We start from the raw sequence: 113,416 nt of genomic DNA on the forward strand, positions 1-113,416 counted from the left end.
GATCGTTGAGGGGGACAACCCCAACTCCCGGGCAGACGCCTTGAAGGTTTGCCCACGGCAGATGGCATCCACCACCTGGCGTTCCCGCAGGGTTAAGCCATCCAGCGGACCGCGCGGCCAGACATCGATACAGAACAGCTCTCCAATCGGTTCCCGCTGGAGGCAGTAGCCCTGTTGAGCCAGCTCCACCTCCCCCCGGTCAATCTCAAAAGGTAAGCGACTGGCGGCCTTGCCGGGAAAGCACTGCTCCATGCAATCGAGAAAATCCTGCTGCACCTCATGGTAGATGCCGTGCCGGTCGCAAAGGGCCGTTACGCTGCCAGGGTTGGCCGGTTGGTGGCGATCGAGGTGCAGCAAACAGTTGTGGGAAGCCGCATTGAGCAGGTGGAACAGCATGCGCCGCTGCACCTGTTTATCGGCCAGGCTAAAGGGGTTCTGTCGTGAAAAACGATAGAGAGTCAACAGGGTCGTCAGGCCGCTGCGTTCATCCAGGTGCAGTGAACTCAGGATGCGTTCGATGCCCTTGGGCTTAAAACAGCGCAAATAGATCTCCGATCGATAAAAGCGCTCATCATCGACTACCTCTGCCATATCGATGGGTTCACCGGGAGAGGCCTGCAGCCGGTCCGTCAGGGGGTTGATGGCCCTTAGCGTCAACAGCTCCTCAGCCAACGCCGGTGGTACCCCCAGTAGGGTATTGGTGTGAAACCGCATGGTACTGATATGGCCACTGCTCCAGAGCGCGCCATCAAAGGCCACCACCTCCTGAAGCTGTTCCAGTGCCCAGCGCCGGTAGTGATCCAGCGCGATCCGTGAAGTTTCACGATAGAGGCGTCCAATCAGTGGGTCCAGCAGGGGGTTGTGCACAGAGGTCCTCTCGTTAGGCTATTTTTACTATCGCGGCAGCGGTTAGTCTGTCACAGAATAGCGAAAAACAATAACAGGCTACCTCCATGACCACTCGCAGTTGTCACACTCTTATTATCGGCGGCGGCATCGCCGGTATCGTTACCGCACTGGAGCTGTTGGAACTCAACCGTCCGCTGGTTCTGGTCGACCGAGACACCCCGGAACGTCTGGGGGGGTTGGCGCGCTGGGCCTTCGGCGGCATGGCGCTGGTGGATACCCCGGAACAGCGGCGCATGAAGATCGCCGACTCCCCCGAGCTGGCCCTGCAGGACTGGCACAGCTTCGCCAATTTTGACGACTGTGACCACTGGCCAAAAGCCTGGGCCCAGCACTACACCGAGCACTGCCTGGAGCGGGTCTACCACTGGTTGCGGAGCCGTGGGCTCAAGTTTTTCCCGGCGGTCAACTGGGTAGAACGAGGCCTCTACCACCCCGGCAACTCAGTGCCCCGCTACCATGTACTCTGGGGCACTGGCTGGCATCTTGCCGAGACCCTTATCCAGCAGCTCAGACAGCATCCCAACGCCGACCAACTGCAGATTCTGCACCAGCACCGCGTCTCCGAGCTGCTATGCAGTGAGCAGGAGCGCGGCTGCACGGGGATCAATGAGGCCGATGGCAGCACCTTTCGCGTACGGGCCGAGCAGGTAGTGGTGGCCACCGGCGGCATCAATGGCAGCGTCGAGCGGGTCAAGCAGAACTGGTATCGCCCCTGGGGAGAGCCCCCCGCCGAGATCCTTAACGGCGCCCATCCCTTCGCCGATGGCACACTCCACGATTGCGTTAGCGCCCTGGGTGGACGACTCACCCACCTCGACAAGATGTGGAACTACGCGGCGGGTATCCCCCACCCCCAGCCCCACTTCGCGGGGCACGGACTAAGCCTGATTCCCTGCAAGTCGGCCCTGTGGCTGGACCACCGAGGCGACCGCATCGGCCCGGAACCACTGGTCACCGGCTTTGACACCAACTACCTCTGCCAGCGTGTCAGCCAGCAGGAAAAACCCTGGACCTGGCAGCTCCTCAACTGGCGCATTGCCGCCCGCGAGTTCGCCATCTCCGGCAGCGAGCATAATGTAAAGATCCGCGACCGCAAGCTGTTCGCCTTCCTCAAGGAGACTTTGCTGGGCAATCACCGGTTGGTGCGCCAGATGCAGGAGCAGAGCGACCATTTCCTGGTCGCGGACAGCCTGCCTGAGCTGGTGACGCAGATGAACCGCCTGACTGACCAGCCCTATATCGACCCGCATCGCCTCGACGCCCTCGTTAGCCACTACGATGCCGGTATCACGCGGGGCAGCGCCCTGTTCAACGACGACCAACTACGCCGCATCGAACACGCCCGCAAATGGCGCTCGGACCGGGTGCGCACTTGCAAACCCCGGCCGCTCCGCGACCCATCCAGCGGTCCTCTGATTGCCATCAAGCTGAACCTGATCAGCCGCAAAAGCCTGGGCGGCATCCAAACCGACCTCAGCAGCCGGGTGCTCGATGGGCAGGGGGAGGCCATCCCCGGGCTCTTCGCAGTGGGCGAGGCTGCCGGCTTTGGGGGCGGGGGCGCCAGCGGCTTTCGCTCACTGGAGGGGACCTTCCTCTCCGGCTGCATCCTGACCGCCCGCAACGCCGCCCAACAAATCCTCCAGGATCCCTGAACAACTCAGGCCCGGAAACCACACCACTCCATGTCACTTAACCCATCCCTGTAACCACAAACGGACAACAACAATGAAAAAAACTGGCGCCTGGTTAGCACGTTACGCCCTCGAACAGATCGGTGTTACCCACACTTTCGGTATTCCAGGGGTGCACAACACCGAACTCTACGACGAACTCAACAAATCCGAACAGGTCACCCCGGTGCTGGTAACCCACGAGGGGGGAGCGGCCTTTATGGCGGATGCCATCAGCCGCACTTCAGACCACATCGGTACCCTGTTGATCGTACCGGCTGCCGGGGTGACCCACGCAGCCAGCGGGATCGGCGAAGCCTTCCTCGATGGCATCCCCATGCTGGTGATCGCGGGCGGTATCCGCAGCGACTCCGATTACCGCTACCAACTGCACGAAATGGATCAGCACGCCCTGCTCGCCCCCATCACCAAGGGCACCTGGAAAGTCGCCACCCACGCCGAGGTAATCCCCACCCTCTATGAGGCCTACCGGGTCGCCACCAGCGGCGAGCCGGGACCGGTGTTTGTGGAGATCCCGGTTAACATCCAGCTGGACCAGGGGACAGTGGACTCACTGCCCGCATACCAGCCTGCCGAAGAAGCGTCTCCCCGTATCGACGACGCCGAGCTGGAGCGCGCGGCACAACTGCTGCTGCAGGCACGTCGGCCCGGGCTGTTTTTGGGGTGGGGCGCACTGGGGGCCAGCGAGCACAGCATCGCCATTGCCGAGCACCTTAACGCTCCGGTATGCACCACACTGCAGGGGCTCAGCGCCTTTCCGGCCAACCACCCGCTGCACACCGGCATGAGCTTCGGTCCCCACTCGGTGCCCGCCGCCGAAAAGGCCTTTGCCGAATGCGACTGCCTGTTGGCCGTAGGTACCCGCTTCGGGGAGATCGCCACCGGCAGCTACGGCATGCCCGTGCCCTCCCAACTGATTCATATCGACATCAACCCAGCGGTGCTTAATAACAACTTCCCCGCCACCGTTGCCCTTGAAGGGGATGCCAACGAACTGCTGGGGCGCCTGCGCCAGAAGCTGGAGGCGTTGCAGCCTCGCCCCGCCGAACCCTCCCTGCGTGACGCCATCGCGGCGGACAAACGCGCCTACCTGGAAGAGTGGTTTGCCCACAACAGCGGCGAGCGGGTCAACCCGGCCCGCTTCTTCAGCACCCTGCGCCAGCAGCTGCGGGATGACGCCTGGGTGGTGGCGGACGATGGTAACCACACCTTCCTCACCGCCGAATTAATGCCCATCCATGAAGTGGGGCACTTTATCTCCCCCACCGATTTCAACTGCATGGGCTATGCGGTCCCGGCCACCACTGCCACCAAGCTGGCCAACCCCGATCAGCAGGTGGTGGGCATCATTGGCGACGGCGCCTTTATGATGACCTGCATGGAACTGGTCACCGCCAACTCGCTGGGTACCGGCGCCCTCTATGTGGTGTTCAACGACGGTGAACTGTCGCAGATCGCACAGGCGCAACAGATCCCCTACAACCGCAAGACCTGCACCTTGCTGAAGGGGCTTAATCTGGCGGGGGTCGCACTGGCGACGGGAACCGAATACCTGGCCCTGAACAGCAACGAGGATATCGACTCGGTGCTGCAACAGGCGCTCGCTCTCTGCGACCAGGGGCGTCCTGTGGTGCTGGATGTGCGCATCGACTACAGCAAACCGACCCGCTTCACCGGGGGCGCCGTCAGTACCAACCTCAAGCGCATGCCACTCAATACCAAGGTGCGCATGATCAGTAGGGCGCTGTGGCGAAAGCTCACCGGCTAAGCCCGCCCACGGGTGCAGGGATCAAGCCGCAAAGGCGATCCCTGCACGTTCCTCGTGAACCCACATCACCCGGGCCCTGCGCCGTTCGGCATGGGCCTTTAGGCTGATCACCGAGCCTTCCCGCAACGGACCCTTACAGCGAATACCGAGCCCCGACTCGGACCGGTCAAGCACCAGGCACTCGTAATTCCCCCCCTCCAGGTTGAGCTCTGCCACATCCAGGCAGGACTCGCGCTCGCCTCGCCTTCGCTCGCTGTCGGGGTAGTAACGGGGGCTGTACTGGGGTTGATAGCCATAGGCGTAGCGCACCTGGCCACTGGCCAGCGCCTCCAGCAGGTTGGCGGGGCGGTAAAAGCCCGCTTTGACACCAATAACGGTATCCACACTGGGGTGTACCGCTTCCCCCAGAATCGGCTCCTTGCCCCGTTCAGCGCGCTGGCGGCTGCCTACCGCGCGGGACTCCGCATGCCAACCGATACGCTCCAGATAACGGTAGTATTGGCTGTAGGCCCGGGTCACCTGGGGCGAGTGTCCATTTTTTACGGTCTGGGATTCACTTTGCTGCTCCTGGCGGGTGATCCGGTACCGCAACCCTTGCAACGCCTCCGGTCGCAGGGCCAAACCGGCCTCTTGCGCCTCCTCCGCCATCCACAACAGGGATCGGTCCCCCAAATAGGGATCACCGTAGCCGCACACATCGGCATGACTGCCGGCAAACCAAAGTTGCTCTACCTCGGGGTGCTGGCCAGGTTCGCTGCCCAGGCTTAGCCAGGGCGCCACCTTGAAGGGGGCTCGCAGTTCATCCAGCGCCATCGCCTGGCGGGCTACGTGGACCGTCGGCACCATGGTCTGGCGCCCCAACCGCAGGCCAATGCGAGCCGAAAGACTCATGAACCCCGGCACCGGCACCCCCTCCGCTCCCAGGGTGTCCCACACCCCGAGCATGCGCACCTCGGGCAGCGCATTGTGGCGGTAACAGCTCTCGTAGGCGCTGCGCTCAGAATCGCGCAGGCCACGTTGCTGTTCGATCCGGTAGAGCCGGTACGCAGGGTAGGCCTGATCCCGTCGTTGCATCGGCAGCAAGCCGACCCGGTCAAGGAATCCACAAAGGTGACGGGCCACCCAGGCTCCCCGGCTGGCTCCAAAGCAGTAGATATGATCGCCTCTCTGGTAGTGGGTGATCAGGTAATCATAGGCGCGCAGCACCTGGCTCCTCACCCCCACCCCCAGCAGCGTGCGCCAGTGCAACGCCGAGTGGTGGTCACTGTCGTAGTAGACCAACTGGGTCGGCTCACCTTCATCGGGAGAGGTCACCATCTCCATCAGGCGCTGCAGGTTCCCCCTGGGGGACGGCCCCGCAGTATTCACCCAGCTGCCATCCAGAAAGAGTAAAATTCGCTTTGCCATAGACCCTCCTCCCGCCCGGGAGCCCAACTAAACACCCACCACCAAATCCAGAGTGATGCACTCTAGGTATAGTGCAGGGAGTCCCAGCCTTTACGATCGAATCTGAATTAGCTCTACGATTTTGATTCAAAGGGCTATATGGCGACCAGCTATGCCAACCGCTGGAGTATGCGCTGGGCCTGGGCCCGGTAATGACCGCCAAACAGGTTGAAGTGGTTGAGGACATGATAGAGCTGGTAGAGAGGTTCGCGCTCGGTGTAATCGGGCGCCAGCGGCCACTGCTCCTGATAGGCGCGGTAGAAGGACTCAGAAAAGCCGCCAAATAGCCGGCTCATGGCCAGGTCGGTCTCGCGGTCGCCGTAATAACTGGCGGGATCGAACAGGACCGGGTGCCCCTCGCGGGTCAGGGACGCATTGCCTGACCAGAGGTCCCCATGGAGCAGGGACGCTTCGGGTTGATGGCCGGCGAGCCGGTTCTCAACCCGCTTTATCCACCCCTCCGGGTCGCCCAGGCCGGCCCCTCGCTGGTTGGCGAGCACCAGTTGCGGGCCAATACGGCAACGGGCATAAAACTCGGCCCAGTTCTGGCTCCACCGGTTCAGCTGCGGTGTCAGGCCGATAAAATTATCCTCGGGCCACCCATAGTGCTCGTGGATGGCCTGCCGATGCAGCCGAGCGAGCGCTCGCCCCAGGACCTCACCGTTGCCCGGGCGCAGCGCCAGGTACTCCAGGAGCAAGTAGTTTTCACCCTGCCAGCGCTGGCAATGGAGTACGCTCGGGACACGGACCGCCCCACAGGCGCCCAGGGCTTCAAGGCTCCCTGCTTCGGTGTCAAAGTTGCGGTTGTCCCGATCCCGGTTGGTTTTCAGGAACGCCGTTCCGGGGGTGCCCTCCAGGCGCCAGGCCTGGTTGATGTCGCCACCGTTCACTGACACCACCGAGCGGATGTGAGCCCGCTCCCCCCAGGACTGCGACAGCCACTCTTCAAGGGTTCGAAGCTGCGCTGTCGTCAGCATGGCAGGCCTCCCGCCAACCGCACAGGAGCGGGCATCAGCGCGGGGTGAGTGACGCTGCCCACAAATTCAGGCAGGATTACTTGAAAGCTTATGATCGCTTGCACGGTCCTATAACCCAAGCAGCAAATACCGCACGCACCAGAGGGGTCTTTTCGCGTTATGCAGATGATCAACGTCGTCAACTCCGATGATCTGGATAGTTGGAACTATACCGCAAACGGCGACCGCCGAGGCTACATTGAGCCCCATCGCCTCAAGGAGCTCTGGTTTCATACCGGCACCGCGTGCAACCTGTCCTGCAATTTTTGCCTGGAAGGGTCGGGGCCAGCTGACACACGCATCGAGCTGATCAAGCTGGAGGAGGTACGCCCTTATATTGACGAAGCGGTGGAGCTGGGGGTCGAGCAGTTCTCCTTTACCGGTGGCGAGCCCTTTGTCGCCCGTGAGATCATCAAGGTGCTGCAATACGCGGCGAACCATCGCCCCTGCCTGGTACTGACCAACGCCACGGACCCCCTGCACCAGCGCCGGGAACAGCTGAAACAACTGCTCGCCTGCAACCACCCGGTCTCCTTTCGTGTCAGCCTCGATTACCCGGAACCGGCCGCCCACGACGCCGGCCGGGGAGAGGGTAGCTTCCAGCAAGCTCTGCAGGGGATGAAATTGCTACAGGAGCTGGGTTTTCACCTCTCAGTCGCTCGCCAGATGAGGGCCGGTGAAGAGAGTGGCGCCGTGGAAAAGCAGTATCGACAGCTGTTTATCGAGCAGGGGCTGGATCCGGACCTGCGCCTGGTCGCCTTTCCCGACTTCCTGCCACCGGGGTCCCACGCCGATGTGCCCGACATCACCGAGCACTGTATGACCCACTACCAGAACGAAGAGAGTCGACGCCAGTTTATGTGTGCGTTCAGCAAGATGATCGTCAAGAAGCGCGGCCAGCTGGGGGTCTACGCCTGCACCCTGGTGGACGATGACGACGACTACAACCAGGGCAGAAGCCTGCGGGAGGCGTTGAGTCAGCGGGTCAGCATGAAACATCACCGCTGTTTCAGCTGCTTCTCCCTGGGATCCTCCTGCAGCGAGATCTGAGCCTACTCCTCTTTCTCGCTCCTTTCCCGCTTTCCATCGGCAGCGGGTACTCCCTCGACAAAGGGACAGCCCCGCGGGCTATTGCCCTCGATATAGCGTACCCGGTGGCGCGCCTGTCCGCGCCCGCTGGAGACCCGGTAACGACGCCCATCGCTGTGGGGGCTTTGCTCTTCTCGCTCAGAGGCCATCGATCTACCGTCCCTTCTCTCCTGATTATTCCTAAACCGCCGCAAAGGGAAACACCCAGGGCACCGCCACCATAGCCACCCCCAGTGCCAGCAACTGCAGCGGTACGCCCACCTTCACGAAATCGATAAAGCGGTAGTTCCCAGGCGCCAGCACCAGGGTGTTGACCGGCGAGGCGATAGGGGTACAAAAGGCGGTGGAGGCGGCGATCGCCACCATCATCATAAAGGGTGCCGGGCTCAGCCCCAGCCCCTGGGCCGTGGCCAATGCAATAGGGCCCACCAGTACGGTAGTAGCGGTATTGGAGATAAACTGGCTGAACAGGGAGGTCAGCAAAAACAGCACCAGACAGACCAGCAGCGGCGAACTCTCCCCCAAGTGGTTGATCAGCTGGTCGGCCAGTAGCCCCAGCGCCCCGGTTTTATCCATCGCCAGGGCCAGCGGCAGCATGCCTGCGATCAGCACCAGGCTCATGGCATTGAAGGAGCGGTAGGCTTCCGGCAAAGTGACACAGCCGCTGGCCACCATCGCTACGGCCGCCAGCAGAATAGCGCTGAGGCTGGGCAGCCAGCCAGCCACCATGGCCACCAACATTCCGACCATGATGGCCAGCGCCAGGGGGGCCTTGGCGGCGCGGGTGGGCACCTCATTCACCTCGGCGGGGGTGTCGATCACCACAAAGTCGCTATTGCTCCTCAGGGCTTCAATAAAACTCCAGCCGCCCAGCAACAGCAGGGTGTCTCCGGCCTGCAGGGTTTCGCCGTTGAACTGCGCCGTCACCGGTTCATTATTGCGCTTCATGCCGATCACACTGAGGTGGTATTGCTCGCGGAAGCGGCCCGACTTGATGGTTTTTCCCAGCAGCCGTGACTGTGGATAGACCAACACCTCAGCCACCCCAAACTCCTTGCGGGCGCGCTCGCGCTCCACTTCGGGGAACCCCATTTCGGCGCAGCGTTGCTGGTCGCAAAAGCGCAGAATATCCGCCAGTTCACCGTAGACCATCAGGTAGTCACCGTTTTCTATGCGGGTTTCCGCCAATACCGGCAACATGCTCGACAGCAGCTTCCCCCGCCGACGGATACCGTAGAGGGTGATCTCATACTGGGTGCGCACGCCCGCTTCGACCACGGTCTTGCCGATCAGCGGTGAGCCCGACAGTACCTGCAGGCGATAGAGGTGGTTCTCAATACCGTAGCGCTCGGCAAAGTCGCTCAGGCGCCGCAGGGGGGTGTGGGGGCCATCCGCCTCAGTAGCACCGGCGGGCAGCAAGCGGCGCCCCACCAACACCAGATAGGCTAATCCCACCAGCAGAATCAACAGACCAATGGGAGTGAAATCGAAGAACCCGAACCCCTCCAGACCCGCCTCCGTCATCAAGCCACTGACCACTATATTGGGCGGGGTCCCGATCAGGGTGAGCATCCCCCCAATCAGGGAGGCGAACGCCAGCGGCATCAACAGACGGGAAGGGCTCATACCGGTGCTGCGGGCAATGCTCATCACCACCGGGATAAAGAGGGCGACCGCACCGGTGGAACTCATAAAAGCGGAAAGCAGCGCCACCACAGGGATCAACAGGAGCAGGAGTCGTTGCTCGTTGCGGCCACCCACTCGCAGGATCCATTGCCCGGTGGCGGCGGCCACGCCGGTTCGGAACAGGGCTTCACCCACCACGAACAGGGCCGCGATCATCACCACAATGCTGTTACCAAATCCGGATACCGCCTGGGCAGGGGTGATGATGCCCGACAGCGCCAACACCAGCACCACGCCCAGTGCCACCAGGTCCATCCGTATGCGGTCCCAGATAAAGAGTGCTACGGTAATCGCCAGCACCCCAAAAACAAACCCTATCTCTGCGTTCACCCTAATGCCTCACCGCGCTGTTCCCTGTCGATTCACGGGTCCCTGGCGGCTGAAGTTCGGCCCCGTGTTGATCTCCCTCTAGCCGCAGAGGTAGGTGCCGGTGCCCACCGCACAGAGCTCGCCCTGGTCGTTAAAAAACTCGGCCCGGGTCACAGCAACCTTATTACCTGCCCGCAAGAGGGTGGCAGTCACATCGAAGCGCTCCCCCCGGCCCGGGCGGAGATAATCGATCCTGAGGTCAATGGTACCGATCTTGGAGAGTCGCAATACCCGCTCTTCCAACGGCAGGTGTTCCAGGTTACGGAAGGCTCCCACCAGGGACATGGCGCCACCGGCCACATCGATCATGGAGGAGATTACCCCCCCGTGCAGGATACCGGTAATAAAGTTCCCCACCAGATCGGGCCGCATCGGCAGCGTCAGGCAGACCTTATCCGGCGTGATCTCGGTCAGGGTAAAACCCACCAGCTTATTGAAAGGTACCCGGTTCATAAAATCGATTACGGCCTGCCGGATCTCCGGCAGGAACTCATCTACTTCGCTCATCCATTTTCCTCACAGCAGGGCGACGCAGACTACGCCAGCTCCAGAACCTTGTCGACCAGTTTATTGATCCCGCTGGCCGCTTCGGTGATCCTGCCAGCCAACATATACGCCGGCGTGCTGACCAGCTTGAACTGTTGGTCGACCACAATGCCATCGACACCGCACTCCCGATGGACTGCTCCCGTAGCCTCGACCGTACTGGCGGTATCGGCATCGTTGCCGATGGTGCAAGTCACTCCCTGGCCAAACAATTTGCCCGCCATCGCCGGGGCGATACAGATCAGGCCTATCGGTTTGCCGCCATCGCAAAACGCCTTCACCACGCGTTGCAACACCGGCAATACGCTTAACTGCTGCCCCTTGAAGGCAAAATCGGAGAGATTTTTCGCTGCTCCGAAGCCTCCCGGAATAATCAATGCCTCAAACAGCTCGACATCCAGCTGGTCGAGGGGCTTGATCTTTCCACGCGCCAGGCGGGCGGCTTCAACCAAGACGTTGCGCTCCTCACTCATCGGCTCACCGGTCAGGTGGTTGATCACATGGTGCTGGGGTATATCCGGTGCAAAACACTGGTAGCTGCTGCCGCTGCTGTCCAGCCGCAACAGGGTGATCACGGTCTCGTAAATCTCGGAGCCGTCAAACACCCCGCACCCCGACAACACCACCGCCACTCTTTTGCTCATGTCACACTCCTCCCTTTTTACTGTTGAAAATGGCGCGCCAGAAACTGCGCCACCCGAGCCAGGGCCTGCTCCGCCACCAGGGGGTCATAGCGGCTCTGGCTGCCCTCACCGTCAAAAACATGATCAGCCGCCGGGTAGAGCTCATACTCCAGTGCCGCACCGCCGACCTGCTGGCGATCAAACAGGCTCAGGCAAGCCTGCACATCCACCACCGAATCCTGGCCGGCCAGCAAGCCCAGCACCGGTACCGATACCTGCCAGCCGGTAGCGAAGTGCGCCGGAAACTCACAGTAAGGGTAGTAGGCAACCACCGCCTTCACACCAAGCAACCCATCCGGCTGTGGCTCAAGGGCCCCCATCGGCCGCTTGTCCCCATAGGCCAGCGCATCGAGCACCGTCCAGCCACCATGGGAATAGCCCATCAGAGCCATCCGCTGCGGGTCTACCTGGGGCCGGGTTCGCAGGTAGGCCAGCGCAGCATGCACATCATTGACCCGCTGGTTACCCCAGAGGCGATGGCCCGAGCACACCTCATCTGCCCTTAAACCTCGCCCGGAGTAACTGTCGACCAACAGAGCGACGTAACCCTGCTGATTAAGCCATGTCGCCCGCGACAGCGACAGCCCGGGCTCGGGCCCTGCACAGCCGTGAAACACCGCGACCGCTGGAAAGGGGCCCTCCCCACTGGGTGTAAACAGCTGGTAATAGGGCTCCAGCTGCTCCGCGACCTGAGCCAGGCTTTGCGGCGCCACAAACAGCGCGTGGCGGTAAGGCCAGAGGCCGACCACCGCCGCCACCAGCAGCATCGCCACCAGCAACAGTGTTCCCTTCCAGAACCCAAGCCTTCTCTTCATGTGCGTCCTCTCCCTGTGCTGTCGTTATCCGAGAGCCCCTGAGACGGCTTGTGACTACCAACCCAGGCTCTGATGACGCTAACATATCCCCCAGATCGAGTGGAAGGCTGCCTACCCGAGCGGCCTGCACAATAAAAACAGCGGTATCATGAGAGCACTATGAACAGCGACGCGCAGATGAACTACATCGTCTATGCCATCCCGGTTTTCTTCGGGCTGATTTTTATCGAGCTACTGGCGGGCTGGTGGCGCGGACGCGACTACTACCGCGTCAACGATGGCATTAACAGCCTCAGTGCCGGGATGCTCAGCATCACCACCGGGGTGCTCAGTAAAGCCGCCACTCTGGGGATCTATGTGTTTGCCTACGAGCAGTGGCGGCTTTCGAGCCTCGGCAGCGACCAACTCTGGGTATGGGCACTGGCCTTTATCCTCTACGACCTCTGCTACTACTGGGCTCACCGCCTCGGCCACGAGATAAACATCCTCTGGGCCGCGCACCTGGTGCACCACCAGAGCGAAGAGTACAACCTGACCACTGCGCTGCGACAAACCAGCACCGGGTTTATCTTTGGCTGGATCTTCTACCTGCCCCTGGCGCTGGCGGGATTTCCGCCCCTGGTTTTTGCCACCGTGGCAGCCATCAACCTGCTCTACCAGTTTTGGGTCCACACCCGCCACATTCCCAAACTTGGTCCGCTGGAGTGGATCTTCGTGACCCCCTCCAACCACCGGGTACACCACGCTCAAAATCCGCGCTATCTGGACCATAACTACGGCGGGGTCTTTATCCTGTGGGACCGCCTGCTCGGCACTTTTGCCGAAGAGCGTGAAGAGGAAACCATCATCTATGGGGTGCGCAAACCCCTGGCCAGCTGGAACCCCCTTTGGGCCAACTTACAGCACTACGCCCAGATGCTCGAGGATGCTCGCCACGCCAGCCGCTGGCAGGATCGGATGGGTATCTGGTTCCGCCGAACCGGGTGGCGCCCCGCCGATGTGGCCGAACGCTACCCGCTCACCCGGACCGACCTCGACCACTTCACCCCCTTTGATATCAAAATCCCCGCTGCCCTCAAGGCCTATGTGCTGTTCCAGTTTGCACTGATGATCGGCTTCACTACCTGGATCATGGCGATCAGCCACCTGCACCCGCTGTGGTTTACGGCACTACTGACCCTGCTACAGGGCTATAGCCTGTTCTCTATCGGTTACATGCTCGAGGGTAAGACGGGCTTTGTTCCGCACGAGAAGTGGCGCATGGCGCTGAGTGCCGCTACAGCCCTGCTGCTGGTAGCGCTGGAACAGATCCAGCTGACCACCAGCGGGTGGATGGGGCTGCTCGGCTATTTTGTCTTTTCAAGCTTCTGGCTGACCCGCCTCGAACAGGGGCTCGCTATTCGCTCAACTCCCCCCCCTCAGGCACTGGACTCGGTATCCACCAAGTAGCGATATAGCTCTTCATACTGGGCCATTAACTGGCCCCCAAACAGGGGATCGGGGCGCGCATCCAGTTCAATCCGGATCTGTTCCAGCGCCTGTGGGCTCAGGTAGCGCTCAATGGCGGGAATCAGGTAGCGATTTTCACAGGCCATATGCTCCGCAATCAGCTCATCGTAAGCCTTAAAGTCGGCCAGCAGCCGCTCAACGGGCACCGCCTGGTCATTCGCTACTGCATGGAAGTCCGCCTGCAAACGACTCGACGCCTGCTGCAGCTGCTGGTGCTGCACGCCTATCCGCTGCAACATCGTTTTAAGCTCGGCGTCCTCTATATGGGGGACCATCTGCTCATAGATCCGCTCTTCGAGCGGATGGTGAAAGGCCTCTGGATAGTTCTGGATATACTCCATCGCATCCAAAATCAGCCCCATGTTGGGTGGGTCATCGCCCCCCGAAAAGCTATACATCTCACGGCGCAGGTAACCCAGTACCCGCTCAAGATGCTTGTGGTCTGTAATCAACCGTGCAATCAGTTGCTGCATCACCTAACTCCCGACAGCTATGGCTGTCTCCCATAGGGTTCCTATAGCCTCAGTCTGGTCTCCAACTCGCGCTCCCGCCAATTTCCCCGTGGCGGATCGTTGACGACTATCAACAAAACCATGGTTTACCACCTATCGTCGCTGAATGGGGACTACGTCAACTTTCTCAGATTCAAATCGTCTACACTTTAACCACTAAACACAGCATTAAGGTGACCGCCATGACTCGCCCCCACAAACTCCAACAGATCTCCTTAAGCCTCCTGCTGGGTGCCACCTTGCTGGCAGCCCCGCTCGCTGCTCCCCTGTTTGACCTGCCCTCCAGTGCCCAGGCCTTTGCCAAGGGTGGTAATGGCGGAGGTAATGGCGGAGGTAATGGTGGGGGTAATGGCGAAGGCAACGGCGGAAGCAAGTCGGAAGGCAAAAGCAACAACGGCATGGGCAATGCCTATGGGCACACAAAGGGCGTTGACGGAAAAGACAAAGGCAGCAAAGGGCTGGGTAATAACCACGGGGCTGTGGCCAGTTCTCTGGGGCGCCTGAACGCCGCTCACGCATCGGCAACGGCACGGGCCAACGCTTCACCCAATTCAGCGGTCGGTCGAATCGCAGCCTATGAAGCGGCCGTCAATGAAGCGCTCTCGCTGAATGAGGCTTATCAGAGCCAGCAGAGCAACATTGAAGCACTGGAGACCGCGCTCAATGACCTGAAAAACGACCCCAACGCCACGCAGGAGGCGATAGACACCGCCCAGACAGCGCTGGATGAAGCGGTCGCAGAAGCCGAGACCAACGGGCTGGCCGACTCCATCGCGGCGGCTGATGAGGCGTCTATGGAAGCGTTGGCCGCCGCCGCCAACAAAGAAGTTGACGACAGCGTTGTGTCAGCGGTGAACGACCTGCTGGGTATCAATTAAGCAGCGGCTGCCAAAAATAGAGGTCTCGCAGTTGGTTCAGCGTGGCCTCATCCACCTCCCCACTTACGGCTATCCCGGCGTCGCCCTGAAACTGCATCAGGGCGGCGCCTGTTTTTGTCCCCAACAGCCCATCCACCGCCCCAGGGTTATAACCCTTTTCCGTTAACCGCTGCTGAACAAAGAGTCGAGTCGGAAGATTGTTGAGCCCCTCATTGTAGGGCAGCGACTTGCGTGCTTCAGCCTGGGCCTGGGCACGCTGGGCTGCATTCATCCCTTTGGCCAGTGACCGCCGCACCTCCGCCGCTTCGGCCAGCTTCTGGTTGTCAGCCCGGATCAACCAGCTCAACCCCCGCACCGTGTCCTGGGGCAGGCCGAGCCCCTGGCTCCAGGCGATGCCGTAGGCAAACTGCGCACGAGCGTGCCCCTGGTACGCAGCCATACCGATCCAGCGTGCTCCCCAGGCAGCATCCTTAGCGCCTCCCAGACCATCCAGATACAGCTTACCCAGTTGATATTGTGCGCGAGCGTAACCGCCCTCTGCTGCCTTCAGCAGCCAGCGCCGCGCTTCGGCGTAATCCACCTGGACACCACGGCCTGTATAGAAACTCATGCCCACCATGTAGGACCCGGGTACGGATCCGTAACGAGCCGCCTCGCGATAGTGCTTTAACGCCAATCCGTAATCCTGCTCCACACCCGCGCCCACACTGTAGCGCGCCCCCTCTTGGTAGGCTGCCTCTGCCTTGGCGGCATCGGGGGGAGGGGCGACCAGCTGACTGACCGGTGCACAGCCGGCTATCAATAGCACCAAAGGCAACAGCAGCGCCCGATAGCCTGCTCTCAACGCCGCCACCGATCGTAGGTTCGCCTGTAACCACTCCATTGATCTTTAACCTCCTGAGGTAACCGCACCCTAGCGTTAACCATTACACAGGGCGGCAGGGATCGCCACCCCCTCTATCTTAACCAGCGCGGCTCAGGGGGCCGGATAGCTATAGGGTGCCTGCAAACCCAAGGGAAAACCCAGCGCCCAGTAGGCCAACAAAAACAGTGGCCAGAACGCAAGAAAGGTCACGGAGTAGGGCAGCATCATTGACACCAGGGTTCCCACACCGGTTGATTTGACGTAGCGCTGGCAGTAAACCACCACCAGCGGGAAGTAGACCATCAGCGGGGTAATGATATTGGAAGCCGAGTCTCCAACCCGGTAGGCGGCCTGGGTCAGTTCCGGTGAGATGCCTACCGCCATCAACATGGGTACCAGCACCGGCCCGATCAGCGCCCACTTGGCGGATGCAGAGCCTACGATCAGGTTCACCAGGGCCACCAGAAAGATCAGCCCGACGACGGTCACTCCCCCTGACAGCTGCAGGGACTTGAGCAGATCGGCTCCGCTTAGGGCGATCACAGCCCCCAGATTGGAGTCCGCAAAGGCTTTGATAAAGAGGGCACAAAAGAACGCCATGACCATGTAGGAGCCCATGGTGTTCATGGTGTTGCTCATCGCCTCGATGACATCGGAGCCTCGTTTGAATTTCCCGGAACAAAAGCCATACACCACCCCCGGCAGCACAAACAGCAGGAAGATCAAGGGCACAATGGACTTCATAAGCGGCGCAGAGAAGGCCGTCAGCTCACCGGCGGGGGAGCGCAGGGGGGAGTCGTCGGGCCAAGCAGCCAGCACCAGTAGGCCGATGCCGACGACCATGGAGGCCAACGCCCAGTGGAAGGCCCGCCCTTCACGCGCGCTGTAGTGGCTCAGCGAATCGCCCTCCCGGGCCTCTTCATCGATCTCCACCCGGGCCAGTCTGGGCTCTACCACTTTCTCCGTGACATACCAGCCCAGCAGTACGATCAACAGGGAGGAGGCACCGGTAAAGAACAGATTACTAAGGGGGTTTACCTGATAGCTCGGGTCCAGGATCTGCGCCGCCGACTGGGTAAAACCCTGCAGTAAGGGATCGATCCCCGATGGGATAAAGTTGGCCGCAAAGCCCCCCGACACCCCGGCAAAGGCGGCGGCAATCCCGGCCAGGGGGTGGCGTCCCGCTGCCTGGAAAATAATGGCGCCCAAGGGGATGACCAGCACATACCCCGCATCGGCAGCCGTGTGGCTGACGATGGCGACCAAAATCAGCATGGGTGTCAGGAAGCGTGGCGAGGTCACCCCCAGCAGCTTTTTGAGCCCCGTGTTAATAAAGCCGGACTGCTCGGCAACCCCCACGCCCAGCATCGCAACCAGCACGATGCCCAGGGGGGCAAAACTGGTAAAGGTGGTCACCATTGAGGAGAGAAAGTCTGCCAGTCTCTCCCCGGTCAGCAGATTACTGACCTGGACCGCCTCGCCGGTGGCCGGGTGGATCAGCTCGAAGTTGAACTGCGAAAAGAGCGCGGAGAGGATCCACACGCAGATCATCGCCATCAGGAAGAGAATGGCAGGGTCCGGCAGTTTGTTACCCGCATATTCGATGGCATTCAGAAAGCGTTCGATACGTGGTGAGGGAGAAGCCGTAGTAGGCGCAACGGCCTGATTCAATTCGGTGGTGTTCATGGTCTCTCCAACTGAGAGGCATCGCGTATACGCTGGGGTAAGATGCCGGGCTAGGGGTCAAAACAGCTTATCCGGCGTTGCCCTCTCACCCAATCCGTAGTTGCCGAGACAGGAGTGCGTATAACGAAATCCAAGGGCAGCATGGGGGAGCCAGCAACCGTCCCCGCAACCTCTCATTCGTAGGCGTCGAGCACTTTGAGGTAGCTGACTCTTTCCCAGGCTGCTGGATCCATCACCCGCTTCTGGGAGGCGATTCCCCGGAACTGCTCAAGGGACTCAAAGCCCCTGTCGTCCATCCAGGCCAGCAACTCTCGCCTCAGGTGGCGGAGGCTGTCCGGCCCCTGCTGTAACAACAAGGAACAGAGGTGGGTGACATCGGCGCCAGCGGCGATTGCCCGTGCCACATCCTGCCAGCGGTTGATCCCTCCCGTGAGAGCCAGATCAATATCTACCTGGCCACGGATAATCGCCGCCCAGCGAATACGCTCGGCACACTCGGTAGAGGAGGAGAACTGTATCTGCGGCACCACCGACAAGGTTTCAAGATCCACCACCGGCTGGTAAAAGCGGTTGAACAACACCACCCCCTCTGCCCCCATCTCCCGGCAGCGTTTTACCATATTGACCGGTGAAGAGAGGTAGGCACTGAGCTTCACCGTAATGGGCAGGGCCACCTTTTGCTTCAGGGCACCGATGATGCCCAGATAACGGTACTCAACCTCCATCGGGCTCAGCTCGGCATCGGCAGCCACGAAGTAGATATTGATCTCCAGCGCATCTGCACCCGCTTGCTGCAACTGAGTACCGTAGTCGACCCAGGCATCAAGGGACGAGCCATTAAGGCTCGCAATAATCGGTATACCCAGCTCCCGCTTGAGCGTCATCAGCTGATTCAGGTGGCGCTCTACCAGGCGTTGACCCCGGGCTGCAGATAACGCGCTTTTAACGTCCTCTTCAAACAGCGAGTGCATGACCAAGGCCGGAGCTCCCGCCTCCACCAGCTCATGGCAGCTTTTCAGTTGCCGTGTCAGCGGTGATGCGGAAGGCACCAGCGGGCTGTCCAGTGTGAGACCCAGATAGTGGGTGGTTAATCGGCTCATGCCGCTCTCCTTGCTCAGGGAGTCGACCCTGGCGGGTAACGCCTGTAGCGCACCCTCAGACAGGGCTGCGCCCTATTACACTGCCAGGCGCTCGCTACAACAAGCGTCCGGCTCAGCTTGGCATAACGCGGGTGGAGAAGCGGGCACGACTTTGCAAATCCAGCTGCAGCTGGTCCCTGGCCTGCAATACCCCCACCCCGGCAGGAGTCCCGGTTAACACCACATCCCCCGGCAGCAGGGTAAAGCTCTCGCTTGCGTGGGCCAGTAAGGCGGCAATCGGTGTCAGCATCTGACCACTGTCTCCCGACTGCCTGGGCTCGCCATTGATCGACAGGGTAAAGTGCAACTTGTCCAGCGCGCCCAGCTCTGCAACGGGCACAAACCGGCTCAAAGGGCAGGCACCGTCGAACGCCTTGGCTCGTTCCCAGGGGTGGCCCTTGCTCTTGAGTTCCGACTGCAGGTCGCGCAGCGTAAGATCAAGCGCGAGCCCTATACCGGTGATGGCTGCCACTGCTTGCTCAGGACCGGCACCGCTGAGAGGCTCGCCCACCAGGATTGCCAGTTCGGTTTCATAGTGAACCTCGCCCCACTGCGAGGGCAGGGAAAGCGACTCTTCGAGAGGCACCAGTGCCGTCGACGGTTTGATAAACAAAATGGGGGTGTCAGGAATCGGATTGTTAAGTTCCAGGGCATGGGCCGCATAATTGCGCCCGACACAGACCACCTTCCCGACCGGCAGGTCAATCTCCCGCCCCTCGTACCACTGGTGTTGATACTTCATCCCCAACTCTCCCGTTGATATGTTGACCCTGCTGGTGCGTTTAACCAGCTGTGCATTCGGCGTATGATGATAGCAGTGAAGCCCATCGAAAAAAGGAATTATCATGCCTAAAGAGCGGTTATACGAGCAGGTCAACAACCTCCGCAAGGTGATAGAGGATGTGGAAGCGGCCGACGAGTGCACCACTGCGGAGCTGCGGCAAATCGCCGACGAGATCAATCACACCCTGGCCGACCCTGATCTGGAGGCGCCCTCGGAAACGTTGCTGAATAAGCTCGAGGAGGAGGCGATCCGCTTTGGAGAGAGTCACCCGGCGATCGCCACTGCCGCTCGCCAGGTGCTGGAGTTGCTGAAAAACATCGGCGTCTAACGCTGTATCGCCTTGATCACCGCCGTTGCGAGCCCCTCTGCGCTGGCAACGGCGCCCACCAGCCCTCCGGGCTCAAACCAGTCTCCGCAAAGGCCCATGTGGATATCACTATCGAGGTAATAGCTGTTTTCGTTGAGTCGATCAATGGCCTGGCAATGCAGCCAGTGCTGGTTATGCACGGTCGCCGCGGGCAAAGGGCGATCGAGTAGCTGTTCAAGGGCTATCAGGCTGCGTTCTGAAATCTCATCCGAGCTGACATCCTTATACTCCAGGCTTTCTCGGGCACACCAGTGCAGGGTCCAGGTATCCTTGGCAGCCTTTCGCCCGGGCTTGGCGTTATGATGGACCAGCATGTAAAGCGGGTTGAGTCCGGGGAAACCGTTAAAACGATCGCTGGCGTGGGCCACGTCAAAACCGGGGTCCAGCGGCTCCTCGAACTCCAGTACGCTGGTCCAGCAGGGGATGTATTGAACGCTGCGGGCCATGGCTTGCAGGCCCGGAAACTCCTTCAATAGCAGGGCCACCTTGGGCGCCGGCATGGCAAGTATCAAAAAATCATAGGGTCCATGGGTTTCCCCCTGATGGCAACGAAGGTACCAGCCGTCCTCTGCGGTTGCGCTTACCACCCGGGTATCTCCAACCAGGTCAACCCCCTGCAGGAGGGTGTCGGTCAACACGGACTGGCGTTCAACCCCCAAAAACAGGGTCTTCTCCTCACGGACAAAAGGCTCACCATTGGCTCGAAAATCGTAGACCGGCACCGTCCAGGGGGTCACCACTCCCTCATCTAACCAGCGCTGCTTCAAGCCGTTCAGCAGTTCCGAATCACCTGGAATGTAGGGCACGCCTATATCCACCGCCTGCCCATCGAGCAACAGGTTTTTTAATCGGCCTCCCGCGCTACGATCCTTGTCGAACAGGGTGACCTTGAATCCGGCATCGGCCAGGTGCCTGCACACCAGTGAGCCGCTGATTCCGGCGCCGACTACCGCTACGTTGTACTTGATCCGCATTTAGCACTCCCTTGAACATTGCTCAGGAGGGGTCTCGGTCAAGTGAGCGCAACACCTCTATACCCTTCTTGCGTTGTGCCTTGACCAGCTCCAGTTCCTCAGCCAGCTGCCGTTGGGCCCCGGCGTCGAACTCCTCATCCACCAACCGCTGAAGCTTATGTTGGCGTTTTTTCAGCTTACCTAAAACCTGCTGAATATCCTCACGCATCTGCACCTGGGCCCGAAAATCCGCATCCAGAAATGCCTTTACCCTGCGCAACAGCTTCCGGTACTTTACCTTGTCCGTCATACCCCCTCCCTGTCAATATTATCAGCCTGCAAGAGCTGTTCGATATCAACGCTATCGAGCGCAATCGCCTGTTCCACACTGGGCGCTCCGCTGGAGGAGGCGCTGAACAGCACCTCGGCCATTGCAAGAAGGTTTTGTGCGACCCTGAGCGCATAACTGTAGTCGTTAATCAGCGACGCTGCGTCCGACTCTGAGATCTCATCACCACGGATAAGCTGGTCGAGCACGCCACTGCTGAGAATATCGACCTTCAGCATCTCCCGCTTCAGTCGAGCCAGCGTCAACAGTGTCTCTTCGGCAGACCCCTGCCCACGCATCCGGCTCAACTCCCGCAACAAACTCCCTAGCTGGATGCGGATATTGTTGTATTGCTGCTGCATAACGGGTGTACCCTGCTGCAGCTGGACACGCATGTTTTTTTGCAGGTGTTTAACATCCTTGACCGCCTCAACGATATCCCGGCTGGCCAGTTTAAGGGCGAACAAGAGCTGCATTTGCGACTCGCTCATGCCGGTCTGGGCCCGGGCGGCAAAGGCGATCAACTCGGAGTAAATCGCGCGAACCTGCATCTTATAGAGCTTATCCACATCCACCTGGCTCTTTGGGATCCCCGCCCGCTCAACCACCTCCTGCAACGGCTTATCCGAGAGCAGATCGCTGCGATGCAGGAACAGGCCGTGGGACATTACCCCAAACGCATTGTCGAACAGGTGCCGCACCTCCCGGATAATCGCCTCGAGGGCCGTATCCGGATAGCTTAATACTGCCGCCTTCAGGTAGCGGGGCCTCTCGGGTTCGATCCGGCGGTCCTCCTGCCCTGCCACGAGTTCAGCCACCCTGCGACGATTACGTGGCAGAAGGGTGCGTTTCAACCAGCGCACCAGATGGCGAATCCAGGGCAGCATCACCAGCACCCCAACCAGGTTAAACAGGGTGTGGAAGATCGCCAGCTTCAGCATATAGTTATCGTCTGCGATACCCAGCCATTGGGCACAGCTATCGACCAGCAGTGCCATCGGCTGCAAAAGGCCGATCGCTATGGCCGCAGTCACGACATTAAAGATCAGGTGCGCAGCGGCTAACTGTTTACCCGCAATGTTGGCACTCAGTGCCCCCAATATCGCCGTAATGGTGGTGCCGATGTTGGCGCCAATCGCCAGCGCCAACGCATTCTCATAGCTGATCTGGCCGGCCGCCAACGCCGTAATTATCAGCACCAGAGTGGCATGGCTGGATTGCATGACCACGGTCGCCAGAGTGCCAATCAGGGTAAACACCAGAACCCCGAGGATACCAGGCATCGCGTAGGCGACCAGGTCAATGCTCCCCCGATAGGCCTCAAATCCCTCTTTCATGTGGTGAATACCGAGGAACAGAAAGCCGAGCCCTGAAAGGATGTAGCCCGCCCCTTTGAGCATGCGGTTGGCCTGAAACATCAGGATCACGCCAAACACCAGGATCGGCATCGCGTAGGATGAGATGTTGACCTTCATACCCAGGCCCGCTACCAGCCAGGCCCCGGTGGTGGTCCCTATATTGGCACCAAAGATGATACCAACCCCCTGAGCCAGCTCGATCAAGCCCGCACTCAGGAAGGAGATGGTCACCAGCGAGACCAGCGAGCTGGACTGCATGATAGAGGTAGTGATGAAGCCGAAGCTGAGACTCTTCCAGAGTCGGTTGGTCGCGCCCTTGAGCAGCTTTTCAAGCACCCCGCCAGTGAAGGCTTTGAACCCCTCCTCCAACGACAGCATTCCGAACAGGAAAATCGCGACACCCGCACTGATCTCCTTGAACTGCGGGCTCACCCAAAACCCATAGCCCAGAACCAAAAAAATGGCGGGTAAAAATAACTTTTTCATTGTTGTTCCATAGCAAGGAATCTATCCATAGGCCTGCGCCGCTCTATTGTATCCCTAGGCGGTACCAAACGACTGTGCCAGAATAGTGACTCAAATCAAGCAGGAACACAGAATGTACCTTATCAACGCTGTACGAGTATTTACCCGGGATTTTGATAACGCGCTCGCGTTCTATGAAGAGACCCTGGGGCTGGAGGTAAGCAGCTGCGATGAGGAGGCGGGGTTTGCCCTCTTTAACACCGGTCCTGCCAAGCTGATCCTGGAGCAGCTGGACGATGCGGACTCCGATCTGGTGGGTCGCTTTAGCGGCATCTCCCTGGCGGTCGAGGATATTCACGCCGAGTACGAGGAGCTCGATCACCTGGGGGTCGAGTTCACCGGCCCTCCCGAGCAGCAGAGCTGGGGCGGCTGGCTGGTTCACCTTCTCGACTACGACAACAACATCATTACTCTGGTGGGCGAGGACTGATGAGGCTCGACACCCCGCCGGTGCCCAGCGCCGAAAGGGTCTGTTCTGACGAGCTGATCAACCTGCTCAAGTTGCTTCAGCCCTCCATTCGATACCGTCATCATGAGCCGGTATTCACCTGCGAGCAGGCCGATCGCCACGCCGCGGGCCTGGCCGGCGTGGCGGCCAAGAACCTGTTACTCAAGGAGCGCAAGGGGCAGCGTTACTTCCTGTTGTGCACGGATCCTTCCCAGCGGGTTGACCTGAAGGGGCTGGCCGCACTGCTGGGCTGTTCACGCCTGAGCATGGCCAGTGCGGAGGAGCTCAGCCTGCTGCTGGGGACCGAGGCGGGGGCGCTGTCACTGCTTTCGCTCCTCAACGACCCTGGGCACCGGGTTGAGGCCATCGTGGAGGCCTCCCTGGAATCGGTTCCCCGGATTCAGTGCCACCCCCTCAGCAACCGTTGCACCATGGACGTTGACACCCAGGTACTCTGGCAGCTACTGGACCAGCGGGGACACATCGTGCGCTGGCTGGCACTGCCCTGACCCGGCAGCGCCTGCACTCGAAACGCTTCAGGCCAGTGGACGTATTCCCATCGCGCGACGCACGCGCTCCATAAAGGGGGTGGCTTGCTCGCGCGCCTTAACGGCCCCCTTGATCAGCTCCGCCTCAACATAGCCCGGGTCCTTCATCAGCGCCTCATAGCGCGCTCGCGGCCCCTTCAGCTCTTCATTGACCAGTTCAAACAGCTGCTTTTTGGCCTCCCCCCAGGCGATCCCGTTTTCAAATTCACGGCGCATGTAATCGATCTGGCTCTCATCCGCAAAAGCTTTCCAGATCTGGAACAGGGTGGAGTCATCCGGGTCCTTGGGCTCTCCCGGCTCCAGCAGGTTGGTCTTGATCTTGTTAATCGATTTGCGCAGCTTGTTCTCGGGCTCAAACAGCGGGATGGTGTTGTCGTAGCTTTTGCTCATCTTGCGGCCGTCCAGCCCTTGCAGCACAGCCACATTTTCTCCCACCACCGCTTCCGGCAGGGTAAAGCCCACCTTGTAGTGGTGGTTCATACGATCGGCGATATCACGCGCCATCTCCAGGTGCTGCACCTGATCGCGCCCTACCGGGACTTTATGGGCATTGAACATCAGGATATCGGCCGCCATCAGCACCGGGTAGCTGAACAGCCCCATGGTGATCGCCTGGTCGGCATCGTTGCCTTCGGCCACATTGGCATCCACCGCAGCTTTGTAGGCGTGGGCCCGGTTCATCAGCCCCTTGGCGGTCATGCAGTTGAGGACCCAGCAAAGCTCCATGATTTCGGGAATATCGGACTGTCGGTAGAAAGTGACCCTGTCGGTATCCAGCCCACAGGCCAGCCAGGTCGCCGCCACCTGCAATGAGGACTCATGCACCCGCTGCGGGTCCCGGGTTTTGATGATGGCGTGGTAGTCGGCCATGAAGTAGTAAGCGCTGATACCCGGATTCAGGCTGTCCTGAATCGCCGGTTTGATGGCGCCAACGTAGTTACCCAGGTGCGGAGTGCCCGAGGTAGTGATACCGGTGAGGGTGCGAATTGTGCTCATAGTGCCCTTGTAACGGCCGTCGGGCGGCCACTGATCAGATGGTTGGCGCACGATTATAGAAGAGTCGGGGGGCAAGGTTAAGGGCGAAGCGGGCCTGTGAGCCCACGGGGGTAGGTATTTATCCCTATCGGGGCCGTAGTATTACGAATAGGTCAATGCGGCCAAGCCCCCTACACTGTACGCAGTTAAGTGACTCGCTTGACTCCTAATTGGTACATCCTGTGCCCCGACCACTCCTCATTCTGGTCGGGGCTTTTTTTTGCCTACAGGACGTAGGTAGATCTCGTGAGTCAGGATGACGGTAGCGATCCGTGGGTAACGCCAGGTAGATCGCGTGAGTCAGGATGACGGTAGCGATCAATCGGGAAGCGCTAGCCAGATCCCGAGAGTCAGGATGACGGTAGCGATCAATCGGGAGGCGCTAGCCAGATCCCGAGAGTCAGGATGACGGCAGCGGTCCAGGGATGCCCGGTCCCATGGCCTCCACCCCTTCCCCGCTTCAGGCAGCAACGCCCGGCTTATTGATCTCCGGGCAGTGGTAAGTGGTTTTGACGACGCCGTCGTTGACCGATTCCAGGTGAATATCAAACCCCCAGAGGTTGTGCAGGTGTCGCAGCATCTCCCGGGTGCTGCCCCCCAGTGGCCGGTTGTTGTGCTGGGTATGGCGCAGGGTCAACGAGCGGTCCCCTTTGATGTTGACGTTGTACACCTGGATATTCGGCTCACGGTTGCCCAGGTTGTACTGTGCAGCCAACGCCTCCCTCACCGCCCGATAGCCGCTTTCATCATGAATCGCCGCCACCTCCAGGGTCGGTTCCGACTCATTGTCGCGAATGGCAAAGAGCTTTAGCTCACGCATAATCCGCGGCGAAAGGAACTGCAGGATAAAGCTTTCATCCTTGAAGTTTTCCATCGCAAAATGCAGCGTATCCAGCCAGTTGGCCCCCGCGATCTCGGGGAACCATTGCCTGTCCTCGGCGGTGGGTTGCTCACAGATACGCCGAATGTCCGCCATCATATTAAAACCGAGGGTATAGGGGTTTATGCCGCTGTAACGGGGGTCGTCAAACCCGGGCTGGAAGATCACATTCGAGTGCGAATGCAAGAACTCCATGATAAATCCATCCGTCACCAGCCCCTCCGAGTGCAAGTGGTGTAGTAACGTGTAGTGCCAGAAAGTGGCCCACCCCTCATTCATCACCTGGGTCTGGCGCTGGGGATAGTAGTACTGGGCCACTTTGCGAACGATGCGCACCAGTTCACGCTGCCAGGTCTCCAGCAGGGGAGCATTCTTCTCGATAAAATAAAGAATGTTCTCTTCCGGCTCGGGCGGAAAACGTGACTCACTGGACTCCGCCACCTTTTCTCCCGCTTTGGGAATCGTATTCCAGAGCTCATTGAGCTGCCGCTGCCGATACTCCTCGCGCTCGGCCTGGCGTGCTTTCTCCTGCTCGGCAGAGATCGGGGCCGGCCGGGTGTAGCGGTTGACCCCGAAGTTCATCAACGCATGGCAGGAGTCCAGAACGCTCTCTACCGCATCAATACCGTAGCGTTCCTCGCAATGGGCAATATAGCTTTTGGCAAACAGCAGGTAATCAATGATCGATTCCGCATCGGTCCAGGTTCTGAACAGGTAGTTCCCCTTAAAAAAGGAGTTATGTCCATAGCAAGCGTGGGCAATCACCAGTGCCTGCATGGGCATGGTGTTCTCTTCCATCAGGTAGGCAATACAGGGGCTGGAGTTAATGACGATTTCATAGGCCAGTCCCATTCGTCCACGCTGATAGTTTTGCTGCGTACTGAGAAACTGTTTCCCAAACGACCAGTGGCTATACATCAACGGCATTCCCGTTGACGAGTAGGCGTCCATCATCTGCTCCGAGCTGATCACCTCAATCTGGTTGGGGTAGGTATCGAGCCGATATAGCGCCGCCACCCGGGCAATCTCCTTGTCGTAGCGCTCGATCAGCTCAAAGGTCCACTCCGACCCCTCTGATATGGGCTTTCTGTCACTCATGCCTGTTTCCTCTCGAAAAGACGCCGGAACACAGGATAGATATCCGCAGCCGATTTTATCTGCTGCATGGCGAAGCTATCATGGTTGTCCTCCTGGATCGTTTCATACTCCCGCCACAGGTTTTGGTGGTTACGGTCTGTTATCTCGACATAGGCAAAATACTGAACCAGGGGCAGCAGGTGGGTGGTGAGTATCTTGCTACACACCGATGAGTCCCCCTCCCAGTTATCGCCATCGGATGCCTGCGCCACATACACATTCCAGTCGGCGGTAGGATACCGCTGCTGTATCACCTTGTAGCAGAGCTCCAGGGCGCTGGATACGATGGTGCCTCCGGTTTCCCGCGAGTAGAAAAAATCGTTTTCATCCACCTCCTTGGCCGAGGTGTGATGGCGGATAAATACCACCTCTATCTGCTTGTAGTTCCTTTGCAGAAAGAGGTAGAGGAGCAAGAAAAAGCGCTTGGCCATGTCCTTGATTTCCTGGGTCATCGACCCCGAGACATCCATAAGGCACAGCATCACTGCCTTGGTACTCGGCTGCGGAACCCGCACAAAGTTATTGAATTTGAGATCAAACTCATCAATGAATGGTAGCCGTTTTAGCTTCAGGTTGAGCGCTTTGATCTGCTCTTTTAACTCAATAATCCTGCTCTCGTTACGCTCACCGGCGGAGAGCTCGAGCTGACGAAGCTCTCTCTTTAGCGCCCGAATCTCTCTCCGCTCCTTGCCGGAGAGCGCGATTCTTCGGGCATGGGCACTTCGAAGGGAGCGAACAATATTCAGCTTTTCCGGTGATCCCTTGTTGGAAAATCCAGCCTGGCGGAGGCTGAAGGCGCTGGCATCCTTGAGCTGTTTCTTAACCAGAAAGGGCAGCTCAAGGTCTTCGAATACGAACTCGAGGAACTCCTCCTGGCTGATGTGGAAGGTAAAATCATCCAGCCCTTCGCCATCGTTGCTGGCTTCACCACTTCCTCCACCGCCCCCTGCGCCACCACCCAGCGGCCGCTTGATACGGTCACCGGACAAGAACTCCTTGTTACCCGGATGAACCGTGGTGACATCGCCACCCTGGCCGTGGTGGAAGATAGGCTCCGATATATCCTTGCGGGGGATAGTAATATCGCTACCGCTTTTGACATCCGTAATACTGCGCTGGGTAACCGCGCCAGAGACCGCCTTCTTGATGTGCTTTTTATAGCGCTCAAGGAACCTCTGCCGATTCACCGTACTTTTGTTCTTGGCATTCAACCGGCGGTCGATAATATGGCTCATGGATAATCCCCCGAATGACTACTGAGACTTCCTCACTCGAATATACCATTCGGATAACAGGCGAACCTGTTTCTCGGTATAACCCCGCTGCGTCATGCGCTTGACGAACTCCGCATGCTTGCTTTGATCATCCGCAGAGGCTTTTGCATTGAAGGAGATGACCGGCAACAGATCCTCTGTATTTGAGAACATCTTTTTCTCGATCACGGTTCGCATCTTTTCGTAGCTCAGCCAGCTGGGATTTTTGCCATTGTTGTTAGCCCGGGCCCTCAGCACAAAGTTGACGATTTCGTTACGGAAATCTTTGGGATTAGCGATGCTGGCGGGCTTTTCGATCTTCTCAAGCTCATCGTTGATAGCCGCCCGGTTAAGAATGTCACCGGTTTCAGGATCCCTGTACTCCTGGTCCTGTATCCAGAAATCGGCATAGGTGATGTAGCGGTCGAAAATGTTCTGTCCATACTCTGAGTAGGACTCGAGGTAGGCGGTCTGTATCTCTTTGCCCAGGAACTCGATGTACTTGGGTGCCAGGAACTCTTTGATGAATCGCAGGTAGCGGTCATGTACCTCCTGGGGGTATTGCTGCTGCTCTATCTGCTGTTCCAGGACGTACAGCAGGTGGACCGGGTTAGCCGCCACCTCGGCAGGATCAAAGTTGAACACCTTCGAAAGAATCTTGAAGGCAAAGCGGGTGGACAAGCCCTCCATACCCTCATCCACACCTGCCGTATCCTTGTACTCCTGCAGCGACTTGGCATTAGGATCGGTATCCTTGAGGTTTTGGCCATCGTAGACGCGCATCTTCGAGAATACGTTGGAGTTTTCCGGCTCCTTAATGCGCGACAGCACCGAGAACTGAGCCAGCATCCGCAGGGTATCCGGCGCACAGGGGGCCTTGTTCAGGGAGCTGTTTTGCAACAGCTTTTCGTAGATATGTACCTCTTCGGTCACCCTTGTGCAGTAGGGAACCTTGACGATATAGACCCGGTCGATAAAGGCCTCGTTGGTTTTGTTGTTTTTAAAACTCTGCCACTCCGACTCGTTGGAGTGCGCCAGCACAATGCCGTCAAAGGGAATGCTTCCCATCCCTTCGGTGCTGTTGTAGTTACCCTCCTGGGTGGCGGTCAGGAGCGGGTGCAGGACCTTGATGGGTGCCTTAAACATCTCTACAAACTCGAGCAATCCCTGGTTGGCGTGGCACAGTCCGCCTGAGAAGCTGTAGGCATCAGGGTCATTCTGGGAAAACTCCTCGAGCTGGCGAATGTCCACCTTACCCACCAGCGCGGAGATATCCTGATTGTTCTCGTCTCCGGGCTCGGTCTTGGCCACCGCAACCAGGTTGGCAACCGAGGGGAAGAGTTTAACCACCTTGAACTGGGAGATATCGCCACCAAACTCCTGCAAGCGCTTCACCGCCCAGGGCGACATGATCCCTTTGAGGTAGCGACGGGGAATTCCGTATTCCTCCTGCAGGATGGTGGCATCCTCGGCAGGGTTGAAGAGTCCGAGCGGGGACTCATACACCGGCGATCCCTTGATCGCATAGAAGGGCACCTTCTGAATCAGGAATTTTAATCGTTCCGCTAGTGAGGACTTACCTCCACCGACCGGCCCCAACAGGTAAAGAATCTGTTTCTTCTCCTCCAGCCCCTGGGCGGCATGACGAAAGTAGGAGACGATCTGTTCGATCGCCTCCTCCATGCCATAAAACTCTTCAAAGGAGGCGTAGCGCTTGATCAGCTTGTTGGAGAAAATCCGGCTCAGGCGAGGGTCCCGCGAAGTGTCCACCAGCTCAGGCTCACCAATCGCCATCAGCATCCTCTCCGAGGCAGAGGCATAGGTACTGGGGTCGTCTTTGCAAAGCTGGAGGTACTCCTGAAGGCTCAACTCCTCATGCTGGGTGGACTCATAACGATTTTTATAGCTATTAAAAATATCCATGCTGATCACCTGCTGCTTTGACTATTTTTTTGATCACACGATACTTCGCGCTTGCTCACCCGGTACCGAGGGCAAAAATTTAGACCACCAATACTTCCTTTTGTTGTGTAGAGGCTTGGTAAAGACTTTGACCCTTTGACTGGATGTGCCCCCCTAGGACAACCCTTAGCTTTGAGTGTAGCAGTTGATTCTTGCGCCACTTTTGTGCGCAGGCTCATTTTTTAAACGCCGCAAACCGAGCCCTGATATACTCTAGCCAAACCAAGTGATGGATCGACAATGCCCTCTGAACACAGAGCCTTGCCCCGCAAACGCCTCAAGTCGGTGGTACCGGTCACTAATGATGATACGGGTGAAGCGGTCGGACGGATCTTCGATATTACGGTCGAGGGGTTCATGCTCCTGACCCAGCAGACGCTGGCCCCGGACACCCTCTTCAACTTCAGCTTTTCCCTACCGGATGAGCGCATTGGCCCTGCCGAGATAAAGCTACAGGCGGTCTGTGTCTGGTGCCAGGGATCGAGTTTTTCCGAAGAGTTCGGTGCGGGCTTCCGGCTTGCCAACCTGAGCCCGATTTACAAGCCTGCCTTCCAACGGCTGGTGGCTGAGTTTTAGCGGCGCGGGTCCTGTATCGGGATGGCCAGGGTCTCTTTGAGCTCCTCCATCACGATATAGCTTTTTGACTCACGGACACCGGGCAGCTTCAACAGAATATCCCCCAAAAGCTCGCGGTAGGAGGCCATTTCAGAGATTCTGGCCTTCACCAGGTAGTCAAAGTCACCCGACACCAGATGGCACTCCAGCACATGGGGAAGACCGATCACCGCATGGCGGAACTCATCGAAAATATCGGCCGACTTGGAGTAGAGACTGATTTCAACAAAGACCAGCAGACCCGCTTCCAGCAATTGCGGGTTTAACTTGGCAGCGTAGCCTTCAATCACCCCTGCCCGCTCCAGCCGCTTGACCCGCTCCATGCAGGGGGTCGTGCTTAACCCCACTTTGGCGGCAAGATCCACATAGGAGATGCGCCCGTCGCGCTGCAGTTCGCGCAGGATATTACGATCGATCCGGTCCAGTTTACGCACAGTTTCTTTAAGGTTACGCATGATAATTTTCTTATAATTGATAAGAGACTTTAGGCTATTACTATCCAAGATAGCATGGCAAGTGATTTATCCGGCTATCTATCACCTAAACAGACCAAAACTCTTTGATACTTTTCATGGGCAAACATCGCCAGCGAAAGCCGCCGAATCGTTGCAAATTTTGAACACTCGTGTGATGATCAAACGATCACAACCCTGAGAGCACCATGGTCGGAACAGATTTGGATGTAGGCGGACGGCTCAAGGCGATCCGCAAGCAGCACGGCTTGTCCCAGCGAGAGCTGGCCAAGCGCGTTGGCGTCACCAACAGCACCATCTCCATGATCGAGAAAAACAGCGTCAGCCCCTCGATCAGTTCGCTGAAGAAGGTGCTCAGTGGCATCCCGATGTCACTGGTTGATTTCTTCTCCATGGACCTCGAGCCCGATCACACACAAAAAATCGTCTATCGCGCTGACGAGCTTTTGGATCTCGGCATGGACGGCATCGAGATGCTGCTGGTCGGCAAAGGTCGGAGCGAGCGCTCCATGGCCTTTATGATTGAGACCATGCCTCCCGGCACCGATACCGGCACAGAGATGCTGGCCCATGAGGGTGAGGAGGCGGGTGTGGTACTTGAGGGCAAACTGGAGCTCACCGTCGGTAGTGAAGTCTCGATCCTCGAAGCGGGAGATTGTTACTATTTCGAAAGCACACAGCCGCACCGCTTCAATAACCCCTTCGATCAGCAGTTACGTCTGGTGAGCTGTACCACACCGGCTAACTTTTAGGCCGCGCCCGTCGATGTGGATTCATCGGTGGCTATTCCCGCCCCAGGGGCGCAGCTTCCACGGCAAACGCTGGTCGATGATTCTCCTCCGAACCCTGCACCTGTTGGGGGTGGCCGGCACCGGTGCCAGCTTCCTCGTCACAGGGGGTGCACCACCCCCTGCCACCTATCTCCATATCCTGCTGTTTTCGGGCCTTCTGATGGCCCTGATCGAGATTTGGGGCCACGGCGTATGGCTGCTGCAACTTAAGGGGCTGAGCGTTCTCGTCAAGCTGGCGCTGATCGCCGCCATGCTCTATTGGCCGGCTCAGTCAGCACCGCTTTTTATCAGTATCATCCTCATCTCCGGCATTATTGCCCACGCTCCCGGCTACGTACGCTACTACTCGCCTTGGCATCGCCGGCGACTGCCCCACCCCTGACACTTGATCCGGACCCCACCGATCGAGCGCATACCCCGATCGGTGGCCGCCTCGGTCAGCGTGGGTTAGGTACCTTAAAGAACACCGCGTAAAGCACGGGAATCACCACCAGCGTTAACACGGTGGCAAAACCGAGACCAAACATCACCGTCAGCGCCATGTTCACGAAGAACACATCGGGGAGCAGCGGAATCATACCCAGAATGGTGGTACTGGCCGCCATCATCACCGGACGCATACGCGCTACGGAAGCATCCAGAATCCCCGTAAAGGGCTCTTTACCCTCACCAATCTGCAGGTCGATCTCCTCAATCAGGACGATCGCATTCTTGATCAGCAGGCCGACCAGGCTGAGCGCGCCCAGCAGGGCCATAAAGTCAAATGCGCCGTTGGAAATCAGCAGGCCCGCCGTGATGCCGATGGTGGCCAAGGGTACCGTCAGCCAGATAATCAGTGGCTGTCGGATCTTCCCGAACAGCAAAATAGTGACGATGATCATCATCAGGAAGCCGCCCGGCAACGCTCCGAACAGGGCGTCCTGGGCGTTTTTGGTATCTTCATACTCTCCGCCCCACTCCAGGAGGTAGCCCGGCGGCAACTCGATCGCTTCGACCTGAGGTTTGACCCGCTCGAACAATGGGGTTGCCAGATCACTCTTGGGGTTGGTTGAAGCAATGATGGTTGCCCGCCGATCACGGTTACGGATGATGGCGTTCTCCCACACGGTTTTCCATTCTGAAACCACCTGCCCCACAGGCACCGAGGTGTTCAGTACCGGGCTCCATACCTGCAGATCCTGCACGCTCGAAACATCTTCCCGCTCGTCGGCGGGTGGCCACAGAATCATCGGCAGCAAGCGGATACCATCGCGATAGATGCCCACCTGGGTGCCCTCGAAGCCCTGCTTGAGCGCCCTCGCCAGGTCTTGTCGGTTAATACCCAGCTGACGAGCCACACTCTCATTAAACACCGGCTTGATCAGTTTAACCGGCTGACGCCAGTCGTCGCGAATATCCTTGGCCTCAGGGTCGGCACGGAATATGGCCTGCGCTTTTTCCGACAGCTCCCTTAAAACTTCATAGTCCGGCCCACTAAAACGGGCCTCGATCTTGGAGTCACGCCCGGGGCCTATACGCAGGTTTTTCACCTTGGGCTCGGTATTGGGCAGGGTCTGCTCCATGAACGCTTCGATCTTTGTTTTCATGGCCGCAATCTGCTCGCGGGACTCCATCTCAACAATAATCTGGCCGTAGGCAGTGGTCGCAGACTCCGGGTTGTAGACCAGCGTAAAGCGGTCCGCCCCGCCGCCCACAAAGGCCGAGGTGGTAACAACCCCCTCCTGAGCACGGATGAACTCATCGATCAGCAGCAGATCATCCCGGGTATGGCGAATATCGGTCCCCTCCACCTCCCACAGATCGACAAAAAACAGGGGCGTATTGGAATCGGGGAAGAAAGCCTGGCGCACAAACCCAAACCCGGCGATAGAGCCAGCGAACAGGGCCACCACCACCGCCAGGGTCACGAAGCGCATGCGAATCGCACTGGCCAGCAGCGAGCGGTAAATGCGAAAACCGGCACCGGAGTATGCATCGGCTTGCTCTTCACTCCCGCTGTCTTTGGGGTCGGGCTTTATCAACCAGGCACAGAGCATGGGGGTGGTCGTGATCGCCGTGAACCAGCTCAGCAGCAGCGAAATCAGGATCACCCAGAACAGTGAGTTGATGAACTCTCCGGTTGAGTCCTGGGACAGGCCAATGGCTGAAAAGGCGAGTATGCCGATCACCGTCCCCCCCAACAGGGGCCAGATGGTCTGGCTAACCACCTCATTACCTGCCTTGACAGGATCCATACCCCCGCGAATGCGAACCAGCATCCCTTCAGCCACCACGATCGCATTATCCACCAGCATGCCCAGGGCGATAATCAGCGCACCCAGCGAAATGCGCTGCAGTTCGATCGCTTTCATGTCCATAAACCAGAGGGTTCCACAGACAGTGATCAATAACACCGCTCCGATGATCAGGCCTACACGGACGCCCATGAAAAAAAGCAATACCACGATCACGATCACCAACGCCTGGCCGACACTGATCACAAAGCCGTTAACTGAATTTTCCACCTCCTGGGCCTGGTCATAGATAGGGGTAAACTCCATACCCACCGGTGCCAGCTCCATCATCTCCTGACCCCGTTTTCCCAGATTGCGCCCCACCTCAACAACGTTAACCCCGGAGATCATCGAAATACCGATGGTGAGTCCTGGTTTGCCGTTGATGTAGCTCAACTTGCTTGGCACCTCCTGATAGCCCCGACGAACCGTTGCAATATCCTTGAGGTAGGTCAGGCGTCGGTCATCGCTGCTGATCAGGATATCGCCAATCTCTTTAACCGATTGCGACTCCCCCGTCGGCTCAACACGGATGTAATCATTGTTCACCCGAATACGTCCCGCATCGGCCACCACGTTCTGGCTCTCCAGCACGCCAATGATGGTTTGTGGGGAGATCCCAAGCTCGGCCATACGGTTGCGGGCCAGCTCAATGTAGACCACCTCATCGATATACCCACCGATGACCACCTTGCGAACCCCGTGCACCAGCACCAGCTCTTTTTTGAGCAGATCCGCGTAGTCCTTCAGCTCCCGATAGGTGTAGCCCTCCCCCGTAAGGCCGTAGTAAATCCCGTAGACGTCACCGAACTCGTCATAGACCAGGGAGGGCTGCGCGCCGGGCGGCAGCTTGTGCTGCATATCCCCAATTTTGCGTCTCAGCTCATCGTAAATCTGCGGAAAATCATCCTTACGGTATTTATCCTGGAACTCCACGCTGACTTCGGAAATGCCTGCCCTGGAGATGGACATTTTGATGCGCTTGAGCTGGCCCATCTGCTGCACCGCATCCTCGATGTGGTAAGTCACCTCATCGTTGACCTGCTTGGCGTTAGCACCGGGGTAGCGGGTAAAGATTTTGGCCTCTTTGATGGTGTACTCCGGATCTTCCAGCTTACCCATCTGCTCGTAGGCACCCAGGCCGCCTCCCACCAGAATCAGCACCACCAGCCAGCTCACTACTTTATTGACGATTGAATACTCAGCAATATTCATCATTCATCCCCACTTTTATCGCTTCATGTGCCATGAATATTGCCTTCAGTTGGCCGCGCCTTCGGAGCCCATCGGCTCGGCCTGCTCAATCTCCTTCATAAGGCGGACCTTTTGGCCCTCGGTTAAAAAGGCGACGCCGGCGGTCACTATCCGGTCTCCCTCCTGCAACCCTTCGACCACCTCTATGCTGTTATCGTGCATTGCGCCCACCTTCACGGGCACCCCCTTAAGGGTCATCGTGGACGCATCAACAACCCATACCTGGGGATCGAGTTTGATATCGCCATGCACGGCATCGAGCGGAATAAGGTAGCTTGCTATACCGGTCAGGTCCCCCAGAGAGGTATGCATCACCACCGAGGTGGTCATTCCCGGCAGTACCGTAAAGCTGGTCGGCGAGTCCATTGACAGGGTTACCCGGAACGTTTGGGTCTTGGTATCGGCGACGGTAGAGTACTCCTTCACCTTGAGGGCAAAATTCTGGTCCTGGGAGGGACCAAAACGAGCCACCAGCACCGGCCGCACACTGTCCTCGCGCATCCGTTTGACATCGCTTTCGGGTATATCGATCTTCACCTCCAGCGAACTGGTGTCCTGTAGCTCAACGATGGTCTGTTTGGCCTGCACCTCCTGGAAATTTTCCACCAGGCGTTTAGCCACCCGTCCTGAAAAGGGGGCCTTGAGAGTGGTGTACTCCAGGTTTTGGCGGGCTTCCGAGAGCGCGGCATCGGCACTCTTGAAGGTCGCCTCCAGGCGATCGTAATCCGCCTTGGAGATATAGCCTTGAGGCAGTAGCTGGGCGGCCCGATCAAAGTTAGCCTTTGCTTCCTGGTAACGCGCTTTTCGATCCCGCTCCACGATCTGGTAGTCAGCCGGATCCAGCTGGGCAATCACCTGACCCTCCGTTACCACCTCACCCTCGCGGACGGGAAGTGACTTCAGCTTACCCGACACCCGAAAGGCGAGCTCGACTTTCTGGTTGGCATCGATCACTCCGGGAAACACTCTCACACTGGCCGTCTCGGGAGACGACACCACCATTGTTTTAACCGGCCGTACCGCTTCCGTAGCCGTAGTCACCTCTTCCTGGCCACAACCAACCAGCATCAGGGGCAAGGACAGCGCAGCGGCCCAGAATGTTACCTGCTTGTGCATAGAGTTCTCCGTGTCATGCATCCACGCCCCTCCCTAAAGAGTGACGGTCTTTTCAAGTCAGACCATTGTGGCACAACACACCCTGAGCTGCATTAATGGAGGGAGGCGCGGGATGACTCTTGAATCTTAGTGCCGTTCATCGCTTTAATGGGTCACCCCCTGCTCAGACAGACCCGCAATTTAATGGATACCGACCTCACTCTGTATAGCTCCGCTGCCGCCCTGGCATACCTGCTGGTCAGTCTTGCCCTGGCACTTCGTATTGTGATGCGGCGCCGACCCGTTGGGGTTTCCCTTGCCTGGCTATTGCTGCTTTTTTTACTACCCGTTGTTGGTATCGCGCTCTACCTTTTGATTGGCGAGCACCGGCTAGGCTCCAAGCGCCTCAAGCGCAGCGAACACTTACTCCCAGCCTACTCCCGATGGGCTGAGCAGATGAGCGACTCTCATCAGGACCTACTACCCAGCATAGACCCCTGTTACCGTGGCGTTTATCGCCTCAGCCAAAACTCCCTGGGGATTCCGGCCCTGTGCAACAATCGCCTCGAGCTACTCAATGACTCCCTGTCGATCCTCGCCTCTATTGTTGAAGATATTCGCCATGCGCGTCACTTTTGCCACCTCCAGTTCTATATCTGGTCCGAGGGAGGAGAGGCCGACAGCATCGCCGAAGCACTGATCGAGGCCCGCACTCGCGGAGTTGAATGTCGCATATTGCTGGACTCAGTGGGCAGCGCCCCCTTCCTCAGGAGTCACTGGCCCAATCGGCTCAGAGCCCATGGCGTCGAAGTCAGGGCCACCTTGCCGGTGGGCGCCATGCGCCTGGTTCTGGAGCGGCTGGATATTCGCAACCACCGCAAGGTAGTGGTCATCGACGACTGCATCGGCTACACCGGCAGCATGAACCTGGTCGACCCCCGCCACTTTAAACAGGAGGAAGGGGTAGGGGAGTGGGTTGATGCGATGGCGCGCCTGCATGGCCCTGCGGTACACGCCCTCAATGCCGTTTTCCTATGGGACTGGCACATCGAGACCGGGCAAACTGTCGACGTTTTCCTCGAGTACAGTCACCTGCAACTGCCCGAAAAAGGGGGCGTTGACAGCGGCCTGCAGGTGGTTCCCTCGGGACCCGACGACACCCGAGAACTGATCCACCAGCTGCTGCTGGCCGCCCTCTACAGTGCGCAGGAGCAGCTGGTCATCACGACCCCCTACTTTGTGCCCGATGAGGCTCTGCTGACGGCACTCAAGTCCGCCGCCGCCCGCGGCGTGCAGGTTCAACTCATACTGCCCCGCCGGGTCGATTCCCGCCTGGTTCGCTACGCCAGCCGCTCCTACTTCTACGAACTGCTCAACGCCGGCATTGAAATCTGGGAGTTTGACGGCGGGCTGCTACACACCAAGAGTGTGCTCGTCGATCGACAGATTGCCATCTTTGGCACCGTCAACCTGGATATGCGCAGTGTATGGCTTAATTTTGAGGTCTCCCTGATCGCCTTCGACCCTCAATTTGGCGAGTCGCTGGCCTACTTACAGCAGGGGTACAGGGCACAAAGTTGCCGCATAGCGCTGGAGGAGTGGAAACGGCGTCCCTTGATCCGGCGCTTGACCGAAAACCTGGCGCAGCTGCTGAGCCCACTGCTGTAAGTCCTTAGCCACAGGAAGGGTAAGGAAAGAGCGCAGGTGTTGAAGCGGCAACCCGGGTGTCAGGGCAAGGGAATGCTGTGGATAAGTCTGTGACTAACCGTGGATAAAACCGCTGCTTGGGATTGGGGGTAGGGTCGCCGCGGCGCCCCGCCACGGCGACCGCTTGAGGGCTGTTAGATATCGCCCCAGTAGGCGTTACCAATCATGGTATCAAGGCGTTTGTTCTCGAAGTGGTCTTCGATGGCGCGGCGAACAAAGAGAGAGCGAGAAGCGTTTTTCTCCTTCGGAGATCTGGTGTTATTCCGCTTACTATTTTTTTTCATGTTTTCGTTTTGCATAGTGACACCCCTTCCTAATGGTTGATTTTTGTTGTTATAGGTAACGAGTACATGGAATAAGCTAAGAAAAAATACCTCTAATCACAAGAAAAATGTTCTCTATTTCTCCATTTAATAGCGCGCCACAGCCCTTTGCTACCAAAGGGTGCAGATTGTTCGGGCAGCGCCCCATAACGGGGTAACAGCTGTGTAGATAATACCCAACGTACTCGGGGAAAACGCACCAAAATGGTGCTTAGCGAGGATTCAAGCGCAGGCTTCGGAGGTTGCGTTTCACGGTTTTCAGGTGCTCGGCCAACTCAGGCCCCCTCGCCATGGCCACCCCCATCGCCAGAATATCGATCACAACCAGATGCACGATGCGTGATGTCAGGGGCGTGTAGACCTCCGTATCTTCCGACACATCGATCAGGATGGGATAGTCACTGAGCTCAGCAAGAGGCGTGTTGGCGGGACAGATGCCCACCACTTTGGCACCGCGCTCCTGCACCTGCCGCACACTGTGCATCAGCTCCCGGGTTCGTCCTGTTTGGGAGATCGCCACCACCACATCGCCGGGCTGCATGGTCGCCGCCGACATCGCCTGCATATGCGGATCGGAGTAGGCCGCCGTGGCGACTTGCAAACGGAAAAACTTGTGCTGGGCATCGCTCGCAACCGCACCCGAGGCGCCATAACCGTAAAACTCTACCCGCTTGGCATGTGCGAGGGGATCTATGGCATCTTCCAGCGCCTGGGGGTCCAGTTTATCCCGGGTCTGCACCAGGGTACCGATGGTGGAGTCAAAAATTTTGCGCTTGTAATCCGAGGTTTTATCGCTGGCGTCTATGTCAAACTGGGCAAAGCCACGGTTCGCAGCCAGGCTCTGCGCCAGCTGCAGTTTGAAGTCCTGGAACCCGTTGCAGCCAACCGCCCGGCAAAACCGCAGAACCGTTGGTTCACTGACACGCGATGCCGCCGCCAGCCCGGCCAGGCTCAGGTGAATGATGGTGGAGGGCTGGGCCAGAACCTGTTCCGCCACTTTAAGCTCCGACTTTCGCAGGGAGCCCAGGCACAGCTCGATATCGGTTAGCAGTTTCGTCGTCATGATGTCCAACGCTGAACAGCCCAATGGCTGCGTTTTAATCGTTGGTTGTAGTTATACTACAAGAAGGTTTCCCTGACTACAAAACCCGCCCGATAGCGCTGCACAGGGCGCCCATCACTAGAAATACTGCTTACCGGTTCCCATGGCGATCATCTTGGAGAGGTACTCCATTTTTTGCGGATCATCATCGACGAAACGAATACTGATGGCGATCAAGGCGCTGTCCATCTTCTGCTCAGCCGCTTCCAGCTTGCTGATATAACCATTGATGCGAGCTACCTCCCGCTCCTCTCCCTGCTCGAGATCCACCACCGCCTGGGAGAGCAGTTGCGGGATACGCTCACCCCGACGAATCACCGCCTTCACCTCTTTCAGGCTCAGTGCCTGGACGACACAATCGACGGTCATATCAGGAAACCGTAACTGCGCTGACGACCCTCTGGCGCCGGACTTGCCAGCGCCTTTGGGGGCCGGTGCCGGGGTCGTCGCAGCTCCGGTCAGAGCAGCCACAGAGGAGGATGCCTCGGTGGCTGCAGGGGAGGGGGGGGGAGATGGAGCGGGACGAGACTGCGTCAGCACCGAGACCGAGGCGGCATGGGTGGCGCTGCCTCCGGTCAGTACTTCGGCGCTCCCACCCGGGGTATCGGGGCGGGAGCTCCCTCTAAGGTCGCTGGCAGAATGACGGCGGGAGAGCACTTTGATGATTTTCTTCAGTAGCGCATCGCTGGAAAACGGCTTGCCGATATATTCCGATACCCCGGACTGTACCGCTGCGACCACATTGTCACGGTCGCCCCGGCTGGTAACCATAATAAAGGGGGTATCCAGTGAACGCTCGTTGCGCATCCACTGCAGCAGTTCAAGACCACTGAGTTCAGGCATCTCCCAGTCGCAAAGCACCAGGTCATAGCGCTGTTTTTCCAGCAGGGACTGGGCTTTGCGGCCATTAATCGCCTCCTCCACCAGGAAGTGAGGAAATTTAGAGCGGACCGTCTTCTTTACCAGATCCCTGATAAAAGCCGCGTCATCCACCACCAGCACTCTGATTTTTTTCATAGCCCGCCTGCGCCCTTGCCGATGCCTCTAATCATAGCGCACAAGGCTTGGGCTCAGGGCTAATCTTTCAGCTCACGTTTCATCTCTTTATAGCTCAGGTGGCGAACGTCGGTGCCCTTAACCAGATAGATCAGGTGTTCAGCGATATTGCGGGCATGGTCGCCCACCCGTTCCAGCGAGCGCAGTACCCACATGATGTTCAATACCCGCGATATACTCCGTGGATCTTCCATCATAAAGGTCACCAGCTCACGCATGGCGCTCTTGTACTCCATATCCACCGATTTATCCGCTTTGGCAACCGTCAGCGCCAGATCGGTATCAAAGCGGGCGAACGCGGTCAGGCTATCCTTGATCATCGCTCGCACCCGATCGCCGATATGGCGGGTTTCCACATAACCCCGAGGTGACTCCCCCTGCTCGCACAACTCAATCGCGTGTCGAGCCACCTTGGCGGCTTCATCACCCACCCGCTCAAGGTCACTGGCGGCTTTGGAGCAGGCGATCACTAACCGCAGATCGCTCGCGGCTGGCTGGCGGCGCGCCAGAATGCGGGTGCACTCCTCGTCGATCGCCATCTCCATATCATTGATCAGCTCATCCTTTTCGCGCACGCTGCGGGCCAACTCACTGTCGGCCTCGATCAGCGCTTCGATGGCGTCGGAGACCTGCTTTTCGACCAGCCCGCCCATCGCCAGCAAGCGGTTTTTCACCTCATTGAGCTCGGCGTTGAACTGCTGGGATATGTGTTGTGTGTGTAGATCGGTATTGATTTTCATGATCTTTTCGTTGCCTCCCGGGATTAGCCGTAGCGCCCGGTTATGTAGTCTTCGGTCTGTTTTTTGTCCGGGTTAGTGAACAGTGAGTCGGTATCGCCAAACTCGATCAGGTCCCCCATGTACATGAAAGCCGTGTAGTCCGACACACGCGCCGCCTGCTGCATGTTGTGAGTAACGATCACAATGGTATAGCGGGACTTGAGCTCATTGATCAACTCCTCAATCTTGAGGGTCGAGATGGGGTCCAGAGCCGAAGCCGGCTCATCCAGCAGCAGCACCTCAGGCTCCACCGCGATGGTACGGGCAATCACCAGTCGCTGCTGCTGACCGCCCGACATGCCGAGCGCACTCTCATGCAGGCGGTCTTTCACCTCCTCCCACAGGGCAGCGCCCCTGAGCGAACGCTCCACCACCTCATCCAGGGTCCGCTTGTTCTTTACCCCCTGGATACGCAGGCCGTAAGCGACGTTCTCGTAGATGCTCTTGGGAAAGGGGTTGGGCTTCTGGAACACCATGCCCACCCGACGGCGCAGCTCCGCTACATCGGTGCCACGCTGGTAGATATCCACCCCGTCCAGCAGGATCTTGCCTTCGATGCGGCAGCCATCCACCAGGTCATTCATGCGGTTGATACTGCGCAGCAAGGTTGACTTGCCACAACCGGAAGGTCCGATAAAGGCGGTGACACGGTTTTTGGGGATGGTCAGGTCAATATTATTGAGGGCCTGCTTCTCGCCGTAATAAAGATTCAGCCCGGAGACCTCCATGCAGGTCTCCTCCTGCTCCATGCTCAGGCTCTGACGGGTGCGACCGAGGGATGCGGTATCGATCCCGTGGGTACGCCCCCCCTCGTTGTTCTCCTGCGTTGGCCCGTGACCACTTACTCTGTTTGCTTGTGACATATTCAATACTCCAGTCGACACCGGTGGTTAGACTTCCAGCGCCTTGTATTTTTCCCGCAGGTGGTTGCGTATCGCCACCGCCGACAGGTTCAGAACTGCAATGACCACCACCAGCAGCAGAGCCGTGGCATACACCAGGGGACGGGCCGCCTCCACATTCGGACTCTGGAAGCCCACATCATAGATATGAAAGCCCAGGTGCATAAACTTCTGGTCCAGGTGCAGAAAGGGGTAGTTGCCGTCGAGGGGCAAGGAGGGGGCAAGTTTAACCACCCCCACCAGCATCAGGGGTGCCACCTCGCCTGCGGCTCGCGCCACCGCCAGGATCAGGCCAGTCATCATCGCCGGGCTCGCCATGGGCAGCACCACCCGCCACAGGGTTTCCGCCTTGGTAGCGCCCAGTGCCAGGCTCCCCTCGCGAACCGCACTGGGAATACGGGACAACCCCTCCTCGGTGGCAACAATCACCACCGGCAGCGTCAGCAGTGCCAGGGTAATGGCCGCCCACATCAGCCCCGGCGTACCAAAGGTGGGGGCCGGCAGGGCTTCAGGGAAGAACAGCTGGTCGATATTGGAGCCCAGGAAATAGACAAAGAAACCCAGGCCAAATACCCCGTACACAATCGAGGGGACTCCAGCCAGGTTGTTGACCGCAATGCGGATCGCCCGGGTGATCGGTCCCTGGCTGGCGTACTCGCGCAGGTAGACCGCGGCCACCACACCAAAGGGGGTCACAATGATCGACATCAGGATCACCATCATGACGGTACCGAAGATCGCCGGGAAGATCCCCCCTTCGGTGTTGGCCTCACGGGGGTCGTCGCTGACGAACTCCCACAACTTGGCAAAATAGAAACCTATCTTCTGCAGCAGCCCCATCGCGTTGGGACGGAAGGCCCGCACCACATTACCCAGGGAGATCCTCACCTCGGACCCATCGCTGGCCACGCCGACCATATGGTCGCGATTGAATCTCACATAGAGCTCGGACAGTTCCGCCTCCAGCACGCGATAGGCCGCATCCAGCTCGGCGCGCTCACTGGCGATCTCCGCTTCGCTCGCCGCGGTGTAGGTTCCATTGAGCTGGTAGCGCCGCTCACGCAGTCTCAACCGCTCCATTGAGGAGTTGATGGCGCCGATCTGGTGCTTTTCGATCTGGTAGATCTGGTCATGGATGTCGAGGGCTCGCTCAATCCGCTCCTGTAACACAGGCCAGGCCTGCTCCCCACTGGCCACCAGCTGTTCGTCTTCGTACACTGCCTTGAGACGACCGTAAAAATTCCCCCACTCGCGGCGCTCCACCGTCACCAGGGCGTCGGGGTAACGGCGATCTTGCAGGAAGTCATCCAGCACCCACACAAAATCGCCGCCGGTCAGATCGCGGTTGCCGATCTTGATCAGGTCTCTCTGCATGAACTCGGCCTCGACCACCGGCACTCCGGCTGACTCGAGACGCAGGGTAGGTACCTTTTCGGTCTCCACCACTTCACCCAGAATGACCCGCTCGGGTTGCCCGGGAAGCCGGTAATCGGCCTCCATCAGGCTGCCGGGCCAGAAATGGCCCAATCCACGTACGGCGATCAGCGCGATCAGGCCAATCACCATCACCAGGCTGATCGCGACCGCCCCGGCATTGAGCCACACAAAGGGGGAACCGCTTTTGTACCAGGAAGATAAAGAAACTCGCATCATAGAATCCCGTTTTTAACCGCTACAGAGAGCTGTACTTCTTGCGCAGGCGATGACGCACCATCTCTGCAAAGGTGTTCACCACAAAAGTGAACAGGAACAGCACCATGGCCGCCAGGAACAGTACCCGGTAGTGAGAGCTGCCCACCTCCGACTCCGGCATCTCCACGGCGATGTTGGCCGCCAGGGTACGCATGCCCTCGAAGATATTGGCATCCATGATCGGCGTATTACCGGTCGCCATCAGCACGATCATGGTTTCACCCACGGCGCGCCCCATCCCGATCATGACCGCCGAGAAGATACCCGGACTGGCGGTCAACAACACCACCCGGGTAAGGGTCTGCCAGGGGGTTGCTCCCAGCGCCAGGGAGCCGTAGCTCAGGTGCTTGGGCACACTGAAGATAGCGTCCTCAGTGATGGAAAAAATGGTCGGAATCACGGCAAAGCCCATCGCCAGACCTACCACCAGTGCATTGCGCTGGTCGTAATTCAGGCCCAGCTCACTACTGATCCAGTGGCGCATGTTGCCGTCGAACAGCAGCACTTCGATATGGCCACTCGCGCCCAGCGCCAGTGCGCTGGCCACAAGGATTACCGGGATCAGCAACAGCGCCTGCCAGCCTTCAGGGACCAGGGAACGGAGTCGCTCCGGCAGTTGCGCCCAGGCGAACCCGAACAGAAGGATCGCTACCGGCACCAGAATCAGCAGGGCGAAGATCCCCGGCAAAGACTCCTCCACGAAAGGGGCCAGCCAGAGCCCGGCCAGGAAGCCGAGGATTACCGTTGGCAGTGCTTCCATCAGCTCGATCACCGGCTTGACCTTGCGGCGCATGGCGGGTGCCATGAAGTAAGCGGTGTAGATGGCACCACAGATCGCCAGCGGAGTGGCCAGCAGCATGGCGTAAAAAGCGGCCTTGAGGGTACCGAAGGCGAGCGGCATCAGGCTCATCTTCGGTTCGAAGTCATTGGTCGAGGCGGAGGACTGCCACACGTACTCCGGCTCGCTGTAGTGCTCATACCAGACCTTGTCCCACAGGGCCGACCAGGAGATCTCCGGGTGCTCATTGTGCAGCGCCAGATATTCCATCTGCCCACCGCCCAGCTCCAGCAGCAGGCCATTGGCCCGAGGGGCAATGGTCATCCCCTCAATCGCTGCACTTGAGCTCTGCTCCACCAGCAGGGTGCGATGCGCTGTGGTGTTGTAGAGGCCAATCCGTCCCTCACTATCAGCCGCCATAAAGCCTTTGCGGCGATGCTCAGGCGCAATGGCTACGATAGGGCTTGAAGCCAGTTCAAAGTCCCTTACCTTTTGCAGGCTGTACTTGTTGTCGTCATCGCGCACCAGAAACCACTGGCTAATACGACCCTGGCTGTCGCCGATCAGGAGGGAGGTTCCCCCCAGCAGAAACTCGATATCGGTGATTCTGCCCCCCCCCTCGGTCACCGGCAGTACGGCGTTGACCACCGGCTCATCCCGGTCCCGAACATCCAGCACCGCCATGCGATTAGCGCCCAGCGCGACAAAAAGCCAACGCTGCTCCGGATCAATCAGCACCCGGCTCAACACACCGGGCAACGCCGGCAGTTCGAGGGTCTCCCGCTCCAGGGTTACCTCCTCGGTGAGGAAGTCGATCTCCTTGTTGTAGAGGGTGACATGGAGCCCCGCCTCGGTGCTGGCCGCCAGCATCATGGAGTTCTCATTGTCGCGCAGGGCCAGCTGGGTCAGGGGGGCACCCGCTTCATCCAGGGTTATCGGCTGCTCGCCATAGGGGAACTCGATCTGCGGTTCAATCCAGCGCACGTCATTGGGATAGCTCACCTGGTAGCTGTGCTTGAACATGATCACCTGGCCGTTGGACAGGCCCACCGCTACCTCGCGGGTATTGGGGTCGGCTTCCGCCATCGAGGTGATCTCAGCCCCCTCCGGAAGGGGAAGCTGGACGCTCTTGCGCGGCACCCCGTCCTGAGTAGAGAAAAACAGCAAGGTACCACTGCTATCGAGGCGCAACGCCAGCTCAGCCTGCTCCTCCATCGCCAGATAGAGGGTCTGTGAACCCTCCTGCCGTGCCGGTGCCGGGTAGCTGGCTACCGGCTCCATCTCCGCCCCCTTGAACAGAGGTACCACCTCGTAGAGCAGGTAGAGGAAGATCAGCAATATCGCCACGATAACGCCAATGCCGCCCACGGCAACCGACCAACGGGCCAGTCGATCCTTGAGCGAGCGCACACGCCGATGACGCCGCGCCTCATCGGAATTGAAGTCAACCAGGGGGTTGGAAAGATCGGTAATTTGGTTCATGGCGCGTACCCTACGCGTTCAATGTGACAGGAGTATGACAACACCCTAAGAAAACGCCTCAAGGGCGGCTCGCAAACCACAAACCCCGCACAGGGTACGGGGTTTGTGGCAACAGCGGTGAGGTGTTCAGCTCAAGGCTAGAGGCCCAGGGCCGCCATCTGCTTCTCGACCACCTTGGCCGGCAGTGGAATGTAGCCATCCTTCACCACCACATTCTGGCCCTGCTGCGAAAGCACCAGCTTTACGAACTCGCGCTCGATGGGTGCCAGCGGCTTGTTGGGCGCCTTATTGACGTAAACATAGAGGAAACGGGAGAGCGGGTAACTCCCATTGACCGCATTCTCGGACGTCGCATCCACAAAGGGCTGACCCGGCTTCTTGGCCAAAGGGACGGTCTTCACGCTGGAAGTCTTGTAGCCGATGCCGGAGTAGCCGATGCCGTTAATGGAGGCACTGACCGACTGCACCACGGAGGCGGAACCCGGCTGCTCATTGACGCCGCTCTTGAAGTCGCCTTTACAGAGCGCCTTGTCCTTGTAGTAGCCGTAAGTGCCTGAGACGGAGTTACGACCGTACAGCTGGAATCCACGCGCTTTCCAGGCGCCGTCCAGACCGACATCGCCCCAGCGGCTGATGTCCTTCTCGTAACCGCACTTGCGGGTGGAGGAGAAGATCGCATCCACCTGGGGAATGGTCAGACCACTGACGGGATTGTCTTTGTTTACAAACACCGCCAGCGCGTCGATGGCGACCGGAATTGCGGTCGGCTTGTAGCCAAACTTCTTCTCGAACGCCTCCAGCTCCTTGTCCTTCATCTTGCGGCTCATGGGCCCCATGTTTGAGGTGCCTTCGGTCAACGCGGGCGGCGCTGTGGATGAGCCGGCGGCCTGAATCTGAATGTTGACGTTGGGGTATTCGCGCTTGAACTCTTCCGCCCACAGGGTCATCAGGTTAGCCAGGGTGTCCGATCCCACGCTGGACAGGTTGCCGGAGACGCCACTGCTCTTGCTGTAGGTTGGGATAGAGGGGTCCACGGCGGTAGCGGCTACCGCTACCGTCACACTGCTGGCGGCCAGTACACCGACCAGTCCATTGATCATGCTGTTCATTCTCATCTCACGTCTCTCCAAGTGGTATTGCTGTATTCAGTGACCACGAGTATCCAGGGGTCGTGTTGCAACTATATTGCGGCGAGATGACAGTTTTATGACCAGCGGGATTAAATGTATCGAGTGTGGGTGCGCTCGCTTTCTCGATCGATCACTACTTCCCGCACCGGCAGTTTTGGGTATAATCCCGCGCCGACAGGGATTGTCCTTAAAATACCATTAGCCTTTGGCCGTAAACGCAAAGCAATAACAAGAGCGGAACCGATGAACGATATTGAAGATAACCCAAGGCCCAATGGCCAACTTTGCCTGCAGATCCAGGCCATGCCCCGGGATACCAACCCCGAGGGAGCCATCTACAGTGGCTGGCTGGTTTCCCAAATGGACCTGGCGGCGGCCATGCTGGCCCGGCGCGCAACCAACGGTCGCGTTGCCACTGTCTCCATGGAGAGTATGGCGTTTATGGTGCCGGTGAGCATCGGCGACTGCCTCGGGTTTTACGGTGAGGTCGTTGGGCAGGGGCGCAGCTCCCTGACCATCCGCATCGAGGTCTGGAAACCCTCTCGCGAGGATGCCAACGAGCTGTGCAAGGTGACCGACGGCTCCATCGTGCTGGTCGCCATTGATGAGCGTGGCCGCACCCGGCCGATCCCCGCTTAACGAAGGCCGCTAGGCCTCCCCCTCCCCAGGGGTGGGCTCCTGCAGCGCGCTCAGAGCGGAGAGGATTTCGGTGATGGCAGCGACCGTTGCGTGCTGCGCCTGGGCGATGGCCTGGGGGTCGCCCGCCGCTACCGCCTGGGTCATCTCCACCCGTTGGTGGGCCTCACGCTGCTTCTCCTCGTCGCTCTGCTGCACGCGGATGGCGCCCAGGCTGGCGCCCAGCAGGCGCACCAGCTGGATCAGTTGCCCCTTGCTGCGGGACTCCAGCGTCTCCTCCAACAGCTGGTTCAGCTGCTGGATTTTCTCCAGCCCAATCTCTGAGTTATCGCTCAAAATTCACCTCGGCTTGTGGTTAATGGCTGCGGCTAAAGCGCCTGCAGCTTGGCATAGGAGAGCACCAACCATTTGGTGCCCTCGGTATCAAAATTGACCTGCACCCGTGCCTGCGCGCCCTGACCTTCGTAGTTGAGGATCACCCCTTCACCAAACAGCTTGTGCAATACCCGCTGCCCGAGGGCGAAACCGCCCTCCGGTACGTCACGGGCCGCACTGGAAAAAAGTCCCTGGCTAACCGGGCGGGAGATACGGGCATTAAGCCGCACCTCCTGGATCAGCTCGCGGGGTATCTCGCCGATAAACCGTGAGGGCGCGTTCAGGGTTTCACTGCCGTGCAGGCGACGGGACTCGGCGTAGCAGAGGTAGAGGCGCTGCATGGCCCGGGTAATACCCACGTAACAGAGCCGACGCTCCTCCTCCAGGCCATTACCCGACTCCAGCGACATCTTGTGGGGGAACAGGCCCTCTTCGACGCCGCTCATAAAGACCAGCGGAAACTCGAGTCCCTTGGCCGAATGCAGGGTCATCAGCTGCACGCTCTCCTCGTAGCGATCGGCCTGGTTATCCCCCGCTTCCAGGGCGGCGTGGTCGAGAAATACCGCCAGCGGAGAGGCAGCCAACTCCTGCTCCTGGTCATGATAGGGTGACTCCTCAGGGTCGAACTGGCGGGTGGCACTGACCAGCTCCTCGAGGTTTTCCACCCGCGCCTGGCCCCGCTCCCCCTTCTCCTTGCGATGAAAGTCGATCAGGCCCGTGGCGGCAATCACATGGTCCACCAGCTCGTGCAGAGCCAGGTTGGCGCAGCGCACTTCGAGCTCATCCAGCAGCCCCATAAAATCGGCCACGGCGCCACAGGCCCTGGCAGGCAGCCGCCGCTGCTCGACCGCCAACCGACAGGCTTGCCACAGCGATACTCCCTGCTCACGCGCGCAATCCCGCAGTAACTGCACGCTGCGCTCGCCGATGCCTCGGGTGGGCACATTGATCACCCGCTCCAGCGAGGCATCATCGTCGCGTTGGTTCAACAGCCGCAGGTAAGCGAGGGCGTTTTTGATCTCGGCACGATCGAAAAAGCGCTGGCCACCGTAAATGCGGTAGGGCACCGCGGCTCGGATCAGCGCCTCCTCCAGTACCCGCGATTGCGCGTTGGAGCGGTAAAGTATGGCCACATCGCTACGGCTGTAGCCCTGTTCCAGCCACTCCTGGATACGATCCACAATAAAGCGCGCTTCATCATGCTCATTAAAACCGGCATAAAGCTGGATCGGCTCTCCCTCGTCACCCTCGGTCCAGAGCTCCTTGCCCAGGCGATCCGTATTGTGACGAATCAGCTCGTTGGCTGCCCTCAGGATGGTGGAGGTGGAGCGATAGTTCTGCTCGAGGCGAATGGTTTCGACGCCGGCAAAATCCTCGTCGAAGCGGCGGATGTTTTCGATGCGGGCCCCCCGCCAGCCATAGATTGACTGGTCGTCGTCCCCTACCGCCATGACCTGCCCATGTTCACCCGCCAGCAGGCGCAGCCAGGCGTACTGGATGGCGTTGGTATCCTGGAACTCATCCACCAGCAGGTGGGAGAAGCGGCGCTGGTAGTGCTCACGGATCGGGCGCTGGTCACGCAGCAACTCGTGGGCCCGCAGCAGCAACTCGGCAAAGTCCACCATGCCGCCCCGCTGGCAGGCCTGTTCGTAGCGTTCGTACACACGCACCATGGTCTGGGTAAAGAGGTCGCCATGGGTTTCAATGTGTTGCGGGCGTAGACCCTCATCTTTTTGCCCGTTGATAAACCATTGCACCTGCCGGGGAGGCCAGCGGGAGTCGTCCAGTTCCAGCTCTTTACAGATCCGTTTGATCAGTCGCAGCTGGTCGTCGCTATCGAGGATCTGGAAGTTGTCGGGCAGCCCGGCATCGCGCCAATGGGCACGCAGCAGCCGGTGGGCCAGGCTGTGAAAGGTACCCACCCACAGCCCCTGCAGTGCACTGCCCCAGAGGGCTTCAATACGCGCCCGCATCTCCGCCGCCGCCTTGTTGGTAAAGGTCACCGCCATGATGCTGTAGGGGGACTCCCCCTGACTCACCAGCCAGGCAACCCGATTCACCAGCACCCGGGTTTTACCGCTGCCGGCCCCTGCCAACACCAGGTAGTTGCCGGGCTTTGCGGTCACCGCACGTTGCTGGGCATCGTTAAGGGACGCCACTTGTTGAGTTACGTTCATCCGTATCCTGCTGTGCGCACGCGGCTTGCTGCGCTGTGGTTAGATGGGGTTAAATGGAGGCTGGAACCGTTCAGAAGCCCATAATAACAAAAGCCAGCGCCGCAGGCTCTTCGCCGGGCAGACTGTAACCCAACCACTCGGGACCACCATGATCGATGCGATCCGGCGACTGCTGCCACGGTTAGGCAACAACGCAACCCCGGATGACAGTAACATGCGCCAACGGACGGCCGACCAGACCCATTTCCAGCTGCAGCGACTGCACCAACTGCACCGCACCCTGCCGTGGCTGGTCACCTTTGGCTCGTTACTGGCGACGGCCTTCCTATGGCCGGTCCTGAACGCTTATCACCTACTGCTCGGTGGAGTCTGGCTGGCCTTGTTAATGCTGGGGCGCTACAACCTCGCATTGCGCTTTCGCTATCGCCGTGAGCGCGCGCTGGGCCATTGGCCCCTGATCTCCTGCCTGCCCGCGCTGCTGGGGGGAGCCACCATCGCCCTGGCGTTCGTTTCACTGCTGCCCCAGTTGAGCCTGCCGCTCACGGGGGTGTGCTACCTGCTACTGCTGGCGGCGCTGCTGAGCGCTATGCTCTTTTATGCCATATTCCCCCCCGCGTTCCTGAGCTTTGCAGGCGCTGCCGTCCTGCCGCTGTGCACAGAACTCTTGTGGCAAGGGGGTAACTACGCGCAGCTGGCAACCCTCGGGTTGTTGCTGAGCCTGGCCCTGCTCACCTACGGTAACCTCTGTGCCAATCACTACCTGCTGAGCCGCTACCAGCTTCAGCAGCGTCATGACCGTCTCCAGCTCAAACTGCAACACACCCAGCGGGAGCTGGCGCTCAGCCACCCTGAGCGTCCGGCTGCTGTCGAGCCTGCCGTGGGTTCAAGCCCCGACCCAGCCCACAACGCCCGCCTGGCACGACAGCTCAGCGACGCGCGCCAGGGCATTCAGGCCGCCGAACAGCGCCTGGCCATGGTGCTTGAGGCCAACGAACTGAGCCTGTGGGAGTGGGACCTGAGCCAGGACCGCTTTATCCAACCTCAGGCGCTGGAGATGCTGGGCCAGCGCTTCGATGGCCAGCAGGGTTTTATCGGCAGCCTCAAGCCCCTGCTCGAGGAAGCGGACCTGCTGCGCCTCAAGGAGGCGATGCAGCATTACCTTAACGGCAACAGCCTGGAGTACCGTGTCCAGTTCCGCGCCCGCCACCAAAACGGCCAGTGGCTGTGGCTGGAAGACAGGGGCCAGGCCAGCGCCTGGGATGCTCAGGGCAGAATTACCCGCATTGCCGGTACCCGCCGGGAGATCACCCTGCAGAAAAAACAGCAGGCGGAGAGCGACCTCTTCCGCCGCCTGTGTTCCCTCAGTCACCAGTCGATCTGCCTGCTCGACCACCAGCTCCGCATCCAGCTCCCCAACCCCAGTTTCTGCGAGCTGACCGGCTACTCCTACGAGGAGCTGATCGGCCGCCCCATCGACCAGATCTCCCGCCAGCAGCCCGCTCTCTTTTATCAGGAGGTCACGGACCAGCTGCAGCAGAAGGGGTTCTGGAGCGGGGAAATACTGGAGTATCGCAAGGATGGTCACCCCTACCCGGTGGCGGCCAACTTCTCCCGCGTAACTGACGCCAGCGGTCTTAACCCTTACTTCCTGGCCATCTTCAACGACCTCTCTGACCAGCAGCGGACCGAGCACCGGCTTCACTACCTGGCCAGCTTCGATAGCCTGACCGGCCTGGTCAACCGCGAACAGTTCCTGCGTCGCCTCAGCAAGGCCACCCAGGCTGGCAAAACCCTGAACCTGATACTGCTTAACCTCGACCGCTTCAAGCAGATCAATGAATCGCTCGGCCACGAGGTGGGGGATCAACTGCTGGTGCATTTTTCCCGGCGCCTGCGCACCCACGCCCGGGACGCCGAGCTGATTGCCCGTACCGGCAGCGACGAGTTTGCCCTCCTGCTACCGGGCGAGACCGGCCTCGGCAGTCTGATGCGCATCTGCGAACGCCTGCTGCGCAAAACCGGGCGCGACTACCGGGTCGCCAGCCACGACCTGACCCTGACCCTCAGCGCCGGCGTCTGCCGTTTTCCCCAGCAGGTGCGCACCGCACGCGCCCTGTTGCAGGGCGCCTCACGGGCGCTGATTGAAGCCAAGAAGTTTGCCGGCAATCATTACCACCTCTACACCGACGAGCTGGCGGACAAGGACGCCACCCAACCGCTGCTGGAGGGGGCGCTGCGCAAAGCGGTCGCCAACCGCGAGTTTGAAGTCTATTACCAGCCCAAGCTGCACCTGGCCAGCGGCACCATCCGTGGCGTCGAAGCGCTGGTACGCTGGCAACATCCACAGCTGGGACTGGTGGAGCCCGAGCGTTTTATCTATCTCGCCGAGGAGAATGGCCTGATCGGCGCTATTGGCGAGCAGGTGCTGGAGCAGGCCTGCCAGCAGGCCCGTGAGTGGCTCAATGATGGCATCGAGATTCGTGTAGCGGTCAACCTCTCTGCCCAGCAGCTTAAACAGGGGGACGGTGCAGCGGTGATCGAAAGGACCCTTAAACGCACCGGGCTGCCCCATCACCTACTGGAGCTGGAACTCACCGAAAGCATCCTGCTTGAGGAAAATAGCCGGATCAGCAGTACCATTCACCGCATTCGCGAGCTGGGGGTGGGCATCAGCATTGACGATTTCGGCACCGGCTACGCCTCCCTCAGTTACCTGCGCCGATTCCCGGTCAGCGCACTCAAGATCGACCGCAGCTTCATCAGCGGCATCCCCGACAGCGACAGTGACTGCGCCCTGGCTCGAGCGATCATCGCCATGGCACTCAGCCTCGACTTGCGGGTCGTGGCCGAAGGGGTGGAGCTGCCGCAGCAGGCGGAGTTTCTGCGTCGCTTTGCCTGCGACGAGATTCAGGGCTACCTGGTCAGCAAGCCGGTGTGTGCCCGTGAACTGACCGAGCAGCTGGGGCAACCGGTCAGCTTCTAGCTCAGGCGCTTTCCACCACTGGCACGCAGGACTGCAGCCGAAAATGACAGCTGAAGGTACTGCCTTTTCCCGGCGCGCTCCGCACAGACAGCACCCCACCATGGCGCAGCAGCACATGCTTGACGATCGCCAACCCCAGGCCGGTGCCACCGGTTGCCATGGAGCGGCTGGTATCCACCCGATAGAAGCGCTCGGTGAGGCGGGGGATATGCACCGGATCGATGCCGATGCCCTCGTCACGCACCGCCAGGTGGGCCCCCTTGCTGTCCTGCCACCAGCGAACCTCGATGGTACCGGGAGAGGGGGTGTACTTGACGGCATTGATGACGAGGTTGGAAAAGGCACTGAACAGCTCCGGCTCCTGCCCCATTAACATCGCCCCAGCTTCGCACTCCAGCACAATGCGAGAGGGGATATCGACCAGCTCCCCCGCCTCCTCCACGATTTTCTGTAGCAGCGGGTAGATCGCTACTTTACGCGGTTCCGAGCTTTCGTCACTGTTCTCAAGGCGCGACAGCAACAGCAGATCGGTCACCAGGTTGCCCATGCGCTCGGTCTGCTGTTGCATCTGTTTCAGCGCCCTCGACCAGGTAGCAGGCACCCCATCGGGGTGGGTTTGCAGAGTCTCGAGGTAGCCGCGGATCACGGTCAGGGGCGTACGCAGCTCATGGGAGACATTGGCCACCAAATCCTTGCGCATCTGCTCCAGCTGGTAGAGGCGGGACACATCGCGCACCACCAGTAGCCGCTCTCCCTGGCCAAAGCGGGTAATCAGGTATTGGAGTCGAACCCGGTCGTTAAGCGGGGAGCGCAGCTCCAGCGGCTCCCGGTAATCCCCCTGCACAAAGTAGCGCGCAAAACGGGGGTCGCGAATCAGGTTGGTCACCCGCTGCCCACGGTCACCGGGAAAGCGCAACCCCAGCAGGGACTCCGCGGCTTCATTCCACCAGTCAAGGGACTGACGGCTATCCACCATCACCACCGCATCACGCAGGGCCGCCGTCGAATCCTGAATGCGCTGGATTATCGAGCGCAGCCGCTCCTGATCCTGCTGGTCGCGGCGCTGCAGGCGGTAAAGGGCATCGAACAGGTCACCCCAGATGCCGACGCTCTCGGGCGGAGGGCTGCGTTCCTCATCAAAGACGTTCACCCAGTGCAGGATTCGCATCAGGTTGCGTAGCATCCAACCCAGATAGATCGCTGTCACCAGCAGCAGGCTCCAGCCATAGGCGCCGGTGAGCGCCCCCAGGGCCAGCCCCGCAACCACCAGCCAGGCAAGGTTCCCCATCAGACGCCTTTGCCAATTGCGCTTCATCTCAGCCCCTGACAGAGAAACGGTAGCCCGTGCCACGTACGGTTTGGACCAGCGATTCATAGCGGCTGCCCAGGGCCTTGCGCAGGCGCCGTATATGCACATCGACGGTACGCTCTTCCACATACACATTGCCGCCCCAGACCTGGTCGAGCAGCTGTCCGCGGGTATAGGCCCGTTCCTGATGGGTCATGAAAAACTTCAGCAATCGAAACTCGGTGGGGCCCATCTCCGCAGCGGCACCGTCGATGCTTACCCGGTGGCTGACGGGGTCGAGCTCAAGCCCATCCACCACAATCGCCTCTTGCGGCTCATGGAGCTGGCTGCGGCGCAATACCGCTTTCAGGCGCGCCACCAGTTCACGGGTGGAAAAGGGTTTAGTGATGTAGTCGTCGGCACCGCTCTCCAGCCCCTGGATGGTGTTGTCCTCGTCCGCCTTGGCCGTCAGCAGGATGATTGGCAGCGACTGGGTGAGCGGATCTCGCTTCAGCCGTCGCGCCAGTTCGATGCCGGTGGTTCCCGGCATCATCCAGTCGAGCAGTACCAGGTCGGGGCTGTGATCGACGATCAGCACCTGGGCCTGCTGGGCGTTCTCCGCCTCGAGGGTTTGAAAGCCAGCAATCTCCAGCGCTACCGCAATCATCTCGCGAATCGCAGCCTCGTCGTCGACAATCAATATGGTGTGTTCTGTCATGGCCGTACCTGTTCCTTGCAAGCGCCCAGGCACTATTAGAACGGGGCTTTGTTACAAAGGCATTACAGCGTGATATCAGAGGCTCCGCAAGGCGTAGTCGGCGGCCAGCCCTGCAAAAATCACCAACCCGACCCAGTGGTTATTGAGAAAGGCGCGGAAACAGGCCTCCCGCTGACGGTCCCGGGTTAACCGGTACTGGTAGGCGAACAGGGCGGCGGCCGCCCCCAGTGCCGCGTAGAAGGGGGCCCCTAACTCCAGCCGGGCAGCCACCATCACCAGCACCAGCAGACTGAAACCCTGCAGGATCAGGATCATCAGGTTATCCGCCTCCCCAAACAGAATGGCGGTCGATTTGATGCCCGCCTTGAGGTCATCGTCCCGATCCACCATCGCGTACTGGGTGTCGTAGGCCACGATCCACAGTAAGGTGGCGATGTAGATCAGGCCCGCCACCGGCGTCACCTCTCCACTCTGGGCCGCACTGGCCATGGGAATCGACCAGGCAAAGGCGGCGCCCAGCACCACCTGGGGCAGGTGGGTGTAGCGCTTCATAAAGGGATAACAGGCCGCCAGTACCAGGCCGCCGACCGATAGCAGGATGGTCAGGCGGTTGGTAAACAGCACCAGCACAAAGGCCAGCGCCACCATGATGGCAAACAGCAGCAGGGCTTCGTGGGGCTGGATGCGCCCGGTCGCCAACGGACGCTCGCGGGTGCGCTCCACCAGCCCATCAAAGTTCCGGTCGGCGTAGTCATTGATGACACAGCCCGCGCTGCGCATCAGTACCGTCCCGGTCACAAAGATCAACAGCAGGTCCAGGCGGGGCAGCCCTTCGGCCGCAACCCATAAAGCCCACAGGGTAGGCCACAGCAGCAGGTAGATGCCGATCGGTTTATTGAGTCGGGTCAGCGCAATAAAGTCGGGAAGGCGGGGAAAACGCTCCAGGATCCAAGGCATCATAACAGGGACGGTATCTGGCCAAAGGGGGTCAAGGTGATGACCGCAGTCTAGGGTCTCACCTGGCTGATTGCAACGCGGCTACTCGAACAGTGAGGGCAGGAACACCTCGCACACGGAAAGCGGTCGATGGTCAAGGAAAAACAGCGAGCGCCGCCCCCAGGCCACCTGCTCCTCATATTCGCTGGGAAGGTGAGCGTTCAGCTGGTTAACCGGTAGCGGGGCGATTTCGATCTCGCCGCGCTCCATCGCCGGATTGCTGAAAAGGTAGGCCCCCAGCGGCTTGGTGTTGAGGCGCAGCAGACAACGGTTGGGGCCTACCAGGGTGGAGTGGGGCAGCACACTGCGGGCAAACACCCGGGGCACGCCATCCCCCAGCAACAGCACCTCCCTGATGTTGGCAAACTCCCTCTGCCCGATTCCCAGGCAACGACGCTCCGAGGGTGTCGGCCGCGCCCATTGCTGGCGAATCAGTTGCACGGAAAATTTGCCGGGATAGCGACGCATCAAACGCTGGGTCAACGACCCCCTGTCCAACAACCACTCGCGCCAAGGCTCAGGCAGATCGGATTTGAGCATCTGGCTTTGTGGACGCCACTGATTGGCATAAAGAGTGGTAAGGGGCAAGGGACTACCGGGTTAAGAGAGGCCAATGGTATAGCCGTTCCCCAGGCCGGGGTCGGGCGCGCTAGGCGGCGAATTGTAACACAACCGCCCCAAACCCCCAGTAGCCGGCCCCCTTCCCTAAAAAAGACTTCACTTTTGCTGATACGACTGCTTAGATATATGACCAAACAATAACAAACAGCACTACCGATGACACCTTGGGGGACTCATGCGTAAACCAGAATTAGTAGCAGCCATTGCCGAGCAAGCGGACCTGACCAAAGAGCAGGCCGGTGAAGCTCTTACCGCCATTCTTGACCAGATCAGCGACGCCCTGAGCCGCAGCGAGAGCGTCAGCCTGGTGGGCTTTGGCACCTTTACCCAGCGCCACCGCGGTGCCCGCATGGGTAAAAACCCGCAAACCGGCGAAGCGATCCAGATCAAGGCCAGCAACACCGTTGCCTTCAAGCCCGGCAAATCCCTCCGCGACAGCATCAACGGCTGACCTTCCCTGGCCCTGGGTTGCACGCTATGCAATCCAGGGCAAAAGCCCGACATCTCGACAACAGGCGATAGACGCTCGTTTGTGACAACGCCTGCTTACTGGCTACATTAGTAGAGACTGCGCTGAAAAAACGATGAGGTCTCACTGTGCTCAAAACCATTCTGCTGGTCTCAGGTTTACTGCTTTCGCTTAACAGCCTGGCTACCAACACACCCCGCGAGCTCGCCGAACAAAGCGTACAACTCTCCGGTATGGAGCTGTTCTTGCAACAGGCACCGGTTATGCTGGGCCGTCTTCTGCAGGCCCAGCAAACCCGTACCGATGAAGAGAAGGCCCTGCTTAAAAAAGCCAGTGACCGCCTGCAGCAGCAACTGCAGCTCGACCCGCTTCGGACGCAACTGGTTAACGCACTGATGCAGGGGGATCGCCCCGACTATCTGCAGCAGATGAACTCGGCCCTGAGTTCGCCCCTGGCGAACGCCATGAACGAAAAGGAGAAGCAGGCGGGCAGTGCCGATGGTCGCCAGCGGCTCAATGAGTACCGGGAGAAGGTCAAACTCAATCCCCCCCGCGGCGTCCGCGTAGAGCTTGTCCAACGACTCGACAAAGCCTCACGCACCTCTGACATCAGTGTACTGCTGCGCACCGAGCTGATGCGTTCGATCCAGCAGGCCGCCGATCTACTCACCCAGCGGCCAGCCGGCAGCCGGGAAGAGGAGGGCGCCCGGGATCAACAGCTGCACGAGCAACTTGAGGCGCGAACCCGACAGCAGGTCGAGAGTTTTTTCCTTTACGCTTACCGGCAGGTTCCCACCCGCCAGCTTGAGCAATACGTGCAGCTGTACGAAGCAGAACCGACCCAGTGGTTTGTGGAGCAGTGCATTGCCGCCATCAAGGCGTTCTTTAAAACCCAGCGGGCCACCTTTGCAGACACCCCCTAGGCTACCTGCCCGTTAGGGCTCAGGAGGTTTTGATGGTCGTCAGGTAGTGGAGTATCTCGCAGAACTGGTCCACTGCCTCGGCACCAAAGCGCTCTTCAAACAGCTGGTTGTTGGTGCGTATCACGGGCTTCACCTGCTCCAGCGCCTTACGTCCGCTGTCACTGAGGTGAAGGGAGAAAGCACGACGGTCCTCAAGGCTCCGACGTTTCTCGATCATCGACTTTCGGCACAACCGCTCTACCATACCGGTGATGGCCGAGGTATCCAGCTGCAGACCGGCGGCCAACTCCTTCTGCTGGCAACCGTCGTTTTTTTCCAAAAACAGCAACGCCGCCACCTGGGCACCGGTAACCCCTGCAGTCTTCAGCATGGTTTTGTCGATGTACAGCTTAAGCTGGTGCTGCGCCAGGTTCAGCAGCTGGTAGACCCGTCTTTCCTGTTCCATTGCACTCTGTATGGCAGCCCTGTGAACTCCGATGATCCCCCAAAGGTCTGTGCCGTGGCAAGTTTTCAACGCGACCAGGGTCTTCAGGCTCCCCCGTCGCGCAAGCCCGCCTTAATGGCCAAACACATGGGCCATCTGCTCGATCTCCCCGCGGCGCTGTGCCAGCTCGGCGACCGTCGCGCGTGCCTGTTCAGGATCCAGGTTAAGCTCCTCAAACATCTCTGCGGGCACCTCCTCGGCTGGCCCGTCACCCAGCTCCTGCTCTCGCAGCAAGCGCAGTGTCACGTACAGCAGGCGAGCGTAGTTGGCATACTTGCCTGAGTATCGGGGCTCATTCTGAAAGCGCAACGCCACCACCACCTCTTCCGGCATCCCCCACAGCTCCATCAACCAGCCCGCCATCTGCTCCCGGCAAATGCCCAGGTGGTGACGCTCAACCTCCACATGGCTGGCGTGGGGGTTGGCCTCAAGGTGACGGCAGATCACCGAAAAGTGTGGCGGAAAGACATGAGACAACACCAGATAGCCGAAGTTATGCAACAGTCCTGACAGATAGCAGAGCCCCTTTTCCGGGCGGCTTGCCCGGGGAATCAGAGAACTCAATGCGTCAATGGCAGTGGCGCAGTAGGCCGACTGGACCCAGTAGGGGGTGTGCCCCTCGGGCATATCCTTCGGTAGCGCCAGCGACTTGCCGAGCGCCAGGCCGATCGCTAGGTTGACCACCAGGTCAAAGCCCAGCACACGGATAATCGCATCCTCAATCGACTTGATCTTGCCGGGAGCGGCGTAGTAGGGGGACGCCGCCCAGCTGACGACTTGCGCTGCCAGGCTAGGATCCTCCTCCACGACTTCGGTCAGATCCTCGATCTCGGCATCGGGATTAACCCGCAGTTTGATAATGCGCTGTGCGGTCCGCGGCAGAGGCGGTATCTCGACGGTCTCCTCCAGGCGTTGCTTGATCCGCAAGGTAGTGAAGTTTTTGACGGCTGCGGAGATCTCTGCAACGTCCTGGTCAAGGTAACTCATAACCGGTTCCTGTGGTTGTACTGAAATAGTCGCATCTAGCGGGGTCGCTTCACGCAGGATACGGCGAAACTCGTCCTGGGTCAGCTGTAGCAGATTGCTTTCAGCGCCCGATTCCATCATCAGCTCGGCCTGCTCGTAGAGCGCACTGTCGACGATGGTGGGTATGCCGGTCAGCTGGGGTAGGCCCGTCAATGCATCCAGACCATGTTCCTGGCAAATGGACCTTAACTCGGAGCAAGGGGTCGCCCTCAGGGAACGACCCAGCAATTTTTCCAGCTTGCCAAGATCGATCAGGTGGTCCGCAGGGAAGAGCACCTGCAGGCGACCAATTTCGTCCTCGAGCATCACCACCACGACATGGCTGGCCCCGCAGCGCCCCTGGCCGGCCACCAGGCGCGGCACACTGGTAACATTGTAGGCGATGGCCTGGTTATCCAGTAACTGTTTTACCTTGCTGGGTATCACTCGATTGTATCCTGTTGTCCGTTAATCAATGTTGCTAACTATAGCCAATGGCCTCAACCCTACCTTGGGCGGTGGCGTTTTTTTAACATCCCATTGCTGCATGTCACTCTATTTGTTGTCGGCCCTTTAGGCCTGTCCATACTGTTCTCGCGCCCCCAACCAGCGCTGGATCAACGACCCGGCATTGTTATCCAGGCCGCGCGCCTGCAGCCAGCGCGCCGCCGCCTGTACCGGCTCCAGCAGGGCCGCATCCCGTTGCAGATCGGCAATGCGATATTGCACCAACCCGGTCTGCCGAGCCCCCAGCAGTTCACCCGGTCCCCGCAGTTGCAGGTCTTTCTCCGCAATGACAAAACCGTCGCTGGACTCACGCATGATACCCAACCGCTCGCGCCCCATCTGTGAGAGCGGTGCGCGGTAAAGCAATACGCAGTAGCTGCGGGTCGCGCCCCGGCCAACCCGGCCACGCAACTGGTGCAGCTGGGCCAGTCCAAGCCGCTCCGGGTTCTCGATGATCATCAGGCTGGCATTGGGCACATCCACCCCCACCTCAATAACCGTGGTGGCCACCAGCAACTGTACGCCGCCCGCCTTGAAGGCGTCCATCACCGCGGCCTTTTCCGCCGCTTTCATACGCCCATGCACCAGCCCGACCCGGAACTCCGGCAACAGGGCGCTGAGGGTCTCAGCTGTCGCCTGGGCCGCCTGGCACTGCAACACCTCCGACTCCTCCACCAAAGTGCAGACCCAGTAGGCCTGGCGCCCCTCGCGGCAGCCCTTGCGTACCCGGTCGATCACCTCCGGGCGACGTTCCTCCGGGATCGCCACCGTTTCCACCGGCGTGCGCCCCGGGGGTAACTCATCGATCACCGAGCAATCAAGGTCAGCGTATGCACTCATCGCCAGGGTCCGGGGAATGGGGGTAGCGGTCATGATCAGCTGGTGCGGCTGATAACCGTCCTGCTCTCCCTTGGCTTTCAGCGCCAGCCGCTGGTGCACGCCAAAGCGGTGCTGTTCATCGATGATCACCAGCGCCAAGCGCTGAAACCGAACCTCCTCCTGGAACAGTGCATGGGTGCCTACCACCAGCCCCGCCTGGCCCTGCTCCGCAAGCGCCAGCTGCTCGCGCCGTTCACGCACCCCCTGTTTGCCCGCCAGCCAAGCCACCTGAATACCCAGCGGCTGCAGCCAGTCACTCAGGGTGCGGTAGTGCTGCTCCGCCAGAATCTCCGTAGGCGCCATCATGGCCACCTGCCCCCCGCAGGCCAGTGACCGCAAGGCGGCCAGGGCGGCCACCAGGGTCTTTCCGGAGCCCACATCCCCCTGCACCAGCCGCAGCATGGGGCGCGGCTGCTCGAGGTCCGCATCAATCTCCTCAAGGACTCGTCGCTGGGCCGCGGTTGGGGAGAAGGGCAGGCGGGCCAGTAACGCTTCGCGCAGAGTCTCGCCCCCCTGCAGGGGGTGAGCCTGCAACGCCTGGATACGTTGCCGGAGCTGCAACAGGCTCAGCTGGTGGGCCAACAGCTCCTCAAAGATCAGACGCCGCTGGGCGGGATGCTGCCCCTCCAGCAGCTGCTGTTGAGAGACCTCGGGGGGCGGTCGGTGCAGCAGCAACACCGCATCCTGCAGGGCCATCAGCCCATGCTCCGCCAGCAACTCGGGGGGGAGCCACTCCTGCAGCCCTCCCTCCTGCTCAAGCAACCGCAAGGCCTGCTCGACCAGCCCCCGCAAGCGGTTCTGGTGCAGCCCCTCAGTGACGGGATAGATGGGCGTCAGGTAGGCCTCAACCGGCGCCTCCATCCCCTCCTGCAAACGGCTGTACTCGGGATGAAATAGCTCCAGTCCCGAGCTGCCCCGTCGCACCTCACCGTAACAGCGTAGGCGGGTACCTACTGCCAGCCCCTGTTTCTGAGCCGCGCTGAAGTGGAAAAAACGCAGAGTGACCGTGCCGCTGCCATCCTGCAACCGACACACCAGGCTACGGCGACGCCCCATCACAATATCGGCGGCCTTTACCTCACCCTCGATCACTGCATCCTGTCCCAACTGCAAGCCACCGATCGCTGTGACCCGGGTGCGATCCTGGTAACGCAAGGGCAGGTGAAACAGCAGATCCTGCAGACTGAAGATCTGCAAGCGTGCCAGCTTCTCCGCCACCTGGGGGCCCACCCCCTTGAGTTCGCTAACCGGGCGTTGGCTCACCCCCTCACGGGCACTCACGCCGCTGGCTTTTCCATAATGCTGCAATGGCGTATGGCGTCAGCCAGCAGGTCGATCGCCTTGGGCCGGGGGAAACTGGCACGCCAGGCGATCGCCACGGTGCGGAAGGGTACCGGGGCCTCAAAGGGCCGCGTCTCCAGCATGCCGGGGGTGTAGGAGCGGTCACCGGCCGCCGACATGGGCAACACCGTCATCCCCATCCCGGAGGCCACCATGTGACGCAGGGTTTCCAGTGATCCCCCCTCCACATCGGTACGCAGCTTGTTATCGCGAGCCGTCATCGAGCTGAGCCCCGGACAAGCCTCAAGGACCTGGTCACGAAAACAGTGCCCCTCCCCCAGCAACAGCAGCTCGTTTTCGCACAACTGCGATCGGCGGATACTCTCCTGTTGACTCAGCGGGTGCTGGCAGGGCATCAGTACGGTAAAGGGCTCATCGTAAAGGGCTTTGGTGAGCACATCGGGTTCGGTAAAGGGCAGGGCGATAATGATTGCGTCCAGCTCACCATTGCGCAGCTTCTGCCGCAGAACGGCGGTAAAGTTCTCTTCGATGTAGAGCGGCATGGCCGGTGCCAGGCGCCGGATCTGGGGAATCAGGTGGGGGAAAAGGTAGGGGCCGATGGTGTAGATCGCCCCCACCCGCAGGGTAGTGCTGAGCTGATCCTTGCCAGCGCTGGCGATCTCGCGCACCGCCGCGGCCTCCTCGAGTACCTTCTGCGCCTGCTTGACTACCTGTTCCCCCAGGGGGGTGACCTGCACCGAGCTTTTGGTGCGCTCAAAGATGGAGATCCCCAGCTCTGCCTCCAGCTTCTTCACCCCCACACTGAGGGTAGGCTGGCTGACGAAACAGCGTTCGGCCGCGCGGCCAAAGTGCTGTTCACGGGCAAGGGTGACTATGTAGCGAAGTTCGGTCAGTGTCATGATTAAGAAAACTTATTAGATAACAAAAACTCTTAGCCTTATCTTAATCCACCAGCGCAGCGATAACACCCCTTCAGGAGCAAAACCATGAACCGACCCACCTCACCCCGTGTCCTAATCATCGGCTGCGGTGATGTCGGCAATGCACTGGGGCTGAAGCTGTTGCAACAGGGTGCCTCGGTCTGGGGTATGCGACGCGACTGTTCCCGCCTGGCCCCTGGCATTGTCCCGTTGGAGGGTGATTTCAATGATCCCGCCTGCTGGCACTCGCTGCCCGATTCCCTGGACTACCTGGTGTTCACCGCCGCCGCCAGCGAGCGCAGCGATCAGGGCTACAAGCACACCTATGTGGATGGGGTGGCCGCGATGGTGAGGGCCGCATCGAGCCAGCCGACTCCGCCACGCCGATTACTGTTCACCTCCAGTACAGCGGTCTACCACCAGGGGGCAGGGGAGTGGGTGGATGAAACCTCCGCCACCCAGCCGCGGGCCTTTAATGGGCAGCGGATGCTGGAGGCGGAGGCGCGGCTGGCAGCGGCGCCGATGGCCTCCACCAGCGTGCGCTTTTCCGGCATCTACGGGCCGGGGCGGGAGCGTCTGATCCAGCGAGTAAAGGCGGGGAGGGGTTGCGAGTACCAGCCCGCCCCCATCACCAACCGCATCCACCGCGACGATTGCGCGGGCGTGCTAGCGCATCTTATTGCCCTCGACTGGCAAGGGTCGGAGGTAGCCCCGCTGTATGTGGCCAGCGACTCAGAACCCTGCGCCATGGATGAGGTTCTGGACTGGTTGGCGGGGCAACTGGGGATCGAGCTGTCGTCACCTGAGCCCCAGCCCTGCAATATACCCAGCAAACGCTGCAGCAATCGGCGCCTGCTGGAGACGGGTTACCCTTTTATCTTTCCCGACTTTCGCGCCGGCTATGGCGCGCTGCTGGCAGCGCGCCCTGAAAGCTAGCCCTTAGGCCAGCTCCAGCACTCCGTCCATCTCCACCGGCACCCCTTTGGGTAGCTCGGCAACACCGATGGCGGCGCGGGCGGGATAGGGCTCCTCGAAATAGCGGGCCATCACCTCGTTGAGCTTGGCGAAGTTGCCAAGGTCGGTGAGGTAGATATTGAGCTTGACCAGATCCTTGAGGCTGCCACCCGCCGCCTCAGCCACCGCCTTGAGGTTCTCGAACACGCGCTCGGCATTGGCTTCAAAGTCGCCCTCCACCAGCTCCATGGTCTCCGGAATCAGGGGAATCTGCCCTGACAGGTAGACAGTGGTGCCTACCTTGACCGCCTGCGAGTAGGTGCCGATGGCGGCGGGTGCACGGTCGGTGGTGATGATCTGCTTGTTGCTCATAGGGTCTCCGATTGTTCGAATGGTCCCGAATTAACCGCGGGTACGGGTAATGGAATTGACGCCCTTGACGGCGCGCAGGCGCTTGATGGTTCGCGCCAGGTGCAGTCGATCGCTGACGTTGATCAGCAGCTCGACCACTGAGAAGCGGGCATCCCGCTCCTCGAGGCTAATCTTTTCGATACTGGCATCGGTGGAGGTGACCGCTGTCGCCAGGGTTGCCACCATGCCGCGCTGGTGCTCCAGCTCCACCTTCAGCTCGACGGTAAATTCGCCGCTCACCTGTTTGTCCCACTCCACCTCGAGGCAGCGCTCCGGGTTGTGGCGAATCTCCGCCACGTTGCGGCAGGCTTCGGAGTGAATCACCATACCCCGCCCTGAGCTGACGTGGCCCACGATGGGGTCACCGGGAATGGGGTAACAGCAGCGGGCGAAGGAGATCACCATCCCCTCGGTGCCACGGATGGTCAGTGGCTGCTGGGCATTGCTGTTGTCGAGCTGCTCCTTATGCTCACCGGGCGCCTGTTCGAGTAGTCGCTTGGCCACCATGTAGGCCATGCGGTTACCGAGACCGATCTCCTCCAGCAAGGCATCAAAGCTCGCCAGCTCCGCCTCCTTGAGCAGCAGGTAGATGCGTTCCTCGGGCACCTGCTCCAGGGAAGCGTTGAGGCTGCCCAGCACCCGGTTGAGCAGGCGCCGCCCCAGGGCCACCGAGTCGGAGTGGCGCTGGTGCTTGAGGTAGTGGCGGATGTTGGAGCGCGCCTTACCGGTGGTAACGAAGCTCAGCCAGGCGACGTTGGGCTTGGCACCGGGGGCGGTAATCACCTCCACCGTCTGCCCGCTCTGCAATGGCTGGCTGAGGGAAGCCAGGCGCCGGTCGATACGGCAGGCCACGCAGCTGTTGCCCACATCGGTGTGCACGGCGTAGGCGAAATCCACCGGCGTGGCCCCCTTGGGCATCTCCATGATGTTGCCCTTGGGGGTGAAGATATAGACTTCGTCGGGGAACAGGTCGATCTTGACGTTTTCGATAAACTCCAGCGGATCACCGGCGTTCTGGTGCAGCTCCAACACCCCTTTCAGCCACTGCCGGGTACGGGCGTGGCTACCCACCAGCGCCTCCTCCTCGGACTTGTAGAGCCAGTGGGCGGCAATGCCGTTATTGGCCATCTCCTCCATCTCCTGGGTACGGATCTGGATCTCGATCGGCACCCCGTGCATACCGAACAGGGTGGTGTGCAGCGACTGGTAGCCGTTGGCCTTGGGGATGGCGATGTAATCCTTGAAGCGGCCCGGGAAGGGTTTGTAGAGGTTATGCACTGCCCCCAGCGCCCGGTAGCAATCATCGACCGTGGGAACGATGATGCGGAAGGCGTACACATCCATGATCTCGGCAAAGGATTTGTGCTGGTTGCGCATCTTGCGATAGATGCTGTAGAGGTGCTTTTCGCGGCCGGTCACCGACCCCTCCAACCCATGCTCGCGCAGGCGGGTATTAATCGCATCGCGAATCACCGACACCAGCTCCTTGCGGTTGCCACGGGCCTGCTTGACCGCCCGCTGGATCAGGCTCGAGCGCATCGGGTGGATCGCCTTGAAGCAGAGCTCCTCCATCTCCACCCGCACCGAGTTCATCCCCAGGCGGTTGGCGATCGGCACATAGATCTCCATGGTCTCGCGAGCCTTGCGCCGCTTCTTCTCGGGGGGCATCACCCCCAGAGTACGCATGTTGTGCAAGCGGTCCGCCAGCTTGACCAGGATAACGCGGATATCCTTGGCCATGGCCATGGCCATCTTCTGGAAGTTCTCCGCCTCCTGCTCGGCGCGGGTCTCGAACCGCATCTGGGTCAGCTTGCTCACTCCGTCCACCAGCTCGGCCACCACCTCGCCAAACTGGGCGGCCACCGCCTGCTTGGGAATACGGGTATCTTCGATGACATCGTGGAGCATGGCCGCCATCAGGCTCTGGTGGTCCATGTGCATGCCGGCCAGGATGCGGGCAACGGCCAGGGGGTGGGTTACATAGGGCTCGCCGCTACGGCGGCGCTGACCATCGTGGGCCTGCTCAGCAAAATAGTAGGCTCGACGGACGAGATTGATCTGATCCGGGTTGAGATAGGTAGAGAGGCTCTGGGCCAGATCATCAATGGTGGGCAATCGCCGCCTCCTGCAGTCAGCCGTAACGTCCTGCGGTAAGGGGAGCGGGGCGGCGATTCAGTGTCATTGCGACGACGCCAGTTAGCCCAGGTTATCGGCTTCTACGTCCATCCCGAAACTGATCAGTTCTTCGGGCTCGGGCTTCTCGTTCAGCACCTTGTCGGTGACCAGCCCTTCAGAAATTTCACGCAGCGCCATTACGGTGGGCTTGTCTTTTTCCCACGGCAGCATCGCCTCTTTACCACCGGTCGCCAGCTGGCGTGCCCGCTTGGTGGCAACCATAACGAGTTCAAAACGGTTATCCACGTGGTCCAGGCAGTCTTCAACAGTTACACGAGCCATGGTATTACTCCGACAAAATAGGGTTAGGCATCATCATATCAGCCAGCCCGGGGGCCAGCAAAAAAAGGCTGCACATTTTACGAGCAGCCCCGGATCAAGACAAGAGCTGGGTTAGTAATTGCTGATGTTTTTCGCGCTGCACCTGCAGGCGCAGTCGCCGGGCGATGATAATTGATCGCAAGTCACCCAGTGCGGTCTCGAAACAGTCGTTGACCACCAGGTAGTCAAACTCCACATAGTGAGTCATCTCACTGACCGCTTCCGCCATGCGTCCGGCGATCACGCTGGCATCATCCTGGCCCCGCCCCTGCAATCGCTGCTCAAGGGTTTCCCGCGAGGGGGGAAGGATAAAAACGGAGACTGCATCCGGCATCAAACGGCGCACCTGGGCACCCCCCTGCCAGTCGATCTCGAGGATCACATCTTCCCCCGCCTGCAACCGCTCCTCAACCCACTGCTGGGAGGTACCGTAGCGATTGCCGAACACCTCGGCGTGCTCGAGGAAGGCACCCCGGTCAGCCATCGACTGAAACTGGTCCGCCGTCACAAAATGGTAGTCGACCCCCTCACGCTCTCCCGGCCTGGCCGCACGGGTGGTGTGGGAGACCGACACCAGAATCTGCGGACAACTGTCCACCAGCGCTTTCACCAAACTGGTTTTACCCGCACCTGATGGTGCCGCAACAATAAAGAGGGTTCCCCGGCTCATACGTTGTCCATAGCTGTGATCAATCGCCCCGTGCGGCAGCGATAAACGGGCCACCTCGGGTGTGACCGCCTAATTTACCACGAACCGCCCCTGATCGGGGAACTGACAACGCCTGCGCGACTCTATGAAGGTACAGGTCAACGTCAGGAGCCCGACCCAGCGCACAAAATCTCCTCTAAATCACCCCTTATGGGGGTTGGATTCAACCTAAGGGATGCCGCTACAATAGCGGCATCGAGCGACCGCTCGGCCCGTTGCCACAAGGACGCGCACCATTAACAACCAATTTGACCACCAACACTTTAGCGACGAGCTGCTCCGGGCCAGTGCCCGACTGCAGCAGAGGCTGTTGCAGGAGAGCCGGCAGGGAATGCCACTTCTGCAACTGGAGGAACCCCTGGGAGGGCTTGCCACTGAGGCGCTGGTTCCCTGGCTGCAGGCCAGCGACCGCTTTCCCCGTATGCTCTGGCAATCTCGCGATGGCCAGCTCACCGTTGCCGCCCTGGGTCTCGCCAGCCGTTTCAAGGCCCCCCAGGAACACCCCACCCATGCCCGCCGGATCTGGTGTGTGGCAGGCTTCGACGCCAACCAGAGCTGGAACGGCTACCCCGCCCACCTCAGCTACATCCCGGAGATCGAGCTCGAGCACAGCCCCGCCGGCTGGACCCTGCGCATCAGCCTTGGCCCCGAAACCTCTGTCGAGCAGCTGCAGCGAAGCCTGGCCACCCTGCACCGAATCAGCCCGGAGCCCGACGCTGGCCTACCCCCCGTGGTCGCCCCTGTCCGTCACCAGCCTCAGCAGCCCCAATGGTGCCAACAGGTGGGTGCGGTTCAGCGTGCAATCGCCGATGGCGAGCTGCAGAAGGTGGTACTGGCACGCCAAAGCAGCCTCCGCTTTGAAGCGGCCCCCTCCCTCTGGTCGCTTTACCGGAGCTGGAGCCAGCAGGCTCTCAACTGCTACCGTTTTGTGTTCGAGCCCGCCCCCGGGGACGGCTTTATCAGCCTCTCCCCCGAACGCCTGATGCAGCGCAGCGGGGATCAGCTGCTGACCGAAGCGCTGGCGGGCACCGCTCCGCGGCCGAGCCAGAGCGCCGAAGCCCGCGACGCCTCCCTGGAGCTGCTGGCCGACAGTAAAAACCGCCATGAACACCAGCTGGTGATCGAGGATATTCAGCACAAGCTGGCGTCCATCGGCCTCAGCTGCAGCCAGCGCTGCGAGACCTCGGTGCTGCAGCAGCGCGGCATCCAGCACCTGCACCAACTGCTGCAGGGCTACGCCAACCCCATGCCCGCCGATACCCTGATCGCCCACACCCTGCACCCGACCGCGGCCGTAGGGGGGCTGCCGGGGGAGGCGGCCAGCCGCTTCCTCTGCCACAACGAGTCCCTGGTGCGCGGATGGTACGCCGGCTACTGTGGTTACCTGGCGCCCGCGGCGGCTGAGCTGGCGGTGACCATCCGCAGTGCCCGCCTGCAGGGTAACGAACTGCAGTTGTTCGCCGGGGCCGGCATCGTCGCCCTGTCGGACCCCCTGGCCGAGTGGCAGGAGCTGGACCAGAAGATCGCCCTGCCGCTGTCGCTGTTTGTGCCGGGGGAGGAACATGTTTCCCGTCGTACATCGCTCTCCTAACGAGCTGCAGGCGGCACTGATTCTCGAGGAGCTGGTCCGCCACGGCGTCACCGACCTTTGCCTGGCGCCGGGATCACGCTCGGCACCGCTGGTGTTTGCCGCCGACGCCCACCCCCACCTGCGCCTGCACCACCATTTTGACGAGCGGGGGCTGGGTTTTCTTGCCCTCGGCCTCAGCAAGGCTCAGCAGCGGCCGGTGGCACTCCTCACCACCTCCGGCAGCGCCGTGGCCAACCTCTATCCGGCGGTGATCGAGGCGGCCCAGAGCGCCGTGCCCCTGATCCTGCTGACCGCCGACCGCCCCCCGCGGCTGCATGACTGTGGCGCCAACCAGGCGATCAACCAGATCGACATCTTTGCCGGCTACCCGACCCACAGCATCTACCTGCCGCCCCCCGATGCCGGATTCTCCCCCGCCTCTCTGCTGCATCAGCTGGCACCAGCACTGGCGGCGCAGCACGCGTTCGGCGGGGTGGTCCAGATCAACTGCATGTTCGATGAACCCCTCTACCCAAGCGGCGCCGCGCTCGACTTTTCCGCGGCGCTGACGCCGCTGGGGGGCTGGCTCAGCGAGCCGACGCCCTGGCCCGCCCCGGTCGGGCAGTCAACAACACCGCTACCCACCCGCGCCGAGTGGGAGAGCTTCTGTACCGCCCCCGGCGTGGTCGTGGCGGGCCGTCTTGACGATAACCAGCAGGCACAGGCCGTCGCCCACCTGGCTCGCGCGCTGGGCTGGCCCCTGCTCGGTGATATCCAATCCCAGCTGCGCAGCGAGCCCGACAGTTTGAAGCACAGCGACCTGTTGTTGTGCCAACACCAAGCCCAGTCGACCCTGGCGCCGCTGCGCCAGCTGCTGATGTTCGGTGATCGCCTGGTTTCCAAGCGGCTGCAGCAGTGGCTCGACAGCCACCCCTGGGAGCAGTTCTGGCTGGTCCACCCGGGCGACAGCCCCCGCGCTCCCGGGCGCAACCAACACCGTTTCTTTGCCAGCACCGCGCTGCCCTGGTGCCAGGCGCTGCCCCCGCCCAATGCACCCGCCAACGGCCTGCGGGCGACCCTGGCGGACCTCGATACCCGCATCGCCGAGGGCCTTGCACAGCACTTCCACAGCACCCTCCCGGATGCTCCGCTCAGCGAACCGTCACTGGCCCACCGACTTTGCCGGCTGCTGCCCGACGCCCACCAGCTGTTCGCCGGTAACAGCCTCAGCATCCGCCTGCTCGACCAGCTCTCGGGGCCGCTGCCTGCCGACCTTAAGGTGCTGGCCAATCGTGGTGCCAGCGGTATCGATGGACTGCTTGCCACCGCGGCCGGTGCCGCCTGCGCCCACCCCGGTGGCACCACATTGCTGATCGGCGATACCTCTCTGCTTTACGACCTCAACTCCCTGGCGCTGTTGCGCGGCGAGCTGGCGCTGGTGGTGGTGGTGCTCAACAACGATGGCGGCGCTATCTTTAATACCCTGCCGATCGAGGACAGCGCGCTGCGCGAGCGCCACTTCCGCTGTCCCCACCGGATGCAGTTTGAGCAGGCCTGCGCCCAGTTTGCGGTGGCCTACCGGCGGGTCGACCGCCTTACTCCCTTCGAGCAGGAGTACCGGGCCGCCCTGGCGCGCACCACCCCGACCCTGATCGAGATCTCCTGTGATGGGGAGGAGACCGCCGCCCAGCTGCGCCGGCTCACCACCCCCGACACCCTAACCCACTTCCAATGAGGACCCTATGAAATACGGAATGAGCGAAACGGAATTGATGGCCCCGATCGACTGGCATGACCACAGCGCCGGCTACGAGGATATCCTCTACCACAAGGGGGAGGGAATCGCCCGCATCACCATCAACCGCCCGCAGGTGCACAACGCCTTCCGCCCCCTCACCGTGCAGGAGATGGAGCGCGCGCTGGCTGATGCCCGCTACGATGCCGGCATCGGCTGTGTGATCCTCACCGGCGCCGGTGGCCAGGCGTTCTGCTCCGGCGGTGACCAGTCGATCCGCGGCCGCACCGGTTACCAGGACGATGCCGGTACCGAGCACCTCAACGTGCTCGATTTCCAACGCCAGATTCGCACCTGCCCCAAACCGGTGGTGGCCATGGTGGCCGGCTACGCCATCGGTGGCGGTCACGTCCTCCACCTGGTGTGCGACCTGACCATCGCCGCCGATAACGCCCGCTTCGGCCAGACCGGTCCGGCGGTGGGCTCCTTCGACGGCGGCTACGGCGCCAGCTATATGGCACGCATCGTGGGCCAGAAGAAGGCCCGCGAGATCTGGTTCCTGTGCCGTCAGTACGATGCCGACCAGGCACTCGAAATGGGGCTGGTCAACTGCGTGGTACCTTTGGCTGAGCTGGAGCGCGAGACGGTGCGCTGGTGCCGCGAGATGCTGCAGAACTCCCCCACCGCGCTGCGCTGCCTGAAGGCGGCCCTCAACGCCGACTGCGACGGACAGGCCGGGCTGCAGGAGCTGGCGGGTAACAGCACCCTGCTGTTCTATATGTCCGAGGAGGCGCAGGAGGGTCGTAACGCTTTTATGGAGAAGCGCCGCCCCGACTTCAACAAGTTCAAGCGCGCCCCCTAGGGCTGCCATGCTGCGCCGCGCCGCCCTCTACCGTTACCGCATCCCCCTGAGTCCGCCGCTGTCCAGCGGCGGCCGCCGCCTCAGCCACCGCGAGGGGCTGGTGGTCCGGCTTGAGCAGGGTGAACGCTGCGGAATGGGGGAGGTAGCGCCGCTGCCGGGCTTCAGCCGCGAATCCCTGTGGCAGGCGCAGCGCGAGCTGCTCCAGCAGCTGCCCCGTTGGGTGGCCGGCTTCGGTGTCCATTGCCGCCCCCCCTCCGCCGCCTTCGGCCTCTCCTGCGCCCTCGACGAACTCCGCCAGGGCGTCCCCCTGCGTCTTGTCGATCCGCTCTCCAGTGGCTATCCGCTGCTGAGCGGCGACCCCGAGCAGATTGTCGAGCGCTGGCACCACTGGCCCGAGCCCCGCCCGAGCCTGGTCAAGCTCAAACTGGGACGCCGGCCGGTTGAGGCGGAGCAGACGATGGTCGGTGAGCTGCTGTCCATCAGCCCGGGGCTGCGTTTTCGCATCGACGCCAACCGGCGCTGGAGCCCGATCGATGCCCGGCGCTGGGTCGACTGGCTGGGGCGGGAGCGTATCGACTACCTGGAAGAGCCCTGTCCGCGACTGTGGCAAAGCCTCCAGCTGGCCGATACCTGCGGGGTCGATCTGGCCCTCGACGAATCCCTGCGCGAGTCCCTGCACAATGGGCGCGGCCCACTACCGGTCCACCCGTGTTTCAAGGTGGCGGTGATCAAGCCCAGCCTCACCGGCCCCCTCGGGCAGATTGAACGCCTGATTCGCCAATGCCGGCGTCGCGGCATCACGACCCTGCTCTCCAGCAGCTACGAGTCCAGTCTGGGGATCGGGCAATTGCAGGCCCTGGCCCGGCGCCTGACCCCCGACCAGGGGCCGGGGCTCGACACCCTCGGCCCCTTCAGCCACCACCTGCTACGGCCCGCGGCCGGGGATCATGCCTGCCTCGACTGGGCGCAGCTGGAGTGCCTATGGCAGAGCTGAGCCACCCAATGGCCGAATTGACCCATCCCCTGTGGCAGGCGGCCCGGCGTCACGCCGATCGCCCCGCCCTGATCGAGGGGGAACGGGTACTGAGCTTCGCCGCCCTCTACCAGGATGCCGACGCGCTGGCCCGCCATCTGGCCGCGCAGGGGGTGCACCGCGGCGACCACCTGCTGCTGCTCGAGCCCGATCCGCTGCCGATCATACGCTGCCTGTGGGCCACCAGCCTCCTTGGGTGCGTCTGCATCCCCCTTAACCCGGCGCTGCCGGTGGCGCAGATCGAGCGCCAGCTGGCCACCGCCGACGCGCGCTGGCTAATCGGTGCCGGCAGCGGCGAAGAGGGCGAGCACATAAAGCTTCCCCCCGGCTGTCAGCAGCTCGGTTTGCCCCCCCTCAGCCTAACCGCAACCAATGCGCCGCTGGCGGCGACCCCCGAATGGCCGCCGCTGGACCCACAGACGGCGCTGACCGGAACCTTCACCTCGGGCAGCAGCGGCCATCCCAAGTTGGCGCTGCACAGCCTTGCCAACCACCGGGCCAGCGCCAAGGGGAGCGGTCAGCTTATCCCCCTCGGTGCCGGGGATGGCTGGGGGCTGACCCTGCCGCTCTACCATATCGGCGGACTGGCGATCCTGTTCCGCTGTCTGCTGGCCGGTGCCAGCCTGGTGCTGGGGGAGCGCCGCGACCTGGAGGGGTTCCTGCAGCATCCGCGGGTCACCCATCTGTCGGTGGTGGCCACCCAGCTGGTGCGCCTGCAGCGCCAGGGTCGTTCGCTGGCAGCGGGTTCCCTGCGCCACCTGCTACTGGGGGGCAGCGCCTTCCCCCGCAGCCTGCTCGACTGGCTCGCTGGCCAGCCGATCCAGTGCCATATCAGTTACGGCCTTACCGAGATGAGCTCCCAGGTGATGACCGGCCCGGCCAACCCCGACTCCCGCATCGCCCACCTTCTGCCCGGGCGCGAGCTGCGGATCGCACCGATTGCGGGGGATGAGGGCCAGCTGGAGCCTGGTGAGGAGGAGAGTGGAAACGTCGAGGGTGAGATACTGGTGCGCGGCGACTGCCTCTGGCTGGGGTATTACCAGCGCGGGCAGCTGCACCGCCCCCTCAACAAGGAGGGCTGGTTTCACACCCGCGACCGCGGGCAGCTCGATACCACGGGGGCGCTGCGCGTGATCGGGCGCCTCGACAACCAGTTTGTCAGCGGCGGCGAGAACGTGCAGCCGGAGCCCCTGGAGGCGATTATTCGTAGTTTCGCAGGAGGCTGCGAGGGAGGCGTTGATGGGGGCGAACCCATCGATGAGTGCTACCTGGTGCCGGTGAGTGATGCCGAATACGGCACCCGCGCGGTCTGCTTTGTGGAGCCCTTCCCCGCCGACGGCGGCGCCGAACTGGCCCGCTGGCTACAACCGCAGCTGGCCAGCCACCAGCGCCCCCGCGCCTTCTACCCCATCCCCCCCGAACTGAAACGCGGCCTCAAGATCAGCCGCCAGCAGCTCTGCCGCTGGGCGGAGGAGCAGAGTCAGGGCTAAGGGTTATTCGATATTCTTGATCTGAATGTTTTTTGTTCGGATCTATCCACTATATCTAGTGGCCTGCAGGTCTTTTATCGCAAAGCACGACGCCGTTTGGTTACCGATTTGTTTACCAGTCGGCCCTCTGCTAGCAACAATGGCGAGCTCGAATAGGTTAGCTTTAGTCAGCATTTCACTGTTCATTGCCAATAAAGGCGCCACTTCTAATTGGCCCTATTTTAACCCAATCGGCGCCAGTTTAGCTGGCACCGTTCCACTGCAGCGCCACACAAAGCGTCACAGCACCCGCAGAAGAAGCGCTCAACTCGAGAATATCCAGGTCACTCGCAGGTTCGCCGTATTCGAACATGGCTACCGGAATAGCCGTAAACGTCATTAATGCTATCAGAGCGATAGCTTGAGTAAAGCAAGGCAATAGAAGACCAAGCAACGATGCGACCGACTGTGTGTTGATGGTATTTACCTGACAGTCGGCCCCTGAAACAAGAGTGGTCATAGTGCCCCCAGAGGGTTATAGGACGAGTGTCTGACGCTCGACTGTAACTTCACAAGGAAACGACTATGACCACTAACGAGAAAGTAGCACAACGCAAGCTCAGTCTCCTAGAACTGGCAAGAGATCTTCAGAACGTTAGCAAGGCCTGCAAGGTGATGGGGTATTCCCGTCAACAGTTCTATGAGATCCGGCGTAACTATCAAACCTTCGGCTCTGACGGCCTGATCGACAAGCTGCCTGGACCCCGCGGCCCCCACCCCAAGCGCGTCTGCGGTGAAGTCGAACAAGCCATCCTTGCCCACAGTTTGAAGTTTCCCACCAACGAGCCGGTGCGCGTCTCTCAAGAGCTTGCCCTTGAGGGCGTTCAAGTCAGCTCTGGCGGCGTCCGTGGTGTTTGGAGTCGCCATAATCTGTTGACCCGCCACGAGCGCCTTCTGCGCCTGGAGCGCACGACTCGGGAGCAAAAGATTGAGCTGAGCGATGACCAAATCCGGCTGCTGGAGCGCTTCAGTCCCGAGTTTAGAGAGCGCTACATTGAGGTCCACCACACCGGGGATCTGATAGCGGTGGACACCTTCTTCGTGGGTACCCTAAAGGGCGTCGGAAAGGTATACCTGCAGTCGGTAATCGACTGTTATAGCCGCTATGCTTTGGGGCGGCTGTACACTAACAAGCTACCGGTCACGGCCGCACACGTCTTCAACAGCGATGACTACCGTTCTTTAAGTCTCACAAGGCGCGGATCTCCACCATCCTTAGTGATAACGGACGGGATTTCTGCGGCCGGAAAGACCACCACCCGTACGAGCTATTTCTCCAGCTGGAGGAGATCGAGCATCGGACGACTCGGGTTCGCCGACCACAAAGCAACGGCTTTATCGAACGGCTGCATCGTACACTGCTGGATGAGCACTTCCGCATCCAAGGGCGAACTAAATGGTATGAGACCGTCGATGAGATGCAGAAGGATCTGGAAGAATACCTGGTACTGTACAACACCAAGCGGCCCCACCAGGGCCGCAACATGAAGGGCCAAGTGTCCTATACGGTGTTCAAAAAAGGACTGCCAAGACCCACCAAAACGGAGGGCAAGAATGCTGCTGAAAAAGCTGCTTACATAGAATGCCCACTGGGGCATGTGTCAGGGGAATACCATCACTGTACAAACTATATACTTGTTGAGGTGAGGCGATCATCAAATATTCATCCTCCTACTTGGGCGTGTGCTAGCCTTAAAAACTGGGCTGTTCTATGTTTTCTTGTGGGTGAAATGCATCTGTTGGTCTAACTCACGATAGAAATAAACTCATACGGATATAACAAGAGGCGATTCTGGAATGACCTGCCCCATACTTATGTATCATTTTATAGGCGATCCGGAAGACCCAGCTGATTCGCCTTATTTTGTATCCTCAGAAAAATTTGATGAGCAAATGAAGCGCCTAAAAAAAAGAGGATTTAAATCTATCAGTCTGGGCCATCTATTTAATCATCTTTATAGAGATGAAGCTCTTCCTGATAAATCGGTAGTTATAACATTTGATGATGGTCACTTGTCCTTTTATGAAAAAGCCATGCCCGTTCTTGAGAAATATGACCTAACGGCAACAAATTTTATTATTACTGAAAGAGCTGGCAAGAAAAACTTTATGACCTGGGAACAAATAAATCGCGCGAAACTGAAAGGTTTTTCTATTGAGTCGCATTCTGTTACCCACAGAGTACTAACAAAAATCAACAGATCTGAAGTAGTGAATGAGGCGTTAGTGTCAAAAAAGACAATAGAAAAAAAATTAAATTCCGATGTGAGGTTTTTTTGTTATAGGGGCGGCCATTATAACGAAGAAATTAAAAGCATTGTTGAATCTTGTGGATATGATGCTTCGGTTTGTTCCCGTTATGGCGTTAACAACTCATCAACAGACAGGTATGAATTAAAGAGAGTGCCTATTCGAGGAACGGATGATTTAGGAATATTTCTTGCAAAAATACACGGCTATGACTGGCAGCGTTTACATGGGCGACTATTTGCAAAATACCTTGAGCCATTGAAAATACATAGTCTTAAATGATCTGCATATGCTGGCGCCAGCATGGGGATCTTTAAAAAACACGGTTGGAAAATAATATGCTACCTGACTTTGTTGTTATTGGCGGGATGAAGTGCGGCTCTACATCGCTACTGAGATATTTAAACTATCATCCAGATATAATACTACCTAGAAACATAAAAAACCTAGAGTTCTTTGATGAGAAAGAAAATTGGAACAAAGGGCTAAATTGGTACGAATCCTTCTTTCCAAAAGAAAAAAACAAAGGCCAAGTTTTCGGAGAAGTTTCTACAGAGTATACAAAGCATCCCGACACCAATAATGTGGCAAAAAACCTAGCCAAAACCATACCAAATGCAAAGCTAATATACGTTATTAGGCATCCGTACAAAAGACTAATATCTCACTATATACATCAAGTTGGTGCAGGTTTAGAGCAAAGAAAAATAAACACCATATTGCGTAATATTGACAATATGTACGTAAGGTATAGCCTATATGGCTATCAACTTGAGCAATATCTTGATTTCTTTTCACCATCCAAAATACTTGTCTTGACGTCAGAAGAATTGAGGCGTGACAAAGATAAAGCACTTTCTAGAATTTTTAGATTTATTGGCGTAGATGAGTCTTTTAAGGTTGGCAATAATGTTTCATTAAACACTAGCGCCGAAAGGAAAAAATGGAACTCTATAGGTAGGCTTATAAGAAGGTCGAGTAGAAATTACAACGCATATTGCTATTACAAAAACAAGTACCCAAGGTCGATGAGGATCGCAGATCTGCTTTTATGCTCCGCTGTAAATGTCGATTCTTTATCAAAAGAAAGCAAAGAAAAAATCAGCCCGCTATTTATTGAAGATATTAAAAAAATTGAAGATACATTTGGCCTTGATCTTTCTGGCTGGTCTTTTGATGAAGTTTGATTTTTGGGGCAATATACGATAGCTAATATCGCATATTTAAAATTATTGCCTTTTTTTGTCCGCATCAACTGAATTCAAAGCTTGTCAGAGGATGTCACATTAATATCATTTTTAAGGCCATCTGAGTCGCTATGAAATTTTCCATTAATAACTCTTCCGGAGACAAAGCAGCGGTTTAAAAATCCCTCCTAGGAGCTCTCTTCGGGGCGATACCAGCCAATAAGTTGCCGCACTCGAAGCTTCCGCTTTGTATATGGACTCCTCCGGCACAGCAATCAGGCGGCGTAATCTATAAAATCTCATCGAGACAGCGGTACTAACTCGGGGGAATGGTCATCAGCCGCTTGCAGGTCAAAAAAGTTTTTTGGGAATATTGATCTGCCTGAGCCAAGCCTTGGCCCAATTTCATCATTGAGCCTACGGTCTGCCTCGAGGTTGTCTTGATATTTAATAATAACTTTGCCACTAAATACCTGTTCAATATCTTCCTCGTTTTTATGATCGCGATATCGTTTTAAAAATGACCTATTTTGTAACTACTCGAGAAGTTCTGGCAGCGTAAGATTTAAGAGAACATCATAATTACTGATGTTGAACAATTTTGGTAATTGTTTGTGGAATTTATTTGCTTCACAGATAGTCCTCTTTTTATATACAAAGAATATTTAGTTTCATATCAGGTATCGATATTTATAAACGGAGAAACTACTTTCGCCACTTCGCTTAAAGCTTTGCGGCGCTCCTGTAAATAGTCATACCGGTCATAAATCCCTTCCACTCCTTTCAATTTGTGATTGAGCCAGCTCTCGGCGATGTGAGGAGGGGTACCGATACGTGCAAGAAGGGAGCGGAAGCTGCACCGAAGGTCGTGTACTGTGAAGTGTTGAATCACGTTGGCCTCTGCAAGTTTGTTTAGCGCCGCATTTAGGGTGTCAGGGCTCATGTGTGGATAACGCTTACTTGTCCTTCGGCGCGGGAAGAAATAGCTGCTACCGCACGCCCTTACCTTTAACTCTTCTAGCAAGAGATGGCTGCGGCAGATAAGGGGATCAATATGGACGTTCCCATCTTTGTGCGGTGTTCCGATAGTGGCCATAGCCCCTTATCGAGATCGAAGTCCTGCCACATCAACGCCAATGCATCGTTGCTAGGGTCGGACGCTTGCTGGCAGTGACCTTTTGAATAACAATGCGAACGTCTCTTGGAGTGACGGCGTCGACTGTGAGCCCCCCGATAACCGGCTGGATGTCGCGTTCGTACTTTCGCCGGGGGATCCTGGGATGTTTAAGCCGCTTAGAGTGCTGGCTGTACCAGTCCTCAAATAGTTCATCAGTGGTACGGATAGCCATCTGCTCTTCGCGATGGCGCTCTGCTACTGGATCAGTACTATCTTTGGCAATTTTGTCTCTTAACCGTCCTGCTTCGGTACGGGCGCTAGACAGAGATAGGCGTTCGTAGTTGCCGATGGTGAAGATCCTGCGTTTTCCGTTGGCTGTGTAGCGGAGCGCCCAGTACGCCTTGCCTGCGGCGCGAAGGCATAGGTAAAGACCATCGCCATCTGCGAAGCGCCCGGCATCCCCGGACTTGATGATCGCTGTGATGGCCTTGTCGGTGAGCTTTCCCATCTACCACCTCCCTGACCACTGGGTAAAAATTTGGTTACCGTGCCTTGGTTACCAGTTTAGTTACCATTCTGTTACCGATTTGGTTACCACCGTTATAAGTACAACAGAGTCAGCTTGAGAACACCATAAAACAAAAAGCCCCTTTTTATAGGGGCTTGTATGGGTGATTCTGGACGAGCGAGTTCAGATCAGGTCGCTATTCAATATTCTGAATCTGCTCGCGCATCTGCTCGATCAGCACCTTGAGGTTAACTGCTATCTGGGTGGTGCCGGCGTTGATCGATTTGGAGCCCAGGGTGTTGGCTTCGCGGTTGAGCTCCTGCATCAGGAAGTCGAGGCGGCGGCCGATGGCGCCGCCGCTTTTCAGCACCCGTGATACCTCGGTGATGTGCACCTGCAGACGGTCGAGCTCCTCCTCCACGTCGGAGCGCTGGGTGATCAGCACCATCTCCTGCTCCAAGCGACCGGGGTCGAGCTCGACACCGGCCTCTTCGATGCGCTGCTGCATGCGCTGGCGCTGGCGCTCGAGGATCTCGGGCATCAGGGTGCGCACCTGCTCGGCCTCATCGGCAACCCCCTTGAGGCGCTGCTCGATAAAGTCGCGCAGCTCGGCGCCCTCGCGCTCGCGCCCCTCTATCAGCTGCGCCAGGGCCTGGTTGAAGACGCCCAGGGCATCGCCGTGCACCTGCTTCATATCAAACTCCTGCTGCTGCAGCACACCTGGCCACTGTAACAGGGCCAGGGGGTCGGGCAGGGCGCAATCGTAGAAACTGGCCTGTACCTGCTTGAGCGCCTTCTGCAGCTGGTCACACATATCGCTGTTGACCACCAGCTCACCGGCCACACCGGCGGCGATCTGGTAGCGCAGGCTGCACTCCACCTTGCCGCGGGTCAGCCGCTTGCGCAGCTGCTCGCGCAGGGGAAACTCCAGCTCCCGCAGCGCCTCCGGCAGGCGAAAGCTGGGCTCCAGGTAACGGTGGTTGACCGAGCGAATCTCCCAGGCCAGCGAGCCCCATTCAAACTGTGCCTCCTGGCGAGCAAATGCCGTCATGCTACTTGTCATTCGAGTTCCCTTTTTCATCGAGTGGGCGTACCCCGAGGGTACGCGGCGTCGGGTAGTGAGCTAAAAACCCATTCTACCCCATGGCCGTTGAGGGGGAAAATGCGCGCGGCCACAGCCAAAGCGCACCGCAGAGGCTATACTAGCCCCCTTTTACCCACCCGTGGAGGAATTCATCGCTATGCGTCCCAGTAATCGTACCCCCGACCAGATGCGCCCGGTTCGTATCACCCGTCATTACACCAAACACGCCGAGGGGTCGGTGCTGATCGAGTTTGGCGATACCAAGGTGATCTGTACCGCATCGGTCGAGAACTCCGTGCCCCGCTTCCTCAAGGGCAAGGGGCAGGGCTGGATCACCGCCGAATACGGCATGCTGCCACGCTCCACCGGCAGCCGCATGGACCGCGAGGCCACCCGTGGCAAGCAGGGAGGACGTACCCTCGAGATCCAGCGCCTGATCGGCCGTTCGCTGCGCGCCGCCATCGACCTGAGGCTGCTGGGCGAATACACCATCACCCTCGACTGCGATGTGATTCAGGCCGACGGCGGTACCCGCACCGCCTCCATCACCGGCGCCTGCGTGGCACTGGTGGATGCCCTGCGCAGCCTGCAGCGCAGCAAGGCGATCAAGACCGACCCCCTCAAGCAGATGGTCGCCGCCGTGTCGGTGGGTATCTATGAGGGGCAGCCGGTGCTGGACCTCGACTACCCGGAGGATTCCCGCGCCGAGACCGATATGAATGTGGTGATGACCGCCACCGGCGGCCTGATCGAGGTGCAGGGCACCGCCGAGGGGGAGGCGTTCAGCCGCGAGCAGATGAACGCCATGCTGGCACTGGCGGAGAAGGGGATTGGTGAGCTGTTCGAGCTGCAGCGCCAGGCACTGGCGGAGTAGGGCTAACCACAGAGCCCGGACCCAGGGTCCGGGCGGGGGCATGCAACACCGAAGATGGCCGTTTCAGGCTATTGCAGAAGCTGCAGAGCCTTGTTCGCAGGCTCCCTAGATCGACAGTTCCCAGTCGTAGTCGACGATGACCGGCGCGTGGCGCCCAAAGGCCTGGCCGGTGTAGATGCCGGCGCTGAGCACCGTGTGCCGCATGCCGGGGGTGACCAGCTGGTAGTCCATGCGCGCACCGGCGCCCGCCTCACGGTCGGCCTCGGTGGCCCACCAGCTGTATTTGTCGCCTTCGCGGTCCACCTCACGGTAAGCGTCTACAAAGCCCATCGGCCCCAGCACCTCGTCGAGCCAGGCGCGCTCGGGTGCGGAAAATCCCGCTTGTTCCGTGGCCTCGCGCCAGTTGTGGATATCCAGCTTGTTGTGGGCCATCTGCCAGCCGCCGCAGATGATGAACTCCCGGCGTTTGCGATTCTGCTTGCCCAGGTAGGTCAGGTATTCGTTGAGGAACTTGTATTTGATGTTCTGGCCATTGCCGGCGTCATCGACCCCGGGCACGAGCAGGCTGGCAATGCTTACCTTGTCGAAGTCCACCTGGATGTAGCAGCCGTTCTGGTCCGCCAGCTCAAACCCCAGCCCGCGAATCACCGCTTTGGGCTGGTGGCGAGAGAAGATAGCAACGCCCCCCACACCGGGTTCCCAGGCTTCGAAAAAGTAGCGCTCATAGCCAGGGGGGCAGTATTCGGCACCATCGAGCTCATACTCGTAGGCCTGTACATTCTGCAGGCAGAGCAGGTCGATATCCTGGCCAGCGACCCAGTCGAAAAAGCCCCGCTCGGCGGCGGTCTTAATACTGTCTAGGTTGGCACTTACAACTCTCATACATAGCCCCTGAAGAACTGAGCGTGTATGATACCTGAGCTATATACTTTTTTGTAACTCATCGTTCCGCTAAAAGGCTTTTATGCAGGATTACCAGCGCGATTTCATTCGCTTCGCGATCGAGCAGCAGGTGCTCCGGTTCGGCGAATTCACCCTTAAGTCCGGTCGTGTCAGCCCCTACTTTTTTAATGCAGGCCTGTTCAACAGCGGCGCCGCACTGGCCCGTCTCGGCCGCTATTACGCCAGCGCACTGGAGCAGTCCGGCGTCGAATACGATGTGATCTTTGGTCCCGCTTACAAGGGCATTCCCCTGGCTGCCGCCACTGCCGTTGCGCTGGCCGACCAGCACGACAAGGACCTGCCCTATAGCTTCAACCGCAAGGAGGCCAAGGACCACGGCGAAGGGGGCACCCTGGTGGGGGCTGAACTCAAGGGTCGTATCCTGATTGTGGACGATGTGATTACCGCCGGTACCGCCGTGCGCGAGGTGATGCAGATCATCGCCGACCACGAGGCGACCCCGGCGGCAGTACTGATTGCTCTCGACCGACAGGAGCGGGGGCAGGGTGAGCTGTCGGCCATTCAGGAGGTGGAGCGCGATTACGGTATCCCCGTGATCAGCATCGTCAACCTGGGCCAGGTGCTCAGTTATATCCAGGACGACCCGGCACTGGCCCAATACGCGGACGCGATCGAGCGCTACCGCGAACGCTACGGTATCGACTGACAGGATCTCATAAATGGCCGCACCGGGATGGAAATCACTGCTGATCACACTTGCCCTGGTCCACACCTCCCAGGCGGTGATGGCGGCTGAGGTTCGCTACTTCCGCTATAAAAACTCGGAAGGCAATACCGTTATCTCCCCAGCCATTCCCGCTGAATACGCCGCCAAGGGCTACTCCATCATCAACAGCAAGGGACGCGTACTGGAGGAGATTCCGCCGGCGCTGACCGAGCAACAGCTATTGGAAAAACGCGAAGAGGAGATTCGCAAGCTCGCCGCCGAGGGACAGGAGGCGCAGAAGCGATCCAGCGACGCCGCCCTGCTCAAGCTCTACAGCTCGGTGGCCGATATCGAGCGCGCCCGCGATCGGGCCCTGGCGGAGATTGAGGATCGCATCAAGATCACCAATGGTAATATCAGCCGCCTGCGCACCCAGCGCGAGGAGAAGGAGCAGTTGGCTGCGGACCGCGAGCGGGCCGGGCAGCCGGTTCCCGAACGGGTTCTGCGGGATATCGCCGGTATTGATGAAGAGATCGAGGCGCAGCTGGTCGAGATCGACCGCCGGCGCCAGAACCAGCTGTTTGTGGCCGAGCGCTTCGACCGCGATACCCAGCGTCTCAAAAGGTTACTGGGCATCATCGATGAGCAAGGCCAGCTGGTGGAGCGCAAAGCGGTGGAGGCCCTGCGTCCCGAGCAGCTGGGAGGCATCTGGGAAAGCCGCGATAAGGTCGGCAACCGTTATGAGTGGATCATCAACCCCAAAGGCAGCTTCAGTTGGGTCAGCAACCAGATCGATCGCAGCAAACAGCTGATCCTGGGGTCCTGGGGGGTTGAGAAGGGGGTGCTGGTGATCACCACCGATATGCGCCAGGTCACTGCCCCGGATGGCACCACCAATACCAGCACCAGCGAAGAGCAGCGCAAGGCCACCGTTATCTCCATCGAGGAGGACCAGTTCTCGGTGTTGATGGAGTCCGGTGAGGAGCTGCGCTTCCGCCGCGGCAACTGAGGTCGCCGCGGAAGCGACCGCCTAGCCCTGCTCGATCACAAACACCGCCTGCGCCAGCTGGCTCCACTGGTCGCTCCAGTTCTCCGTGGGGCGACGCTTGAACTCACTGCGCACAAACTGGCTGATTCGCCCTTCGGCGGCCGCCAGCAACAGGTTGCACGCCATCCCCACCGGCAGGCGAGTACGCAGGCGCTCACTCACCTCCGCTTCACGGATAATCTGCTTGAGCTGGGACTCCAGTCGATCGTAAAACTGCACCACCCGGGCACGCAGGCGGTCGGTCTCCCCGGCCAGGGCATCTCCGGTAAGAATACGGGTGATGCCCGGGTTACGCTCGGTAAACGCCAGCAGCAGGGTCAGCACCTTCTCACAGCGGGCCACCGCTGAACCCTCCTCCGCCACGATCAGGCTGATGCGACTGAAGATGGTCTCCTCGATAAAGGCGATCAGCCCCTCGAACATCTTGGCCTTGCTGGGAAAGTGGCGATAGAGGGCGGCTTCCGACACCCCCACCTCCTTAGCCAGGCCCGAGGTGGTGATGCGCGCCCCCGGACTCGATTCCAGCATAGACGCCAATGCCTGCAGTATCTGCTCTTTACGGGAGCTCTTGCGGTTATCCATGGTGGTTGTCATTCCTCGTCGCTTGTCACATCGGTGATCAGGGTGCCCACGCCCTCGGTGGTGAAGATCTCCAGCAGTACGGCATGGGGTACCCGGCCATCGATAATGTGGGCACTGTTGACGCCGTTTTTAACCGCGCTCAGGGCACAGCGGATCTTGGGCAGCATACCGCCGTAGATGGTGCCGTCGGCGATCAGGCCATCGACATCCTCGGTGGTGAGGCCGGTCAGCAACTGCCCCGACTTATCCTGCAGGCCGGAAATATTGGTCAGTAGTACCAGTTTCTCGGCATTCAGCACCTCGGCGACCTTACCCGCCACCAGGTCGGCGTTGATGTTGTAGGAAGCACCTTCGCTATCGACTCCGATAGGGGCAATGACCGGAATAAACTGGTCCTTCAGCAGCATATCGAGCACACTGGCATCCACCTTATCCACCTCACCCACGTGGCCAATATCGATGATCTCCCGCGCTTTCAGTTCCGGGTCGTCACGGGTCACCTTGAGCTTATTGGCCGTAATGAAGTTACCATCCTTACCGGTCAGGCCGATGGCGCGACCGCCATTGCGGTGGATCAGGCTCACGATATCCTTGTTGACCAGCCCCCCCAAGACCATCTGCACCACATCCATGGTGGCGCTGTCGGTCACCCGCATGCCGTCCACGAAGCGGGATTCGATACCCAGCTTGGCCAGCAGTTCGCCGATCTGGGGACCGCCGCCGTGGACCACCACCGGATTGATCCCTACCGCTTTCATCAACACCACATCCCTCGCGAAGCCGTTTTTCAGCTCCTCGCTCTCCATGGCGTTACCGCCGTACTTGATCACCACAGTCTTGCCGGCGAAGCGTTGCAAATAGGGCAGCGCCTCGGTCAGTACCCGGGCAATGTCCGCCGCTTTATCTACCTGAAAGGTCATTGCGTGTTTCCTGTCACTGGACGGCTAGCGGCCGTCAAAAAGGGATATTCAGCCCGCTGTCCACTGTCAGCAGCTGTTGCTTAAACAGGGCCTGCAGCTTCTGCAGCGCCTCCTGGCTGTCGGCCTCAAAGCGCAGCACCAACACCGGGGTGGTGTTGGAGGCCCGCACCAGGCCCCAGCCCACCGGGTAATCGATCCGCAGGCCGTCGATGTCGGTGACGCTGCCCTTGCCGAATTTACCCTCACGTCCCATCTGGACCAGTTTCTCCACCAGTTCAAACTTGCTCTCTTCGGTCACCTCGATATTGATTTCGGGGGTGCTGATCCCCTCCGGGAAGGCGGCAAACAGCTCATCGGCGCTGCGCGACTCGACCCCCAGGATCTCCAGCAGGCGGGCTGCGCTGTAGAGACCATCATCAAAACCGTACCAGCGCTCCTTAAAGAAGATATGGCCACTCATTTCGCCGGCCAGCAGGGCACCGGTCTCTTTCATCTTGGCCTTGATCAGGGAGTGACCGGTTTTCCACATCACCGGGCGTCCGCCGTAGCCGCTGATCAACGAGCTCAGGCGACGGGTGCACTTCACATCAAAGATGATGTCGGCACCCGGGTTACGGGCCACCACATCCTTGGCAAACATCATCAGCAGGCGATCGGGGTAGATGATCTTGCCCTGGTCGGTCACCACTCCGACGCGGTCGCCGTCGCCGTCGAAGGCGATACCCACATCAGCCCCCTCGGCCTGCACCCGAGCAATCAGGTCCTGCAGGTTGGCGGGCTTACCGGGGTCGGGATGGTGGTTGGGGAAATTGCCGTCCACCTCGCAGAAGAGGGGCACCACATCGCAGCCTAGCTCCTCGAACAGGCGGGGGGCGATATCCCCGGCCACGCCGTTGCCGCAGTCGATTACCACCCTGAGCGGCTTGGCGATGGCGACATCGTCGCGGATCCGCTCGATGTAGTTTTCCCGCAGATCCACCTGGCTAAACTCGCCCTGGCCGTGACTGAAGTCGCCACTGACAATGCGGTGGTAGAGGGCCTGGATCTGCTCGTTCGCCAGGGTGTTGCCGCCGATAACGATCTTGAAGCCATTGTAATCGGGCGGGTTATGGCTGCCGGTGACCATCACCCCGGAGCGGCTATCGAGCTCATGGGTGGCGTAGTAGAGCACAGGCGTGGGAACCATGCCGATATTGATCACGTTACAGCCGGTCTTGAGGATGCCCTGGGCCAGGGTATCGCTGATCTCCGGGCTGGAGAGGCGGCCATCAAAACCCACCACCAGGGTCGACTCGCCCTGGGCCAGGGCTTCGCTGCCCAGCGCCATACCCAGCAGGCGCACGGTATCACTCTGCAGGGTGTCACCCACCACCCCGCGAATATCGTAGGCGCGGAAGATGGACGCGGGTACATCGTTGCCCTCACCGACACCGTAGTCATCTCCCAGCAGCAGATCCTCATCCTGGTCGATATCCTCGATATCCAGGATATCGGTGGACTGGAACAGCGGCGCCATCTCGTCGGAGGTATCGGGGAAATCGTTCTCGGCGGGTGCCTCGTCGTCGTTCACCTCCATCATCGGCGGGCTTGGGGCCTCCTCGGGCGTCTTGCTGGCCGCGGGCTTGGAGACAGGGCGGGGCTGATGGGCACTGCTCTGTTTGAAGAACTCACCGATGGTGAGCGCTATGTTATGGAACATCTCCAGGGTAAAGGCGTTGCTCTGGGCCGGCTTGCGCTCCAGCAGCTGCTGGATGAAGGTGATTAACAAAGCGGTCTCGCGGCGCACCTCGCGATCAAACATTCGGTGGGCGATAAAGCTACTCACCAGAATCAGGGCCAGCGCCACCAGCAGGGCCAGCAGCAGCGGCACCGCCGAGTTGGGGCCACCGGAGACCAGCTCGGCGGAGGGACGATATTCGATCCGCCACCACTCATTACTGGTCACCCGGCTATAGGGGGCGACACTGGCGTCCCCGTTGCCGGTGCGGGCCAGCACTCGGGCGTTGTTGGCGTCAAAGCTCTGTACCAGCGCCACCTCACCAAGGGCACCATCGAAGCCGCTGAGCAGGTCACTGGCAATTCTCGCATCCCAGGACACCAGCACCGCCCCCAACAGGGGACCCTTGCTGCCTTCGCGCACCGGTGCCACCGCCAACAGCAGCTGCTTCTCGCCGACTGTATGCACTTCGGGGTGAATGCCAGGCTGGCCGCGACTCGCCTTACTGACCATATCGCGGGCTGAAAAGTTCATGGGGGCAGGGCCGCTCTCATCGAGGCTGTTATCCCCCTTGAGCAGGACCCGCACCTGCAGCGCCTTGGGCAGGGCACTGGCAAAGCGTTGCTCCAGCCGATCGAGGGCGGCGTTATCCTGCGCCTTGGCGGCCGCCACCAGCTCGGCATCGGCGGCGATACCGGCCAGCTGCGCCTCCAGTCGGCGGAGCTGCTGGTTAACCAGCGAGGCGGCCTGGTTGAGCTGGGTCTGGGCGATCTCCTCACGGTGCTGGGCGTTCCCCGCGGCTACCAGCAGAAGGTAGATCAGCGCCAACGCCAACAGCAGCCCCAACAGAGCTCCTCCGGCGGCCACCACGCTGTACTTGAGGTTACTGCTCTTTTTATCGTGGCTTGCGCCACCCGCTGCCTGCGGTGGCGCCGCTTCAGACTCTTTCGACTTTTTGGAAAACCCTTTCACAGTCCTGTCCCCAAGATCCAATGATTCTTTGTTATCTGTCGCAGCCCCTTCTGGCCGGCCGCGTCCCAAGTTAACGCTGCTCCGATTAACGCTCGCCAGCTCCCATCTGCTGTGCAAACAGCTCGATCAGGCTACCAGCCACGATCGATTTTGAGGCCTGCGTAAAGGCCTGTTCAAGATTCTCGCCCAGTACCGTGACCGCATTCTCATCGCTGTTGAAGCCGATCCCCGTCGCAGCCACGTCATTGGCCACAACCAGGTCCAGCCCCTTGCGGCGGCGCTTGTCGTCCGCATAACTGAGCAGGTCACGGGTTTCCGCCGCGAAGCCGACCACAAAGGGCTTATCAGCCAGTGCAGCCACCGAAGCGACGATATCGGGGTTACGCACCAGGGTAATCTGCATCGAGTCCTGCTCGAGGCTGGCATCCTTTTTGATCTTATGCGGCTGTACTTCGGCAGGGCGGTAATCCGCTACCGCCGCGCAAGCGATAAAGAGGTCGCTCCCCGCCACCTCGCGGTGCACCGCCTCATACATCGACTGCGCACTGGTGACATCAACGCGGCGAACCCCCTTCGGCGACTCCAGCGCAACGGGGCCGGTGATCAACACCACCTCAGCGCCGGCGAGCCGGGCCGCCTCTGCCAGCGCGAAACCCATCTTGCCGGAACTGTGGTTGGAGAGGTAGCGCACCGGGTCCAGCGCTTCCCGCGTTGGACCGGCAGTAATCACCACCCGTTTGCCCGCCAGCAGGGGGGGGGCAAATGCGGTGCACACCCCCGCCACCAGATCCGCCACCTCCAGCATACGGCCCGGCCCCACATCGCCGCAGGCCTGTGACCCCTCCCCCGGGCCCAACAAACGGATCCCCCGCTCGCTGAGCAGGTCGCAGTTTCTCCGGGTTGCCGGGTTCCGCCACATCGCCTGGTTCATGGCCGGGGCCAGCACGATGGGGGCATCGGTCGCCAGGCAGAGGGTGGAGAGCAGGTCGCCGGCGTGGCCATGGGCCAGACGGGCAATGAAATCGGCAGTGGCCGGTGCCACCACGACCAGATCGGCCCAGCGAGCCAGCTCAATGTGCCCCATGGCCGCTTCCGCCGCCGGATCCAGCAGATCGGAGGAAACCGGGTTGCCCGACAGCGCCTGCATCGTCAGGGGGGTAATAAACTGCTGGCTACCGCGGGTCATCACCACCCGCACCTCGGCCCCTTGATCCTGGAGCCTGCGCACGAGATCGGCGCTCTTGTAAGCCGCCACCCCGCCGGTGATACCGAGAACAATCTGTTTATTCGCTAAGCACTGCATCAACAGCCCATCTAGGTAAGTAGGTGATTACAAACCAGTAAAGATACCACTCTCTGTTGGCGTTGCGTAGTCCGTCGCGGAGCCGCGACATCATTTTCAAAACTGCTATGGTGTTAGTGGTTATGTCATATAGATAAGCAACAGGGAGGTTGCATGGCAATTACCGACTGGCCCGCCACGGAGCGGCCGCGAGAGAAACTGCTCGCGCGGGGGCCCGCCAGCCTCAGCGATGCCGAGCTCCTCGCCATCTTTCTCAGAACCGGTCTCCCCGGCCGGAGCGCTGTCGACCTGGCCCGGGGGCTGTTACTCCGCTTTGGCAGCCTGCGGGCGCTACTGGAGGCCGACCGCCAGGGCTTCTGTGCAGAGGCCGGGCTGGGTCCGGCCAAGTTCTGCCAGCTGCAGGCGGTTCTGGAGATGGCCAAACGGCACCTCGACAGCGAGCTTAAGCGGGGGGACGCCCTTACCAGTAGCCAGGCCACCCGTCACTTCCTCAGTACCTGCTTGCGCCACCATCAGCGGGAGGTGTTCGCCTGTCTGTTTCTCGACAGCCAGCACCGGGTACTGGGGTTTGAGGAGCTGTTTATGGGCACCATCGACTGCGCCTCCATCCACCCCCGGGAGATTGTTAAACGCAGCCTAGCCTACAACGCTGCGGCGGTTATCCTTGCCCACAACCACCCCAGCGGTGTCGCCGAGCCCAGTGGCGCCGACCGGCAGATCACTGAGCGCCTGATAGCGGCCCTTGCGCTGGTGGATGTGCGGGTGCTTGACCACATGGTGGTGGGGGAGCGCTGCGTTACCTCCTTTGCCGAGCGGGGGCTGATGCCGGCGCCGGGCTGAGGCCGCTGCCAGGGGCCGACGGGGTTAAAATATCGCCAATTTTGTTGCACCACCCAGACCCTTCTGGTATAAAGCACTGCTCTTTAGGGGGGCCCGCGCGAAATAGCCCCCTTCGGCGATCTACTCGCTTCCCGCATTCAGATTTCATTGGTCTTGGCGGCCCCGTGCCGGCAAGTGGTTGAGAGGCTTTTTAACATGTCTAAGGTTTGTCAGGTAACTGGAAAGCGTCCAGTAACCGGAAATAACGTATCACACGCTCAAAACAAAACGCGCCGTCGTTTTTCACCCAACCTGCACTATCATCGTTTCTGGGTTGAGTCCGAGAAGCGCTTTGTGCGTCTGCGCGTTTCTGCCAAGGGCATGCGCGTAATTGATAAGCGCGGCATCGACAGCGTACTGGTCGATCTTCGCAGCCGTGGCGAGAAGGTATAAGGAGAAAATCCCATGCGTGATAAAATCAAAATGGTATCTTCCGCTGGTACCGGTCATTTTTACACCACCGACAAGAACAAGCGCACCACCCCCGATAAGCTGGTGATGAAGAAGTTCGACCCGGTTGTGCGTAAGCATGTTGAGTACAAGGAGAGCAAGATCAAGTAACTTTGATTCTGCCTCCCGGTACGAAAAGGCCCGCCTACGCGGGTTTTTTTATGACAGCAGAAAACTTTTGTCTGTTTTTTGTGCAGCACACCCCAACCTGAGACTGAACCATGAAACCTGAACTGCTCTCCCCGGCGGGAACCCTGAAAAACATGCACTATGCCTTTGCCTACGGCGCCGACGCCGTCTATGCAGGGCAGCCCCGCTACAGCCTGCGGGTCCGCAACAACGACTTCAAGCTCGACAACCTCGAGCAGGGAATCCAGATCGCCCACCAGCTCGGCAAGCAGTTTTACCTCGCCAGCAACATCGCGCCGCACAACAGCAAGGTTAAAACCTACATGGAGGATATCGCGCCCGTCATCGCCATGGGCCCGGATGCTCTGATCATGTCGGATCCCGGCCTGATCATGCTGGTCCGCGAGCGCTGGCCCGAGATGCCGATCCACCTGTCGGTACAGGCTAACGTGGTCAACTATGCCGCCGTCAAGTTCTGGTACAAGATGGGTGTCAGCCGCATTATTCTCTCCCGCGAACTCTCCCTCGACGAGATCGAGGAGATCCGCATGCAGTGCCCGGAGATGGAGCTGGAGGTCTTTGTTCACGGCTCACTCTGTATCGCCTACTCGGGCCGCTGCCTGCTGTCGGGTTACATCAACCACCGCGATCCCAATCAGGGCACCTGCACCAACGCCTGCCGCTGGAAATACGATGCCCACGAGGCCACCGAGACCGCATCCGGAGATGTAGTGCCGGTGCAAGTGATGGACCCGGCCAGGGATGCGGTTCAGCCGCAGTTAGGGGAGGGCGCTCCCACTGACCAGATCGTCCTGTTACAGGAGCAGGGCCGCCCCGATGACTATATGCCGGCGTTCGAGGATGAGCACGGCACCTATATCATGAACTCCAAAGACCTGCGCGCCATCCAGCACGTCGAGCGGCTGACCCGGATGGGGATCCACTCCCTCAAGATCGAAGGGCGCACCAAGTCTCACTACTACGTGGCCCGCACCGCGCAGGTCTACCGCCAGGCGATCGATGATGCGGCCGCCGGCAAGCGTTTTGACCGGGGCTTGATGGACACTCTGGAAAACCTGGCCAGCCGCGGTTACACCGAGGGTTTCTACCGGCGCCATGTTCACGACGAATACCAGAACTACGAGCGCGGAAACTCCGTCAGCACCACCCAGCAGTTTGTTGGTGAAGTGGTTGAGTGCGATCAGGGAATGGTGACCATTGATGTTAAAAACCGTTTCCAGCTGGGGGACCAGCTGGAGCTTATGACCCCCCAGGGCAATCACCGCTTTACCCTGACCTCACTGCTCAACCGCAAGGGGTCCGCCATCGAGGTGGCACCGGGTAACGGTCACCGTGTCCGCTTCCCGGTGGGCGACCTCGAGGTGGACCCTTACGCACTATTGGTGCGTGACCTGCCCTCAGGCGCTGGCGGCCAGTAGTTGATCTGCGCGTACGTCGAGGCACAGCACGGCCTGCTGGCCCAGGCTGCTGAAGAACCCCAGCGACAGCGTCATGCACAGGTCTCCGTCGGTGGCGCTCATGTAGGGACGCGAGAAGTGCACGCGGCCCGGTGCCGCCATTGCGCGACGAAAGTAGCTGCGCCTTGACCAGCAGGCGCCGCTGCTGTCGAGCAGGGGTGTAAACCGCTGCTCACTGCCCGCCTTAACTGCGGGTTGCAGCAGCGCCTCTCCCTGTTGCACCCCGCGCCGGTCGAGCAGATAGCAACGCAGAGCCCGATCCTCTTTCATCAGGCAATCACAGGCGCTGTGCAGGTTGTCGCTATGGCTCACATGCTGCGCTGCGCGCTGCATGCGCTCACTGAAGCGGTTTCGCCACTGAACGTAGCTGTTATCCAGCTGCTGGCTCGACCTGAGGCTGGTTTCGTGTAACCGGTGAATGGTGTTGATCACCGATTCATTGTGGGCCAGAAAGCCCGCCTCGGGGTGCGCGAGGTAGTAGCCTTGCAGCAGATCCACCTCGGTTTCCATCGCGATCATCGCCTGTTCGCGGGTTTCAACGCCTTCGATCAGGGTCAGTGCACCTGTTTCGCGGATCAGGGCGATCAGGCGCGGCAGGATGCGCCGCACCTGCGGCTTGCTCTCCGCCTGCACAATATTACTGCGATCCAGTTTGACGATGTCCGGCTCGATACGCCAGATGCGGTTGAAGTTGGACTCTCCGGCGCCGAAGTCGTCGATCGCCACCAGAAACCCGAGCTCCTTGTAGAAGGCAACAATGTCGTGCAGCAGGCTTTCATCGCGAAAGCGCTTCTCGAGAATTTCGATTACCACCTGCTGCGGTCGCAGCCCATACTCCGCCAGCAGCGACCAGAGGCGCTGGGGGGCCGCCAGGTCCCGGGTTGCGGTTTCCGGGTTGACGTTGATGAACAGCCACTGCCCCCGGGCTCGCTGAGCCGCGTAGTTTTGCAGATGGAGTGCGCGTATCCGGCTATCCAGCAGATACTCTTCATCCAGCCGGCTGGCCAGCTGAAACAGCTGTAGGGGTGGTACCGTTCGCTCGTCGGAGCTGGAGCGCACCAGGGCTTCATAGCCAACCACCCGCTGATGCGAAAGGCTCACGATCGGCTGGAAGTGACTGTACAGGCTGAGCCCACGATACTGGTCGTGAAATCCCTGGCGATTGATGGACGACAAATGCATGGATATTGTTACAACTAACCATTGTCAGTCTGCAAGTAAACCCGAAGCCCGGGTTTTGCTCAATCCCATCCGCACCCTCACGTCCTGAAAACGCATCAACCTTGATTTTGGGCAAAAAAAACCCTGGCGATCGGGGGAGAGGCCAGGGCAATGCATAATCCATAGAATGAGGAATGTCTCATCGGGGTTCATAGTAGCCGACCGGCACCCGGGCCTCTATGCGTAGATATGGCTATCCCGTTTCGGTTTATACCTATACGGGCTCCTATCTTCAGTGCGCTCCCCTCGCGGATCCACGCGCCAACCCGTGGCCAGAACGATATACTGGGCGAAACCACTACCGGAGTACCCCATGTTTCGTGTCGGCATACTGGGCTCAGCTTTCGACCCTCCCACGCGCGGCCATATCGACCTACTGCAGCAGGCCGCGCCCGAGTTTGATCGCATTCTGCTGGTTCCCAGCGCCCGCCACGCCTTCGGCAAGCGCTGCCAGCCCATGTCGCACCGGATCGCCATGCTGGAGGCGCTACTGGACCCCCTCTCCCTGGACTGCGAACTGGAGATCTGTACCCTAGAGCAACACATGGCCGAGCGCAGTGAGCAGCCGGTCTATACCTACGACCTGATGGAGGCGCTGGAGCAGCAGCTGATCCCGAGCCACCCCGACCTCCGACTTTGCTTTATTCGCGGCCCTGACAATGCCCACCCCAAGGTCTGGAGCAAGTTTCACCGGGCGCAGGAGATCGAGCAGCGCTGGCAACTCTTCACCGCCGAGGAGCGCACTCCGGTCCGCAGCACCTCGGTCCGCGAGCTGCTGGGTCAGGCGGGAGACCCGGACCCCCAGGCCCTGCGCGCACTGGTCCCCGATGCCATCGCTGACTATCTGCTGGCCCACCACCTCTATCGCCCCTCACTGCTGGCCCGCGAACCCGCCTATGGCGATGGGGATGTGCGCCTGATCAGGCGCGAGCGCTGCTACGACGGCTTTTTCAAGATGGACCGTTACCACCTTCAGCACCGGCGTTTCGAGGGCGGATGGACGCCCCCCCTCAGCCGCGAACTGTTCCACCGCACCAAAGCGGTTGCGATGTTACCGGTTGATCTTCATCGGCGCAGGGTGGTGCTGGTCGAGCAGTTCCGTATCGGGGCCTACGCCGCCGGTTTATCCCCCTGGATGCTGGAGATCGTGGCCGGCATTCTGGAGGAGGGGGAGAGTCCCGCGCAACTGGTCAAGCGTGAAGCCCTTGAAGAGGCTGGCCTGGAGGTAAAGACCCTCATCCCCATCTGTGAATACCTCCCCAGTCCGGGCGGCAGCTCCGAGGAGCTCGAGGTGTTCTGTGGCCTGGTGGACGCCAGTGCCGCCGGCGGCCTGCACGGACTGGAGGAGGAGGGCGAGGATATCCGGGTACACTCGATCAGCATTGACCAGGCCCTGGCACTGCTGCAGGCGGGGGAGCTCAACAACGCCGCCACCATCATTGCCCTGCAGTGGCTACAACTGAACCTCGACCGCCTGCTCAAGGAGTACCGCCCGTGAACCCTTTGCGCCTCCTGTTGCTGCTGCTGGGAGTGACCCTGCTCGGTTGCAGCCAACAGCCCAGCCCGCCGTCAACAAACGCCCGCTGGGCGCTGATGCCGCTCACCAACCATAGCCAGGATGAGGAGGCCGCGGCGCGCGCCGAGCCGCTCGTCGCCGCTCAGCTGCACGCATTGGGGATAACCCATCTGCAACAGATGCCCGCCACCGAGACCGAGGGGTCAACGCCACAACTGCACCAGGCCCACCGCCAGCAGCAAGCTCGCCAGTGGCAGGCGCAGCATCCGGTCGACCTGCTTGTAACGGGTGAGATAAACCAGTGGACCATCGACAGTCAGGGGGTTCCCCGGGTCGAGCTCGGTCTCGAGCTGATCCGCCAGACTGACCAGGCCCCGCTCTGGCAGACCGCCATTGCCGCCGCTGGCCGCCAAGGGGAGTCCCTGGAGCAGCTTGCCCAGCGTTTGATCACCCAGGCGATGGCCTCCCTGCCCCTTAGCCAGTAGCCACACACACCTGGTTGCGTCCGGCCTCCTTAGCCTGATACAGCGCCTTGTCTGCCCGTTCGAACACGCTGGCCACGCTATCGTTTTCACAGAGTTCAGTAACCCCAAACGAGGCGGTGATGGTCAGGGCGGATGATTTATAGTGCAGCGGTGTGGTTTCGATGGCGACTCGCACCTTTTCCACGACCTTGCGCCCCTCCTCCAGCGTTGTGTTGGGCATCAGGATCACAAACTCCTCGCCACCATAGCGGGCAATAAAATCCACCTCGCGCAGGTTTTTCTGCAGTTGGCGGGCAAAGATACGCAGTAACTTGTCCCCGGCCAGATGCCCAAAACGGTCGTTAACGCTCTTGAACAGATCGATATCCGCCACCGCAAACACCAGCGGCTCCCGGTAGCGCTTCCAGCGGGCATACTCGTTGTTGAACCGCGACTCATAGGCCAGCCGGTTGGGCAGGCCGGTAAGACGGTCCTGGGTCGCCCGCGCACGCTCACGGGAAAGGCTGGCTTTCAGCTGTTTGGTCTCCTGCTCCATCGATGCCATGCGACTGGTCAGCTGCTCCAGCTTACTGGAAAGATCCGCTTCGGCTACCTCCTCGCGGTGGGTCTCCACCGCCTGCAGGATGGTGTCCAGGCGCTCCCCCACATCCAGCTTCAGGAGCTCCAGGTCAGTGGCTTCACTGACCGATCGTTGCAGGCGGTCGATGTCTTCCCGCAGGCTGGCGTCGAGGCGCTCATTACTGCCCCGGGCTCGCGCCATACCATCGCGCACCAGGCCAGCCCGGGACTGGAAGTCGGCCAGGCGGTCATGCATCAGCTTGAGGTAGTTTTCAAACTCGTCCCGGCTCTGGCCCACCGTAGCCAGCACAATGCGGTTGAGGGTTTCCAGGTTCGGTACCAGCTCATACCAGGTGATACCGCTGACAATATTGCCCTTGAGCCGGTCGCTCTCCGGCACCACCCGCTCCGGCACCGGCAACTGCCCCAGCAGCTCCATCAGGGTCGATCCTACATGGTGGGAGAGCAGGGAAAAGTCCATCATTGGCGTTGGCGTCTCTTCTGCCGCCGCTGGTGGTTCTTCAGCCGTCTCCGCCTCCGCCTCAATAGGCGCCTCGCCATCGGCCAGGGCAGGTTGCTCTTTATCGGCGTCGTTATCCTGCGGCTCGCTGTCCCTGATCGCCTCCTGCGCGATTTCGGTAACGTTGCTTTCAGCCTCAGGATCCAGATCCAGATCCATCTCAGTAACAGGAGTCTCCCCCGGCTCGCTCACCTCCCTGGGCTCGTCCCGTGCGCCGCCCAGCAGTCGCCGCCAGAACGGGGTATCCTCCGATCCCTCTTCCAACTTCGCCACCTGGCTAAGAACGTCCCGCTGGTGGTCCGCCAGCTTATTCAATAGGGGAGGAAGGTCGACATAGCCCTGCAGGGTTTTACGCAGCTCCTTCTCCTCTTTTGAGAGCCGCTTCTGCAGCGCGCGGTCGATATCACAGCTTTTCAGTTGCTCCAACAACAGTGCCAGACAGCCACGCAACTGCTCCAGGTCCTTGCGGTTAAGCACAACATTGGCACGCTGTTGCACCTGATCGACCAGCTGGCCCAAGTTCAGGTTATGACTCTCTCCCCGCATCTGGTCGGCCAACTCCTTGATGCGGCTATCCAGCTCAACATCGATGCCCTGACACACCAGCATCACCACCAGCAGCGTTTTACGCAGTTGGTCGATCCGCTCCTGCATCTCCGCCTCGAGACGGTCACGCTCATCCAGACTTTTCAGATATTTACTGCGCCAACGATCAGCGCTGCCATTACTCTCATCGATCACCTGGCTTTTTCTCCCTGCTAAGTGGTATCGCCGCGCCTTAGTATGGCACTTTCAGTGGGTACTGGCCTATCCTGTTGCCCAGCCCTCTTCTGCAGCGGGCGTTGCCAGCCGCAGCTCCAGCGCAACCGGCAGATGATCCGACAGGGGAAAATCGAGGACATCCACCTTATCCACGCAGATGCCAGGGCTTACCAGAATATGATCGAGGTCCCGGGTAGGACGCCAGCTGGGAAAGGTGGGCATGCCGTTGTGGGCAGCCAGCAGACCGCACCCCTCCAGCGGGGAGCGCTCCAGCAGTCTCACCGCCGGCGCATTCATATCCCCCATCAGGACCGTGTGGGAAGCATCGCTCATCAACTCCCGAACATAGCCCAACTGCCGGTTGCGACTGCGGCGGCTGAGTGAAAGGTGCATCATCACCACCAGCAGCTGGTTGTCCCCGATACGATAGCGACTGACGATGGCTCCACGCCCTGGAATCAGGCCTGGCAGCTTATGATCCTCCAGGCTTTCAGGCTCGAGGCGGCTAAGCAGACCGTTACTGTGCTGGGCCAGGCGGCCCATATTCCGGTTCAACTGCTGGTACCAGTAGGGGAAGCCCCCCTGCTGGGCCAGGTACTCAATCTGGTTCAGGTAACCACTGCGCAAGCTCCCCCCATCCACCTCCTGCAGGGCCACCAGATCGTAGTGGCGCAGGAGACCGGCAATCTGCTGCAGTGCACCGAGTCGTTGGCTGTGGGGCAGCAAGTGCTGCCAGCAGCGGGTCAGGTAGTGCCGGTAGTGACGGGTACTGTTTCCTACCTGCACATTGAAACTCAGCAGGCGAAGGGGTTTACCCTCTCCGTAACGCTGGTGGGGCAGGGGCGGAGGCAACCGTTCGCAGTGGGCACGGCGCACACCTCCATGATATTGGACAAAGGGGTTAGCGGGCTCCACCTGATCGATCCTCCCCTCATAAAAAAGGGAGCCGCAGCTCCCTTATCCGATCGACTACTGGCGAGCTTTGAGTTCCCGCTCAACCAGGTAGGAGGTGACCTCCAGCATTTTGGCATTACTGCCAGCGGTTTGTCCGGTCACCCGGTACTTGCCGTTAACAATAATAGCGGGGACACCACGGATCTGGTATCCACGCGCCTTGGCAAAGGCCTGCTGCATCTGGTTTTTAACACCAAAGGAGTTGAACGCACTGTTGAACTGCTCGGCACTGATACCGTAAGGCTTTAGGAAAGCCGCCATCTTCTCGGGCGTGTCCAGCTGATTCCCCATCTGGTGGTAGGCATCAAAGATCGCCGCATGCACCTCCTCACCCAGTTTCAACGCATTGACCGCGTAATAGAGCTGGGCATGGGTTTTCCAGATGGCGGAAAACATGGCCGGGGTTTTTACAAAATAGGCGCCCTCGGGCAACGCTTTACTCCAGGGCACGATGGAGGGCTCCAGATTGTAGCAGTGGGGGCAACCGTACCAAAACATCTCTGTTACCTCGACCTGTGCAGGGTTCGAGGTGGGTACGGCCTGCGGCAAGCGTTCATAGTGAACCCCCTCCTGGAAGCTCTCGGCATTCGCCATCAGCGGTAAAAAGCAGAGCATCATCAGTACTCGGCGCAGCAGCTTGGTCATCAACTATCTCCTTAAGTCACAGCGAATCCACAATGGGCGACAGTGTCGCAAAAAAAAGGGCTCCAGTGAACCCGCGCCCGTTACTGGCGAGCCACAGATACCGGCATGGACACAACACTGCCAGGGTCGAGCCCCGGTGTTAAGTCAGACCCTGGCCTGGCAGTAAAGTGCCCCAGGCAACCGCCCAGTGCAGTTAAGGCTATATGTGGGGCACAAAAAAGGCGGCCTACGCCGCCTTTTTCAAACCCGTCGGGGTTTAACGCAAGCCTTCAATAAAGCTGGCGAGGGCGTCGACCTCTTTGTTGCTCAGCTTCTCGGCAATATCACGCATGATGCGAGTGTCACCGTCGTTGGTGCGCTCACCCTCACGGAAGGCGCGCAACTGCTTGGCAGTGTAGGCAGACTTCTGGCCGCTCAGAGCCGGGAAGCCGGCCTGGGCGTTACCCTTACCGGTGGGGGAGTGGCAAGCGTTGCAGGCCGGAATCCCCTTTTCAGAGTTACCACCACGGTAAATGGACTCGCCCAGCTGAACCAGCTTGGGATCGGCGGCACCGGTGGCGGCCGGCTTGCTGGCATAGTAGGCGGCGATATCTTCGAAATCCTGCTCGGAGAGGGCATTCAGCATGCCGGTCATCTCAACCACAGTGCGCTCACCGGATTTGATGTCGTTCATCTGTTTTACCAGGTAGCGCTCACCCTGAGCAGCCAGATTCGGGAAGTTGGGAGCCGCGCTCACACCGTTTGCCCCGTGGCAGGCGCCGCAAAGCGCCGCTTTTGCCTGACCAGCGGTGGCATCACCCGCGGCCTGTGCACCAGTAGAGACCCCCAAGGTCAACATCAGACTTACAATCACTTTTTTCATCGGCTTACCCAGTTATGCATTTGTAGGATTGGAAAATGTCAGCTGTCTGCAGCGGCAGCGGTCGGCTGCTTTACCGCAGATACGCGCCCCCTCGCGCCCGGCACCGCGACCAAGTTGCTGGCTGTTTGCGGTTGCCTATGGTAAAAACCGCGCCATTATATACCAACAGTACAAAAAACGTTAATCAGAGGCAGCAACCATGGCTGAGAGTCCAGAGAACAGATTACCGGCACCCGACTATCGAGCCGCCAGCTACCTCAAAAGCTCGCCAACCCTTGCCCTGTGCCCGCCGGACCAGGGTTTGGAGGTCGCCTTTGCCGGTCGCTCCAATGCTGGCAAGAGCAGCGCGCTCAATGCGCTGACCGAATCCAGCAAGCTGGCCAGAACCAGCAAAACCCCAGGCCGCACGCAAATGATCAACTTCTTTGAGCTTGATCAATATAGACGGCTGGTTGACCTGCCGGGCTATGGCTACGCCAAGGTGCCCGAAGCGATGAAGATCGAGTGGCAAAAGCACCTCGACGAGTACCTTAGCGGCCGCCAGAGCCTGTGCGGTATCGTGCTGCTGATGGATATCCGCCACCCCCTCAAAGAGTTCGACCTCACGCTGCTGAACTGGGCCCATAGCTGCCAGTTACCGGCCCATATCCTGCTGACCAAGGCGGACAAGCTTAAGTACGGCGCGGCGCAAAAGGCATTGATGGAGGTGCGCAAACACTGCAAGGCAATGCCGGCAGTTTCGGTGCAGTGCTTTTCCGCCCCCAAGGGCACCGGGATTCCCGAGTTGACGCGCCAGCTGAACCAGTGGTTCAGCGCCGATTTCGGGCTCGAGGAGACGGAGGAGGGCTGAGACTTGTTCGCAGGCTAGTGCGCCTCCTCCCAGTTGGCACCTTCTCCCACCTCCACCAGCAGCTCCACATCCAGTTCGGCGGAAGCCCCCATGATTTGGGTCAGCTGCTCCCGCACGCCCTCTACCTCCGCTTCCGCCACCTCCAGCACCAGTTCATCGTGGACCTGCATGATGATCGCGGCATCCAGCCCACTCTCCTGCAGCCAGCGGTCCACATCGATCATCGCCTTCTTGATGATATCTGCGGCCGTACCCTGCATGGGAGCATTGATGGCGGTGCGCTCCGCCGCCTGGCGGCGCATGCCGTTGCGTGAGTTGATCTCCGGCAGGTAGAGCCGGCGACCCATCAGGGTCTCGACATAGCCCTGCTCACGGGCCTGTTCACGGGTGCGCTCCATATAGGCCAGCACCCCCGGATAGCGCTCGAAGTAGAGGTCGATATACTCCTGGGCCGACTTGCGTGAAACCCCCAGCTGCTTGGCCAGGCCAAAGGCCGACATCCCGTAGATCAGGCCGAAGTTGATCGCCTTGGCGCTGCGGCGCTGCTCGTTGGTCACCGCTTCAAGGGGAATACCAAACACTTCGGCCGCGGTCGCCCGGTGCACATCGCGCCCCTCGCTGAAGGCGGTGATCAACCCCTTGTCCCCCGACAGGTGTGCCATGATGCGCAGCTCGATCTGCGAATAGTCCGCCGCCAGCAAACGGTAGCCCTTGGCCGCCACAAAGGCCTGGCGGATACGCCGGCCCTCCTCGCTGCGTACCGGGATATTTTGCAGGTTGGGGTCCGAGGAGGAGAGGCGCCCGGTGGCGGTCACCGCCTGGTGGTAGGAGGTGTGGACCCGGCCGGTGGTCGGGTCCACCTGCTGGGGCAGCTTGTCGGTGTAGGTCGATTTCAGCTTGGAGAGCCCGCGGTGCTCCATAATCACCTTCGGCAGGGGATAGTCCAGTGCCAGCTCCTGCAGGATGGGCTCGGCGGTAGAGGGCTGCCCCTTGGGTGTCTTTTTAATCACCGGCAGGCCCAGCTTTTCGAAGAAGATCTGCTGCAGCTGCTTGGGGGAGCCCAGGTTGAACTTCTCCCCGGCAAGCTCCCAGGCCTCGGTCTCCAGCTCATCCAGCCGCCGTCCGATCTCCTCGCTTTGCTGCTGCAGCAACCAGGGGTCGATCAGCGCACCGCGCCGCTCGGTGCGCGACAGCGCCGACAGCAGCGGCAGCTCGATATCCTGGTAGAGCGTCGCCAGCCTGGTCTCCGCCTCCAGTCGGGGCCAGAGCGTGCGATGGAGGCGCAGGGTGATATCGGCGTCTTCGGCCGCATAGGGTCCCGCCACATCCAGCTCAACCTCATCAAACCCCTTCTGTTTGGCCCCCTTGCCCGCCACCTCCTCATAGGTGATGGTGGTAATGCCCAGGTGGGTACTGGCGAGGGTATCCATGTCGTGGCGGTTGGCCACCGAGTCCAGCACATAGGATTGCAGCATGGTGTCGTGGGCGATGCCCCTAAGCTCGATACCCGCTCGGGCCAGCACGCTCATGTCGTACTTCAGGTTCTGTCCCACCTTGGGCCGGTCCGGATCCTCCAGCAGCGGCTTGAGCTGCGCCAGCACCCAGTCCCGATCCAGCTGCTCCGGGCACCCCAGGTAGCGGTGGGCAAGGGGGACGTAGGCCGCCTCACCGGGCTCAATGGCGAAGGAGACGCCGACAATGTCGGCCTGCATATAGTCGAGGCTGGTAGTTTCGGTATCGAACGCAAAGAGCGACGCCTGCTGGAGCCTTTTGAGCCAGGCCAGAAAGGGCTCCCGCTCGGTGACCAGCTGGTAATCCACTTCAAGCTGGGGCGCGGCGGGGGCGGGTTCGCCGCCGGCACCGCTGTTTTCCAGCTCCTCAACCCAGCCGCGGAACTCAAGCTCCCGGTAGAGCGCCAGCAACTGCTCATTATCGGGGTCGGCAACCACCAGGGCGTCGATACCCAGATCCAGATCCACATCGCACTTGATGGTCGCCAGCTGGTAGGAGAGGCGGGCCAGCTCTTCGTTCTCCGCCATTTTGGCGGGCAGGCTCTTGGCGCCCCTGAAACCCAGCTCGGGAATGCGCTCAAGATTGGCGTAGATCTGTTCCAGGCTACCCAGCCCCTGGAGCAGCGCAAGGGCGGTCTTCTGGCCCACCCCGGGTACCCCGGGAATGTTGTCGACACTGTCCCCCATCAGGGCCAGGTAGTCGATGATTAGCTCCGGCCCTATACCAAACTTCTCCCTCACCCCCTCGACGTCCATACGGGTATCGGTCATGGTATTGACCAGGCTGATGTGTTGGTTGACCAACTGCGCCATATCCTTATCGCCGGTGGAGATCACCGTATCGACGCCAGCCTCAGTGGCCTGCGCCGCGAGGGTGCCGATCACATCGTCGGCTTCAACCCCCTCGACCGCAAGCAGCGGAAGACCCAGTGCGCGGATGATCTGGTGAATCGGCTCGATCTGGACCCTCAAGTCGTCCGGCATCGGTGGGCGGTGCGCCTTATACTCGGCATAGAGTTCACTGCGAAAAGTTGGCCCCTTGGCATCAAACACCACCGCCAGGTGGCTGCCGGGGTAATCGGCCCGCAACCTCCGCAGCATACTGATGACCCCCTTGATTGCTCCCGTGGGCAACCCCTTCGAGTTATGGAGGGGGGGCAGGGCATGGAACGCCCTGAACAGGTAGGAGGAGCCATCGACCAGCACCAGGGGTGCGGGGGTAGTTTCTTTCGTCATGGGGCAACACTTTTTGTCAGGGTGGCGTTACAATGAACTCAGGGCAACCGAGTCATCGGGCTGTCTATTCTAACTGATCGTTTTCCGAGGATACTAATGAGACCTTTGTTGCTGGCATCACTGTTAACGGTTTCCACCCTGTTCACGGGTGCCCAGGCGCTTGCCGAAGAGCGCGGTGAAATCCGCCCTGATACCGAGGTGGTGATCCACGAGCAGAAGGACAAAACCATTTATGAGTACAGTAACAACGGTTTTGTCTACGCCTACAAAGTGGTCCCCAAAGGGGGTGGCACGCCCTACTACCTGATCGCGGCCGACAACGAAGGCAACTTCTTCCGCTCCGATGACGTCGGCGCGCTGACTCCCAACCGGATGGCGATCCCCTCCTGGAAAATTATTGAGTGGTAGGGCGGGTACAGTCCGCAATCCGCTCGACCAGCTGCAACTGGTGCTGAAGGTACCCTTCGGGCCCCGCAGGGACATTTCCTGCCAGCGGATCGATCTCACCCAGCCGAATATCCAGCCCCTCTGTCAGGCGCTTCACCATGGCTGACGGGAACTGCGGCTCCGTCAGCAGGCAGCTGGGGCCGGCCTGCTGCAGGCGCTGACGCAGCTGCAGCAGATGGCGGGTACCAGGCTGCATCTCAGGGCTCAGGGTAACCGCCCCCTCGATCTTCACTCCGTAAAAGGATTCCAGCCCCTGGTAGGCATCGTGAAATACAAACAAGTGGCGCTCAGCAGGCAGCGACAGTCGCAGGCGGTTGCGTTCGATCACCGCATCTAGTCGGGCTTCAAAACGCTCCAGGTTGCGCTGGTAACGTTCGGCATTGGCAGAATCCCGGGTAGCCAGTACCGCGGCCATGGTACGCGCGATCCGCCTTCCCTGATCCGGATCCAGCCACAGATGCAGGTCCGCTTCCCCGTGGTGGTGGGCCTCATCGTGGCCATGGCCATGAGCCGACGCTTCTCCCTCCCCAGCCTCGAGGAAGTGCTGCTCGATGGCACCCGCCGGCAGCTGGGAAGCCAGCTTTTGCAGATAGGGCTCCAGTGCCGGCCCAACCCAAAACAGCACTCCGGCTGTTTTCACTCGCTTGAGGTCAGAAGGGCGCAGGCTGTAGTCGTGGGGAGAGGCCCCCACCGGCACCAACAGGCCTGGCTCGTCGCCCCCCTCCATGATCGCTGCCGCCAACAACTGTAAGGGTTTGATCGAAGCCAGCACGACCGGCTCCTGCGCCGCCCGTGCGGAGCTTCCAAAGCCGATGGCCAGGGTGCAGAACACTACAGGGAGATATCGCCACATAGAGAAGCCTGTTAAGAAAATGGGGAGAGGGGTGTTTAAAAAAGAGATGTTATATAATAACAAAACCCATTTTCGTGGAACAGTACCCATGGCCATACCCGCCTCCGATGCCCCCCTGGGGTGTGCCCCCCACAACCACCAGCTCTGTATCGACGATGCCCTGCAGACCGCCCGGGAACGCTGCGCCCAGCGCGGTGCCCGCCTGACCCCTTTGCGGGAGCGGGTACTGGAGCTGGTCTGGCAAAGCCACACGCCACTCGGGGCCTACCAGATTCTCGAGAGCCTGACCCGCGAGGATGGCCGCCGCTCGGCGCCCCCCACGGTATATCGCGCCCTCGAATTCCTGCTGGAGCAAGGGCTGGTGCACCGTATTGCCTCCCTCAATGCGTTTATTGGTTGCCCTTTTCCCCATAAATCCCATCAGGGGTACTTCATGATCTGCTCCCGCTGTTCGGTTGCTATCGAGCTGGATACCAAGGCGCTGGAGCAGCAGTTGGCCTCTCTCGCCGCCAGTAACGGCTTCAGCGTCGAACAGGCGGTGGTCGAGGTCTCCGGCCTCTGCCCCCGCTGTCGCGAGAAGGAGGCAACGCCATGAGCCAGCCTCTGCTCAGGGTGCAGGAGATCAGCTTCAGCCGCCAACAAAGACGCCTGCTTGACCGCATCAGTTTTGAGATCCACCCGGGTGAGATTGTTACCCTGATCGGCCCCAACGGTGCCGGCAAAACCACCTTGGTGCGCATCGTGCTGGGTTTGATCAAAGCCGATAGCGGTCACTGCGAGCGTCAGCCCGGCCTGCGCATCGGCTATATGCCCCAGAAGCTGCATATCGAGCCCACCTTTCCCCTCACGGTGCGTGGCTTCCTGCGACTTAACGGCAAGCCCCAGCCAGCCGTGATTGATGCGGTGCTGCAGCGCGTCGGGATAGATCATTTGGCTGAACGCCGCTTGCAAAAGCTTTCGGGGGGTGAGATGCAGCGTGCCCTGCTGGCCCGCGCACTGCTGCAAAAGCCCCAGCTGCTGGTTCTGGATGAACCCGTTCAGGGGGTGGATATCAATGGCCAGCGCGAACTTTACAACCTGATCCGCTCCCTGCGCGACGAAACCCGCTGCGCCGTGCTGATGATCTCCCACGACCTGCACCTGGTAATGGCCGCCACCGATAACGTGATCTGCCTCAACCAGCACATCTGCTGCTCGGGACACCCCGACCACGTCAGCAACCATCCCGCTTACCTGGAGCTGTTTGGCGATAACCAGCAGGAGTTTGCGCTCTATACCCACCACCACGACCATGATCACAGCATCAGTGGCAAGGTGGTCCCCTGTGGAGAGGATCATGTTTGAGTTTTTGATCTACGCGCTGCTGGCCGGGTTGGGAGTGGCTATCGTTGCCGGCCCCCTGGGCTCCTTTATCGTGTGGCGGCGGATGGCCTACTTTGGCGATACCCTGGCCCACTCCGCCCTGCTGGGCGTCAGCCTGGGCTTTCTCTTCGACCTTCCGTTGAACCTCGCGGTGGTGGTCTGCTGCCTGCTGCTCGCGCTTCTATTGGTCAGCCTGCAACGGCGGCAACTGATCGCTACCGACACCCTGCTGGGGATTCTCGCCCACAGCACCCTGTCCCTGGGACTGGTGGCGGTCAGCTTTATGGACAACATCCGCATTGACCTGATGGGCTACCTGTTTGGAGACCTGCTGGCTGTCGGCCCCCAGGACCTTGTATGGATCTACCTGGGAGGTGCCGGTGTCCTGCTCACCCTATACCTGCTGTGGCGCCCCCTGCTGGCAATCACGGTGCATGAGGAACTGGCCCAGGTGGAGGGTTTACCAGTGGACTGGATCCGGCTGGCCCTGATGCTATTGATCGCCCTGGTGATCGCGGTGGCGATGAAGATCGTCGGCGTGTTGCTGATTACCTCGCTGATGATTATTCCGGCGGCGGCGGCCCAGCGCCTTTCCTCCTCACCGGAGCAGATGGCGGTGCGGGCCAGCCTGATCGGTATGGTGGCGGTCAGCCTTGGGCTTGGGTTTTCCTATCTGGCCGATACCCCCACGGGCCCTTCTGTTGTGGTTTGTGCGGCAGCTCTGTTTCTCGCTACCCTGTTGTTGCCTTGGGCCAGATCGGTGGAGTAAGTTAATCCCCTGACTTTCTTGCGATGCCTGTTCATGCCCGTTCGCCTTACCCTACTGGCCCTGATCACGCTGGGCGCTCTTATTGGCTGCGCCGGGCCCTCTACCAGGGCCCCGGACAACACGGCCGCTCCCCGGCCGCCCTCCCTAACCGAGCTGATTGAACAGGATATTTCCGCCAACCGGTTAACTACCCCCAGTGACAACAACGCCCTCGACAAGGTTGAGCGCCTGCCCAACCCCGACCAGAAGAAGCACTACCGGCAATTGATCGCCGATCGCTACGTGCAACTGGCGGAACGGGCCCTGCAGCGCAACCGCTACATCAGGGCCAGCGGTTACGCCGTCAAGGCGGGGGAGATCAGTGATAACCCCCGGGGCCTGGCCGAGGTGCGGCGACGGATCCAGCGCTACCATGAAACCACCACGGCAGAACCCATACCCGCCCAGGTGGCCCCTCCCAAACCGTCCGCTTCGCTGGCCAAAGCGCGCCTGCTCGATACCATCAGCCTGCCCCAAGCCGCTGTCAGGGAACGCCAATTCGAGCTTCGCTACCGCATCGACCTGGTGATTGAGAAGGCGGTCAAGCGTAACGCGTTGATCGAGCTGATCAGCCAAACACAGAGCGATGCCCGCTGGCTCAGCGCCCTGGTGCGCTCGCGCATTCGCCTCAGCCACCCGCAGTACGACCTGGTGCTTTTCTCCACCATCGACGACAGCCACCCCCCCCTTTTCCACCTGTTTGAGCGTACCCCTTGAGCGCCGCCGCACCATCAGCCACCAAGGGCGAAGCCGACGCTGAAAGCATCCACAACGCAGCACGTCCCTGGCTTATCCTGGGGGTAAGTGCCCTGGCCGGTGCCGGGCTCTTCTCCCTGTTGCTGGTGCTGTCGCGCACGCCGGTGATCGGTGACTGGTTCCCCTGGGCTAACTTCTTTCGCACCGCCCTGGTGGTCCACGTCAACCTCTCGGTACTGATCTGGTTCCTCGGCTTTTCCGCGCTGCTGTGGAGCCTTGATGCCCCTTCCGGCAGCCGGCTGGTGCGTGCCAGCCAGGGGCTTGCCTTCGCCGGCACCCTGACCATCGTCATTGCCCCTTTCCTGGGCGCGGGTGAACCGCTGCTCAACAACTATGTTCCTATGCTTCAACACCCGCTGTTTTACGCGGGTCTGTTGCTGTTTGGGGCGGGCATTGCCCTGCAGGCGCTGCAGCGCCTGCTGCAGCCCGCCCGCGGGGTGTTCCGTGCACTGGCCCCTTCCCTGAAACTGTCCGCCCTGGTGGTGCTCGGCTCACTGCTGGTGCTGGCCTTGAACGGCTACCAACTCAATAGCGGTAGCAGCCAGGCCTATTTTGAACTTCTGTTCTGGGCACCCGGACACCTGCTCCAGTTCAGCCATACCCTGCTGATGCTGCTGGCCTGGCTCCTGTTGGTGGCCGGCCTGCAGCCTGGCGCGCTGAAACACCCGCGCTGGCTCACACCGCTGGCCGCCCTGACCCTGGCACCGGTGTTGTTCGCCATCCCCTTGCTGCTGCTGTATACCGTCGACTCGATGGAGTCCCGCCAGGGCTTTACGGACCTGATGCGTTTTGGTGGTCTCGCCTCGCTCCCACTGGCGCTGTATATACTGTTTCAACTGCGCCGGGATACCCACCCCCTGGCTTCGCTGCGTTACACCGCCCTGGCCTGCTCCCTGACCCTGTTCGCTGCGGGCGGGGTGCTCGGTTTTCTGATCGATGGCGTCAATGTGGTGATTCCGGCCCACTACCACGGCTCCATTGTCGGGGTGACCCTCGCCTTTATGGGGCTGAGCTACGCATTGCTGCCGCTATTGGGCTTTCTGGTACCTAGCCCGGTCTGGGCACGGCGTCAGCTGCTGATCTACGCCAGCGGACAGCTGATGCACATCACCGGGCTGGCCTGGTCGGGGGGCTATGGGGTGCAACGAAAGACCGCCGGCGCTGCCCAGGGGCTGGACCAGCTGCCGGAGATTGCGGGGATGGCGTTGATGGGGACCGGGGGCCTGATCTCCATCATCGGGGGAGTGCTCTATCTGCTGTTGATGATCAGGTCGATGGGACGCTCAGCAGCACCTGAAGGTAATGGTCCAGCAGCAAGGCCGCAAAGAGCGCGCTGAGGTAGAAGATCGAGTAGCCAAAGGTTTTCATGGCCAGCTCGTCACCCGGGCTCCGGTAGAGACTCCAGGCCTGGACAATAAAGCCGCCCCCGAGGACCAGCGCCGCCGCTAAATAGAGCAGGCCACTCATCTTGATGGCAAAGGGGAGCAGGGTAACCGCCAACAGCATCAGGGTGTAGATCAGGATATTGAGCTTGGTGAAGGCCACCCCGTGGGTAACCGGCAGCATTGGCAGCCCGGCGCGGGCGTACTCGGCTCGCCGCCGAATCGCCAACGCCCAGAAGTGGGGCGGCGTCCAGGTGAAAATGATCAGGAACAGCAGGAAGGCCTCCGTGCTCACCTCGCCGGTAATGGCGACCCATCCCAGCACCGGCGGGGCTGCACCGGCAATGCCCCCGAGCACAATGTTATGGGGGGTACGACGCTTGAGGTAGACCGTGTAGATGACGGCATAGCCAATGATCGAGAGTAGGCTCAGTACCGCGGTAAGGGTGTTCACCCACAGCGTCAGCAGCAGCATTGAGGCCAGGCCCAGGCCGATAGCAAAGGTCAGGGCCTGCCAGGGAGCGATCTCTCCCTGGGGAAGGGGTCGCCCCTGGGTACGCTCCATCACGGCATCGATTCGCTGATCAAACCAGTGATTAATGGCTGCCCCGCTTGCGGCCGCCAGGGCAATGCCCAAAGACCCCATAATAAAACGATCAACAGGGATCATACCCGGCGTCGAGAGCAGCATTCCCACGACGGCGGTGAACAGGATCAGGGACACTACCTTGGGTTTGCACAACACCAGATAACGGCGCCATAGACTGGGTACCTGCCTGAGCAAAAGCGTTTCGGACATGACCACCTCTCTTCTTATAGTCGACGCTCACCGCTAGCGGCGAGTCGTCAGTTGGTAGTTCAGTTTCACCACTATCAACAATAGTAGTGCAGCGCAGCCATTGTGTGCCACCGCCAGCACTGTAGGCAGGTGCAGCAGGACGTTACTGATTCCAAGCGCCACCTGAGTCACCAGCAGCAACAACAGCCAGGCGCCACTGGTGCGCAGCTCACCGTCCACTGAGCGGCGCAGTAGCCACAGTGACAGCAAGCCCAACACCATCAAGGTAACCAGGGCTCCCAGGCGATGGGTCATATGCACCGTGACGGCCGCCTGATTCGACAGTGCCCCCCCCTCATAGTTGAGCGCAGGAGGCTCCAGAAGTGCATCCTCACGCCACAACCTGAACGCCGCCTCATAATCCGTGGGCGGCCACCAGGAGCCCTGGCACAGCGGCAGGTCCGGACAGTGCAGCGCTGCATAATTGGTACTGGTCCAGCCCCCGAGGGCGATCTGCACCGCCAGCACCAACAGCCCCAACAGTGCCCATGGGCGCAGGCGCTCACGTCTCCAGCCGCTGCTGCGGCTGAACAGCTGCTGCGTATCCCGCTGTCGCAGGTAGGCCAACCACACCAAAGCCAGGGTCGCCATGCCCATCAGCAGGTGCAGGGTGACCACCGTCGGTTTGAGTAACAGGGTAACTGTCCACATGCCCAGCAATCCCTGCAGTATTACCATCGCAACCAGGCTAAGCGGTAGAAACAGCTGCTGGCGCCCCTGGCCCCGACAACGCCAGGACTGCAAGGCGATCCACAGAATGACCAGGCCCAGGCTCGCGGCCAGGTAGCGGTGGGCCATCTCCTTCCAGGCCTTGCTGCTTTCGAGTGGGCGTTCAGGGTAGACCGCTTTGGCCTTTGCGATATCGGCCGGCGACTGGGGTACGATCACCTGCCCATAACATCCGGGCCAGTCAGGACACCCCAGCCCCGCATCCGACAGCCGCACATAGGCCCCCAATGTGATCACTGCAAACGCCAATATAACGGCAAACAGCATGAGACCTGCCGACGCCCCCCGACGCCCCTGAATACTATCCAATCGACGATACCTTCAGCAGTTTTATCAGATCCTCAACAATATCCTTGGGAGGAGTACTGGCCTTGTAGCCGAGAATGACGTCCCCCCGGGGATCGACAATAAAGAGGCTATTTTCAAGATTGGGTAAACGCTGGCGAAGTGCCGAACGCAATGGTTCCAGCTGGCCACTGGCATCCTCTGTAATCAATGCACCTCGTGTGATTTCAGGGTCGATCGCCAGGGGACGCGGTTCAGTGGCATCGTTTGCAAGAACTACCACCAGTCGCTCTATCCGCTCTCTCTCTACCCCTGTGGCCCTTCGTATCTGGCGCAACTCAAACAGCGAGTTTGCGCAGCTGTCATCACAGGAGGAGGGCACAAATGTGAGCAAAACCCACTTCCCTTGTAGCTGCTCCATTGCAATGGAGCGACCATCAGCTCCTTCGACCACCACAGGAGAGATGTGTGGCGCAGGTTCCAGCAGCACACCATGGTGTGTGGTACCGAAATCAGGTACCTCGCCAATATAAAACCACCAGTAGCTGACCAGGTAAGGAAGCCCGAAGAGAAAAAACATGGCGGGTATTACCCAGAAACGGCCGCGGCGGACTTCCTCCGTTTTCACCTCTGCATTCATCAATCCATGGGTCTCTTTTTTATTGTTAGTGACAAGTATGCTGCAACAGAAAACAGGGCAAATACAAGCCAATGCAAAAAGTATCCGTAGTGCATTCCCACCTTGGCATCAAACTGCGGCTTCTGTCGCTTAAAGCCACTCACCGCATCCGGGTCGAGCTGTAAAACCCAGGGAAACAGGGGGCGCCCCACCTGTGCCTGGAGGTAGTCCAGATCCAGATACTGCCATAGCCCATCCCTATAGATATCTGGCCGCTCAAGGTCGGCCCCCAACAAGGGTTTGGAACGGGGAGCCATCAGCGTTCCGCTCAGGAGTATGCGACCTTCCGGGGTTTCAATCCCTGGCAGGGTATCGCGTTGCATCATCGCCGGTATCCATCCCCGGTTGACCAGAATAACAGGGCCTTGCTGGTTTAGCTCAAAAGAGGTCATCACTGCGAAGCCGGTTTTGCCCTGGCTGACAATATTGTCGAGCAAAAAACTCGACGCTTTGAGATAACGCCCCTCGACCTGTATGCGCTGGTAGGCTTCTGTCTTGACCTCAAGGCTGGTGAGCTGCCGGTCAGGTGCTCCCTGCAGCTGCTCCATGCGCTGCTGAAGCTGCAGTTTTTGTTGCGCACGATCCCACTGCCAAACCGCGAGCCCCACAAAAAGACTAAACAGTAAAAGAAAGCCCACGCTTAACCACCAGGAAAATCGATAATAGTAGCGCTCAAACACCAGGCTCAATACTCCAATGGGCACAAGGCACCGGTTTCGGGTAAGCTAGCCCAACGGCGACAACAACCATTTCATAAGAGGCTGTCACCATGCTGTTCAAGAGTCTTATTGCGATCAATATCCTGCTCATTATGGTGAGTCTCGCCAGTGG

Annotated in this window: 106 protein-coding genes and 1 pseudogene (2 of these 107 running past the window's edge); 42 read left to right on the plus strand and 65 right to left on the minus strand. The window is 59.9% G+C overall.

What is annotated here, in order from left to right; translation table 11 throughout:
* Window positions 1-867: the 5' portion of a response regulator transcription factor gene (locus tag D0544_RS11360; RefSeq protein WP_125016225.1), read on the minus strand. 87 nt of this gene lie to the left of the window's left edge; 867 of the gene's 954 nt are visible here — the first part of the coding sequence; it begins with the start codon at window positions 865-867; its stop codon lies beyond the left edge, outside the window.
* An 86-nt stretch (window positions 868-953) separates the two neighbouring features.
* Here D0544_RS11360 and D0544_RS11365 point away from each other — a divergent pair, with 86 nt between their 5' ends.
* Both D0544_RS11365 and D0544_RS11370 read left to right on the plus strand, forming a co-directional pair.
* Window positions 954-2,561: an FAD-binding dehydrogenase gene (locus tag D0544_RS11365; protein WP_125016227.1), complete on the plus strand. Its 1,608-nt coding sequence runs from the start codon at window positions 954-956 to the stop codon at window positions 2,559-2,561.
* A 73-nt stretch (window positions 2,562-2,634) separates the two neighbouring features.
* Window positions 2,635-4,368 (plus strand): thiamine pyrophosphate-binding protein, encoded by a 1,734-nt coding sequence (locus tag D0544_RS11370; RefSeq protein ID WP_125016229.1) that lies wholly within the window; start codon window positions 2,635-2,637, stop codon window positions 4,366-4,368.
* A gap of 21 nt (window positions 4,369-4,389) precedes the next feature.
* On the opposite strand, the gene D0544_RS11375 is transcribed toward D0544_RS11370, so the two are convergent.
* Window positions 4,390-5,775, minus strand: coding sequence for a phospholipase effector Tle1 domain-containing protein (locus D0544_RS11375; RefSeq protein ID WP_125016231.1), 1,386 nt, complete (start codon window positions 5,773-5,775; stop codon window positions 4,390-4,392).
* A 149-nt stretch (window positions 5,776-5,924) separates the two neighbouring features.
* Window positions 5,925-6,791, minus strand: coding sequence for a fructosamine kinase family protein (locus D0544_RS11380; RefSeq protein WP_125016233.1), 867 nt, complete (start codon window positions 6,789-6,791; stop codon window positions 5,925-5,927).
* Between the two features lie 159 nt (window positions 6,792-6,950).
* Here D0544_RS11380 and D0544_RS11385 point away from each other — a divergent pair, with 159 nt between their 5' ends.
* On the plus strand, window positions 6,951-7,880 hold the full coding sequence (locus D0544_RS11385; protein WP_125016235.1) for a radical SAM protein: 930 nt from the start codon (window positions 6,951-6,953) through the stop codon (window positions 7,878-7,880).
* Window positions 7,881-7,882: 2 nt separating this feature from the next.
* Here D0544_RS11385 and D0544_RS11390 read toward each other — a convergent pair whose 3' ends face one another.
* The 5 genes from D0544_RS11390 to D0544_RS11410 all read right to left on the minus strand — a co-directional run bounded on the left by D0544_RS11390 (window position 7,883) and on the right by D0544_RS11410 (window position 12,018).
* Entirely contained in the window at window positions 7,883-8,068 is a 186-nt protein-coding gene (locus D0544_RS11390) for a hypothetical protein (RefSeq protein WP_125016237.1), read from the minus strand.
* A gap of 31 nt (window positions 8,069-8,099) precedes the next feature.
* A complete protein-coding gene (locus tag D0544_RS11395; protein ID WP_125016239.1) occupies window positions 8,100-9,935 on the minus strand; it encodes an SLC13 family permease in 1,836 nt (611 codons plus the stop codon).
* Window positions 9,936-10,013: 78 nt separating this feature from the next.
* Window positions 10,014-10,481 carry a thioesterase family protein gene (locus tag D0544_RS11400; protein WP_125016241.1) on the minus strand — a complete coding sequence of 156 codons (468 nt, stop codon included), beginning with the start codon at window positions 10,479-10,481 and terminating at the stop codon, window positions 10,014-10,016.
* A gap of 29 nt (window positions 10,482-10,510) precedes the next feature.
* Window positions 10,511-11,164: an isoprenoid biosynthesis glyoxalase ElbB gene (elbB, locus tag D0544_RS11405; RefSeq protein ID WP_125016243.1), complete on the minus strand. Its 654-nt coding sequence runs from the start codon at window positions 11,162-11,164 to the stop codon at window positions 10,511-10,513.
* A gap of 17 nt (window positions 11,165-11,181) precedes the next feature.
* Complete coding sequence (locus D0544_RS11410; RefSeq protein WP_125016245.1) at window positions 11,182-12,018, minus strand: dienelactone hydrolase family protein; 837 nt, start codon at window positions 12,016-12,018, stop codon at window positions 11,182-11,184.
* Between the two features lie 159 nt (window positions 12,019-12,177).
* Between D0544_RS11410 and D0544_RS11415 the strand changes: the two genes are divergently transcribed.
* Window positions 12,178-13,467: a sterol desaturase family protein gene (locus tag D0544_RS11415; protein ID WP_207905864.1), complete on the plus strand. Its 1,290-nt coding sequence runs from the start codon at window positions 12,178-12,180 to the stop codon at window positions 13,465-13,467.
* On the opposite strand, the gene D0544_RS11420 is transcribed toward D0544_RS11415, so the two are convergent.
* Window positions 13,437-14,000, minus strand: coding sequence for a hemerythrin domain-containing protein (locus D0544_RS11420; RefSeq protein WP_125016247.1), 564 nt, complete (start codon window positions 13,998-14,000; stop codon window positions 13,437-13,439). The genes D0544_RS11415 and D0544_RS11420 overlap by 31 nt on opposite strands.
* A gap of 221 nt (window positions 14,001-14,221) precedes the next feature.
* Here D0544_RS11420 and D0544_RS17165 point away from each other — a divergent pair, with 221 nt between their 5' ends.
* Window positions 14,222-14,917, plus strand: a complete 696-nt coding sequence (locus tag D0544_RS17165; RefSeq protein ID WP_207905865.1) for a hypothetical protein — start codon at window positions 14,222-14,224, stop codon at window positions 14,915-14,917.
* Here the strand turns inward: D0544_RS17165 and D0544_RS11435 are convergent.
* From D0544_RS11435 to D0544_RS11450, 4 genes are all read right to left on the minus strand, one after another.
* Complete coding sequence (locus D0544_RS11435) at window positions 14,910-15,800, minus strand: SEL1-like repeat protein (RefSeq protein ID WP_125016253.1); 891 nt, start codon at window positions 15,798-15,800, stop codon at window positions 14,910-14,912. The genes D0544_RS17165 and D0544_RS11435 overlap by 8 nt on opposite strands.
* 93 nt (window positions 15,801-15,893) lie before the next feature.
* Window positions 15,894-17,468 carry an AbgT family transporter gene (locus D0544_RS11440; RefSeq protein ID WP_125016255.1) on the minus strand — a complete coding sequence of 525 codons (1,575 nt, stop codon included), beginning with the start codon at window positions 17,466-17,468 and terminating at the stop codon, window positions 15,894-15,896.
* A gap of 173 nt (window positions 17,469-17,641) precedes the next feature.
* Window positions 17,642-18,568 carry a dihydroorotate dehydrogenase-like protein gene (locus D0544_RS11445; protein ID WP_125016257.1) on the minus strand — a complete coding sequence of 309 codons (927 nt, stop codon included), beginning with the start codon at window positions 18,566-18,568 and terminating at the stop codon, window positions 17,642-17,644.
* A gap of 112 nt (window positions 18,569-18,680) precedes the next feature.
* Window positions 18,681-19,349: a fumarylacetoacetate hydrolase family protein gene (locus tag D0544_RS11450; RefSeq protein ID WP_125016259.1), complete on the minus strand. Its 669-nt coding sequence runs from the start codon at window positions 19,347-19,349 to the stop codon at window positions 18,681-18,683.
* A gap of 103 nt (window positions 19,350-19,452) precedes the next feature.
* Between D0544_RS11450 and D0544_RS11455 the strand changes: the two genes are divergently transcribed.
* A complete protein-coding gene (locus D0544_RS11455; protein WP_125016261.1) occupies window positions 19,453-19,719 on the plus strand; it encodes a DUF4404 family protein in 267 nt (88 codons plus the stop codon).
* Here D0544_RS11455 and D0544_RS11460 read toward each other — a convergent pair.
* Genes D0544_RS11460 through D0544_RS11470 form a run of 3 tightly spaced genes read right to left on the minus strand, consistent with a single transcriptional unit; the run spans window position 19,716 to window position 22,883 of the window.
* Window positions 19,716-20,732 (minus strand): NAD(P)/FAD-dependent oxidoreductase, encoded by a 1,017-nt coding sequence (locus D0544_RS11460; protein ID WP_125016263.1) that lies wholly within the window; start codon window positions 20,730-20,732, stop codon window positions 19,716-19,718. The genes D0544_RS11455 and D0544_RS11460 overlap by 4 nt on opposite strands.
* Before the next feature lie 22 nt (window positions 20,733-20,754).
* Complete coding sequence (locus D0544_RS11465; protein ID WP_125016265.1) at window positions 20,755-21,021, minus strand: hypothetical protein; 267 nt, start codon at window positions 21,019-21,021, stop codon at window positions 20,755-20,757.
* Window positions 21,018-22,883: a Na/Pi cotransporter family protein gene (locus tag D0544_RS11470; protein ID WP_125016267.1), complete on the minus strand. Its 1,866-nt coding sequence runs from the start codon at window positions 22,881-22,883 to the stop codon at window positions 21,018-21,020. The genes D0544_RS11465 and D0544_RS11470 overlap by 4 nt, the downstream gene beginning before the upstream one ends.
* 112 nt (window positions 22,884-22,995) lie before the next feature.
* Here D0544_RS11470 and D0544_RS11475 point away from each other — a divergent pair, with 112 nt between their 5' ends.
* Together D0544_RS11475 and D0544_RS11480 are read left to right on the plus strand one after the other, a co-directional pair.
* Window positions 22,996-23,352 (plus strand): VOC family protein, encoded by a 357-nt coding sequence (locus D0544_RS11475; protein ID WP_125016269.1) that lies wholly within the window; start codon window positions 22,996-22,998, stop codon window positions 23,350-23,352.
* Window positions 23,352-23,879 (plus strand): YbaK/EbsC family protein, encoded by a 528-nt coding sequence (locus D0544_RS11480; protein ID WP_125016271.1) that lies wholly within the window; start codon window positions 23,352-23,354, stop codon window positions 23,877-23,879. The genes D0544_RS11475 and D0544_RS11480 overlap by 1 nt, the downstream gene beginning before the upstream one ends.
* A 27-nt stretch (window positions 23,880-23,906) precedes the next feature.
* On the opposite strand, the gene trpS is transcribed toward D0544_RS11480, so the two are convergent.
* From trpS to D0544_RS11500, 4 genes are all read right to left on the minus strand, one after another.
* Window positions 23,907-24,914, minus strand: a complete 1,008-nt coding sequence (gene trpS, locus D0544_RS11485) for a tryptophan--tRNA ligase (protein ID WP_125016273.1) — start codon at window positions 24,912-24,914, stop codon at window positions 23,907-23,909.
* A gap of 499 nt (window positions 24,915-25,413) precedes the next feature.
* Window positions 25,414-26,931, minus strand: a complete 1,518-nt coding sequence (locus tag D0544_RS11490) for a SpoVR family protein (RefSeq protein WP_125016275.1) — start codon at window positions 26,929-26,931, stop codon at window positions 25,414-25,416.
* Window positions 26,928-28,205, minus strand: a complete 1,278-nt coding sequence (locus D0544_RS11495; RefSeq protein WP_125016277.1) for a YeaH/YhbH family protein — start codon at window positions 28,203-28,205, stop codon at window positions 26,928-26,930. The genes D0544_RS11490 and D0544_RS11495 overlap by 4 nt, the downstream gene beginning before the upstream one ends.
* An 18-nt stretch (window positions 28,206-28,223) precedes the next feature.
* Complete coding sequence (locus D0544_RS11500; protein WP_125016285.1) at window positions 28,224-30,146, minus strand: PrkA family serine protein kinase; 1,923 nt, start codon at window positions 30,144-30,146, stop codon at window positions 28,224-28,226.
* A 279-nt stretch (window positions 30,147-30,425) separates the two neighbouring features.
* Here D0544_RS11500 and D0544_RS11505 point away from each other — a divergent pair, with 279 nt between their 5' ends.
* The gene (locus tag D0544_RS11505) at window positions 30,426-30,761 is read left to right on the plus strand and encodes a PilZ domain-containing protein (protein ID WP_125016287.1); all 336 of its coding nucleotides are present in this window, start codon (window positions 30,426-30,428) and stop codon (window positions 30,759-30,761) included.
* Here D0544_RS11505 and lrp read toward each other — a convergent pair.
* Window positions 30,758-31,255: a leucine-responsive transcriptional regulator Lrp gene (gene lrp / locus D0544_RS11510; RefSeq protein ID WP_125016289.1), complete on the minus strand. Its 498-nt coding sequence runs from the start codon at window positions 31,253-31,255 to the stop codon at window positions 30,758-30,760. The genes D0544_RS11505 and lrp overlap by 4 nt on opposite strands.
* A 206-nt stretch (window positions 31,256-31,461) precedes the next feature.
* On the opposite strand from lrp, the gene D0544_RS11515 reads away from it, so the two are divergent.
* Together D0544_RS11515 and D0544_RS11520 are read left to right on the plus strand one after the other, a co-directional pair.
* The gene (locus D0544_RS11515; RefSeq protein WP_243647326.1) at window positions 31,462-32,025 is read left to right on the plus strand and encodes a cupin domain-containing protein; all 564 of its coding nucleotides are present in this window, start codon (window positions 31,462-31,464) and stop codon (window positions 32,023-32,025) included.
* A gap of 13 nt (window positions 32,026-32,038) precedes the next feature.
* Window positions 32,039-32,446 (plus strand): hypothetical protein, encoded by a 408-nt coding sequence (locus tag D0544_RS11520; RefSeq protein ID WP_125016291.1) that lies wholly within the window; start codon window positions 32,039-32,041, stop codon window positions 32,444-32,446.
* Window positions 32,447-32,501: 55 nt separating this feature from the next.
* Here the strand turns inward: D0544_RS11520 and D0544_RS11525 are convergent, their stop codons facing one another.
* Both D0544_RS11525 and D0544_RS11530 read right to left on the minus strand, forming a co-directional pair.
* Entirely contained in the window at window positions 32,502-35,555 is a 3,054-nt protein-coding gene (locus D0544_RS11525; protein ID WP_243647327.1) for an efflux RND transporter permease subunit, read from the minus strand.
* Between the two features lie 42 nt (window positions 35,556-35,597).
* A complete protein-coding gene (locus D0544_RS11530) occupies window positions 35,598-36,707 on the minus strand; it encodes an efflux RND transporter periplasmic adaptor subunit (RefSeq protein WP_207905866.1) in 1,110 nt (369 codons plus the stop codon).
* Window positions 36,708-36,890: 183 nt separating this feature from the next.
* Here D0544_RS11530 and cls point away from each other — a divergent pair, with 183 nt between their 5' ends.
* Window positions 36,891-38,354, plus strand: a complete 1,464-nt coding sequence (gene cls, locus D0544_RS11535) for a cardiolipin synthase (protein WP_125016293.1) — start codon at window positions 36,891-36,893, stop codon at window positions 38,352-38,354.
* A 173-nt stretch (window positions 38,355-38,527) separates the two neighbouring features.
* Here cls and D0544_RS17170 read toward each other — a convergent pair whose 3' ends face one another.
* The 8 genes from D0544_RS17170 to D0544_RS11570 form a co-directional block, all read right to left on the minus strand.
* On the minus strand, window positions 38,528-38,692 hold the full coding sequence (locus tag D0544_RS17170) for a PA3496 family putative envelope integrity protein (protein WP_164880913.1): 165 nt from the start codon (window positions 38,690-38,692) through the stop codon (window positions 38,528-38,530).
* A 235-nt stretch (window positions 38,693-38,927) separates the two neighbouring features.
* On the minus strand, window positions 38,928-39,779 hold the full coding sequence (gene hexR, locus D0544_RS11540) for a transcriptional regulator HexR (protein WP_125016295.1): 852 nt from the start codon (window positions 39,777-39,779) through the stop codon (window positions 38,928-38,930).
* Between the two features lie 117 nt (window positions 39,780-39,896).
* Window positions 39,897-40,835, minus strand: coding sequence for a response regulator (locus D0544_RS11545; protein ID WP_125016297.1), 939 nt, complete (start codon window positions 40,833-40,835; stop codon window positions 39,897-39,899).
* Between the two features lie 59 nt (window positions 40,836-40,894).
* A complete protein-coding gene (gene phoU, locus D0544_RS11550; RefSeq protein ID WP_125016299.1) occupies window positions 40,895-41,614 on the minus strand; it encodes a phosphate signaling complex protein PhoU in 720 nt (239 codons plus the stop codon).
* 23 nt (window positions 41,615-41,637) lie between these two features.
* A complete protein-coding gene (gene pstB, locus D0544_RS17240) occupies window positions 41,638-42,516 on the minus strand; it encodes a phosphate ABC transporter ATP-binding protein PstB (RefSeq protein ID WP_125016301.1) in 879 nt (292 codons plus the stop codon).
* Window positions 42,517-42,543: 27 nt separating this feature from the next.
* Window positions 42,544-44,205, minus strand: a complete 1,662-nt coding sequence (gene pstA, locus D0544_RS17245; RefSeq protein WP_279387273.1) for a phosphate ABC transporter permease PstA — start codon at window positions 44,203-44,205, stop codon at window positions 42,544-42,546.
* Window positions 44,206-44,227: 22 nt separating this feature from the next.
* Window positions 44,228-46,507 (minus strand): ABC transporter permease subunit, encoded by a 2,280-nt coding sequence (locus D0544_RS11565; RefSeq protein ID WP_125016305.1) that lies wholly within the window; start codon window positions 46,505-46,507, stop codon window positions 44,228-44,230.
* A 137-nt stretch (window positions 46,508-46,644) separates the two neighbouring features.
* Window positions 46,645-47,616: a PstS family phosphate ABC transporter substrate-binding protein gene (locus D0544_RS11570; protein ID WP_279387274.1), complete on the minus strand. Its 972-nt coding sequence runs from the start codon at window positions 47,614-47,616 to the stop codon at window positions 46,645-46,647.
* 264 nt (window positions 47,617-47,880) lie between these two features.
* Here D0544_RS11570 and D0544_RS11575 point away from each other — a divergent pair, with 264 nt between their 5' ends.
* Window positions 47,881-48,276 (plus strand): acyl-CoA thioesterase, encoded by a 396-nt coding sequence (locus D0544_RS11575; RefSeq protein WP_125016309.1) that lies wholly within the window; start codon window positions 47,881-47,883, stop codon window positions 48,274-48,276.
* A 9-nt stretch (window positions 48,277-48,285) separates the two neighbouring features.
* Here D0544_RS11575 and D0544_RS11580 read toward each other — a convergent pair whose 3' ends face one another.
* Both D0544_RS11580 and uvrD read right to left on the minus strand, forming a co-directional pair.
* Complete coding sequence (locus D0544_RS11580) at window positions 48,286-48,609, minus strand: hypothetical protein (protein ID WP_125016311.1); 324 nt, start codon at window positions 48,607-48,609, stop codon at window positions 48,286-48,288.
* A gap of 32 nt (window positions 48,610-48,641) precedes the next feature.
* A complete protein-coding gene (uvrD, locus tag D0544_RS11585) occupies window positions 48,642-50,825 on the minus strand; it encodes a DNA helicase II (RefSeq protein ID WP_125016313.1) in 2,184 nt (727 codons plus the stop codon).
* A 148-nt stretch (window positions 50,826-50,973) separates the two neighbouring features.
* On the opposite strand from uvrD, the gene D0544_RS11590 reads away from it, so the two are divergent.
* Entirely contained in the window at window positions 50,974-53,808 is a 2,835-nt protein-coding gene (locus D0544_RS11590) for a putative bifunctional diguanylate cyclase/phosphodiesterase (RefSeq protein ID WP_164880914.1), read from the plus strand.
* Between the two features lies 1 nt (window position 53,809).
* On the opposite strand, the gene phoR is transcribed toward D0544_RS11590, so the two are convergent.
* The 4 genes from phoR to D0544_RS11610 all read right to left on the minus strand — a co-directional run bounded on the left by phoR (window position 53,810) and on the right by D0544_RS11610 (window position 57,398).
* Entirely contained in the window at window positions 53,810-55,123 is a 1,314-nt protein-coding gene (gene phoR, locus D0544_RS11595; RefSeq protein ID WP_125016317.1) for a phosphate regulon sensor histidine kinase PhoR, read from the minus strand.
* 1 nt (window position 55,124) lies between these two features.
* Complete coding sequence (phoB, locus tag D0544_RS11600) at window positions 55,125-55,814, minus strand: phosphate regulon transcriptional regulator PhoB (RefSeq protein ID WP_125016319.1); 690 nt, start codon at window positions 55,812-55,814, stop codon at window positions 55,125-55,127.
* A 75-nt stretch (window positions 55,815-55,889) separates the two neighbouring features.
* The gene (gene ubiA / locus D0544_RS11605; RefSeq protein ID WP_207905922.1) at window positions 55,890-56,771 is read right to left on the minus strand and encodes a 4-hydroxybenzoate octaprenyltransferase; all 882 of its coding nucleotides are present in this window, start codon (window positions 56,769-56,771) and stop codon (window positions 55,890-55,892) included.
* Window positions 56,772-56,852: 81 nt separating this feature from the next.
* Entirely contained in the window at window positions 56,853-57,398 is a 546-nt protein-coding gene (locus D0544_RS11610) for a chorismate--pyruvate lyase family protein (protein ID WP_125016323.1), read from the minus strand.
* A 208-nt stretch (window positions 57,399-57,606) separates the two neighbouring features.
* Between D0544_RS11610 and D0544_RS11615 the strand changes: the two genes are divergently transcribed.
* Both D0544_RS11615 and D0544_RS11620 read left to right on the plus strand, forming a co-directional pair.
* On the plus strand, window positions 57,607-57,882 hold the full coding sequence (locus tag D0544_RS11615; protein WP_125016325.1) for an HU family DNA-binding protein: 276 nt from the start codon (window positions 57,607-57,609) through the stop codon (window positions 57,880-57,882).
* A 146-nt stretch (window positions 57,883-58,028) separates the two neighbouring features.
* Window positions 58,029-58,823 carry a hypothetical protein gene (locus tag D0544_RS11620; protein ID WP_125016327.1) on the plus strand — a complete coding sequence of 265 codons (795 nt, stop codon included), beginning with the start codon at window positions 58,029-58,031 and terminating at the stop codon, window positions 58,821-58,823.
* A 19-nt stretch (window positions 58,824-58,842) separates the two neighbouring features.
* On the opposite strand, the gene D0544_RS11625 is transcribed toward D0544_RS11620, so the two are convergent.
* The 4 genes from D0544_RS11625 to D0544_RS11640 form a co-directional block, all read right to left on the minus strand.
* The gene (locus D0544_RS11625) at window positions 58,843-59,268 is read right to left on the minus strand and encodes a MarR family winged helix-turn-helix transcriptional regulator (protein WP_125016329.1); all 426 of its coding nucleotides are present in this window, start codon (window positions 59,266-59,268) and stop codon (window positions 58,843-58,845) included.
* A gap of 111 nt (window positions 59,269-59,379) precedes the next feature.
* Window positions 59,380-60,759, minus strand: coding sequence for an aminoacyl-tRNA deacylase and HDOD domain-containing protein (locus D0544_RS11630; protein WP_125016331.1), 1,380 nt, complete (start codon window positions 60,757-60,759; stop codon window positions 59,380-59,382).
* Window positions 60,760-60,885: 126 nt separating this feature from the next.
* Window positions 60,886-62,979, minus strand: a complete 2,094-nt coding sequence (gene recG / locus D0544_RS11635) for an ATP-dependent DNA helicase RecG (RefSeq protein WP_424220785.1) — start codon at window positions 62,977-62,979, stop codon at window positions 60,886-60,888.
* Window positions 62,976-63,899 (minus strand): hydrogen peroxide-inducible genes activator, encoded by a 924-nt coding sequence (locus tag D0544_RS11640; protein WP_125016333.1) that lies wholly within the window; start codon window positions 63,897-63,899, stop codon window positions 62,976-62,978. The genes recG and D0544_RS11640 overlap by 4 nt, the downstream gene beginning before the upstream one ends.
* 87 nt (window positions 63,900-63,986) lie before the next feature.
* On the opposite strand from D0544_RS11640, the gene D0544_RS11645 reads away from it, so the two are divergent.
* The gene (locus D0544_RS11645; protein WP_125016335.1) at window positions 63,987-64,856 is read left to right on the plus strand and encodes an NAD-dependent epimerase/dehydratase family protein; all 870 of its coding nucleotides are present in this window, start codon (window positions 63,987-63,989) and stop codon (window positions 64,854-64,856) included.
* 3 nt (window positions 64,857-64,859) lie between these two features.
* Here D0544_RS11645 and D0544_RS11650 read toward each other — a convergent pair whose 3' ends face one another.
* The 4 genes from D0544_RS11650 to gmk all read right to left on the minus strand — a co-directional run bounded on the left by D0544_RS11650 (window position 64,860) and on the right by gmk (window position 68,451).
* Entirely contained in the window at window positions 64,860-65,246 is a 387-nt protein-coding gene (locus D0544_RS11650) for a RidA family protein (protein WP_125016337.1), read from the minus strand.
* 30 nt (window positions 65,247-65,276) lie between these two features.
* Complete coding sequence (spoT, locus tag D0544_RS11655; protein ID WP_125016338.1) at window positions 65,277-67,400, minus strand: bifunctional GTP diphosphokinase/guanosine-3',5'-bis pyrophosphate 3'-pyrophosphohydrolase; 2,124 nt, start codon at window positions 67,398-67,400, stop codon at window positions 65,277-65,279.
* 81 nt (window positions 67,401-67,481) lie between these two features.
* The gene (rpoZ, locus tag D0544_RS11660; protein WP_125016341.1) at window positions 67,482-67,742 is read right to left on the minus strand and encodes a DNA-directed RNA polymerase subunit omega; all 261 of its coding nucleotides are present in this window, start codon (window positions 67,740-67,742) and stop codon (window positions 67,482-67,484) included.
* A 94-nt stretch (window positions 67,743-67,836) separates the two neighbouring features.
* Window positions 67,837-68,451, minus strand: a complete 615-nt coding sequence (gene gmk, locus D0544_RS11665) for a guanylate kinase (RefSeq protein ID WP_125016343.1) — start codon at window positions 68,449-68,451, stop codon at window positions 67,837-67,839.
* A 370-nt stretch (window positions 68,452-68,821) separates the two neighbouring features.
* On the opposite strand from gmk, the gene D0544_RS11670 reads away from it, so the two are divergent.
* Genes D0544_RS11670 through D0544_RS11690 form a run of 5 tightly spaced genes read left to right on the plus strand, consistent with a single transcriptional unit; the run spans window position 68,822 to window position 75,180 of the window.
* A complete protein-coding gene (locus D0544_RS11670; protein ID WP_125016344.1) occupies window positions 68,822-70,081 on the plus strand; it encodes an isochorismate synthase in 1,260 nt (419 codons plus the stop codon).
* The gene (menD, locus tag D0544_RS11675; RefSeq protein ID WP_125016346.1) at window positions 70,053-71,795 is read left to right on the plus strand and encodes a 2-succinyl-5-enolpyruvyl-6-hydroxy-3-cyclohexene-1-carboxylic-acid synthase; all 1,743 of its coding nucleotides are present in this window, start codon (window positions 70,053-70,055) and stop codon (window positions 71,793-71,795) included. Before D0544_RS11670 ends, menD begins: the two co-directional genes overlap by 29 nt.
* Window positions 71,796-71,802: 7 nt before the next feature.
* On the plus strand, window positions 71,803-72,657 hold the full coding sequence (menB, locus tag D0544_RS11680) for a 1,4-dihydroxy-2-naphthoyl-CoA synthase (protein ID WP_125016348.1): 855 nt from the start codon (window positions 71,803-71,805) through the stop codon (window positions 72,655-72,657).
* A 7-nt stretch (window positions 72,658-72,664) separates the two neighbouring features.
* Window positions 72,665-73,651, plus strand: coding sequence for an o-succinylbenzoate synthase (gene menC, locus D0544_RS11685; RefSeq protein WP_125016350.1), 987 nt, complete (start codon window positions 72,665-72,667; stop codon window positions 73,649-73,651).
* Entirely contained in the window at window positions 73,639-75,180 is a 1,542-nt protein-coding gene (locus D0544_RS11690) for an AMP-binding protein (RefSeq protein ID WP_125016352.1), read from the plus strand. Before menC ends, D0544_RS11690 begins: the two co-directional genes overlap by 13 nt.
* A 241-nt stretch (window positions 75,181-75,421) precedes the next feature.
* On the opposite strand, the gene D0544_RS11695 is transcribed toward D0544_RS11690, so the two are convergent.
* Window positions 75,422-75,679: a hypothetical protein gene (locus D0544_RS11695; RefSeq protein ID WP_125016354.1), complete on the minus strand. Its 258-nt coding sequence runs from the start codon at window positions 75,677-75,679 to the stop codon at window positions 75,422-75,424.
* Between the two features lie 65 nt (window positions 75,680-75,744).
* Here D0544_RS11695 and D0544_RS11700 point away from each other — a divergent pair.
* The 3 genes and pseudogenes from D0544_RS11700 to D0544_RS11710 form a co-directional block, all read left to right on the plus strand.
* Window positions 75,745-76,766, plus strand: a pseudogene (locus D0544_RS11700) (IS481 family transposase); the annotation flags it as partial.
* Between the two features lie 250 nt (window positions 76,767-77,016).
* Window positions 77,017-77,751, plus strand: coding sequence for a polysaccharide deacetylase family protein (locus tag D0544_RS11705; RefSeq protein ID WP_125016356.1), 735 nt, complete (start codon window positions 77,017-77,019; stop codon window positions 77,749-77,751).
* A gap of 56 nt (window positions 77,752-77,807) precedes the next feature.
* The gene (locus D0544_RS11710; RefSeq protein ID WP_125016358.1) at window positions 77,808-78,656 is read left to right on the plus strand and encodes a sulfotransferase family protein; all 849 of its coding nucleotides are present in this window, start codon (window positions 77,808-77,810) and stop codon (window positions 78,654-78,656) included.
* Window positions 78,657-79,332: 676 nt separating this feature from the next.
* Here D0544_RS11710 and D0544_RS17340 read toward each other — a convergent pair.
* From D0544_RS17340 to D0544_RS11720, 3 genes are all read right to left on the minus strand, one after another.
* On the minus strand, window positions 79,333-79,752 hold the full coding sequence (locus tag D0544_RS17340) for a tyrosine-type recombinase/integrase (protein WP_243647328.1): 420 nt from the start codon (window positions 79,750-79,752) through the stop codon (window positions 79,333-79,335).
* 31 nt (window positions 79,753-79,783) lie between these two features.
* The gene (locus tag D0544_RS17345) at window positions 79,784-80,281 is read right to left on the minus strand and encodes an integrase arm-type DNA-binding domain-containing protein (RefSeq protein ID WP_164880915.1); all 498 of its coding nucleotides are present in this window, start codon (window positions 80,279-80,281) and stop codon (window positions 79,784-79,786) included.
* A gap of 196 nt (window positions 80,282-80,477) precedes the next feature.
* The gene (locus D0544_RS11720) at window positions 80,478-81,344 is read right to left on the minus strand and encodes a YicC/YloC family endoribonuclease (protein ID WP_125016360.1); all 867 of its coding nucleotides are present in this window, start codon (window positions 81,342-81,344) and stop codon (window positions 80,478-80,480) included.
* A 178-nt stretch (window positions 81,345-81,522) separates the two neighbouring features.
* Between D0544_RS11720 and rph the strand changes: the two genes are divergently transcribed.
* Window positions 81,523-82,239, plus strand: a complete 717-nt coding sequence (gene rph, locus D0544_RS11725; RefSeq protein ID WP_125016362.1) for a ribonuclease PH — start codon at window positions 81,523-81,525, stop codon at window positions 82,237-82,239.
* Between the two features lie 105 nt (window positions 82,240-82,344).
* Here the strand turns inward: rph and D0544_RS11730 are convergent, their stop codons facing one another.
* Window positions 82,345-83,121: an exodeoxyribonuclease III gene (locus D0544_RS11730; protein WP_125016364.1), complete on the minus strand. Its 777-nt coding sequence runs from the start codon at window positions 83,119-83,121 to the stop codon at window positions 82,345-82,347.
* Between the two features lie 82 nt (window positions 83,122-83,203).
* Here D0544_RS11730 and pyrE point away from each other — a divergent pair, with 82 nt between their 5' ends.
* Both pyrE and D0544_RS11740 read left to right on the plus strand, forming a co-directional pair.
* On the plus strand, window positions 83,204-83,848 hold the full coding sequence (pyrE, locus tag D0544_RS11735) for an orotate phosphoribosyltransferase (protein ID WP_125016366.1): 645 nt from the start codon (window positions 83,204-83,206) through the stop codon (window positions 83,846-83,848).
* Between the two features lie 13 nt (window positions 83,849-83,861).
* Window positions 83,862-84,857, plus strand: a complete 996-nt coding sequence (locus D0544_RS11740) for a hypothetical protein (RefSeq protein ID WP_125016368.1) — start codon at window positions 83,862-83,864, stop codon at window positions 84,855-84,857.
* A 21-nt stretch (window positions 84,858-84,878) separates the two neighbouring features.
* Here the strand turns inward: D0544_RS11740 and slmA are convergent, their stop codons facing one another.
* The 4 genes from slmA to coaBC form a co-directional block, all read right to left on the minus strand.
* Window positions 84,879-85,478, minus strand: a complete 600-nt coding sequence (slmA, locus tag D0544_RS11745; protein WP_125018250.1) for a nucleoid occlusion factor SlmA — start codon at window positions 85,476-85,478, stop codon at window positions 84,879-84,881.
* Between the two features lie 8 nt (window positions 85,479-85,486).
* Window positions 85,487-86,398 carry an acetylglutamate kinase gene (gene argB, locus D0544_RS11750; RefSeq protein WP_125016370.1) on the minus strand — a complete coding sequence of 304 codons (912 nt, stop codon included), beginning with the start codon at window positions 86,396-86,398 and terminating at the stop codon, window positions 85,487-85,489.
* A gap of 34 nt (window positions 86,399-86,432) precedes the next feature.
* Window positions 86,433-89,087: a phosphomannomutase/phosphoglucomutase gene (locus D0544_RS17415; protein ID WP_125016372.1), complete on the minus strand. Its 2,655-nt coding sequence runs from the start codon at window positions 89,085-89,087 to the stop codon at window positions 86,433-86,435.
* Window positions 89,088-89,172: 85 nt separating this feature from the next.
* Entirely contained in the window at window positions 89,173-90,390 is a 1,218-nt protein-coding gene (coaBC, locus tag D0544_RS11760) for a bifunctional phosphopantothenoylcysteine decarboxylase/phosphopantothenate--cysteine ligase CoaBC (RefSeq protein ID WP_125016374.1), read from the minus strand.
* A gap of 153 nt (window positions 90,391-90,543) precedes the next feature.
* On the opposite strand from coaBC, the gene radC reads away from it, so the two are divergent.
* The 4 genes from radC to trhP all read left to right on the plus strand — a co-directional run bounded on the left by radC (window position 90,544) and on the right by trhP (window position 93,287).
* Complete coding sequence (gene radC, locus D0544_RS11765; RefSeq protein ID WP_125016376.1) at window positions 90,544-91,230, plus strand: RadC family protein; 687 nt, start codon at window positions 90,544-90,546, stop codon at window positions 91,228-91,230.
* 195 nt (window positions 91,231-91,425) lie between these two features.
* Window positions 91,426-91,662, plus strand: coding sequence for a 50S ribosomal protein L28 (gene rpmB / locus D0544_RS11770; protein WP_125016378.1), 237 nt, complete (start codon window positions 91,426-91,428; stop codon window positions 91,660-91,662).
* Window positions 91,663-91,674: 12 nt separating this feature from the next.
* A complete protein-coding gene (gene rpmG / locus D0544_RS11775) occupies window positions 91,675-91,830 on the plus strand; it encodes a 50S ribosomal protein L33 (RefSeq protein WP_125016380.1) in 156 nt (51 codons plus the stop codon).
* Between the two features lie 110 nt (window positions 91,831-91,940).
* A complete protein-coding gene (gene trhP, locus D0544_RS11780; protein WP_125016382.1) occupies window positions 91,941-93,287 on the plus strand; it encodes a prephenate-dependent tRNA uridine(34) hydroxylase TrhP in 1,347 nt (448 codons plus the stop codon).
* Here the strand turns inward: trhP and D0544_RS11785 are convergent.
* Window positions 93,267-94,508 (minus strand): sensor domain-containing phosphodiesterase, encoded by a 1,242-nt coding sequence (locus D0544_RS11785; RefSeq protein ID WP_125016384.1) that lies wholly within the window; start codon window positions 94,506-94,508, stop codon window positions 93,267-93,269. The genes trhP and D0544_RS11785 overlap by 21 nt on opposite strands.
* A 352-nt stretch (window positions 94,509-94,860) precedes the next feature.
* Between D0544_RS11785 and D0544_RS11790 the strand changes: the two genes are divergently transcribed.
* Window positions 94,861-96,045, plus strand: coding sequence for an NUDIX domain-containing protein (locus D0544_RS11790; RefSeq protein WP_125016386.1), 1,185 nt, complete (start codon window positions 94,861-94,863; stop codon window positions 96,043-96,045).
* Window positions 96,042-96,548, plus strand: a complete 507-nt coding sequence (locus D0544_RS11795; RefSeq protein WP_125016389.1) for a DUF4136 domain-containing protein — start codon at window positions 96,042-96,044, stop codon at window positions 96,546-96,548. The genes D0544_RS11790 and D0544_RS11795 overlap by 4 nt, the downstream gene beginning before the upstream one ends.
* Here D0544_RS11795 and D0544_RS11800 read toward each other — a convergent pair.
* The 4 genes from D0544_RS11800 to D0544_RS11815 all read right to left on the minus strand — a co-directional run bounded on the left by D0544_RS11800 (window position 96,538) and on the right by D0544_RS11815 (window position 100,849).
* Complete coding sequence (locus D0544_RS11800; protein WP_125016391.1) at window positions 96,538-98,367, minus strand: GGDEF domain-containing protein; 1,830 nt, start codon at window positions 98,365-98,367, stop codon at window positions 96,538-96,540. The genes D0544_RS11795 and D0544_RS11800 overlap by 11 nt on opposite strands.
* Before the next feature lie 66 nt (window positions 98,368-98,433).
* Window positions 98,434-99,303, minus strand: coding sequence for an endonuclease/exonuclease/phosphatase family protein (locus D0544_RS11805; protein WP_243647329.1), 870 nt, complete (start codon window positions 99,301-99,303; stop codon window positions 98,434-98,436).
* 54 nt (window positions 99,304-99,357) lie between these two features.
* Window positions 99,358-99,987 (minus strand): thiol:disulfide interchange protein DsbA/DsbL, encoded by a 630-nt coding sequence (locus tag D0544_RS11810; protein WP_125016393.1) that lies wholly within the window; start codon window positions 99,985-99,987, stop codon window positions 99,358-99,360.
* 256 nt (window positions 99,988-100,243) lie between these two features.
* Window positions 100,244-100,849 (minus strand): c-type cytochrome, encoded by a 606-nt coding sequence (locus D0544_RS11815; protein WP_125016395.1) that lies wholly within the window; start codon window positions 100,847-100,849, stop codon window positions 100,244-100,246.
* A gap of 199 nt (window positions 100,850-101,048) precedes the next feature.
* On the opposite strand from D0544_RS11815, the gene yihA reads away from it, so the two are divergent.
* The gene (yihA, locus tag D0544_RS11820; protein ID WP_125016397.1) at window positions 101,049-101,699 is read left to right on the plus strand and encodes a ribosome biogenesis GTP-binding protein YihA/YsxC; all 651 of its coding nucleotides are present in this window, start codon (window positions 101,049-101,051) and stop codon (window positions 101,697-101,699) included.
* Window positions 101,700-101,713: 14 nt separating this feature from the next.
* Here yihA and polA read toward each other — a convergent pair whose 3' ends face one another.
* On the minus strand, window positions 101,714-104,446 hold the full coding sequence (gene polA, locus D0544_RS11825) for a DNA polymerase I (RefSeq protein WP_125016399.1): 2,733 nt from the start codon (window positions 104,444-104,446) through the stop codon (window positions 101,714-101,716).
* 96 nt (window positions 104,447-104,542) lie between these two features.
* Between polA and D0544_RS11830 the strand changes: the two genes are divergently transcribed.
* Window positions 104,543-104,854: a DUF2782 domain-containing protein gene (locus D0544_RS11830; protein WP_125016401.1), complete on the plus strand. Its 312-nt coding sequence runs from the start codon at window positions 104,543-104,545 to the stop codon at window positions 104,852-104,854.
* Here the strand turns inward: D0544_RS11830 and D0544_RS11835 are convergent.
* Window positions 104,841-105,746 carry a zinc ABC transporter substrate-binding protein gene (locus D0544_RS11835; protein ID WP_164880916.1) on the minus strand — a complete coding sequence of 302 codons (906 nt, stop codon included), beginning with the start codon at window positions 105,744-105,746 and terminating at the stop codon, window positions 104,841-104,843. The two genes, D0544_RS11830 and D0544_RS11835, sit on opposite strands and share 14 nt — an antisense overlap.
* Before the next feature lie 88 nt (window positions 105,747-105,834).
* On the opposite strand from D0544_RS11835, the gene D0544_RS11840 reads away from it, so the two are divergent.
* Genes D0544_RS11840 through D0544_RS11860 form a run of 5 tightly spaced genes read left to right on the plus strand, consistent with a single transcriptional unit; the run spans window position 105,835 to window position 110,009 of the window.
* Window positions 105,835-106,341, plus strand: a complete 507-nt coding sequence (locus D0544_RS11840) for a Fur family transcriptional regulator (RefSeq protein ID WP_125016405.1) — start codon at window positions 105,835-105,837, stop codon at window positions 106,339-106,341.
* Entirely contained in the window at window positions 106,338-107,090 is a 753-nt protein-coding gene (gene znuC / locus D0544_RS11845) for a zinc ABC transporter ATP-binding protein ZnuC (protein ID WP_125016407.1), read from the plus strand. The genes D0544_RS11840 and znuC overlap by 4 nt, the downstream gene beginning before the upstream one ends.
* Window positions 107,083-107,877, plus strand: a complete 795-nt coding sequence (gene znuB, locus D0544_RS11850; RefSeq protein WP_125016409.1) for a zinc ABC transporter permease subunit ZnuB — start codon at window positions 107,083-107,085, stop codon at window positions 107,875-107,877. The genes znuC and znuB overlap by 8 nt, the downstream gene beginning before the upstream one ends.
* 33 nt (window positions 107,878-107,910) lie before the next feature.
* Window positions 107,911-108,633, plus strand: coding sequence for a hypothetical protein (locus tag D0544_RS11855; protein WP_125016411.1), 723 nt, complete (start codon window positions 107,911-107,913; stop codon window positions 108,631-108,633).
* The gene (locus D0544_RS11860) at window positions 108,630-110,009 is read left to right on the plus strand and encodes a cbb3-type cytochrome c oxidase subunit I (protein ID WP_207905868.1); all 1,380 of its coding nucleotides are present in this window, start codon (window positions 108,630-108,632) and stop codon (window positions 110,007-110,009) included. Before D0544_RS11855 ends, D0544_RS11860 begins: the two co-directional genes overlap by 4 nt.
* On the opposite strand, the gene cyoE is transcribed toward D0544_RS11860, so the two are convergent.
* Genes cyoE through D0544_RS11880 form a run of 4 tightly spaced genes read right to left on the minus strand, consistent with a single transcriptional unit; the run spans window position 109,939 to window position 113,289 of the window.
* A complete protein-coding gene (gene cyoE / locus D0544_RS11865; RefSeq protein WP_125016413.1) occupies window positions 109,939-110,853 on the minus strand; it encodes a heme o synthase in 915 nt (304 codons plus the stop codon). The two genes, D0544_RS11860 and cyoE, sit on opposite strands and share 71 nt — an antisense overlap.
* Window positions 110,854-110,886: 33 nt before the next feature.
* Window positions 110,887-111,930, minus strand: a complete 1,044-nt coding sequence (locus tag D0544_RS11870; protein WP_207905869.1) for a COX15/CtaA family protein — start codon at window positions 111,928-111,930, stop codon at window positions 110,887-110,889.
* Window positions 111,923-112,546: an SCO family protein gene (locus D0544_RS11875; RefSeq protein WP_125016415.1), complete on the minus strand. Its 624-nt coding sequence runs from the start codon at window positions 112,544-112,546 to the stop codon at window positions 111,923-111,925. The genes D0544_RS11870 and D0544_RS11875 overlap by 8 nt, the downstream gene beginning before the upstream one ends.
* Window positions 112,546-113,289, minus strand: a complete 744-nt coding sequence (locus D0544_RS11880) for an SURF1 family protein (RefSeq protein WP_125016417.1) — start codon at window positions 113,287-113,289, stop codon at window positions 112,546-112,548. Before D0544_RS11880 ends, D0544_RS11875 begins: the two co-directional genes overlap by 1 nt.
* A 65-nt stretch (window positions 113,290-113,354) precedes the next feature.
* On the opposite strand from D0544_RS11880, the gene D0544_RS11885 reads away from it, so the two are divergent.
* A protein-coding gene (locus D0544_RS11885; RefSeq protein WP_125016419.1) for a twin transmembrane helix small protein crosses the window boundary here: on the plus strand, window positions 113,355-113,416 show its beginning. 145 nt of this gene lie beyond the right edge of the window; 62 of the gene's 207 nt are visible here — the first part of the coding sequence; it begins with the start codon at window positions 113,355-113,357; the stop codon falls past the right edge of the window.

It is taken from the genome of Aestuariirhabdus litorea (assembly GCF_003864255.1).
GTDB classification, from domain to species: Bacteria; Pseudomonadota; Gammaproteobacteria; order Pseudomonadales; family Aestuariirhabdaceae; genus Aestuariirhabdus; species Aestuariirhabdus litorea.

Excerpts from the sequence above, each read along its gene's own strand:
- D0544_RS11365 (WP_125016227.1), top strand. The coding sequence starts at position 954 with ATGACCACTCGCAGTTGTCACACTCTTATTATCGGCGGCGGCATCGCC.
- D0544_RS11370 (WP_125016229.1), top strand. The coding sequence starts at position 2,635 with ATGAAAAAAACTGGCGCCTGGTTAGCACGTTACGCCCTCGAACAGATC.
- D0544_RS11375 (WP_125016231.1), bottom strand. The coding sequence starts at position 5,775 with ATGGCAAAGCGAATTTTACTCTTTCTGGATGGCAGCTGGGTGAATACT.
- D0544_RS11380 (WP_125016233.1), bottom strand. The coding sequence starts at position 6,791 with ATGCTGACGACAGCGCAGCTTCGAACCCTTGAAGAGTGGCTGTCGCAG.
- D0544_RS11385 (WP_125016235.1), top strand. The coding sequence starts at position 6,951 with ATGCAGATGATCAACGTCGTCAACTCCGATGATCTGGATAGTTGGAAC.
- D0544_RS11390 (WP_125016237.1), bottom strand. The coding sequence starts at position 8,068 with ATGGCCTCTGAGCGAGAAGAGCAAAGCCCCCACAGCGATGGGCGTCGT.
- D0544_RS11400 (WP_125016241.1), bottom strand. The coding sequence starts at position 10,481 with ATGAGCGAAGTAGATGAGTTCCTGCCGGAGATCCGGCAGGCCGTAATC.
- elbB (WP_125016243.1), bottom strand. The coding sequence starts at position 11,164 with ATGAGCAAAAGAGTGGCGGTGGTGTTGTCGGGGTGCGGGGTGTTTGAC.
- D0544_RS11410 (WP_125016245.1), bottom strand. The coding sequence starts at position 12,018 with ATGAAGAGAAGGCTTGGGTTCTGGAAGGGAACACTGTTGCTGGTGGCG.
- D0544_RS11415 (WP_207905864.1), top strand. The coding sequence starts at position 12,178 with ATGAACAGCGACGCGCAGATGAACTACATCGTCTATGCCATCCCGGTT.
- D0544_RS11420 (WP_125016247.1), bottom strand. The coding sequence starts at position 14,000 with ATGCAGCAACTGATTGCACGGTTGATTACAGACCACAAGCATCTTGAG.
- D0544_RS17165 (WP_207905865.1), top strand. The coding sequence starts at position 14,222 with ATGACTCGCCCCCACAAACTCCAACAGATCTCCTTAAGCCTCCTGCTG.
- D0544_RS11435 (WP_125016253.1), bottom strand. The coding sequence starts at position 15,800 with ATGGAGTGGTTACAGGCGAACCTACGATCGGTGGCGGCGTTGAGAGCA.
- D0544_RS11440 (WP_125016255.1), bottom strand. The coding sequence starts at position 17,468 with ATGAACACCACCGAATTGAATCAGGCCGTTGCGCCTACTACGGCTTCT.
- D0544_RS11445 (WP_125016257.1), bottom strand. The coding sequence starts at position 18,568 with ATGAGCCGATTAACCACCCACTATCTGGGTCTCACACTGGACAGCCCG.
- D0544_RS11450 (WP_125016259.1), bottom strand. The coding sequence starts at position 19,349 with ATGAAGTATCAACACCAGTGGTACGAGGGGCGGGAGATTGACCTGCCG.
- D0544_RS11455 (WP_125016261.1), top strand. The coding sequence starts at position 19,453 with ATGCCTAAAGAGCGGTTATACGAGCAGGTCAACAACCTCCGCAAGGTG.
- D0544_RS11460 (WP_125016263.1), bottom strand. The coding sequence starts at position 20,732 with ATGCGGATCAAGTACAACGTAGCGGTAGTCGGCGCCGGAATCAGCGGC.
- D0544_RS11465 (WP_125016265.1), bottom strand. The coding sequence starts at position 21,021 with ATGACGGACAAGGTAAAGTACCGGAAGCTGTTGCGCAGGGTAAAGGCA.
- D0544_RS11470 (WP_125016267.1), bottom strand. The coding sequence starts at position 22,883 with ATGAAAAAGTTATTTTTACCCGCCATTTTTTTGGTTCTGGGCTATGGG.
- D0544_RS11475 (WP_125016269.1), top strand. The coding sequence starts at position 22,996 with ATGTACCTTATCAACGCTGTACGAGTATTTACCCGGGATTTTGATAAC.
- D0544_RS11480 (WP_125016271.1), top strand. The coding sequence starts at position 23,352 with ATGAGGCTCGACACCCCGCCGGTGCCCAGCGCCGAAAGGGTCTGTTCT.
- trpS (WP_125016273.1), bottom strand. The coding sequence starts at position 24,914 with ATGAGCACAATTCGCACCCTCACCGGTATCACTACCTCGGGCACTCCG.
- D0544_RS11490 (WP_125016275.1), bottom strand. The coding sequence starts at position 26,931 with ATGAGTGACAGAAAGCCCATATCAGAGGGGTCGGAGTGGACCTTTGAG.
- D0544_RS11495 (WP_125016277.1), bottom strand. The coding sequence starts at position 28,205 with ATGAGCCATATTATCGACCGCCGGTTGAATGCCAAGAACAAAAGTACG.
- D0544_RS11500 (WP_125016285.1), bottom strand. The coding sequence starts at position 30,146 with ATGGATATTTTTAATAGCTATAAAAATCGTTATGAGTCCACCCAGCAT.
- D0544_RS11505 (WP_125016287.1), top strand. The coding sequence starts at position 30,426 with ATGCCCTCTGAACACAGAGCCTTGCCCCGCAAACGCCTCAAGTCGGTG.
- lrp (WP_125016289.1), bottom strand. The coding sequence starts at position 31,255 with ATGCGTAACCTTAAAGAAACTGTGCGTAAACTGGACCGGATCGATCGT.
- D0544_RS11515 (WP_243647326.1), top strand. The coding sequence starts at position 31,462 with ATGGTCGGAACAGATTTGGATGTAGGCGGACGGCTCAAGGCGATCCGC.
- D0544_RS11520 (WP_125016291.1), top strand. The coding sequence starts at position 32,039 with ATGTGGATTCATCGGTGGCTATTCCCGCCCCAGGGGCGCAGCTTCCAC.
- D0544_RS11525 (WP_243647327.1), bottom strand. The coding sequence starts at position 35,555 with ATGATGAATATTGCTGAGTATTCAATCGTCAATAAAGTAGTGAGCTGG.
- D0544_RS11530 (WP_207905866.1), bottom strand. The coding sequence starts at position 36,707 with ATGCACAAGCAGGTAACATTCTGGGCCGCTGCGCTGTCCTTGCCCCTG.
- cls (WP_125016293.1), top strand. The coding sequence starts at position 36,891 with ATGGATACCGACCTCACTCTGTATAGCTCCGCTGCCGCCCTGGCATAC.
- D0544_RS17170 (WP_164880913.1), bottom strand. The coding sequence starts at position 38,692 with ATGCAAAACGAAAACATGAAAAAAAATAGTAAGCGGAATAACACCAGA.
- hexR (WP_125016295.1), bottom strand. The coding sequence starts at position 39,779 with ATGACGACGAAACTGCTAACCGATATCGAGCTGTGCCTGGGCTCCCTG.
- D0544_RS11545 (WP_125016297.1), bottom strand. The coding sequence starts at position 40,835 with ATGAAAAAAATCAGAGTGCTGGTGGTGGATGACGCGGCTTTTATCAGG.
- phoU (WP_125016299.1), bottom strand. The coding sequence starts at position 41,614 with ATGAAAATCAATACCGATCTACACACACAACACATATCCCAGCAGTTC.
- pstB (WP_125016301.1), bottom strand. The coding sequence starts at position 42,516 with ATGTCACAAGCAAACAGAGTAAGTGGTCACGGGCCAACGCAGGAGAAC.
- pstA (WP_279387273.1), bottom strand. The coding sequence starts at position 44,205 with ATGCGAGTTTCTTTATCTTCCTGGTACAAAAGCGGTTCCCCCTTTGTG.
- D0544_RS11565 (WP_125016305.1), bottom strand. The coding sequence starts at position 46,507 with ATGAACCAAATTACCGATCTTTCCAACCCCCTGGTTGACTTCAATTCC.
- D0544_RS11570 (WP_279387274.1), bottom strand. The coding sequence starts at position 47,616 with ATGAACAGCATGATCAATGGACTGGTCGGTGTACTGGCCGCCAGCAGT.
- D0544_RS11575 (WP_125016309.1), top strand. The coding sequence starts at position 47,881 with ATGAACGATATTGAAGATAACCCAAGGCCCAATGGCCAACTTTGCCTG.
- uvrD (WP_125016313.1), bottom strand. The coding sequence starts at position 50,825 with ATGAACGTAACTCAACAAGTGGCGTCCCTTAACGATGCCCAGCAACGT.
- D0544_RS11590 (WP_164880914.1), top strand. The coding sequence starts at position 50,974 with ATGATCGATGCGATCCGGCGACTGCTGCCACGGTTAGGCAACAACGCA.
- phoR (WP_125016317.1), bottom strand. The coding sequence starts at position 55,123 with ATGAAGCGCAATTGGCAAAGGCGTCTGATGGGGAACCTTGCCTGGCTG.
- phoB (WP_125016319.1), bottom strand. The coding sequence starts at position 55,814 with ATGACAGAACACACCATATTGATTGTCGACGACGAGGCTGCGATTCGC.
- ubiA (WP_207905922.1), bottom strand. The coding sequence starts at position 56,771 with ATGCCTTGGATCCTGGAGCGTTTTCCCCGCCTTCCCGACTTTATTGCG.
- D0544_RS11615 (WP_125016325.1), top strand. The coding sequence starts at position 57,607 with ATGCGTAAACCAGAATTAGTAGCAGCCATTGCCGAGCAAGCGGACCTG.
- D0544_RS11625 (WP_125016329.1), bottom strand. The coding sequence starts at position 59,268 with ATGGAACAGGAAAGACGGGTCTACCAGCTGCTGAACCTGGCGCAGCAC.
- D0544_RS11640 (WP_125016333.1), bottom strand. The coding sequence starts at position 63,899 with ATGACACTGACCGAACTTCGCTACATAGTCACCCTTGCCCGTGAACAG.
- D0544_RS11645 (WP_125016335.1), top strand. The coding sequence starts at position 63,987 with ATGAACCGACCCACCTCACCCCGTGTCCTAATCATCGGCTGCGGTGAT.
- D0544_RS11650 (WP_125016337.1), bottom strand. The coding sequence starts at position 65,246 with ATGAGCAACAAGCAGATCATCACCACCGACCGTGCACCCGCCGCCATC.
- rpoZ (WP_125016341.1), bottom strand. The coding sequence starts at position 67,742 with ATGGCTCGTGTAACTGTTGAAGACTGCCTGGACCACGTGGATAACCGT.
- gmk (WP_125016343.1), bottom strand. The coding sequence starts at position 68,451 with ATGAGCCGGGGAACCCTCTTTATTGTTGCGGCACCATCAGGTGCGGGT.
- D0544_RS11670 (WP_125016344.1), top strand. The coding sequence starts at position 68,822 with ATGCCACTTCTGCAACTGGAGGAACCCCTGGGAGGGCTTGCCACTGAG.
- menD (WP_125016346.1), top strand. The coding sequence starts at position 70,053 with ATGTTTCCCGTCGTACATCGCTCTCCTAACGAGCTGCAGGCGGCACTG.
- menB (WP_125016348.1), top strand. The coding sequence starts at position 71,803 with ATGAAATACGGAATGAGCGAAACGGAATTGATGGCCCCGATCGACTGG.
- menC (WP_125016350.1), top strand. The coding sequence starts at position 72,665 with ATGCTGCGCCGCGCCGCCCTCTACCGTTACCGCATCCCCCTGAGTCCG.
- D0544_RS11690 (WP_125016352.1), top strand. The coding sequence starts at position 73,639 with ATGGCAGAGCTGAGCCACCCAATGGCCGAATTGACCCATCCCCTGTGG.
- D0544_RS11695 (WP_125016354.1), bottom strand. The coding sequence starts at position 75,679 with ATGACCACTCTTGTTTCAGGGGCCGACTGTCAGGTAAATACCATCAAC.
- D0544_RS11705 (WP_125016356.1), top strand. The coding sequence starts at position 77,017 with ATGACCTGCCCCATACTTATGTATCATTTTATAGGCGATCCGGAAGAC.
- D0544_RS11710 (WP_125016358.1), top strand. The coding sequence starts at position 77,808 with ATGCTACCTGACTTTGTTGTTATTGGCGGGATGAAGTGCGGCTCTACA.
- D0544_RS17340 (WP_243647328.1), bottom strand. The coding sequence starts at position 79,752 with ATGGCCACTATCGGAACACCGCACAAAGATGGGAACGTCCATATTGAT.
- D0544_RS17345 (WP_164880915.1), bottom strand. The coding sequence starts at position 80,281 with ATGGGAAAGCTCACCGACAAGGCCATCACAGCGATCATCAAGTCCGGG.
- D0544_RS11720 (WP_125016360.1), bottom strand. The coding sequence starts at position 81,344 with ATGACAAGTAGCATGACGGCATTTGCTCGCCAGGAGGCACAGTTTGAA.
- rph (WP_125016362.1), top strand. The coding sequence starts at position 81,523 with ATGCGTCCCAGTAATCGTACCCCCGACCAGATGCGCCCGGTTCGTATC.
- D0544_RS11730 (WP_125016364.1), bottom strand. The coding sequence starts at position 83,121 with ATGAGAGTTGTAAGTGCCAACCTAGACAGTATTAAGACCGCCGCCGAG.
- pyrE (WP_125016366.1), top strand. The coding sequence starts at position 83,204 with ATGCAGGATTACCAGCGCGATTTCATTCGCTTCGCGATCGAGCAGCAG.
- D0544_RS11740 (WP_125016368.1), top strand. The coding sequence starts at position 83,862 with ATGGCCGCACCGGGATGGAAATCACTGCTGATCACACTTGCCCTGGTC.
- slmA (WP_125018250.1), bottom strand. The coding sequence starts at position 85,478 with ATGGATAACCGCAAGAGCTCCCGTAAAGAGCAGATACTGCAGGCATTG.
- argB (WP_125016370.1), bottom strand. The coding sequence starts at position 86,398 with ATGACCTTTCAGGTAGATAAAGCGGCGGACATTGCCCGGGTACTGACC.
- coaBC (WP_125016374.1), bottom strand. The coding sequence starts at position 90,390 with ATGCAGTGCTTAGCGAATAAACAGATTGTTCTCGGTATCACCGGCGGG.
- radC (WP_125016376.1), top strand. The coding sequence starts at position 90,544 with ATGGCAATTACCGACTGGCCCGCCACGGAGCGGCCGCGAGAGAAACTG.
- rpmB (WP_125016378.1), top strand. The coding sequence starts at position 91,426 with ATGTCTAAGGTTTGTCAGGTAACTGGAAAGCGTCCAGTAACCGGAAAT.
- rpmG (WP_125016380.1), top strand. The coding sequence starts at position 91,675 with ATGCGTGATAAAATCAAAATGGTATCTTCCGCTGGTACCGGTCATTTT.
- trhP (WP_125016382.1), top strand. The coding sequence starts at position 91,941 with ATGAAACCTGAACTGCTCTCCCCGGCGGGAACCCTGAAAAACATGCAC.
- D0544_RS11785 (WP_125016384.1), bottom strand. The coding sequence starts at position 94,508 with ATGCATTTGTCGTCCATCAATCGCCAGGGATTTCACGACCAGTATCGT.
- D0544_RS11790 (WP_125016386.1), top strand. The coding sequence starts at position 94,861 with ATGTTTCGTGTCGGCATACTGGGCTCAGCTTTCGACCCTCCCACGCGC.
- D0544_RS11810 (WP_125016393.1), bottom strand. The coding sequence starts at position 99,987 with ATGACCAAGCTGCTGCGCCGAGTACTGATGATGCTCTGCTTTTTACCG.
- D0544_RS11815 (WP_125016395.1), bottom strand. The coding sequence starts at position 100,849 with ATGAAAAAAGTGATTGTAAGTCTGATGTTGACCTTGGGGGTCTCTACT.
- yihA (WP_125016397.1), top strand. The coding sequence starts at position 101,049 with ATGGCTGAGAGTCCAGAGAACAGATTACCGGCACCCGACTATCGAGCC.
- polA (WP_125016399.1), bottom strand. The coding sequence starts at position 104,446 with ATGACGAAAGAAACTACCCCCGCACCCCTGGTGCTGGTCGATGGCTCC.
- D0544_RS11830 (WP_125016401.1), top strand. The coding sequence starts at position 104,543 with ATGAGACCTTTGTTGCTGGCATCACTGTTAACGGTTTCCACCCTGTTC.
- D0544_RS11835 (WP_164880916.1), bottom strand. The coding sequence starts at position 105,746 with ATGTGGCGATATCTCCCTGTAGTGTTCTGCACCCTGGCCATCGGCTTT.
- D0544_RS11840 (WP_125016405.1), top strand. The coding sequence starts at position 105,835 with ATGGCCATACCCGCCTCCGATGCCCCCCTGGGGTGTGCCCCCCACAAC.
- znuC (WP_125016407.1), top strand. The coding sequence starts at position 106,338 with ATGAGCCAGCCTCTGCTCAGGGTGCAGGAGATCAGCTTCAGCCGCCAA.
- znuB (WP_125016409.1), top strand. The coding sequence starts at position 107,083 with ATGTTTGAGTTTTTGATCTACGCGCTGCTGGCCGGGTTGGGAGTGGCT.
- D0544_RS11855 (WP_125016411.1), top strand. The coding sequence starts at position 107,911 with ATGCCCGTTCGCCTTACCCTACTGGCCCTGATCACGCTGGGCGCTCTT.
- cyoE (WP_125016413.1), bottom strand. The coding sequence starts at position 110,853 with ATGTCCGAAACGCTTTTGCTCAGGCAGGTACCCAGTCTATGGCGCCGT.
- D0544_RS11875 (WP_125016415.1), bottom strand. The coding sequence starts at position 112,546 with ATGAATGCAGAGGTGAAAACGGAGGAAGTCCGCCGCGGCCGTTTCTGG.